Raw genomic sequence first — 115343 nt, forward strand, 5'->3', positions numbered from 1 at the left:
AGTGCCCGTGGGCGCCGTGCTGGTCTCCGAAGGTGCCCTCCTGGGCCGCGGCCACAACCATCCGGTGAAGCTGCACGATCCCACGGCCCATGCGGAGGTACTGGCCCTGCGCAGCGCCGGGGCCTGGGCGAAGAACTACCGGCTCACGGGCGCCACGCTGTACGTGACGCTGGAGCCATGCCTCATGTGCTTCGGCGCCCTCATCCATGCCCGCGTGGGACGCGTGGTGTTCGGCGCCTCGGATCCCAAGGTGGGCGTCAGCCGCTGGCTGGACACCCTGGATGGTGCCGCCCTCAATCACCGCTTTGAATTCAAGGGGGGCCTGCTGGAACCAGAGTGCCGCGACCAGCTTCAGTCCTTCTTCAAACGCCGTCGATCAAAGGACTGACATGCTCCCTTCTTTGATCGTTCCCATGGCGGTGCTTCCGTCACCTCTGGCTCTGGCCACCCACGCTTTCCTGGCAGGCACCCTGGTGGCCCTGGCCCTGTTGGCCAGCCTCGCCTACCGCCCCCTGCGCGACCAGGCGCTCAGCCAGGCGGGGCTCTTCGGGCTGGTCATTTCTGCGGCCTGGATGGGGGTCAGCAGCATCGCCCCGACCCTTCTCCCCGCCTCTCTGCTCGGCTACGTGCACCCGGCCTCCCTGATCCTCGCGGGCCTCAGCCTCGTCATCTGGGAACGGGTGACGTCCACCATGTTGGCCTCCTCGCCAGGGGCCCGGCGCCTGGCCCACATTCGGCGAGGCACGGCTCTGACCACGCTCTGCATCGCTTTGGCGGCCATTCTGCCCTGGCGACTGGCCCACACCCTCGCCGAACTCCTGCTGGGGCTGCTGGCCCCCTTCCTCGCCCTGCTGACCCTCTCCGCTGGCCTGCGCGCCCGTCGTGAAGGCCTCCGAACCGCAGGAGCCCTCATCACGGCCACGGTCGCCATCCTCGTTTGCTGCGCGGCCCTTTGGACGCTCAGCGTCGGTCGCATGACCGCCCTGGTGAGCCTATCCCTGCTGCAGTTCGCCCTCGTGGTGCTGGCCATGGCCCTCGGCTGGGCCCTGCTCAGCCGCATGACGGAACTGCGCCTGGCCACGGAGGAAGCGCAGAACGCCCAGCTGATCGCCGCGGCCCACCAGGCCCACGACCTGGAAGCCCTGGTGGAGCAGCGCAATGCAGAGTTGTCTGCCCGCCTGCGCGATCTGAACGAGGCTCGCCGCACCGCGGAGACGGCCAACCAGGCGCTGCAGCGGGCCCTGGACCAGCTGGAGGAAGTGGCCGCCACCGACCGCCTCACGGGGGCCTGGAACCGGCGCCGCTTCGAGGAGGCCGTGCTGCCCGAGATCGCCCTGGCCCACCGCCGCCGAGAGCCCCTCTCCCTGCTCATGTTCGACCTGGACCACTTCAAGCGCGTCAACGACGACCACGGCCACGGGGCCGGGGATGCGGTGCTGGCAGGAACGGCGCAAACGGTGCGCCTGCATCTGCGCGCTTCGGATTCCCTGGTGCGCTGGGGCGGTGAGGAGTTCCTGGTGATGGCTCCGGCCACGCGACTGGAAGGCGCCATGGGCCTGGCGGAAAAGCTCCGGGCCGCCGTGGCCGCCATCCACTACCCCGAAGTGGGCTCGGTGACCATGAGCCTGGGCGTGTCGGAATATGCCCTGGGTGAAAGCCTGGTCGAATGGATCGAGCGGACGGATCAGGCCCTCTACACAGCCAAGTCGGAGGGCCGCAACCGCTGCTGCGCGGCGGCGGCCCCGGAGCGCAACGGCATCGAACCGGCCTCTGATCGCTCCCTGCTGGAGGTGATCTGGGAAGAGACCTACGAAAGCGGCCACGCCCTCATCGACCGTCAGCACCAGCGCCTCTTCCGCCTGGCCAGCGCCCTCATGGCCGTGCTCACGGAGAATCGCCCCCTGCCGGAAGTGGCCCTGCGCCTGGAGACCCTGTTGGCGCACACCGCCCAGCATTTCCACGATGAGGAAGCCCTGCTGCGCGAGGCCCGCTATTCCGATCTGCCCGAACACGCCGCCATCCACGCCGCGCTCATGTCCCGTGCCCGCAAGCTGCAGGCGGAAGTGCAGGCCGGCCACCTGGATTTCGGTCGGCTGGTGGCGTTCCTGGCCTTGGACCTGGTGAAGGGGCACATCCTCAGCGAAGACCGCAACTACTTCGGGCACCTGCGAAGGATGGCCTCCCCGGAGGGCATGCCCCCAGCCGGGGCCTGACTAGCGTTCCGAAAGCATCCGCACCGCGAAGGTGGCCAGCCAGTGCTCGCCCTCGTAGCTGCCGGAAGCGAGGTGGGGCAGCGAAGCCCGGGCATGTTGATCCGCCAACCGGATCAAGGCTGCCGCGCGCGGATCGGCGGGGCCCAGGGCGAGGGCGATGCGGCGCAGGGCCCGCGCCCGGCTCAGGTTGAGGCCATCCAGGTGCACGATCTTGGGGTCGGTGCGGTCCGACACCACCGCAGGCACCAGGCCCTTGGGCAGGCCCGGCAGGAAGCCGCCCAACCAGCGGCGATAGGTCGGCGCGGGCAACACGCGCGACATGAGCGCCGCCTCTTCCAAGCAAGGCGACAGAAAGTCCTCGCCGCCGGGCTCCCAGGCCACCGGGCCCTGGCGATCCCGTCCGAACCAGGTCCTGGCCCGATCAAGGATCAGTGCCTCCAAGGCGGCATCCTTGGCGGCCCGGGCATAATCCAGCGCCAGGTCCAGGCTGAACGCGGTGTTGGGATGCACGCCGGTGCGGATGGGATAGGTCTGCTTAGGCAGGAAGGCCTTGAACTGCCCGGCCAGGGCTTCCGCCAGGGGCTGCAGTGCCGCGGCCCAGCGCTGGGCAGAGGGATCGTCCCAAGTGCGCAGCTCCGCGCTCAACTTCAGCAGCCAGGCCCAGCCATAGGTGCGCTCGAAACTGCGGCGGTTCTCCTGCCCCAGGTAGGCCACTTCGACGGCCATGCGCTCGGGCGCCAGGTTCTCATCCAGCACCTGCCGGATCTCCGCCGCGCGGACCATGCCTGGATGCTCGCGCAGCAGCCGCACCAGCATCCAGTGGCCGTGCACCGAAGAGTGCCAATCGAAGCAGCCGTAGAAGGCCGGGTGCAGGTCCCTCGGAGATTTCACCTCCCCGCCGCCGTTCATCACGTGATCCAGCTTGTTGGGGTATTCCTGACGCACACAGCGCAGGGCCAGTGCTGCAAAGCGATCCGCCGCCGCGTCCGTCAGCGCCAACTCCGCCTGCTGGGCCGATAACGCCGCCACAGCGGCCATTCCCAGCAGCGCCGATCGCACCCAACCCATGACATCCCCCGAAAGCTGGATTCTACCGGCCACTTTGCTAGAATGATCCTTCCGGAGAGATGGCCGAGTGGTTGATGGCACCGCACTCGAAATGCGGAGACGGGGAAACCTGTTCGGGGGTTCGAATCCCTCTCTCTCCGCCAACAAGTCTGCTCTCGCAGCAGCAAATCCAGGCCCCTTGAGCAGATGCCCACACGGCGGGGCTCATGGGGCCTGAGAGTTCACCTGGAGAAGCCCTGTCTCCGCCCCAGAAAGGGCCAGGGCCTCCGATTCTCTCCGGAGGCCCTGAAGGAGGTGGATTCCTGATTGATCAGGATGCGAGTGCCTTTGGGGCGAACCCGAGCACCCTCCGCTGCTCCGCCCAATCCAGCGGAAGCTTGGCCAGCAATCGCTTGACTGTCAGCGCCTTTGGCTGACGGCCTTCCAGGATCGCTTCCACGATATCTGGCGCCAGCCAAGCCAGGGGAAGCAGCCGCGCCACATGCTGACCAGAGATCCCATAGGCTTTGGCGATATCTTCTCTGGACTTCGCCTGCCCGGAGAGCAATAGGTCATACCAGTACCGGCCCCGGGCCACGGCCTGGATCAGGGGCTTGTCCACCTGCGCATCCCGTCCATCACTGTTCGCGCCGGGGATCACGAACCTCAGCCCGCGACCTCCTCGCTTGAAATGAGTGCCTTCGCTCAAGGTGATGGGCTCTGAAGGGTTCTCGGTCGTCGCCAGTCCCACCAACGATCTCAGAGCCGCCGAGTTCACCTCCGCTCATCGTCTCGGTGCAGGCGTGGCCGCTTAGCTGCTTTCGTTAGGGCTCTCGTGGATCCTTTCACCCCATTTGAAGTCGAGGCTGCTGCTGGTGCGGCTTCCGATGGTGTCTTATCCATCTGGGGCTGGTTCCAACGTCATGCGAGCTTCCTTAGCCGAATCGCGAACATATGGGCGGTCCTTCTTTTCTGGGCCTGCAGCCCATTAGCAATCTGGGGCTTCTACCAACTGTTCAGGCACAACAGTTCCATCTGGCTTCTTCTAGTTGGTATACCCTTGGCGCAATCCGCCTCAGTTCTTTGCCTTTGGGCTCGACAAACCCAGCAGTTCCTCTCAGTCGGTCGGCATCCCGTTCGCTGAACCTGGTCCGGGCATCTCGAAACCCGGGTGGGTTCCAACGTCATCGGGTGCCTAACCTTCCGCTCAACTCGGACCCTATCGCTGCGCGATAGAGTCCTCAAACAATTCAGCGGCCATGTCCCCGCAGCAATAGGGCCGGTTAGCTTCACTCGTTAGGCTACCCATGTCTGATCTCGATAATCCTGAAGAAGCGATCTACACACTTCACTTCTTGTCAGAGTTATATCCACCCGCTCGAATGGCTGGGCTGAAGCAAATCCGGCAAGAGGAATTCGCTGGGAAGCTCTTTGTGTCTGAGTGGCTCATTATTAAGCCAGAGTTTCAAAAAATCGAGAAACGGTTGCCTGAATTCAGAGTCAAAATGATGCAGCTACGGATTCACAAGCCTGACAATGAAAAGTGGTGCATCGTTGACTGGAAATTGCTCCGTAAGGCCATCGACCACGGTTACGCCGTTGCTGTGTAGCCTAACCTCTCGCTCAAGTCGGACCCCGCCTGCATTGCCTTCCGTTCTCTCTCAACATTTTGCTATCCCAGGCTCCGCTCATCGCCTCGACGCAGGCGTGGCCGCTTAGCTTCACTCGTTAGGCGCATCTCAATGAGAGTTCAAGTCCAGCATCTCTTCCTTGGATTCTGTCTGCTAATGACTGGATGCAAGCACGAAACAAAGGTTCACGAGCTTAAGGATGTGTTTGAGTCATTTGGGCGTCATAAACCTGAAACGCAGTTCCCATTTTTCGTTTTAGGTGATGAAGCCAGAAGGAAGCTGGACAAGAACAAACTAGAGCTTTTCACAAAGGCGCAGACCGACATAGATTTGATCAATTCTCGCCAACAGCCAATTTTCTGCAAACAGGTGATGGTTGTCTCTGATGGGGGCACAACCTCATTTGAAGGTCCTGAATACAACATCACCAGGCACAGTCATCTCGACCACCTGAACGGCCTGCCATGTATTTGGCGTGGTATTACCATAGAGTTCAAAGTGGCTAGTCCTGGAAACCAGGAATTGAAAGAGGTTCGACAAACCTGGGTTGAGTTCCTGCCCTGATGCGCCTAACCCTCCGCTGCACTCGGACCCCGCCTGCATTGTCTTCCGCTCTCTCTCAGCTTCTCGCTATCTCGGCTTCCGCTCAACTCGGACCCTATCGCTGCGCGCTAGTGTCCTCAAACAATTCAGCTGCCAGGTTCCCGCAGCAATAGGGCCGGTAACGATCCCCCGGCAAAGCCGGGGGCCTTATTATGTGAGCCGCTCAAAGCGGCTAAACGGGGTCGCTAACGCGGCCCCGAAGGTTGGAGCCACCTACTCGGTGGCCTCCTAGCGCCAAAGCTCCAGCTTCTCCAATCGTTCTTCCTCGCGTTCCTGGTTCTGGATGTACTGCCGTATCTGATGCTCGTCCTTCCCTACCGTCGACACCAGAAATCCTCTCGCCCAGAAATGCTGACCCGTGAAGTTCCTCTTCGTTTCTCCATATACACGGGCCAGATAAATCGCGCTCTTACCCTTCATAAACCCCACTACCTGCGATACGGCATACTTCGGCGGAATCGCCAACAACATATGTACGTGATCTGCCAGCAAGTGCCCTTCCAGCACTTTGCTTTCTTTCTGCCCAGCCAGCTGCCTGAACACTTCACCCAATCGCTCTCTCACCCTCCCATACATCACCTTCCTTCTTCGTTTTGGCACGAACACTACGTGATACTTACATTCCCACCTTGTGTGACTTAAACTTTCAAACAAGTCCATCTCAGTTCTCCTCAAGTGTGCTTGGCGGCTCACCTGATCAGTTCAGCGATGGACTCCCGTAGCTGTCAAACTCCGACTGTCGCCCCCGCATAGCGGGGGGCCTACCTTATGTTTTGGTTAGCTTCGTTCGTTAGGCATCTCCGAAAACTCTAGCAAAGAGCCGCCACCATGCCCGCACGCGAGATCTCAAAGCTGCTTTTCACGACTGTCTATCCGCTATACGTCCAAAAGGCCGAGCGAAAGAACCGGACTAGAGACGAGGTGGACACGATTATCTGCTGGTTGACGGGTTACAGCCAAGAACAACTCAACCAGCACAAGGCTGTGAACATTGATTTCCAGGCCTTTTTCGACCAGGCTCCGACCATTCATCCGAATAGCTCTAAAATTACGGGTGTCGTTTGTGGCGTTCGGGTCGAGGAGATTCAGGATCCAATCACACAGAAAATCAGGCACCTCGATAAGCTCATTGATGAACTCGCGAAGGGCAAATCCATCGACAAGATTTTGCGCCAATAGGCCGAGGCCAATCGAATGACATCCCCAACCAGCATCTGCCTAACCGTTCGCTCAAGCGGACCCGTGCGCAGGCGCCCGGTCCGCTTAGCTCATTCCCGTTAGGTCGCCTTTCATGACTGTCGATGCAAACCCAAAACGGAATCGCATCTACTGGATCGGTCTGATCATCTACATCAGTTACTCCCTACTAACACTCAGCTATTGGATCTGGGATTGGTTCCACAACCATGGAATGAAGCGTTTTTTCCTTGGGACCTGGTGGATCGGCACTGCACCAGCGATGTTGATTCCAACCTTTCCAAGCTCAGTTTCAATCGGGATCATTTTCCTTCCCCTTCCTGCATGGCTAGATTCATTCCTGGCAAAGCACAGCTTCGCCTTTATGCTCATGATCTGGCTCTGGCTCGCGCTTGTCGGGTTCATTCAATGGTTTATTGTGGTTCCACACATTTGGTCAAAACTGCGGGGCAAACGCGCCCAGGCGGCCTAACCCTGCGCTCAACTCGGACCCAGCCGCGAGCGGCTGAGTCCTTGCTTCCTGGCAACTCAGACTTCCCTTCTCCGCCAATCGCTTCAGCCGCGGCTGGTCCGGTTAGCTTCTCTCGTTAGGCGTTCATGTGATCTTGCGGCTCACGAAGAAACAAACTCAAGCAATTCACCTCGCGCTAACGGGGTTTGCCTTCTTCTGCATGATCCAGGCCATGTACTACCCATTCGTTGGCCATCCAAGGTGGTGGCAAATTCGATTCTTCTCTGACATTGGTTGGTTTATCGGCATTCCGCCGCTGCTACTTGGCCGTTGGCTAATCGAACGCATCCCGGCGCTAATGAATCAGCCTTTCGCTTGGTCACTCGCACTGGCTTGGGCTCTAATCATTCCATTCCCCATATCGCTGGGGCTGAATCGCCTAACCTCTCGCTCAACTCGGACCCCGCCTGCATTGCCTGGCGTCCTCTTTCTTGCTCTGGCTATCTCGGCTTCGCTCAGCGCCTCGGTGCAGGCGGGTCCGGTTAGCTTCATCCGTTAGGCCTTCCAATATTCGGGGAGCAATCCATGTGGGACTTCCTCGCAGCAATTCTAGAAATCGCCACAGCAGCGACTCCGATTCGCGTGTTCGTGGCTCTGATTCCAACTCTTCTCATTGCTAGTCTCGTATATTGGGCTGTTCCTGATAAATCAACAGGCGCCTGGCTATTCGGAGTAATTTTTGTAGTGGGCATCTCGCTCGGCTTCTGGTGGCACTTCCGAGAGCTAAAATATGATCGTCAAGCCTGAAGGCCTAACCTTCCGCTCAACTCGGACCCTATCGCTGCGCGCTAGTGTCCTCAAACAATTCAGCATCCGGGTCCCCGCAGCAATAGGGCCGGTTAGCTTCTCTCGTTAGGCAATCCACCGATGGTCGAGATCGTCCTCCAGATCCTGATTGAGTTTCTAGGCGAACTCCTTCTCATGTTCGGAGTCGAATCGGTTGTCGCCCCATTTCAGCCTGCGAAAGCCACGAATCGAATCCTTGCCTTCTCAGGACTCTTCATTCTGGCGGTGGCATCCAGTTTGATTTTTTCGCTCTTCGCACCAAACCGTCTTCTTCCACAATTCCGAGTTGCTGGGGTCAGCCTGCTCATTTCGCCCATCCTGGTAGGCTCAGTAATGCATATCTTCGGTCAGTGGCGTACCGAGCGCGGGAAACCGATCACTCACCTTGCCACTTTCTGGGGTGGCGCCTATTACAGTTTCTTCTTCGCACTAACACGGGTCATATTCCTCTATTTCAACACCCCGATTGCCTAACCCTCCGCTCAACTCGGACCCTATCGCTGCGCGCTAGTGTCCTCAAACAATTCAACGACTCGGTTCCCGCAGCAATAGGGCCGGTTAGCTTCTCTCGTTAGGCCTCCAACCCATGTCACCCCTCCTTCTCGCTGCCACGTCGATCCCGCCCATCATTTGGGGGATGAATATCTGGGGCGGGTGGGCTGAGAAGATCGTTGGTCTCCAGATAGATCCCTATTTCTCAGAGTTTTGGTTGAGAGTATTCCAGATCGAAATCAACAAAGAAAATCGAATCAGATTCATTCGAGCAGCAAGCTTGGTCCTCTCCGTTGTATACCTGATCCTGGTCGGCGGTTTCCTTCTACTGATAGCACTATGGCCGTAACAGTCGGCCTAACCTCTCGCTCAACTCGGACCCTATCGCTGCGCGCTAGTGTCCTCAAACAATTCAGCCTCCGTGTCCCGCAGCGATAGGGCCGGTTAGCTTCTCTCGTTAGGCCGCTCATGCCAGACCTGGTAACTCGGCAAGAAATCGTCGAACTGCTGAATTCCTGGCAGGCAGGAAAACTCAATGCTCAATCTGTTTATGATTGGGCAAACGAACGGTATTCAACTGAACACTGGAATGTCGAAGATGAGATCGTGAACGAGGTTTTGTCTGAACTTGATATTCTCGACATCAACCTCATCACCACTGACGACATTCCGGTGTTCTTGAAAGTGCTCGCTCTCCCGCCAGCTCAAATTGATTCAGCCATTGCCATTCTCAAAGCCCATTCTCTGACCTTCAGCATTGAGGCTCGTAAGCAACAATGCCGCAAAGACCCCTTCTATGCCTGGCTTCTCAATGAATAACACTCCCAGCGGCCTAACCCTCCGCTCAAGTCGGACCCCGCCTGCATTGCCTTTCGCTCTCTCTCAGCAGTTCGCTATCTCGGCTCCGTTCACCGTCTCGGTGCAGGCGTGGCCGCTTAGCTTCATTCGTTAGGCCCGCCTATCTCAGTTGCCCTGTCGGGCCGCTATGACCGTTCGCGCGGCCATTCAACACCGTTCGCCGTGGCCCACCCAGAAAGGGCCAAACTTCTGCCATCGTCTCGGTAACCTGGGTCCACGACCAGCGTCTAAAGCCTTCAGGTTTCTCGTCCCATCGCTCTTTCAATCCTTCAAAACCAGGTTTCGCTGCCCGAGTCGCTCTTGTCACCTGCATCTCGCTCGGCCTAACCCTTCGCTCTAGCGGACCCGGGCGCCAGCGCCCGGTCCGCAAAGCTCACTCTCGTTAGGCCTCGAAAGCAGGTTGGTTTCGGCGGTTCAGGCATTCCGCATTACCCTGTCATCACGAAGCTCGTTCCGTTCTTTCAAAGGCCTGTCGGTTCTTCCATCGCGCCGGTTCATGCTTCGGCAGAATCAGCGTCTCGGCCTAACCGCTAGCTCAACTCGGACCCTATCGCTGCGCGCTAGTGTCCTCAAACAATTCAGCAGCCGTGTCCCGCAGCGATAGGGCCGGTTACCTTCCTTCGTTAGGCTTCATCTCAACGGCAGGGCACCAAAGGCCACGAAGGCAAGCACCACAAGCCCAGCTACAACAAAGAAGGCCCCTAGAATTCTCGCTCTTCGGTTTGTATTCGGGCGGTGCACATAAGACTTCAGCGACTCGGTTCTTCCAGGAAAAGCCCCTTCAAACGGATCACCGTTTTTTAGATATTTCTTCCAAGTTTTCCAGTAGTGCTTCGGTCAGAGCAACATCCAAAGGCCAAACCCAAGCGCCATACCTACCCAAGCCACTACAATGGCTAAAACACCAAGCGGCACAGCGTCTCCTTTTCATTCAGAGCAATCATGCCATACCCATTCAGCCTAACCTTTCGCTCAACTCGGACCCTATCGCTGCGCGCTAGTGTCCTCAAACAATTCAGCGAGTCGGTCCCCGCAGCAATAGGGCCGGTTAGCTTCTCTCGTTAGGCGTTCACATGGACCACAAGCCCGAAATCGGCGACCAGGTGAAGCTCAGTGCCTTTCTCGGCGACACAATCCCGCCGAAGAACTGCGATCCGAGCGAGAACTTCTGGAGGCTGATTGGCCAACGTGGCAAGGTCATAGCTGAAATCCCAGGCTCAGATCGTGTTCTCGTTGGGTTTGAATGCTCAATTCAGTCCTTCGGCCTCCAATGCCACAACCCAGAGCCCAACAGCCTGCGTATCAAATGGGCTGACCTTGAGCGCGCCTAACCTCTCGCTGCACTCGGACCCCGCCTGCATTGTCTTCCGCTCTCTCTCAACTTCTTGCTAACTCGGCTTCGTTCATCGTCTCGGTACAGGCGGGGCCGGTGAGCTTCATTCGTTAGGCACACCCGGCGCATTCCCATCGTCTTCCGGGTTCGATCCTTCTCAATCGGAGTACGCGGTTCAGCGCCCTGGCTTTACCAATCGCGAATCTCTGCGCCCCGGTAATTCAAACTCGCCATGAATGGCGGGCTTGCGCTGTCGCGCTGCGCAGTCGTTCTCCGCCACTCCTCCGGTGAATCCAGCCGCTTCTCGTGGCATCCTGGCTCCGCCGTTCCATCCCTTGCATCACCCCTGGCGCAATCCGCCTCAGTTCTTTGCCTTTGGGTTCGGCACCCCGACCATCCTTCATGTTCGGGCGGCATCCCGCTCGTTGCACCCACTCCCGACATTTCAACGCACGAGTGGGCTCCAGCTTCATCGGGTGCCTAACCTTCCGCTCAACTCGGACCCTATCGCTGCGCGATAGAGTCCTCAAACAATTCAGCGCCCGTGTCCCGCAGCAATACGGCCGGTTAGCTTCTCTCGTTAGGCGTCACAGTGAGCCCAGAGCAAGCCCCCGAAATTTCCGATTCCGCCCGAGCAGCGATTGCCAGGCGCTACTTCAGCTACATCGGATTCTGGTTTCTCGGTTTCATTGGTTACAGCATCTATGCCGTGAAATCCTCTGGTACTACTCGATCATTATTGGGCGGTATATTGGTAGCGCTCATTCTCGCGCCTATGGCTCTGAATAAAAAATATCGGCCCTTCTACCTCTGGTTCCTGATCGGCGCCTTCATCGCATTCATTGCCTTAATGCAGGCTCAGCCGTATGTTCTGGAATTGAAGCAGAAAAGTGGTGAACGCCTAACTCTCCGCTCAACTCGGACCCTATCGCTGCGCGCTAGTGTCCTCAAACAATTCAGCATCCGTGTCCCGCAGCAATAGGGCCGGTTAGCTTCACTCGTTAGGCCTCCTCCAACATGCCAATTACCACCTCGGTCAAATCGAAAGCAAATCAAGAACTGGTTGCCTACTGTGCGGCCAAGATTCCTGCTCACGTTCAGGACAAGATCAAGCTGTCGATTACTTGGCATGGAAGCAAAGCGACGCTGATTGAACATCGGCCCTATTTCCTTGACTCTTCAAAGTGGATCGACAGCCCGGTCGCTCAACTTCGATTCGATTCTGCCACTGGCCTCTGGCACCTTTTCTGTCGAGATCGAAACCAGCGCTGGCATTCTTTCCAGCCAATGCCATCCTCTTCAAATCTACACAAGCTCATCGCAGAAATTGATCGTGATCAAACTGGCATTTTCTGGGGCTAGGTTCGGCCTAACCTTCCGCTCAACTCGGACCCTATCGCTGCGCGCTAGTGTCCTCAAACAATTCAACAGCTCCGTCCCCGCAGCAATAGGGCCGGTTAGCTTCCTTCGTTAGGCCTTGCCCGGTGCATACCGCAGGAGGTTCTATCAATGCGGCGAACTCTGATTTCCGTCATTACTTTCTGTTCATTGGCCTGTTCTGGAATTGGTTGGGCCGCTCCACTCAAGGATCCTCTCCTAGAGCGCTTGGTTGGCAATTGGGTGCTTAGGGGAACGATCGCCAGAAAACAAACCACACACGATGTCGTTACTGAGTGGTTCTTGGATCACCAGTACCTTCGCCTCCATGAGGTATCTCGTGATAAGGACGACAAAGGGCATCCACTGTATGAAGCAGTTGTGCTCATTGGCTGGGATGAGGTGGCCCTGGAATATCAATGTCTTTGGCTCGACTCCACAGGAGGTGGTGGCCTTACGGCCCAAGGCATCGCACAAGGCAAACGAAGCGGCGATTCGATTCCCTTCCTTTTTCGAGAGCGCGACGGAACCATTTCCTTCAACAACACCTTCTCATATGACAAGACCAACGACTCTTGGTCTTGGCAAATGGATAACGTGAGAAACGGGAAGGCCGTCCCTTTTGGCCGTGTAAAATTAACAAGACAATAGCCAAAACTCCTATGCCTGTCCCGCAAGGCCTAACCCTCAACTCAACTCGAACCCTATCGCTGCGCGCTAGTGTCCTCAAACAACTCAGCTCCCGTGTCCCGCAGCAATAGGGCCGGTTAGCTTCCTTCGTTAGGCGGCCAATCAACAGGCATTCCCGTTCCTGTCATAATGGGTTCTGAGGTAACCCGGAGATCACTAATGCCCATCATCTCCATGTTTTATGGAATCATCATTCGGTTGTACCTACTCGACAACCTGCATCACAACTTGCCCCACATTCACGCCAAATACGCTGAGTTCGAAGCCTCGATTGGACTCGCTGATGGCGATGTCCTGGCAGGCGAACTCCCTCGCAAACAGCTTCGACTCGTTCAAGCGTGGATTGAACTCCATCGTGATGAGCTTCTCGCCGATTGGGAATTGGCTGTCAGCGGGGAAAATCCGTACAAAATCGATCCTCTGTGAGGTTGCCATGTATTGGGATGTCACGTCAGTAAAGCCTCTTCCCGATTATCAGCTCTATCTTGAGATCCAAGATGGCCGTAAAGGGGTCTTCGACCTCAAACCGTACCTTGATAGAGGCGTGTTCCGCGAACTCAAAGATGTTAATTACTTCAACCAGGTTGGCATTTTATTCGGCGCTATCACCTGGCCCCATGACCAGGATATTGCGCCAGAAACGCTTCTCGCTGAAATGAGGCCAGTGGGCCCGTCCGCCTAACCCTCCGCTCAAGTCGGACCCCGCCTGCACTGCCCTCCGCTCTCTCTCAGCATTTCGCGATCTCGGCTCCGCCTATCGTCTCGGTGCAGGCGCGGCCGCTTAGCTTCATTCGTTAGGCCACAGGAGATAGTGATATGCCTGTACCATCGGAATATCAACGTGCCACTCAGCACTTCGAGAAATTCATGCACGATGCCTGTGAAGCCTCAGGTCTAGCGACTTCCCACATGGCTTACAACATGGTCGTTGGTGTTCTCCATACCTTCCGTCGACGCCTGCCCATTAAAGACGCTCTTCGTTTTGCCAACATACTTCCGCCTGTACTTCGTGCACTCTATGTCGTCGATTGGGACCCGGATGAGGCAATATTGCCCTTCCAGGATGTCGCAACTATGACGAGGGAAGTAAAGGCCCTTCGGGCAGAACACAATTTCTCTCCCGACACCGCCATTCACGATGTTGCGGTTGCTCTCCGCCGCAATCTAATCGAATCCGATTTCGACCAACTCCTTTCAACACTTCCCAAGGGCGCTGTTGAGTTCTGGCAGGTATAACAGGCGTATCCATGTGATGAATAATCATCAACCAAACGCTCATCCTGGCTGCGGCCTAACCTTCCGCTCAACTCGGACCCTACCGCTGCGCGCTAGGGTCTGTTTTCAAAGTCAAGAAAGGCAAATGGACGTAAGGGGTTGTACAAATTGCCTAACTGCGGTACCTCATGGGTATGACGTTGAGGTAGAGCGTGGCGAGAACTTTTCTGACTGAACGAATGTGGGCCAGGCTAGAGCCTCTGCTGCCGAGCGAGCAGGGTGGAATGGGGCGCCCTCGCCTGGACAATCGCCCCATCGTTGAAGCGATCCTCTGGAAGCACAGAACGGGAGCGCCCTGGAGAGATTTGCCTGAATCCTTCGGACCTTGGAACACGGTCTTCACGCGCTTCAATCGGTGGAATCGGAGCGGAGTCTGGCAGCGGGTCCTCGAAGCCCTTCGAGGTGAAGCGGATTGCGAATGGGTCATGGTCGACGGAATGGGCATCGATGGCGATGTGCAAATGCTCCCAGCCAATGCCCCGCTGGCGGGTGCGACGGTCACCATGGATCCGGTGTCCCGCGCCCTGGGTCCTCCCAAGCTTCTTGATGTCGAGGTGAAGGAGGCCGCCTGGCTCGGCGATCTCGTAGCGCCTGGGCGGTTCCTTCTTCTCCAGGGCCGACCACCGGGAGAGTCCCTTTCGGCGCAGGATGAGGCCCACGGTGGACCTTGGCATTCCGAGCATTCGACAGTCCTCTACATGGCCGCCGTTTCAGCCAGCCGGACCGCCCACGGAGAACGCCTTCATCGAGAGCTTCAACGGCAGGCTGAGGGATGAGTGCTTGAACACGGAGATATTCCTCCATGGCAGAAATAAGGGGCAAGCTGGCCGCCTGGCGCTACGACTACAACCACCGCAGGCCCCACAGCGCACTGCGCGATCTGACACCGGCCCAGTTCGCAGCTCAGAATCCCGCGCCCGCAAGGAGAAGGCCCGCCCCGAGGGGCGGATCTTCTCCTGCCTGACTCACCCAGCTTGTGTGAGGGCGTATCCTGATTCGACCAACCCGCTCCCAAGGCCAAAAACACTGGCGAAGGGGCCCCTCTGAGGTCCGATCTTCCATATTGAACCTGCGATAGAAAACCGGAGTGGGTCACCACTTCGGGGGACACCTCTCACGAATGATGACCGTTGGGGGCCATGGTCACCACCGTTCAGCGGAATCCATGCCATTCAGTCGCGTTCTGTTGTTCCATGGGGGACTTCATTCCTCGGGCGAATCTGCGGCAGGAGCACCATCCACATGGAAAGGCGACTCTACGATTTCAATGGTCAGGCCGTTGCTTACATCGCCGATGACGGGGAGCGAACCATCTGCCTCTGGAATGGCCTCGCCGTGGCCTACATTGATGACCGCCTCGATTGCTATGGATGGAACGGCCATTGCCTTGGATGGGTCGAGGGCGGCGTTCTCTTCGACACTCAGGGCCAGAGCATCGGGATCATTCAGGCGGCCTATTCAACCCGCCTGCGGTCCGAGCCGGGCAGGCACTCAAAAAGGGTGACATATGCCAAGCACCCAAAATCGCCCCCCTGTTCCAGGCCAATGCACCACACAGGGAACAGCCGCCTGCCGCTTGCGGATTATCTATGGGCGGGTTTGATCGAAGCGATGACGGAACGTTGAATTCGACGGCCTCACGTGCCTCTTATTTCAAACCGCATTGCTGCTCGATGAAACCTCGAACCATTCGGCATCCCACTTCCCAGGGCCACAAGATCAGTGCCAACCCTTCGTTCCCCAGGCTGACCCAGCTTCGTTCAGGGCCTTGTCTTCCTCCAGAGGGTGGGTGACAGCCCCGTTTCCTTGCGGAAGACGCGGGAGAAATAGGAAAGGGAACCGAAGCCCAGTTCCTGGGCGATGTTGGCAACGGGGAGCTGTGTGTCGGAGAGGAGTTGGCAAGCCCGGGTCATGCGCTGGTTCTGGCGGAAGCGCTGGGGGGGCAGCCCTGACTGCCGCCGGAAGGCCTGCCTGAACCAGGAGTAGCTGACCCCCAGTTCTTCCGCGATGGTTTCCAGGCCCAGCCGGTCGTGCTCGGGGTCGGCCAGCAGGTTGCGGGCTTCCAGCAGCAGGCGCCGCTGACTGCCTGCACCGGCCCCGGAGTGACGCACTGTTTCCAGGCGGGCCATCATGTGGCTCACCACCCCAGACATCAGGCGGGGGGCGCCCATGGGCTGGAGACGGGCCAATTCCACCAACGAGCCCACCATGCCCAACAGGATTTCGTCGAAGCCTGGGCGAAGGATGCAGGGGAAGGTCCCAAAGAAACCCGTGCGGGCCCAGCGTTCCAGCATGGCTCCGGCGCAATCCACCCGGTGGGCCCGCGGCGGACGATGGGGATCCGGAATCAACGCGACGCCCTTCTGCGCATTCAGGATCAAGAGCTGCCCTGCTTCCAGGCGCTGTTTCCGGCCCTCATGGGCGAGGGTGGCCGCCCCTCGCACGAGGTAGAGCAGGCGCCACCCTTCCTTGGGTGGCCCCAGTTCAGCCAGCCCTGCCCCGACGCCTGTGACATAGATGCCCCAGGCCATGTCCTCAGGCTCGGGGGTCATCGACCATTGGTTCCGGATGGGTTCACTCAAAGGCGATCCTTTCCCCATAGGTTATGTCAAATTATGCAAATGCACTGATAGATCTTTGGGCTGTCCTTCAGGGGTCGGGTCCTTTAAATTGCAAGAAAGAGCCCAGGATACGCATGTACACCTGAGGCTCCCAACGGACGGCACTCCCTGACAGACTTGACGCACTTGCCGCCCCAGACCCCTCCCTCTCAACCCGGTTCCCTCCAGAAGCCCCCATGCCCTCCCCCCTGCGCCAACTGAAGCAGTACCTGCTCTCCGGCGTGTCCCATGTGATTCCCTTCGTGGCCTGTGGGGGCATCCTCATCGCCGTGGCGGTGGGATTTGCCCCCATGCGGCCCGGCATCGGGCCCGATTTCAGCCAGGCGCCCACCCTCAAACTCCTCATGACCATTGGCGAGGCCGCCTTCGCGCTGGTGGTACCCGTCTTATCTGGATACATCGCCTTCGGCATGGCAGATCGGCCCGGCCTCGTGCCCGGCTTTGTGGGTGGCGCCATCGCACAGACCGTGGGCGCCGGCTTCCTGGGGGGCATCGCGGCGGGGCTGCTGGCCGGCTGGGTGGTTCAGGCCCTCAAGCGCCTGCCCTTGCCTCGCAACCTCCGCCCCATCATGCCCATCCTCATCATTCCCGTGGTGGCATCCACCCTTGTGGGCGCCTTGCTGCTCCTGGTCCTGGGCCCCCCCATCAAAGGGCTCATGCTCTGGCTTTCCGAAGTCCTGCACCACCTGGGCAGCGGCCACCGGCTTTGGCTTGGCCTGTTGTTGGGCTCCATGATCGCGTTCGACATGGGGGGCCCCGTGAACAAGGCGGCCTTCTTCTTCGGCGTGGCCATGATCAAGGAAGGTGACGTGAGTGTGATGGGAGCATGTGCGGCCGCCATCTGCATCCCGCCATTGGGACTGGGCCTCGCCACACTCCTCCGGCCCAAGCATTGGAGCGAACAGGAACGGGAGTCCGGTGCGGCTGCCCTGGCCATGGGCGCCATCGGCATCACCGAAGGCGCCATTCCCTTCGCTGCTGCAGACCCCCTGCGCGTCATCCCCACCATCATGGCTGGTTCCTCCGTGGGCGCCGTCATCGCCTTGCTGTGGGGCGTGGGCGACCACGCGCCGCATGGGGGGCTCATCGTCCTTCCCGTGATAGACCACCGCGTGGCCTACCTCCTGGCCATCGCCACGGGAACCTTGTTGGTGGCCCTGGCCATGAATCTGCTTAAGGGCTGGAAACGGCCCGTCACTCCGGAGCCCCCATGAAGATCGTCGCCGTCACGGCCTGCCCCACGGGCATCGCCCACACCTACATGGCGGCCGAACAGCTCGAGCGCACCGGGGGCAAACTCGGGCACCAGGTGAAGGTGGAAACCCAGGGGGCCATGGGCATCGAGAACGCCTTGACCGCTGCGGATTTCCAGGATGCCGACGCCGCCATTCTCGCGGCCGATATCCCCGTGATGGGCCGCGACAGGTTCAAGACCATTCCCTTGCTTCTGGAAGTTCCCGTGCAGCAGGCCATCAAGAATCCCAACGCCATCTTTGAACGTCTCCAGGTCTGAAGGTTCATTCATGGTGCTGGAATGTTCTTTCACCTTTCCACTGGTTCGCGGTCTTCATGCGAGGCCTGCAGCGGCTCTGCGGGAGCGGGCCCAACTGTTCAGGGCCGATTGCCTCCTGCTCAATGAGCGGAACGGTCGCAGCTCGGATCTGCGCGACCTCCTCAGCCTCATTGCCACGAATACCGGCTACGGCGACCTCTGCCGCCTTACCGTGCAGGGCCCTGATGCGCCCTCCGCCATGGAGGCGCTCTCGGTGTTTCTCACTGGAGAGTTCCTGGAAACCGATGGCGAGCCGACGCCGCCGCACAGCGGGGGCATTGGCACCATCATTCCCCAACTGCTGATGAAGGCTTCCGCCCGCTGGTGGGTGGGCCAGGGCGTCAGCCCCGGACTGGGGGAAGGCCTGGCCGTCATGTCGTCGGGCTTCACCTTGCCCGCCGAAGAACCCCGGATACGAGTGGCTTCCGCCGAGATGGAAATCAAGGCCTTCACAGCGGCCATGGCCCAGGTGGAAGGCGAACTGGCCGCTGAATCCATCCACGCAGAACACCCCACCCTGCGGGCCATTCTGGAGGCCCACCGGGCCATGCTCCAGGACCGGGCCTGGCGGGGCTCCGTCGCCCTGGGCATCCGCGACCGGAATCTCTCCGCCCGATCAGCGATCCTGGAGGCGGGCCAGGCCTGGGCGAAAACCCTGGAATCCAGTGACCACGTTCTGCTGAGAGAGCGCGCGGCCGATGTCCGAGGATTGTCGGCCCGTTTGGTGCGGGCCCTGGGCGGCTCAGCCCCGGAGGCCCCGCTGCAGACTCCCGCAGAACCGTTTGTGCTGGTGGCTCGTGATCTTCCTCTGAACCTGTTTCCCAAGCTGGATCGGACCCACCTCCGCGGCCTGCTGCTCACCGACTGTGGTCCCACCTCCCACATCGCCATCCTGGCCCGTACCTTCGGCATTCCGCTCGTGGTCGGCATCCACGGCCTGCCCTCGACCCTGCCTCCCGGCACCAGGCTCCTGGTGGATGGCCTGCACGGCGCCGTGGTCGAGGACGCGCCCGCCACGGTGAGCCAGTATTTCGCGGTGGAGGCCGAAGCCCAGAAGACCCATCAGGAACGCCTGAAGCAGGACGTGCATCGGGCACCGGATCCAGGCCATGGACAACCTCTGTCCGTTCAGGCCAACCTCGCCCTGGCCGAGGAGGGCCCTGGTGCCTTTGCCCTGGGGGCCGATGGCGTGGGCCTCTTCCGCACGGAGATGCTGTTTCTGGAGCGAGCCGCCCCCCCCACCGAGGACGAGCAGGTGGAGATCTACCATTCGGTGCTCGCAGCAGCGGGGAATCTGCCGGTCACGCTGCGCCTGCTGGATGCCGGTGGCGACAAGCCCCTGCCATTCCTCCGCCTGCCCTTCGAGGCCAACCCGTTCCTCGGCCAGCGCGCCGTGCGCTGGTACGCCCAGCATCCGGAGATCATCCGCACCCAGGTGCGCGCCGCGATCCGCGCCGCCGCCGACGGTGGCAACCTGCGAATCATGATTCCCATGGTGACCGAGCCCGCCGAGCTCGCTTGGGTGCGCAACCTTGTCCAGGAAGAAGCCCAGAGGCTCGGAAGGCCCGTCCCACCCCTGGGCGCCATGGTGGAGGTCCCTGCCGCAGCCCTTCACCTGGCGGCCCTGGCAGATCAGGCTGATTTCTTCTGCGTGGGAAGCAACGACCTCGTCCAGTACCTTTTCGCTGCGGACCGCAACCTCCCCTCAGTGGCCCGGCCGGAGTTCGCCTGGCACCCGGTGACGCTCCGCCTTCTCGAGAGCATCGTCCGTTCCGCCCGTACCGCGGGGCGCCCCCTGAGCCTCTGCGGTGAAATGGCCGCACGGCCGGAGCTGCTGCCCCTTCTGGTGGGGCTGGGCTTCGACACGGTGAGCGTGGCCCCATCAGCCATTCTCGAGCTCAAGCGGGCAGCACGTTCGCTCGATGCGGCCTCTTGCAAAGCCATGGCCCACCAGGCCATGGCCTGCAGCAGCGCCGAAGAAGTGGAGGCCTTGTTCCGCCCGCCCCTCATCAAGCAGCCCACCTACCCGGTCGTCGAAGCTGAGTTGCTCGAATTGGACACGCCTTGTCTTACCAAGGAGGAGGCCATTAAGCGCCTGGTGGAGCGTGTCTTCCTGGCCGGGCGCACCGAGGCGCCTGCCATGCTGGAAGAAGCCATCTGGGCGCGGGAGCGCGTGTTCGCCACCGGGGTGGGACACGGGTTCGCAGTGCCCCACTGCCAGACGAAGGCCATGGCCTGTGCCACTCTGGCCATGCTGCGGTTGGCAGAACCTGTGGATTGGGGGGCCTCGGACGATCCCCCCGTTCGGACGGTGCTCTTGCTGGCCCTCCCCGGTGAGGACGTGGGGGAGGAGCACTTGCGCCTCTTCGCCCGCCTGGCACGACGGCTCATGGATGAAGCCTTCCGGCGGCACCTCGAAGAAACGCCAGACCCGCAGGCCCTTCTGGAAACGCTGCGCACCGAGGTGCTCTCCATCTGGTGAGGCAAATGGGCACTCCCTTATCCCGGGGCCGAGCCCCGGGCAGCGCATGGGGATGAAGGAGGAGGATTGGTACACATCCATGTCAAAAAGGGAAAATAGACCGATAAAACTTCGGCTACTTCTACGGGCACATCATTCGTAGAGTTCCAGGATGAACGCCGGTTTCACGCTGCGATTAAGGGGCCACTTCCCTCCTGATGAATGATCCAGCCCAGAACCGAAGTCCGACATTCATTGACTCTTGACAATCACGCCCGATCGCAAATTCGAAGCACCTCCTCACCAGACCCCGTCATGCCACCCCCCAACACCCGGAGACCTTCCATGAACCCAATCCGATTGACGCTACCGGCGGCGCTGGCCCTCGCCTGTGCGGCCCCGATGTTCGCCCAGGGGACCTCCCAGGGCGTGCTGGACAACCTCGATGCCCGATTCAAATTCCGGGTTGCCGGACAGGCAGCCTCCCTCCAGGACAAGCTGGATGGCCGCGTCTTCGGCATGGGCTTTGAAGTGGGCTACACCCATCCGCTGGGCCGGTTCAGCGCTGAGCTCGGCTACATGTACAAATCAGGCCAGGAATACCGGGACGATGTGACGGCCATGGCCACGGCCTCCGGTAAGAAGATCGACCCGCGCTACTCTGCCGACGCCCGCAAGAACAGCCTGGATGGCACGACGCTGCGCCTGGGCTATGAGCGGGATCCCAAGGCCGAGTGGACCTGGGGCGCGGGCCTGCAGCTGAACTTCTCCCGATTCAAGCATCAGTACGCGGGCACCGTGTCGGACGGCTACAGCAGCCAGAACGATCCCATTCACGACTCGGCGGGAAATCGCCCTGCGGATGCCATGTCCGCCACCTATATGGATACCTACAACGGCACGCCCACCAAGAGTGCCTTGGGCGTAAGTCCCTATGCGGGATTCCACTACCGCATCGACGAATCCTCAGGACTCGAATGCAATGTGCTGCTCCTGAACTACACCTCCACGAACTACGTGCACGTCGCTGGCACGGTGGCAGACACCACGGGCGGACATACGGACAGGGACAGCCTGGCCACCAAGTCGCGCTTCACCCCCCACATCGAATTCGCTTACGTATTCCGTTTCTAGCCACGGCCGGATCGAGGAGGAATCCCGAATGAACCGATTTTCCAGCAGAGTAACCGCGCTTGCCTGTTGCCTGGCCGCCACCGCGGCAGTGGCCCAGCAGGCATCCGCTTCCATGAATGGCCTCGTCCGCGATGAGGCGGGCCGTCCCGTGGCCGGGGCCAAGGTGATCCTCACCTCCCCCGCCCTCTTCACCGACCGCACCCTCACGACCGATGCCCGCGGCGAGTGGCGGGCCCCCCTGCTTCCCCTCGGCACCTACCGCGTGGTGGTGGTGAAGGAAGGCATGATCTCCGGTGAAATCCAGGGCATCCACCTGGGCCTCGGCGTGGTGTCCCGCCAGGACTTGACCCTGCGCACCGTGGCCGTGGCCGCTGCGACAGTGGAAGTCGTGAGCGACAGCGTCGCGCTGCCCAAGACAGACACCAAAGCCGCCAGCAATTTCAGCCAGGAAGAGCTCACCACCATCCCCACTACAGACCACGGCTTCTTCGGGGCGGCGATGCTGACCCCCGGCGTGGTGAACGACACGACCACCTACCGGCCCACCATCCGCGGCGGCTCCACGAACAACACCATGTACCAGGTGAACGGCGCCATGGTGAAGAACGAGAGCCGCGGCTACTTCGGCGGCGAAAACTGGTTCGTGGAAGACAACGTCGAAGACGTCCAGGTCATCCTCTCCCCCCTGAACGCCCGGCTGGGACGTGTGCTGGGTGGCGCCATCAACGTCACCACCAAGACCGGCAGCGATGAATTCCATGGGTCCATCCGCTCCAGCGCCACCCGCCTGAACTGGAAATCCACCCGTCCCCAGGATGACTACCGCTCCATCAACCAGGACACCATCAGTCCCCACTACGACATCACCCTCAACGGCCCCATCATCCCCGGCCGCTTGCGTTTCGCCTTCGCCACCATCCTCGTTCCCGGCGGCACGGACACCGGCACCTTGGCCTGGGGCGTGGACAACAACCGGCCTGTGCGGGTCGCGCAGGTCAGCGGCCCCTCCTGGGCCAACGCTATCAATGACCTGACCAACACTGATCCCACCACCTTCCTACCCACCACGAATCGCTTCGGCCATTTAGATAGTCTCGTGCCCTCGGGCTACCGCTTCAGTCGCTTCGACGCCGGCGCCGAAATCGCCCGCAAGAACGACTACAAGTACTACGAAGGCAAGCTCACCTTCGCCATCAACATGGACCACACGGTGGAAGCCGGCTACCTGAAGGCCGATCAGACCAAGGGACCCACGGACTACTACGACGACCTCTGGAACACCAGCGCCATCGCGGCCCTGGGCCAGAACACCACGGCTCAGCGCAACCTCAGCCTGGTCTACCGCGGCATCCTCAGCTCCAACTGGTTCCTGGAAGGCAAATTCAATAAAGCGAAGACCGACCAAACCTATGGCACGGGCGATGCGCTCCACGGCGGCACCGGACAGAAGGTCCTCGCCTATGGAACCAATGCCAGCGGATCGCGGGTTTCCGATGGCTGGCCCTTCGGCTACATCTCTCCTGGGCTGGACGGCGACCGCAACACGAATGCGAACCTGAATGTGACGGCGAACCTGGAAGGCATGGGCAACCACGAAATCGATTTCGGCGTGGACTACTACCAGTCCCAGCGCCTGTCGCCGGGCTCCTGGGGCACCAACCACGCCTTCTTCCGTGCCCCTGGCCTTTTCCTCAACCCAAGCACCCAGGACATTCTCGTTCCGACCATCCACACGGGTGGCGCCAACTGGACCAGCGTGGGCCAGAGCGGTGCGGGCTACAGTGGTCCCATCCCCTCCGTGCAGACGTTCCTGGGCGGTGGCGGCACCTACAACAACGACCACCAGGCCCTCTACGTGAACGATCAGTGGACCCTCAACAGCCACTGGAATGTCATGGGCGGCCTCCGCTGGGAGAAGTTCATCGCGAAGGATGCGGACGGTTCGACGGTGTTCACCACCTCCGATTACTCGCCCCGTCTTCAGGTCCGGTATGACGTGAAAGGCGACAACGCCAACCTCGTGACCTTCACAGCTGCCCGCCTTCTGGGCTACCTGCCCCAGGCCTTCACCAAGTACCTCACGAAGTCTGAAGAACAAATCGAGGTGGACCGCCAGTTCACAGGCGTTGCCGGACAGCCCGTGGCGGGTCCCGGCGACATGGTGGGCGGCGTCGATCACTATGGCGTTCGCCTCATCTCCCTCAGCCAGTTCTACGATTTGAACAACTACAAAAAAGTTCTGGCCTTCAACGACACCTCCAAGACCACCCGAATCGACGGCACTCTGAAGGTGCCGTACATGGACGAGTTCACCCTTGGTTTCGCGCACAACTTCAAGAACAACTCCAGCTTCCGGATCACGTACGTGAACCGCAGCTGGCGCCGCGACTGGGCCTTCGCCCAGGACTACGCGCCCGACCAGATGGTGCTGCTGAAGGATCCTACCAACTCAGGCCTGCCCTCCATGTATTCGCAGGTGACCCGCGTCTTCAACAGCAGCGAGCTGAAGCGCGACTATCAGGGCCTGGAACTTGACTTCACCGTGCGCAAGAGCTGGTACACCTTTGGTGGCAACTGGACCTACAGCCGCCTCACGGGTAACAACGAAGGCAGCGACGTGGCCGGGCAGATGATCGCCGACTATGGTGTGAGCGGGTATTACAACCAGCGCAACTGGCAGGTCGCCAACGGCAAGGCCAACGACTTCGCGCCCTACGGCCTGCTTGGGAACGACCAGACCCACCGCATCAACCTCTTCCTCACCACCATGCATCCCGCCGGCGCGGGCCGCATCACCACGGGCTGGTTCCTGCGCTACGCCACCGGGGCCCACTACGGGTCCAACGTGGATGTGGATTTCAGCCCCAAAATCAGTAACCTTCCCAACGATGCCAACGGCGTGAGCTACCCCGAGGCACCGACTGGATATCAGAAGTATTTTGGCGGCCGCAACGCCAACACGCAAAACGACCGTTGGTTCCTGAACTGCCAGATCAACTACGAAGTACCCGTCTGGGCCAAGCTCCGCATGTTCGGCGAGATCAAGATCGACAACGTGCTGAATCACTTCGTGAACAACTACAACACTTCTTACAAACCCACCGATACCGTAGGCAACAGCCACCTCATCCTGGATGTGACCAAGTTCGGCACCACCGAGCCTGGCAGCGCGAACAACTACTGGAACGATGGGCGCAAAGTCACCGCCAGCTTCGGCTTCCGCTTCTGATTCCTAGGGAGAACACATGGCTAGAAAGACACTTCTCGCGGTGCTGGCGCTGGCCGCCATCGGCTCCCCCGGACTGCGTGCGGAGGATCTCACCGGCCCTTGGTACACGGGGCTTGATCTCAACATCGGCAGCAAATCCATTTCGGGCGATATGCCAGGCGCCAAAGGTTTCACGATCCACGGAGGCCGCACTTTCTGGACGGGCTTCGCCGGCACCGGCTACCGCCTCACGGCGGAATTCGGAACCCTTTCCGACACCTCCCAGCTCACGAACCGGGACGTCAAATACACCCAGGCCCAGCTGGGCGGCGAACTGATCGTGAACACACCGCTTCCAAAGCTGAAGTTCGTCATGGGCGTCAACGTCAACAAGTTGAAGATCTCCTCCGACTACGACAGCTACACCAGCACGGCCGACAATCAGGTTCACCCGGCCGGGAACACGTCGCACACCATCAACGGCCTGAAGCTGGGCGGCAAGGTGGGACTGGAGTACTTCGTGGATCGGCACTGGTCCGCGCGCTGCTTCTACCAGATCGTAGAGGCCGGCACGAGCAGTGAGCAGGTGACCATGGACAACCCGCTCTGGGCCAACAACGGCTCCGTCGGCCACTATCACGATCAGGGCAAGTATTCCATCACGCCTGGCTGGCTGCAGGTGGGCGTGAGCTACCACTTCTGAGACGGAATCACCCGTCGCTATCACCCAAAGGGCCGACCCATGTCGGCCCTTTTCATTCAGGAGTTCTCATGCAATGGAAGTCAGCCGCCCTGATGGCTTGCCTGTCCTTTCTTCCTGCCTGGGCCCAGACCCCCATCAAGGGCGAGGCTGAATACCGCACCGCCCTGGCCCGCGCCCAGGCCGAAGGCAAACCGCTCTTCGTCTTTCTCTGGACGGCCTACAGCCAGCAGTGCCTGTACGTCCAAAAGGAAGTGCTCCCCTCCCCGGATGCCCAGGCGGCCCTGGCAGGCTTCATCCCCATCTCGGTGCAGCTCCACACCGAGACCAAACTGGAGATCCGGGAGAACCGCCTCCTGGCCCGCCGCTGGAACCTTTCCGTCTTCCCCACGTTTCTCATCCTGGACCGTGACGGACGGGAGTTGAAGCGGCGGGAGGAGATCCTCCACACAGGCTCGGACCTGGCGGATTGGGTGAAGTAATATCACAGCCACTTCAAATTGAATCAGAAAGCGATCCACCATCAAGACGCCAAGGCACCAAGCATCGAAAGAAGAGTGTCTTCCTCTTTCTTGGTGTCTTGGCGCCTTGGCGGTATTCCTTTGAGCGCAGGGATGGCTACTCGACCACCAGCTCATCCACGAAGAGGAAACTGGGGCCGGGCGTGCCTTTGTGCCAATCCGGGCAGGGGCCGATGGAGCGGGCCCGCAGGCGGATGTACCGGGCCTGCTGGCCGCCTAGTTCTGCCTTGAAATCATGCAGAACGACGCCTTCCTGTTTCGGGGAGATGGGGTTCTTCACCACCACCGCCGGGCCCCAGCTCTGGCCATCCAAGGACAGCTCGAAACTGACTTCGGTGGGCATGAAGATCCACGCGTTCTGATCCTGCAGGCAGCCCAGCGCCAAGGTGCGGAGGGGCCGCGCCGCGCGCAGGTCCACCACGGCCACGAGGTCGGTCCCCATGAAGCCCTGCCAGCCCCCCAGGCGGAAATCCTGTCCGCCCCGGACACCATCCACCAGGGCCTGGGCTCCTCCGGCGGAGTACTGGGGATGGAACGGAGTCTTCAGATCCACGGCCCACGCCACTGGCATGCGCTTGAAGCGGGTCTCCACCACGGGGCTCACCGGAAGGCCCGCCGCGTAGGCGATGAAGGTCAGGGTGGCACTCTCATGCAAGTCGATGGGCGTCTCATACCGGGGCGAAGCCGGGGTCGGCGTGCTGCCATCCAGGGTGTAGTGGATGGAGGCCCCCGAAAGGGGGGAGGCCAGGCTCACCTGCGTGCGCTCCTGGAAGACCAGGTCGCCCTTCGCCACATAAGGCGCGGGCTGGACCAGCTGCTCCCGCACGGCGGTGTGGGGGCGGTCCTCTTCACGCGAGCCCCAGGCGGTGTTGGGATTCACGCCGAGGGTGAAGGCCAGCACCCCGCCCTTCTGGATGTCGTCGTGGCGCAGGAACCCCCGGGTGGTGGACTGGCCGTTCAGCTTGGTGGACTGCACGTAGGGGCCGTCCCCCTGGGCCTGGATGACGAAGCGCTTGCCGTTTTCCAGTTTCAGGGTCACCCGCTTGAAGAGGGGTGAGCCGATGACATATTCGCCGCCGCAGGGGTTCACGGGGTAGAAACCCATGGCGCTCAGGAGGAACCAGGAACTCATCTGGCCACAGTCTTCGTTGCCAATGAGGCCATCGGGGTCCTTGTGGTACATCTCGTCCATGAGGCGGCGCACCATGGCCTGCGTCTTCCAGGGCTGGCCCGCGAAGTTGTAGAGGTAGGCCATGTGGTGGCTGGGCTCGTTGCCGTGCGCGTACTGGCCCACAAGGCCCGTGATGTCCACCTGGTCGCGCCCGTTGGTGCGGCTGCTGGCGGCAAACATCTCGTCCAATTTGGCCGCGTAGCCCGCGGGCCCGCCCAGGCGGGCCATGTGGCCCGCCACGTCATGGGGCACGAAGAAGCTGTACTGCCAGGCGTTCGCCTCCGTGTAGTTGTGGTCGACCTCAGCGGGGTCGAAGGGCGTCTTGAACCGGCCATTGGCCTTGGGCCGCATGAGGCCGGTTTCCGGATCCAGCAGGTGCTGGTAGGCCTGGGAGCGCCGCAGGAACGTGGCGTAGTCCTCCTGCTTGCCGAGGGCCTTGGCCATCTGGGCGATGCACCAATCGTTGTAGGCGTATTCCAGCGTCTTCGACACGCTCTCCACCTCCTGATCGAAGGGGATGTAGCCGTAGCGGCGATAGGCCGCCAGGCCCAGCCGATCCTGCATCGCGCTTTTCTTCATGGCCTCGAAGGCCTTCTCAGCATCAAAATCCCGGATGCCCTTCAGGTAGGCATCCACGATGACCGGGATCGCGTGATTGCCGATCATGCAGCCAGTCTCATTGCCCCAGAGCTCCCACACGGGGAGGAAGCCCCCCTGATCGGCCTGCGCCAGGAAGGTGCGGATGAAGTCGCGGGTGCGCCGGGTTTCCAGAATCGTGTAGAGGGGGTGGGCGGCGCGGAACGTGTCCCAGAGGCTGAAAACGGTGTGCTGCGTATAGCCCACCGCCCGGTGGACCTTGAGGTCGCGGCCCAGGTAGCGGCCATCCGCATCGGTGAAAACATTGGGCTGCAGGAAGCTGTGGTAGAGGGCTGTGTAGAAGATGGCGCGCTGACTCTCCGTGCCGCCCTCCACATCCACCTTGTCCAGCTGCTTGCTCCAGGCGGCCTTGGCGGCGGCCCTGGTGCGCTCGAAATCCCAGTGGGGGATCTCGCCGTCGAGGTTGCGCCTGGCACCTTCGATGTCGACGCCCGAAAGGCCCACCTTGGCCAGAATGGTTTCACCGGGTTTCACCTTGAAGCGAAGCACGGCCTTGAGGTTCTTCCCTTCAGCGGACTTGAGCCCGGCCCGCACCTGATCGTCCACGGCCAATTCGGCCAGGAAGGGCTTGGAGAACCGCGCCACGAAATAGACAGGCTGATCCGCGGCCCAGGCCTTGGAGCGCCGCAGGCCCTGGATGGTGTGATCGTCCACCACCTTCAGGGAAGCCGCGATGACCTCGTCGCGGTGCTGCAGGTCCAACAGCACATGGGCGCCCTCGGCGCGCTCGAAGGTGTAGCGGTGGAAGGCCGCCCGCAGGGTGGAGGTGAGCTCGGCCTTCACGCCATAGTCATCCAGCGATACGGCGTAATAGCCCGCCGAGGCCTTCTCGTGGTCCTTGCGGAAGTGGCTGCCGTAGCCACTGGCATCGAAGGTGGGCGTCTGCTCACCTTTGGCCCGGTACCCCGTGGTCAGCTTGACGGCGCCCGTGGCGGGAAGCAGCAGCACGTCGCCGTAGTCGGAAACGCCCACACCCGAGAGGTGCGTGTGGCTGAAACCGTAGATCACCGAGTCGCTGAAATGGTAGGCGCTGCAGCCATCCCAGCCCGTGAGCCGCGTGTCCGGGCCGGGCTGGATCATGCCGAAGGGCAGGCTTGGGCCGGGGAAGGTGTGTCCATGGCCACCCGTCCCGATAAAGGGATCCACGAGATCGACCGGCTTGGGTTTGCGGGCTGGCGCCGCCTGGAGAACCACGGCCAGGGCAGCGCAAAGGGCGGCACGAAGAAAAGACATGGGCAACTCCGGTTTCGTTAGTGCTTGTCCAGTTGGGCCAGGGCGAAGGCGTAGGCCCCGATGGCGGTGGCGCGGGTGGTGCCAAGGCGCGAGAGGCCCACACCGATGCGCTTGAAGGGGTCATAAGGAACCAGGCGGGAGGTGCCCGGCACCGGGATCTGGTGGACCTCGGCCTGAAGGAACTCCGTGCGTTCCTGGGCATCCTCCAGGTTGAAGGCCTTTACCTCCAGGCGCGGAAACCGTGAGCCCGTGGGCGATTCCAGGCAGCTGTTCAATTCGCCCACCAGCCAGGGCAGGAAGAGGGGCGCGGCGCCAGCCAGGCCGCCACCAATGACCACGAGGCCATCGAACAGGGTGGTGACGCTGGCCAGGGCATCCCCGGCCACCTCACCCATGCGGCGGAAGGCAGCCCTCGCGGCGGCCAGGTCTCCTGGCTTCTGGCCCTGGGCGATTTCAAAAATTTCCAAAGGCTCTGGCGCCAGATCCAGCGGCAGGCCGACGCGTGAGGCATAGACGCGGCGCACCGCGCGGATGCTCACCCCTTCCTCGGCGGTATAGGTAGGGTCCAGCTTGTTGCGCAGGGTCCAGATTTCACCGGCCGCCGCGTTGTCACCCAGGAACAGCTGCCCGTTGTGCACCAGACCGCCCCCGAAGCCGGTGCCAAAGGTGGCACCGAACAGGTTGCGAAAGCGCTTGGGGCTGCCCGCTTCCTCCAGCGTGCGGTTCACCTCGGGCAGCAGTCCGGCGATGGCCTCGCCATAGGCGAAAAGGTCGCCGTCGTTGTTGATGAAAGTGGGAAGCCGGAAATGCTCCTCCAGCATGGGACCCAGCGCCACCCCGCCGCGGAAGGCGGGCAGGTTGGCCAGGTTGCCGATGATGCCAGCCGGGTAGTCCGCCGGGCCCGGGAAGGCGAAGCTGATGGCGCAGGGCGCTTCAGCGAGGCGGCTCTGGATCTCCCGGAAGCCTTCCCGCAAGGTGGCCAGGCAGCGCTCCAGGTCGTGCCCATGGGAGGGCATGACCAGAGGTTCCACGACTTCCTCGCCACCGCGCATGGCGCCGAAGGCGAAGTTGGTGCCCCCGGCATCGAGGGTGAGAACGGTACGGCGGTCGTTGAACACATTCATGTCAGGCCTCGGCCTTTCTCGAGCCCTTCATGGACAGGATCACCAGATACCCGAAACAAAGCGCGGGCACCACGAAGGCCACCGGCCTCCCGCCTCCCAGCCGGGCCATGGCCAAGGGCACCAGCGCCCCCCCGCTGATGGCCATGCACATGAGCCCGCTCAGCTCAGAGGCCCGGCCGGGCCGCTCTTCCACGGTGATGCTGAAGAGCATGGGCCAGATGTTGGCGAAGCCGAGGCCACCCAACACCACACCCAGGATCACGAGGGGCTTGGTGCCCGTCATGATGAACACGAGACCCGCAAGCCCCAGAATCGCCGAGAGGCGGAAGAAGGCGCGGGCCGACACCTTCAGACCGCCCGCCACCAGACGCCCCACCGTGAGGGTGCCGAAGAAGAGGCTGGGGCCCGCCAAGGCCGCGGCCTTCGCATTCAGCCCCAAGGTCTCCAGGGTGGGTTTGAGGAAGGCGGCCATGCAGACCTCCGCCCCCACATACACGAAGATGCCAAACACCGCCAAGGCGAAGACCGGCTCCTTGAGCAGCGCCAGGGAGTTCGCCACGCTGGGCGGCACTTCGGCCTGGGCTTCCTGCACATGCAACGTGCTCACCAGCAGCAGCGCCAGGGCCATGAGGACGAAGAAGACAGGAAAGGCGCCCCGCCAACCCATGGCCGCGAAGTAGGCCAGGCCGGTGATGGCGGTGACGAGAAAGGCCGAGGCGGTGCTGCCCACGCCTTTGATGCCCTGGGCCAGCGCCAGGTTGCGGCTGTAGTCCCCTTCGTTGCTCACATCGCGCATGATGGGGTTGCCTGCCACCTGGAGGAAGGTGGTGCCCACGCCCAGCAGAAAAATGGCGGCGAGCAGCAAGGGGAAAGGCGGATTCAGGAAGGCGGGCACAGCCACGGCCACGGTGCAGAGGGCCAGCCCCAGAAGGAGCAGCTTCTTCTTGCCGATGCGCGCCGCCAGCACGCCGCCCGGCACGCTGAAGAGCGCGAAGGCGATGAAGACGAAGAAGGGCATCAGCGCCGCCATGAACGGGTTCGCTGAAACCGCGCTGGAGAGCGGCCCCATGGCGTCGGCCACGCCCATGAGCAGGAAGGCCAGGAATATGGGCAAGGTCTTGAACTGCATGATGACTCCAGAGTCTCTTGCCAGATTCAGGCCACCCGTGCCCCAGGAACAAGCGGACATTCCGGAAGGCCATTTGCACCATTTGACATTAAAGTCTGCGCCCGCCGGGCCAGGCGGAAGGGGCTTCGCTACCATGGCGCCCAGGGGATCCGCTCAGGTTTCAGGGGCCCCATGTGCTTCCGAAGCGGGCACTTCCTTACAGGTCCTCCATGACACGACTCGCCTCCATCCTCTGTCTGGCCTCGGCGGCCCTGCTTGCGGCCCCGGCGCCTGAAGCCCAGAACCAGGCCCTGGCCCGCGGTCGGGATCGCGCCCTCTCGGGTGTCCTCCGGCAGAAGCTCACCCACGAAGAGCGGGAGGCCCTGCGCTTCCTCTATGCGGGCATGCCGCTCAGCGACCTGGCGGACTTCGATGGGGCCTTCTTCCTCGAAGCCACCCGGGCCTCCCTGGAAGCCCGTCGGGTGGCGCCCTGGGGCCACAGCATCCCGGAGGACCTCTTCCGCCATTTCGTGCTGCCGCCCCGGGTGAACAACGAAAACCTGGACGCCTTCAGGGCCCGCTACCACCGCGAGCTGGCCCAGCGCGTGAAGGGCCTGAGCATGGCCCAGGCGGCCCTGGAGATCAACCACTGGTGCCATGAGAAGGTCACCTACCAGGGCACCGACAGCCGCACCAGCGGGCCCCTCTCCACCCTGCGCAGCGCCTTCGGCCGCTGCGGCGAGGAATCCACCTTCACCGTGGCGGCTCTGCGCGCCGTCTGCATTCCGGCGCGCCAGGTCTACACGCCCCGCTGGGCCCACAGCGACGACAATCACGCCTGGGTGGAAGTCTGGGTGGATGGGCAGTGGCATTTCATGGGGGCCTGCGAACCAGAGCCGGAATTGGACATGGGTTGGTTCCGTGAGCCCGTGCGCCGGGCCATGCTGGTGCATACGCGCGCCTACGGCCCCTACACGGGCCAGGAGCCCGTGGTGCGCGGCAGCAGCCGCTACGCCGAACTGAACCTCACGTCTCACTACGCCCCCGTGAAGACCCTCCAGGTGCAGGTGCGGGACCGCGCGGGCCGCCCTGCCGCTGGGGCCCAGGTGGAATTCCAGATCTACAACTACGGCGAGTTCTATCCCCTGGCCACCCGAGTCGCGGATGCCGAGGGCCGCACCTCGCTGGCGATGGGCCTCGGCGATGTGCTCCTCTGGGCGCACCAGGGCGAGGCCTTCGGTCTGCGCAAGGTCAGCGTGGGGAACACGGAACAGGTAGAGCTGACGCTGGATGGCGACCCTGCCAGGGAGCAGGTGCTGGAGCTGGACCAGGTGCCGCCCGTGGAGCGCCCCGCCCTGCCCGATTCACCCGCCGCCCGCGAGGCGAACGCCCGGCGCCTGAAACAGGAAGATGCCTTGCGCGGTGCCTACACCGCCACCTTCATGACGCGGGAGAAGGCCCTGGCCCTGGCGAAGAACCTGGACCTCGATGGCGAGCGGGTGTGGAAGCAGATCGCACGCAGCGCCGGCAACTGGGAGGCCATCTCCGCCTTCCTCAGCGCCACCGATGCCAGGCAGCGCCCCTGGGCCCTGCCGCTTCTGGAGTCGATCACCGACAAGGATCTGCGGGATACGCCGACAGCGGTGCTGCAGGATCACCTCGCCCACGGCCTCGCCCTGGCGGAGCGCCTTCCCGCGCAGGACTTCATCGCAGATGTGCTCTGTCCCAGGGTGGACAACGAGCTGCTGAGCCCCTATCGCGGCTACCTGCAAAAGCATCTTCCGAAGGGCCTGGTCTCCGCAGCACGACGGAATCCCGCGGCCTTGGTGGATTGGATCAAGACCCACATCACCATCGAGCGCGAGGCCAACCACTACCGCGTGCCGCTGTCGCCCCGCGGCGTCCTGGACCTGCGGGTCTCCGACGACCATTCCCGCGACCTCTTCTTCGTGGCCTGCTGCCGGGCGCTGGACCTCCCCGCGAGGCTCGATCCCGCCCTGAGAACGCCTCAGTTCCGGCGGAACGGGCAGTGGGTCACAGCCACCTTCACGGCCAGGAAACCGGCCACTGCAGAGCCTTCGGGCACCCTGATCCCCGTTCTTGAGAGCAAGACGGAGAGCAAACCTGAAGGCAAGGCGGGGGGCAAGACAGGGGGGCCAACCGAGCTGAAATACGCCACCCACTTCACCCTCGCCCGCTTCGAGGGGGGGCGGTACCGCACCTTGGACCTCGACGATGAGCGGCCTCTCAGCCAGCTCACCAAAGGCATGCCGCTGCCAGAGGGGCACTACCTTGCCGTGACCGGCAACCGGGTGGCGGGAGGCACCGTGCTGGCACGGCTTTCCTTCTTCAACCTCAAGGCGGGGGAAACCACCGAGGTGCCCCTTTCGCTGCGCCGGACCGAGGTCCAGGCGACCGTGCTGGGCCGTCTGGACCTCTGCCCGCCCCTCACCATCCAGGGCCGGACGGAAAGCATCCTCAGCCTGGCCGGCGCCAAGGGCGCGCTCTTCATCTGGGCCGACCCCGGCCAGGAACCCACCCGCCACGTCATGGGCGACCTTCGCGCCCTGAAGGAAGCCTTTGAAGGCTGGGGTGGAAGGATGGTGTTGCTGTTGCCTGAGGGAACGGATACCAAAAACTTGGGTGCCGACTTCGAGCGCCTTCCCGCCCAGGCCACGCTTCTCTCAGAGGGCAGTGGTAGCCTGCTGCACAGCCTCGCCGAATCCACCGGCCGAAGCCTGGGCTCACGTCTGCCGGTCATCGCCGTGGTGGACCCCTCGGGCAAGGTCATCCACCTCAGCGAGGGCTACCAGATCGGCGCTGGCGAACAAACCCTGAAGGCCCTGCAACACATCCAGGAGGCGAAGTGATGGAACGGTACGGCGCGCCCGAGGAGCTCCTCGCCCACTACACCTGCCTTCGGGCCCCGGAGGCTTTCGCCATCGACGGGAACTTGGACAAGTCGGCCTGGCAGGCCGCCCCGAAATCGCACCGCTTCGTGGACATGGTCACCGGGGAGCCCGGATTTTTCGACACACGGATGGCCTGCCTCTGGGACGAGAAGGCCCTTTACGTCGCCTTCTGGATCCAGGAACCCCAGGTGCGCGCCACGCTCACGGAACGGGATTCCTACATCTGGTTCGACAACGATGTCGAAGTGTTCTTCGGAGGCGAGGACTGCTATTACGAGTTCGAAGTCAACGCGTTCAACACCATCTACGAAGTGTTCTACATCTACCAGGACGCCCTCAAACGGGGCAGCCGCTTCGACCGTCCAGAGTTCGACCTCTACAGCCGCAACGTGGATGTGCTGAGCGGGTACCAGGATGCCTCCCGTCTGGGCAAGCACCACCGCGGCAAGCGCTGGGCCTTCATGGACTGGGACTTCCCCGGGCTGGAGAGCGCCGTGCAGGTGCAGGGCCGCCTGAATGACCCCCATCATCTCGACCAGGGCTGGACCGTGGAGCTGGCCTTCCCCTGGGAGGGCATGAAGGCCCTCTTCGCCAACCGCCCCTTCCCGCCCCGGGAAGGCGACACCCTGCGGGCCTCCTTTTCCCGCTTCGAAGCCCTGCGCTACCACGGCAAGACCGTCACCGAAAGCCCGGGCTGGGCCCTGAACACCCACGGCGTCTACGACTCCCACATCCCCGAGTGTTTCTCCTACCTGCACTTCAGCGAACAGGTCGCCCGGTAGGTCGACCACGTCGATCTCCTCAAGATCAAAAACCGGTTCCACTGATTTCACCGATCACACAGACAGGAGCAAGCCTGTGGCCTGAGCCTTTGATCTGTGTGAATCGGTGAAATCTGTGGACCAGCCTTTTTGGAATGCTATCGCTGCCTCTCGGCCCAGGCCTGGAGCTGCTTGATGGCCAAGCCGGTGACTCCCGCGGCGCCGCGGAATTGGCCGGCGCCATGGGGCTTGCCGGCTTGGTCATACCATTCAAAAAAGCCCTGGTCCCGCTTCACGCGCTGAACAAGCAGCAGCAATTCCTCGTAAGCATCCGCCACATAGCCATGGGCGATCATGGCCTGGATGACGCGCCCGGAAATCCACGGCCAGTCTCCGCCATTGATGTAGATGTGGGGCTGGTGGTCGGGATTCTGGAAGAACCCCGCAGGGTAGACGGGATGGCAGACCAGGCCTGAGGTCGTGAAGGGTCCATCTTCCCGAGCATTGAGGCGCATGGTGGCGATGGAGGCCTCCACATCCTCCGGTTCCAGAAGCCCGGCCTGCATGGCCATCGCCGTGCCGCCGGTGAAGTAGATCGCGCCTTCATCGAAGCCTGCCGGAAAGGGCGAGCCATCCAGGTAAAGGTGCGGGCGGTATTTCTTCCGCGCAGCGTCCCAGAGGTGCTGTCGGATGGACTTGCCCAGGTCCGCCCGGACCCGCGACCAGCGCGGCGAAGCCTCCTGGCCCATGAGCGGAAGGAATTGATCCAGGGCCAGAGCCAGCATGGCGTTGTTGTACACACCGATGGCCCGGTGCGTCTCTTTCGTGAGGAAAGTGCCCCAGGGATGTTCGGGCTGCACATCGCCCCAATCGATGGTGGTGGCACCCCAAAGCAGGCCATGCTCCGGCGACCAGCGCTGAGTTATTAAGTACTCGAGGGCCCCGAGCATCCGCGCCCGCACGCTCTTGCCATCCACTTGCTCATCCAGGAAGGCGGCGTCTCCCGTGCGGCGAACGTAGGTGCAGACCGACAGGATGAGTGAGCTTTCCTGGTCCGTCACCACCGTGTTCTTGTGGGCCCAGTGTCCGGGCGCGGAGGGGCTGAGGAGCTTCTGATAGTCCGTGCGACCTTCGCTCTGGGGCGTGAAACCATCGGGGATGTTGCCATCCTGGCCCTGGAAGCGCAGGAACATGCGAAGGGTCTCTTTGATTTCGCCCCGATCACCACGGTCCAAGGCGACATCCATGAACGTCGCAAAGTCGCGCACCCACGTCTCCGGATAAACCGTGCCCGCGTTGAAGCGGTCCTTGAACAGGTCCCGCGCCATCTCCAGAACGTCCCCGAAGTCACGATTCTCGCGGATGCGCCGGGCCAGCTCCTGGGGCGGTAGGCCGCGCAGGCGATTCGGCGGGGGAGGGGCGGCAAAGAGCGCGCAAACGGTGAAGCCCAGGAGGGCCCGCTTCACATGTCGCATCAACTTCTCTGGCCCGGGCTTCCGCCACATACCGCCTCCTAAGGGAGCTTCAGATGTATCCCAATCGCCCGGCCAAGGTCAGCCGAAGTTCTGGTCGCGTTTTTGTCGTTTTTGACGCTAGGGATTCCGCCGCAAAACACCCAGGGCATCGATCATCAACCGCGTATTCCCGTTCCGTGCTTCGGCCGCCCAGGTGGCTTCCCCGCCCTCCAGGTGCAGAGTCCAGCCCGCCGGGAGATTGAGATCCTCCAGGGCCAATTCCGTCAGGGTGGTGGCATAGCGGTCCGCCTTCGGGCGGTGATTGCGCTGGGCGTAATAGATCCGGCGCAGCGCCCAGCGCACATGATCCTCCACGGTCAGCGTGGCAGCCGCCTCAGGTGTGCCCGCAGGCTGGGCGCTGAATTGCACGAAACCCCACATCTCCGGGTAGTGCATGGCGATGATGCCCTGGGGGCTCCACACCCAGTTGTCCTCGGGAAGGTCCTTCCCATCGGGGCCTTTGAGCTTCACGTGCCTGGCCCCCTCGACCTTCGTGCGCCACTCCACGCGGGAGAAGTTCACCCGCCAGCGGTCGCCCGGATGCGGCGCGCCGCTGCGGCTGGCCACTTCTGTGAGTGAAGCCCAGGGGATGGCCACCTCCACGGTCCAGCCCCGGTCCCTGTCGCCGGAACGGTTGAGGGTGCCCTGAACGGCCACGCCCCGCTTCAGCCCGTGGTAGTCCCAGCCATTCACCGCCACGCGGCCTCCCTCGCGGTAGGGGCGCAGGAGCATCAGGTCCCACACGGTGCCCAGGGCGTTCATTTCAAATTCGTAATAGGGGCTGGTGGAGCCATCCGGATCGATGAAGATCTCGAAATCGTTGTCCTGAAAGATCACGCTATCCCGCGCCTTCAGCGTGGCCCAGACATCCGGTTCTTCCATTTCTGCGGCCACGTAGAAATACGTGTCGTCCCAGGCCATCTTCGCCCGGGTGCGGAAGCGCGGACGGGGCTTTCCGGGCCCCTCGATGTCCACGAAATCCTCGGTCCACGCGGCCTTCTTCCACACCTCGTCATCCAGGCGGCCATCGATCCTCGGCGCTTTCATGGCCCGCTGAGCCACGTAGTGTCGAGGGGCGAAGGGAATCCCCGGGAGAGGCAGGGCTTCAGGCGCGAACTGCGCACCCAGAAGGGAAGCCGCGAATAGGGGAAGCAGTCGTCGCATGTCCAATCTCACTTGGCCCGCAGGGGCTCGCCGGGGGTTTCAACCAGAATCTTGCCGCTGGCCCGATCCACCAGGGCCAGCCGGGAACGGCCCGCGGGGATGGGCACTTCGAGGGTTCGCGCGCCCACCTTCACCCATCGGCGCACATCCTGGGCCGACTCATTCAGGCACACCACAAGGCTCGCTTTTTCCGCATCCAGCACGCGCGAGGAGGCGGGGCCACTCCAGCCCGCCAGGGGCACGCCCGCGGCCTTCAGAGCGGCGCCCAACAGGCGGGCCAGTGGCTCCTCCTCCCGGGCGAATTCCAAGGGCAGTGGTTCGTGCCAGAGGCGGTCCTTGGGATCCTTCAGTTCCGGCGTCAAACTCCGGCGGAGCTTTTCGCCCAGGTTGCCATCGAAAGTGCACCAGCCGCCCCAGGCCGTGGGTTCCCTCAAGCTGAGCGGCCGGCCCGCATCGACAATCCCCATCTGCCGCAGGGCTTCGGGAACCTTGCCATAGGCATCGCCTTCCACGGCCCCGGTCACCAGCACCAGCGCTCCGCCGGCCTTCGCCTGGAGCAGGGCCTGGGCCGCAGCTTCGTTCAGCATCTCAGGCACGGGCACCAGGATGAGCTTGGCCTCCTTCAGGCGTGCTGGGCTGAGGGTCAGATCCGATAAGAGGGTTGGCACGATGCCATGGCGGTCGGCCAGCACGCGCACCATGCGCTTGGCGGCATCGGGCCCGAAGGGCCGTCCCGTGAAGGTGCGCGTGCTGGGACAAACCACCAGGACCGCATCCGCCGAGTAGTCGCTCAGGTGCGGAGCGGCCTTGGCGAAGAAGTCCGCGAACTGACGGAGCACGCGGGTTTCCGCCTTGGCGGTGCCATCGGGGCGGAGGAAGCCGATGACCGCCTCGTTCTCCAGGGGCTGATAGGGATTCACATTCCAGGCCCATTCCACGACACCCGTGCCCCGGCTTGCGAAGGCCGCGGCGAATTTGCGTTCCAGCAGGCGGGCGGCGTCTTCCGGGCTGCGCCAGGGCACGCCGTCCATGGTTTCGAGGCGCATCATGCCTGTCTCCTGCGCCAGCATGGGTTTCTCGGGAACCTTGGCCGCGGCGCCATCCCAGAGCAGGTCATCCGTGGCCCACCAGCTATGGATGGCCGTGTAGTCCAGCGCGGGCGCCATGAGCTGCTGGGCAGGGCTGGCCAGAAGCCCGGCCTCATCCTGCCCCACGGTCACCAGCACCTGGCCCCCGGCATCGCGAAGCACCTTGCGCATGGTGTCAGCCCAGTGCGTGAAGACATCCTGCGTGAAGAGCCGGAATTCACCTGTCTTTCGGGGCCGCTTCCCCTCCTTGAAGGCCACGTAGGCCAGTTCTTCGGGGCGCGGCAGGCCGAACACGTCTTCAGAGCCATCCCGCCACAGGTCACGCAGCACGCTGACGTCTGAACCGTGCCGCGCCTCGATCCAGCGCTGCCAGGCGCCGGACTCGAACCGGTCCAGATTCGGCCGGTTGGTCCACAGCGCCTCGGCGGGTGCATAGCTGGGTTCGTTGATGAGATCGTAATGAACCCATGGGCAGTCCTTGTAGCGCTGCGCGATCAGGGTCAGCAGGCGCTTTTGCCCTTCCAGGGCCCTGGGATCCAGGTAGGGGTTCTCCCCGCCGAAGGCCGGGGGCAGGAAGGCGAAGAACGTGAAGCAGAGCGGCATGCGGTGTCTGGCCGCCGTGAGCACGAACGCATCAAGGGCGCGGAGCGCGGCATCGTCGATGGCCCCGGGGTCCAACATGAGGCGATCCCAGGCCGTCCAGAGACCCGTGCGGACAAAGTTCACGCCCTGTTTCTTCATCGCTTCGAAGTCGCGATCCCACAGGGCGGGGTTGGGTTCAAAGAGGAACTTGCGATGCACGTCAGAGGCCATGTAGGTGGTGCCCACCACGGGAAAGACCTGGCCATCCAGCCGCAGCCAATCCCGTGAGGCCGCAAGCGTCGGTCCCTCCTGCAGCAGGCGCTCGTCCTTCACCCATATGCCGCTTTCCACGCGCCAATGCCGATCCGCCCCGCCCCTGCCTGGTACGGTGGCTTCCAGGTGATAGAGGCCCGGTGAAAGGGGCATCGCGGGCTTCAGAATCAGCACGGCACTGCGGATGTCCGCGGGGCCGGACAGGGCCGCCTCGGCAGATCCCACCTCCCGCCCCGCCGCGTCGCGGAGGAGGCCGCGAACGGTGACTGGCAGGCTTGCTCCGCTGGTGCCAGGGCGGTGCAGGCTCACTCGGAAGCGGGGCCATTCACCCGCTTCCAGGCAGGCGCTGATGGGTCGCACATCCAAGTCGGAGGGCCCCTCCATGGCCCGCAGGAGACAGGCCCGCAAGGCCGCCGCATCAAGCACGGCATCCGATGGCGCCAGCACCCAGCGCCCGCCGGTGCCCGGCCCCCTCAGGCGGTCGATTTCCAGCAGGGGACAGGCACGGGGAACGCCATCGGCATCCGTCAGGTGCACCAGAGGCCGCAGAATGGCTTCCCGGTACCCGGCGCTGCCATCCTCCCGCGGCTGGTCCTTTCGGGTGGCAAAACGGACCGTGAGGGCGAAGGTCTTCGAGGGTTTCGGCAAGGCCATCGTCCACCCGGAAGCCACTGCGGGCTTGGGCGCCCCCAGGCCCTCGATGGACAGTTCTTCCGCGGGGCCGAGGAGCAATTCACGGGCGAAGGTGGGTTGCCTCGAGCCCAGAACCCAATGCCCACGGGGCTTTCCATCCTGGGTCTCAGTCTGCCAAAGGACGGGCTGATGGAAAGGGGCACCTCCGAAAAGGACCAGGCCGCCGCCCCGTTCAAGGTGGCCTCGAATGGCCTCCCAGGCCGCCAAGGGAAAGGCACTGCCATAGGGGAGCACCAACACGCCCGTGCCCGCCCGAAGGCGCTGCGACAGGGTTTCCGGCCGGTCGGCCACCTCGTAGGGAAGGCCTTGCAGGGCCTCCTTCAACACCTCCGGCGAGGCTCCGCCATCCACGGAAGGGAAGCCTTCACACTGGAACACAGTCACCTTGGGCCGTGTTTCCTCAGCGCACAGCCCCGCGGCCATCAGCAACGTCAGGCTGAGAAATGCGTCTCGAAACAGAATGCGCACGATCAATCACCTCTCCATCGAGCCTAGCGCAGCGCGGTCCTTTCGCCATTGCCGGAACTCATCCCGATGGACATCCCATCCAAAACAGCGAGAGGCGAACATCCCAAGCGGAGCCCTGTGCGGGTTCCCTGGGGTTGATCCCCAGCGAGTGACTTGCCACTAGGCTGACTTGGCGACCTTCTGAAGGCCCCTGGCGATTCGCACCGTGTTTTCCAGGATGGCGCGATCAGAAGGCGTGAGCTGGTTCTCCCGGAGCACCACCAGGACCGCTTCCTCCAACTTGATGGCGTGAATCGCTTCCTGGCCCAAGTCACGGTAGTTGTCATGCGTCATAGAACCCTCACCCCCTTCTTCATCGGCCGCAGGGCCTGGGCGGTTCAATTCTGCGAACCCCGAGGCAACCCAGGCGGCTCCAAGGCTTCATCCCAGACGACCGAACCCGGTCCAGGGTTCCAAGCCTGGCAGGGGCACGGCCCCAGCCAGTGCGGCCGGGTGGGCCATGGACTTTGCTGGAGGCTGCGAGCGAGCCAAAGGGGCGGCTGCTGAAGGCTGCTGGGATGGCGTTTCAGGGGCTGGGCTCATCGGGTTCATGGGACCAACCTTACGTCGGACCATTGGACAGAAATTGGCGCATCCTCCACTGGACGCGGGGGATGACTCCCGTTTCATTCGAGCGGGCCAAGGAGGCGGCCCAAAAGGCCCGGGCCGGGACGCAGCTCGCCTCGGGTGATTGAGTGAACCGCCGCCACGATGGCCGCGTTGGTCCTGGTCTCCACACCGAACCGCCGGCCCAGGTCCACCACATAGCCATTGATGAAATCAATCTCGGTGGCTCGGCCCCGCTCGAAATCCTGCAACATGGATGGCTTCAGGTCACCGTAGGCCGAGAGGATCTGGCCGATCCAGGCTTCGTGGGCGGTTCCAGGCATGCTTTGTCCCGCCCAGCCCGGCGGCACCGGATCTGCGAACATCCGCTCCGGGCGGGCACCGCTGGCCAGGGCCACGGCGAGGGCCTCGTCGTAGGCCCGGTCGAAGAGGGCGCGCCCCTCTGGAAGCCCGATGTAATCCCGCATGGTCCGGCCCGCGACAGCGCCGATGGTGGTGACCGAACAATTCACCAGCAGCTTCGACCAGGCGGCTCCCCGCATGTTGGCCGTCACCCTCACGTCCACGGCCTGGCCCAACCACGTGCGAACCCGCTCGGCCCGCCCCTGCCCGTCACCCGCCAGCTCGCCGATCAGCAGATGACCGGCGTTGCGCTGTTCATAGCAGCCCGGCGACGACATGGTGGCACCGAGGTTGGAAAGGCCGCCGAGCACACGATCCGAGCCATGGCGCTCAGCGAGGATCTGGGAGACGCCGCCGTTCTGGATGGGCAGCAGCGTGCCACCGGGCGCGAGCAGCGACACCAGCCGCGGCGCAGCTTCCATGGCATCCTGGGCCTTGGTGGCCAGGACGATCAAATCGAAGGATTCGCCTCCGGAGTAATCCTCCAGCGCGGCCACTTCCGGCGAACGAGCCGAGGCATCACCCCCCACGCCTGTCACACGAAGGCCCGAGGTTCTCAGGTGCGCCGCCGATTCAGCGTTGCGCGCCGCCAGCCAGACAGGCGCACCGGCCACCTGCAATCGCGCCGCGATCAGTCCACCCAGCGCTCCGATGCCGACGATCAAGGTTCTCATGCGACCTCCCGTCCTGCGGAAGGACTCTACTGGCAGGTGCGCCATGATTGGGGTCGGAACAGGCATGGTGGTCTGCACCGCGTGACCAAGGCGGAGAGAAGCAGCAGGATCTCCGGCACGGAGAATTCACGACCCTGGAGTCGCTCAGAACCCAGCAGGGGAAACCCCTGTGTGGCCTGCCTCCCGGGCAGAAAGCACTGCGTTGTTGCCGCAGACCGCGCTCAGGGGCAGCGGTAGACCATGGCATTGATGTTCATGCCCGCACCCACCGACGCAAACACCACCCGATCACCGCTGGCCAGGGACTGGCCTTCCAACTCGCCGCGCGTGACCAGATCCAGAAGGGTGGGCACCGTGGCCACGGAACTGTTGCCCAGCCAGGAGACGGTCATGGGCATGATGCCCTCGGGAATCTCCGACAGGCCATAGAGCTTGAAGAGGCGCTTGAGGATGGCTTCGTCCATCTTGCCGTTGGCCTGGTGGATGAGCACCTTGTTCACGTCGCTCAGGCTGAGGCCCGCTTTTTCCAAACTCTGACGAACCACGCCGGGCACGGTGGCCAGGGCATATTCGTAGAGCTTCCGCCCCTTCATCTTGAGGGTGAGCTGGTCATCGCCCTCTGGATTGAAGGAGGGATCCATCCACAGCAGCCCCGAGTGCTCCAGGGTGTCGGAGCGCACCGCGTGAGAGAGGATGCCCACAGCCTCATCATGAACTTGGGCCTCCATAACCACGGCACCAGCCCCATCGGCGTAGATGAGGCTGTCGCGGTCGGCGGGATCGCATACGCGGGAGAGGGTTTCCGCGCCGATGACCAGGGCGCGCGTGGCGTCACCCGAGCGCAGGAAGTAATCCGCCTGGATCACCGCCTGCAGCCAGCCTGGACAGCCGAAGGGGAGATCGTAAGCCACGCAGAAGGGATTGGCGATGCGCAGCCGTGCCTTCACCCGCGCGGCCAGCGTGGGCACGAAGTCCGAGCGGCGGTTGCCCGCTTTCACATCTCCGAAATTGTGGGCCACGATGACGTAGTCCAGCGTCTCCGGGTCAATGTCAGCAGATTCCAACGCCCGCCTGCCCGCCTCGTAGGCCAGGTCCGAGGCCACCAGATCATCCGTGACATAGCGTCGTTCGGCGATGCCCGTGATCTCTTCGAACTTCTCGACGATCCGCTGGGTGCCGCCCTCGGGGTAGGGCTGACCGCGATCCTCGAAGAACCTCCGATCCAGAAAGGCTGCATTGGGAATCTTCCGGAGGGGGATACAGCTTCCCGTTCCAGTGATGACGCTTCGCGACTGAGCCATCCATTCCTCCAGCGGCGGGCGATCCGCCTCCACCGCATGAAATTATTCTACGCACACCGGGCCCGCGGATCTTGAAGGATCCGGACGACCTGCGCTGCATTCTTGGTATCGTTCATTCATCTCCCCCTCTGTTCACCCCAACGCTGATGGGGACGGCAGGTCTTTATCAAACGCCAACACGCAGCCCGACTTTGGAACCTGACGCCCCGCCCGGCCCCTGTCATGGTGATCGCATGAGCGCCCCCAATCCCAAGCCGAAGCCCAAGGTGGACACGGCGCGTGCCTGGCGCGAAGCGCGGGCGCTGTTGCGCCAGCATCGCGCTTCGCTGGGTCTGGGCCTGTTCCTCATGCTCATCAGCCGCCTGGCGGGGCTGGTGCTGCCCGCCAGCACGAAGTACCTCATCGACGAAGTCATCGGCAGGCACAACGGCCACCTCCTGCTGCCCCTGGCCCTGGGGGCTGGCGCAGCCACCCTGCTGCAGGCGATCACCAGCTACGCCAACTCCCAGGTGGTGAGCGTGGCGGCCCAGCGGGCCATCATGACCATGCGCCAGCGCGTGCAGGACCACATCCTGCGCCTGCCCATCCGCTACTTCGACAGCACCAAGAGCGGTGTCGTGATCTCGCGCGTGATGAACGACGCCGAGGGCATCCGCAACCTGGTGGGCACCGGCATCATCCAGCTCGTGGGCGGCGTGCTGACCGCCGCCATCTCCCTGGCGGTGCTCTTCTGGCTGAACTGGAAGCTCACCCTGGCCACGATCCTCTTCCTGTCGGCCTTCGGCGGCGCCATGGCCCTGGCCTTCCGCAAGCTGCGCCCCCTCTTCCGCCAGCGCAGCGAGATCACCGCCGACATCACCGGCCGCCTCACGGAATCCGTGGGCGGCATCCGCATCCTGAAGGTCTACGTGGCCGAAGCCCGCGAGCGGAAGATCTTCGCCGAAGGCTCGGAGCGCCTGTTCAAGAACATCGCCGGAACCCTCACGGGCACCAGCGCCATCACGGCCTTCGGCACGGCCATCGTGGGGGCCCTGGGCGTGCTCATCATGGTCATCGGCGGCCGGGCCATCCTCGCAGGTGCGATGACGCTGGGCGACCTCATCATGTACACCTTCTTCGTGGGCCTCATGGCCGCTCCGGTGGTGCAGATCGCCAACATCGGCACCCAGGTGAGCGAGGCCTTCGCGGGCCTCGACCGTGTACGGGAGATCCTCGACATGCCCACGGAGGATCAGGAGGACGCGGCCCGGGAGCCCCTGCCCACCGTGGAGGGTGCCGTGGCTTTCCGGGATGTGCACTTCGCCTACGAGGAAGGCAGCCCGGTGCTGAAGGGCATCAGCTTCGAGGTGCCCGCGGGCAGCACCGTGGCGCTCGTGGGCTCCAGCGGCTCAGGCAAGAGCACCATCATCTCCCTGGTGATGGCCTTCAACCATCCCCAACAGGGGCAGGTGCTCGTGGATGGCAAGAACATTGAACACCTGCGCCTGCGGGAATACCGCGCCAAGCTGGGCGTGGTCATGCAGGACAACTTCCTCTTCGATGGCACCGTGGCCGACAACATCGGCTTCGCCAAGCCCGGCGCCACACGGGAAGAGATCGAAGCCGTGGGCCGCATCGCCCACGTGCACGAATTTGTCGACCGCTTCGAGCAGGGCTACGACACCGTGGTGGGCGAGCGGGGCGTGAAGCTCTCCGGCGGCCAGCGCCAGCGCGTGGCCATCGCCCGCGCCATCCTGGCGGACCCCCGCATCCTGCTGCTGGACGAGGCCACCTCCAGCCTCGACAGCGAGAGCGAGGCCCTCATCCGCGATGGCCTCCGCAAGCTGCGGGCGGGCCGCACCACCTTCGTCATCGCCCACCGCCTCAGCACCATCGAGAGCGCCGACCAGATCCTGGTGGTGGAACAAGGTGGCATTCTCGAGCGCGGCACCCACCGGGAACTGCTGGCCTTGAATGGCCGCTACAAGAAGTTGCACGACCGCCAGCAGGGCGTTGAAATGGATCAATTCATCAATCCCGGCGAGGATTTTACGGCACCGAGCGCTTGAAAGAAGGAGGCCATCCGACCTGAGCCAGATGGCCTCCTGTTTCTAGAGATTGGATTAATCCAGTTCCTTGGCGCTGGCGGAAAGCAGAGCCTTGTCCTTGATCTTCTCCGGGGCCAGATCCGCGGCCAGGCTCACCTTCTCGGCCTTGGCGATGTCACCCACGATGCTGCGCACGGCGGTGAAGGACTTGGTCTGCTGGGGGATCTGCTGCACCACGGCGGTGAGCAGGGCGACCTGCGCGCTCACCTGGGCCGCCTTGCCCGCCTGCAAGGGATTGCTGGCCAGGCTCTTGCTGGCTTCCTGCAAGGTGGAAAGAGTCTTCGGCGCGGCCGAGGCCGCGATGGCGTCGGCACCGAGCATGAGGCCCAGGCGCGTGTTCGCCTTGGCCACGACGCCGGCCTTTTCCTTCTTGTAGGACTTCCAGTCGTTCTTGAGGGCGGCCATCTCATCGCCCGCGGCGCTGGCCAGCTTCAGCTGTTCGGCGTCGATGTTGCCGTCCTTGCGCTTGGTGGTGAGCTCGGAATACTTGGCGCTCAGCTCCTTGACCTTGGCCACCTTCTCCGCCGGGAAGACATCGAGCATGGTGTTCACGGCCTTCATGCCCTGGTCGGTGGCGACGGTCACGAAGCCGATCATCTCCGCGCCGGAGGCGAGGGCGGCGCCCACATCCACCTTGGAGGCGGAAGCGGCGGGGGCCTCGGGTTTCTTCAGCAGGCCACCCAGACCCTGGGCGGGCAGCACGGCGGCACAGGCGAGCAGAAGGAGGGTGTGGCGGGCGTTCATCGGGACTCCTGTTGGGCGGCCAGCACGGCCTGGTTGAGGTTCTTTTTGGTGGCGCTTTCCGCCAGGCGGCGGAGGGTGTCGCGCAGGTAATCCATGGCCCAGGCGCCCGTATCCAGGGGGCGGAGGGCCTGGGCCGGATTCTCCAGTTTCTGCGCGTGATCGGTCTGCAGGCCGAATTTCAGCAGGGGTTCGGGATCATTCCCGGCCTGAAGGCGGACCCGCCACTGCCCTGTGAAGGTGGTGGTATCCCCGGCCGTGGTGGAGGCGAGGGCGGTGGCGTGCAGCGCCATGCGCAGCGCACTGCCCGGCTCCTCCACCAGCAAGAACCGGCACCCACCGGGCCCCATGAGGGCCTGGGCCGCCATGGGAGCCAGCCAGCGGCCCTCGGGCAGCCAGCTCGGCGGGTTCTCCACCAGGGGTGGCGCCAAGGCCAGCAGTGGCTCCGGCGCGGGACTGCCGCTGAAGCGCAGCACATCGCCCGGCACCGTCTTCTCAGCGGCCAGGCAGGCCAGGTTCAGGAAACCCTTGGAGGGCGCCTGCGGGAGCAGCAAGGGGCCCAATGAACGCCCGGCGCTGTCCTTGAGTTCGCCCGCAGGGCGGAACCACTGCAGGGGCGTGAAGCGGGCCGGGGCGGGGCCTTTCCAGCGGGGCTGGCGCTGGGCGTCGATGCCGCCTTCCTGGCCAGCCAAGTCGCCTGCGGGAATGGCCAGGAGATCGGCCTGCACCTTGGCGGCCAGGCGGATCACCGCATTGCGGCAGACCGTGAACCAGGCTGCGTGGGCATCCAATTCGCGGATGCCCGCCTGCTCCACCTGGGCCAGTTCCTCGGTGTGTTCCAGGAAGGCGCGCAGGGGATAGCAGGTGCCGTCGCCCTCGCCCACCCGGGGGAAGATGGCCGCGCCCAGGTGGATGCGGTAGTAGTGTTCCAGGCTGCCGTCGGCCTTCTTCCGGGTGCCGTGATAGGCGCCGAGAACGCCGAGATCCACCCGACGGTCTGGCGCCTCCAGCGCGGCCTGGGCGGTTTCCCGCTGCTCGAGGCTGAGGAAGTTGGCCTGGGTGAGCTGCGAGTGGCGGGCGATGTGATCATGCAGGCGCTGCAACTGGGCCTTGGCGGCGGGACGCCGCGGATCTCCAGGAAGGAGACGCAGCCCCCCGGCCTGGGACAGGTAGTTCCCCAGCAGGCCCAGAAAGGCGTCGGCATCGAGGGTGCGCAGGTTGGAACCCTGGGGCGGCCGGGGTGGCGCCCCGCGCCAGGCCAGGGCCACCGTGGGTTCAGGACGCTCCGCGGGCTTGTCCACCACGGTGAGCGTGTAGCGTTCGCCCGCGGGCAGCTTGCGGCTGGAATCCGCCACATCCTGGAGCAGCGCGTATTTGGGCGTGACATCGCTGACCTTGGCGAAATGCCCCTGTCCGCGCAGGATGGTGCCCCGCTTCACGCCGCGGTCCCGGCCGAAGGGCCAGATGCCGCCCTTGAGGCCTGCGGCGGGCGAACCCAGGGTGCCGCCCTCCAGCACAAAGGGCGCCGCCTGGGTTTTGAGCTGCGCCAGACAGGCCTCCAGCCAACGGGCCACGGCGGCGTCGAAGGCCTGGGCCAGCAGCTCCTCCCGCCGGGAAGCCTGGCTGCGGCCCAGGTCCACACCCACCGCGACCATGCGGGTGGCGGAGAACAGGTTGGCGTTGGTCCAGGGGTCCAGCAGCGAGAGATCCCCCACCACCACGGCCTCGTACCGGTCGATGACGCCGGCGGTGACCTCCCGCGTGAGCCGCGCGGCACGCAGGGTGGGCACCAGAACCAGCACGCGCTCATCGGGCGAAATCATGTCGTCGGCGGACAGGCGCATCAGCTGGCCCGGGAAAGTTTCAGCGGCCCTCTTCTCGAAGGCCTCGCGCAGGCGCGGCTCCGCAGGCAGGCGCGGGTCCGCCGCGGAGTCGCTCACCAGCAGCTCCGGGGCCAGGGTGAGCCGCACGGGCGTCTGGGCACGCAGCGGCAAAGCCAGGAGCGAAACCAGCAGGCCCGCAGCGAAGGAACTGAAACGCATCACTTCCCCTTGAGGATGGTGCTGCGCTCGTCCATGGTGTCCACGTCGTAGGCGCCCAGGTGGGGCTCGATGAGGGCCATCACGTCAGAGCCGCTCTTGCCATTCAGGGCCACCTGGATGGTCTCGCTCCTGGCTTCACCGCGGAACTGGGGCGTCACCGTGAAGCCCGCATTGCGCAGCGCCTGCTTGAGGGCCGTGGTGGCCGCAGGGCTCTTGATGTTGTCCACGCGGATCACGTACGTGGTGGCTGCGGCGGCGTTGTTGCGGGCCTCGGCGCGGGTGGTCTTGCGCAGGGCGGCGCGCAGCTCTTCCGGCAGCATGCTGTCGGCCTTGCGGATGGCCAGCTTGGTGGCGCTGGCGCGGCCCAGATCGTCGGACACCTGGTCGCCGCTGTCGCCAGTCACCACCTTGTCGGGCAGCAGGGTGTCGCCATCCTTGATGCGGATGACACGGTAGACCACCTGCGAGGTGTAGCGGTGCTGGTTGTTCACGGGCGTCACGCGGTTCAGGGCGACGGCCACGTAATCGCTGGTGGCGATGTCGGGGTTCTTCTTCAGGTTCTCGCGGATGGTGAGGTAGAGGTCGTCCTCGGTCTCGAAGGTGCGGCCCATCAGATCCATGTCCACGAACCGCGTGTTCAATCCCGACTTCTCGAGGACTTCGCCCAGGGCTGCGCGCACCTCGTTGGTGGCCCCGGCGCCCTTCTTGGTGGGGTCGGCGTAGATGGTGAGGCGATGGTACTGGCTGCTGCGGTCGCTGAAGGCCGAGCCCGATGCCGCGCTCTGCTGGTAGGAGGAACTGGCCTTGGTGCTGCGCGCATCCACACTGGCGGCGGCCCGGTTGTCCCATTCCTTGGAGGCCGCCACGTCGCGGCTGGCGCTCAGCTGGGCTGAGGAGGCGCTGGCATCCGACACGCGATCCCGAGAGGCATCGATGCGGGTGCTGCCCTGGTAGGCGGCGTTGCCCTTGCTGCTGGCGCTGGCCGCGGCCTGCACCGAGGACTGGCTGGACGAGGCGGCGCCGCTGGCGCTGCGGGCGGCAAAGCTCGCGGACTGCACATCGGTGCGGTTATCCGTCACTTCTTCGCGCAGCACCACGGGCTTGGCGCGGTTGGCATCCTGCCCCTCCACCGTGTAGGAGAGGACGATGACCTTGAACTTGCCTTCGGCCTCCTGGGCCAGCGACAGGTTGAGGCTGTTCTCCAGGAAGGCCCGGAAGGCCTTGCCGTCCACCTTGACGGCCAGTTCCACCATGGCCTTCCCGTTATCCACGTTGGAAGCCCGCACATCGCTGCCCAGCACCAGGGTGGCCTTGTGGTTCACCACGTCGCGCAGCACGCGGTCGTGATCTGTTCCCAGCTTGGCGCGGTTGCCATAGACACTGTAGAGCGCCTGCGCCAGCGCATCCTCCAGGGCCAGCGCCTCGGCCCGCTCCAGGGCCTTCTGGTTGGCCTCGGCGGCGTTCCACTTCTTCTCCACCGCCACCTCGCCCCGGCCCGCCACGGTGAGGACATCCGAGGCGCGCAGAGAGGGCGCTGCGATGAGTGCAGGCAGCAAAACAAGCGAAGAGAACCTTGAGCGCGCCATGCGGTGCCTCCAGTGGGGATCAACCGGGGTGAGAGGAATTTCCAACGTCGGGGGAAGCGTGGAAAGGGATGATTCTACCAGAGCCGCATTCAGATCCCGGTCCGCAGCGCCCGCTCCAGCGCCTCGACGAGGGTCTTCATTTGGTACGGCTTCTGGATGAAGCCCGCCAGACCCCGCCCCAGGAACTGCTGGATGGCCTCCTGCTCGTTATAGCCGCTGGAGAGGACCACCTTCACAGTCGGATCCAGTTCCTTCATGCGCCGGAAGGCTTCCTTCCCATCCATGCGGGGCATGGTGAGATCCATGAGCACCAGGGCATAGGCTCCTGGGCTGAAGCGCTCCAGCGCCTCCAGGCCATCCTTCGCCGCCTCCACCTCGAAGCCGAGGTGTTCCAGCATCGACTGGATGCTTCCCCTTAAATCCGGCTCGTCATCCACCAAGAGGACCTTGCCCTCGAAGGGAACCGACATCGGCAGCACCGCCGGTTCGGGCGTGGGGCCAGGCATTCCCAAGGCCCTCAGGTAGACCTGGAAGGTGCTGCCCTTCCCCGGCTCGGAATAGATCTTGATGCCGCCGTCGTGGCCCCGCAGGATGCCCAGCATGGCCGACAGCCCCAGGCCCCGGCCCGAGGCCTTGGTGGTGAAGAATGGATCGAAGATCTTCGCGAGGGTCTCCGGATTCATGCCGCAGCCGGTGTCGGACACCTGCAGGGTGACGAAGCGCCCCGGCGCCAGATCCTGGCCCGCGAACAGGGTGTCCATGGCCGACTGATCCAGGTCGCGGGTGCCGGTGGCGATGCTGATGACGCCTTCGCGGTCGCCGATGGCCTCAGAGGCATTGGTCACCAGATTCATGATCACCTGCTGGATCTGGCTGGCATCGGCCTCGATGCCCGGCAGGTGCTTCGGCAGGTCATACCGCAGCGCCACCTTCTTCGAGATGGAGACGGACAGCAAGTGGGTGATCTCCTCCACCAGGTGGCTTAGGTCGAGGCGCTCCACCACGAAGCGCCCCTTGCCCGAATAGGCCAGCATCTGCCGGGTGAGATCCGCGGCCCTCAGGATGGTGCTTTCCATGCTCTGGAGGTAGGGTTCCGAGGCGGAATGGGGCGGGAGTTTCGCCTGGGCGAGGTTGAGGTTGCCCAGCACGGCACTGAGCAGGTTGTTGAAGTCGTGGGCGATGCCTCCGGCCAGCACACCCAGGCTTTCCAGCTTCTGGGCCTGCCGCAGGGCCTCCTGGGATTTGCGTTCATCGGTGAGATCGCGGCTGATGCCCGCCATGAGGTAGATGCGTCCATCAGGATCCCGGATGGGGACCAGCTGCGTGAGCAGCATGCGCTTGCCCAGGGGCGTATCCAGCACTTCTTCGTAGTGGAGGTTGCGCCCAGCAGCCAGGCAGCGCTGCAGGTTCCCCGTCATGAATTCGGCCACCTCCCGGGAGAAGCATTCCTGGGGCGTCTTGCCTGCCACCTGCTCGGTGCTGATGCCAAAGCTCGCGGTGAAGCTGGGGTTCACCCCCTCGAAGCGGAACTGCCCATCCGGCGCCACCCGCAGCACCTTGATCAGGTCGGAGGAATTCTGATAGATGCCCCGGTAGCGATCTTCGCTGGCTTGCCGTGCGGCCTCGGCTTCCTCCCGGGCCGTGACGTCGAGCACCATCCAGACTTCGCAGGTGGGCAGCGTCCGCATGCTGATCTCCACCGAGCGGCGCTGCCCGTCACAGCGGATCACGGTGGCCCGCAGAAGCGACGAGGGATGGACGCCGCGCTTGACGGCCCAGGCCTCCTCCAGACGCTTGGCGTCACGCGGTTCAAGGATGCCCAGCCAGGCCTCGAGGTCCGAAAGCCGGCCACGGTCATAGCCCGTCATCAGCTCGATGGCGGCATTGGGGTAGAAGCCGCTGTCATCAATGTAGACGGCGCCAGCGGGCAGGTTCTCCACCAGCAGCCGGAACCGCTGCTCCCGTTCCGCCAGATCCGCCTCGGCCTGCCGCCGATGGGCGACCTCCCGCTGGAGTTCCCGGGTGCGGGCCTCCACCTGGTGCCTCAACTGGATGATCCAGACTCCGGCAATCACGCTGCCGACCAGGGCCACGGCCAGACCGAAGCCGATCCATTTCAGCCAGGGCATGCCAAGGGGCGGCGGCGGGGTGAAGATGAATCCAGAAGGATCCCGGATCGCTTGGATGCGTCCCTGTTTGAGGTTGATCTCAGCGATCCGCTGGAACCGGCCGGGGTTCATGTGACCGATCTCCACCAGGCCGGGCAGCACCAGCGCCCGCATCTGCTCAGCCTCGAACCGGAGCTGCTCGCGGGTGATCCCATGGCTGCTCACATTCGGGAGCTTCAGGATGAGGTCGATGATCTCCTCCGGGTGCTCCAAGGCATACTCCCAGCCCTTGAAGGAAGCCCGCTGGAAAGCCTGCACCAGCTTGGGGTCCTTGGCGCCGAGGGTCGCCGTGGTGAAGAGGATGTCCCCGTAGAAATCCACGCCGTAGTCCGAGGGGTGCAACTCGATGAAGGGAACGCCCTGCTCGCGCAACAGGAAGGGTTCCACCGTGCTGTACGCGGCAAGGGCATCCACCTTGCCGCTCACCAGGTCGTCGAGGCTCCAGGCATCACGCACCGCATGCACAGCTTCCGGCCGAAGTCCTTCCGACTGCAGCATCGCAATCAGTTCGACCTGGTCCTGAGCGCCGAACATCACCCTGCGTCCGATTAAATCCGAAGGCCGACTGATCCGGGCGGATCGCGGAGCAACCAGGATGTGGGGAGAGTGCTGGAGGATGACCCCCAAGGCCACCAGGTCATGCCCCCTCTGGTAGGCGTTGAACGTCTGCATGTCGCCGACGCCGAACTGGGCTTCGCCCCGCTCCACCACCTCATGGGGCGTCTTGAAGGGGCCCCCTTCCACCAAGGTGGCCTCCAGGCCTTCGGCACGGTAGAACCCCTTGGCCTGGGCCGCGTAGTAACCGGCGAACTGAAACTGGTGGGCCCATTTCAACTGCAGCGTCACCTTTCGGGGCGTGGCGCTTTGAAGGGTCACCGTCAGCGCGAACGCGAGCACCCCGGAGAGGAATCGCCAAAGGGCTGGAATGGGATGGCGCACGGGGCCCCTGTGCAGCAATGAGGCAAACAGGATATTTCCGTCAATGATTCCATGATCGGCCGGGCGAGTGCATTTCTTCGATTATGGAGCGGTCTATCCCTGATCTGGCACTCTCATCGTGATGCATGTCACGCCTGCTCCGCGGGGCCCCCGGTACCCTGATGCCGTGGCCCCACCCCCCTGCTGCGGGCCGACGACCTTTTGGGAGGCCCTGTGAACGCCCTGCTTGAAACCCTCGAACCCAAGACCTTCTGGTCCTACTTCCTGGAATTGTCCAACATTCCCCGGGGTTCCAAGAATGAGGCCGCCGCCGCCGACTGGGTTGCCGAACAGGGCAAGGCCCTGGGCTGCGAGGTGGAACGCGATGCCGTGGGTAACGTGATCATCCGCAAGAAGGCCACCCCCGGCAAGGAAGGCCGCCCCACCACCTGCCTCCAGGCCCACGTGGACATGGTTTGCGAGAAGAACGAGGGCACCGACCACGACTTCCTCAAGGACCCCATCCAGGTCTGGCGTGATGGGGACCTGCTGCGGGCCAAGGGCACCACCCTCGGCGCCGACAACGGCATCGGTGTGGCGGGCGCGCTGGCCGTGCTGGCCAGCAAGGACATCGCCCACGGTCCCATCGAAGTGCTCATCACCATCGATGAGGAGACCGGCCTCACCGGCGCCAACGGCCTGCAGCCCGGCCGCCTCAACGCCAAGTACCTGCTCAACCTGGACAGCGAGGAAGAGGGCTTCCTCACCATCGGCTGCGCCGGTGGCGAAGACACCATCGTCACCCGCAAGCTCACCCGCAGCCCCGCTCCGGCGGGTACCAAGGCCTACCGCCTGAAGGTGTTCGGCCTCAAGGGCGGCCACTCCGGCATCGACATCAATGCGGGCCGCGGCAACGCCATCCGCATCCTCGCCCAGGTGTTGGGCGCCCTGAAGCCCACCTTCAGCTTCGGCCTCTCGGCCATCAAGGGCGGCAACAAGCGCAACGCCATCCCCCGCGAGGCCTCCGCCTACATCCTGCTGGACCCCAAGCAGGAGCAGGCCTTCCGCGACGCCCTCGCGGGCCACGAAGCCCACTGGCGCGCCGCCCTGGGCGCCCATGACCCCGGCCTGCACCTGGCCCTGGAAGCGGGCGAGGCGACCACCGTTCTGTCCGCCGCGGATACCGATGCCCTGCTCCGCCTGCTGCTGGCCCTGCCCCACGGCGTCGAGGCCATGAGCCCCGACATCCCGGGCCTGGTGCAGACCTCCACCAACATGGGCGTCATCGACACCCGTGAAGATGAAGTGGAAGTGAACCTGCTCACCCGCAGCTCCATCAACGCCTCCAAGACCGCCCTCTCCGAGCGCATCGCCGCCACCTGCGCCCTGGGCGGCTTCCAGTCCCACGTCACCGGCGGCTACCCCGGCTGGAAGCCCGAGCCCAAGGCCTCCCTCGTCCAGATCGTGAATGACACCAATGAGAAGGTGTTCGGCAAGAAGCTGGAGATCATGGCCATCCACGCCGGTCTGGAATGCGGTCTCATCGGCGAGAAATACACCGCCATGGAGATGGTCTCCTTCGGCCCCAACATGTGGGATGTGCACACCCCCGACGAGCACGTGAGCGTCCCCTCGGTTTCCAATTTCTGGAAGCTCCTGGTGGCCGTCCTCGAGGCCGTGTAGGCCCCGCCCATCCCGGCCCTTGGCGCAAGCCAGGGGCCGTGATAGCCTTGTTGCTTCCGCCTGAGCGCGGGAACCCTGGAGAGTTGTCCGAGTGGTTTAAGGAGCACGCCTGGAAAGTGTGTGTAGGTCAAAAGCTTACCGGGGGTTCGAATCCCCCACTCTCCGCCAGATCGAAGCCGCCGCAAGGCGGCTTCTTTCATGTGGCGCGGGGAGCGGGGGATTCGAAATCACAGAATCCCGGCTTTCGTTTTGGCCCGAGAGAGACAGCCCAGTGGGCTGTCGAACCGGGACAGAAAGCCGATGGATTCGTGCGGCCGGAGCGTCATGCGCAGCGTGACGCGGAGGGAATCCCCCACTCTCCGCCAGATCGAAGCCGCCGCAAGGCGGCTTCTTTCATGTGGCTCGGGGAGTGGAGGATTCGAAATCACAGAATCCCGGCTTTCGTTTTGGCCCGAGAGAGACAGCCCAGTGGGCTGTCGAACCGGGACAGAAAGCCGATGGATTCGTGCGGCCGGAGCGTCATGCGCAGCGTGACGCGGAGGGAATCCCCCACTCTCCGCCAGATCGAAGCCGCCGCAAGGCGGCTTCTTTCATGTGGCTCGGGGAGTGGGGGATTCGAAATCACAGAATCCCGGCTTTCGTTTTGGCCCGAGAGAGACAGCCCAGTGGGCTGTCGAACCGGGACAGAAAGCCGATGGATTCGTGCGGCCGGAGCGTCATGCGCAGCGTGACGCGGAGGGAATCCCCCACTCTCCGCCAGATCGAAGCCGCCGCAAGGCGGCTTCTTTCATGTGGCTCGGGGAGTGGGGGATTCGAAGTCGCAGAATCACCGACAGTCCGGCGCAGGTGGACCAAAGTCACAGAATGGCCGACAAACCTTGCCCGGGAACCCATTCTGAAGCGGGGCATGGCATGCTCCACTTAAAACCCCTTCGAAGCGCAGTCCCCCGTCAAGGCCGCTCATGCCCTATGCATTCACCGATCTTGGCAGCCACTACCTGATCGTCCTCTCTGGAGTGTTCACAGACCGGGATGTGCGGGACTTGGCCCTGACCGTCAAAGCGGCGGAAGAGGCGGCTCCGGTCACCCTCGACCGGTTGGTGGATGGCACCCAGATCGAGTCCTTCAAGATCGGCTTTTCGATTCTTTCGATCTTCGCCGAGCGGAGAAAGGCCTTCCCGGTGAAAAACCCCATCAAGACGGCCCTTCTGGTACGGGGAAAGGTCGCCTTCGGCTTGGCCCGGATGTTCCAGATGCTCAACAACGCGCCTGGGGTGGACATCCGGATCGTGGCCAGCCGGGAGGAAGCCCTGACCTGGTTTGAGGGGGGCGTGCCCAGCCACACCGGCGACCCCACCCTGTTCAGGTAATCCGGAGGGCAGCCCGCGACCGGGCTTGAGAAGCCGCCCGCGGCGGAACTCACACCGCACACAGGACGGACCGAAGAGTGGATCACCTCGCCATCCACCTGCCGGAGCCTGAGGAGGGACCCTGTGCCAGCCCCCATGCCCAGTCCACCTGTCTTCCGACGGCGTGACCACGGGGCCCATGTCCTCGTGGTGGAAGACAATCCCGTCACCCTGCACTTCCTCCAGACGGCCTTGGAGAGCAACCACTACCGCCTGACCCTGACCAGTCAGGCTGCCGAGGCCATGGCCGCCCTCGACCAGGGGCTTCCCGATCTGGTGATCCTCGACCTGCACCTGCCGGACATCTACGGCCTGGAAGTTTGCCGCCATCTGCGGCGCTGTTTGGGTGGAGACGACATCCCTGTGCTGGTCGTCACGGTCGAAGATGGCCCCGACGGCCATGCGGAAGCCGTGCGCGCAGGCGTGGATGATTTCCTCCGGAAGCCCATCCTGCCGGTGGAGCTCCGCACCCGGGCCCGGAGCCTCATCCGCCTCCGTCAATTGCGTCAGGAACTGCGTGCAGAGCGTGAATCCCTTCTGGACATGCACGCCCAGAAGGAGAACCTGCTCCAGTATGTGGCCCACGATTTGAAGAACCTGCTCAGCGCCGCCCAGGCCACGCTGGAGATGATGGGCACTGAGGAGGCTCCCGCCCAGACGCTGCGCTACCAGGACCGCATGGGCGCCTCGCTGCGGGCCATGCTCGCCATGGTCACCGACCTGCTCGATCTTTCCATCAACGACCGGGCGGAACTGGTGGCGGAGCGGGAACTGTTCGAGCTCAGCCCCTGGCTCGAACGGGTGATCCACGAATTCGAGCCCCTGGCCGCCCGCTGCAGACGGAGCATCGAGCTGGAGGTCCCTCCGGGTTTGATGGTCGATGCGGACCCCCACCTGCTGCGGCGAGTCATCTCCAACCTGCTGGAGAACGCCATCCGCTTCGCGCCCGAGGGAACCCTGATTCAGGTTTCGGCGTGCGAGAGCCAAGATTCATGCGGCCCCAGGATCATGGTGAGCGATCTGGGCGCGGGCATTCCCGCCGAGCTCAAGGAGGAAATCTTCGAGCGCTTCGTGCGCCTGAAGAGTGCCCCTGCCACTCAATCTGGACGCGGCCTGGGCCTGGCCTTTTGCCGGCTGGTGATGAACATGCATCACGGGCGGATCTGGGTGGAAGACAACCACCCCCGCGGCAGCCGCTTCGTGCTGGAGCTTCCCAACTCTGCTGGAGCCGCCCTCTGAATCAGCCCAACAGTTTGTGAGGCAGGCTTTCCACGCGCCCCGCCGGGGAAACCCGCACGTAGTTGAGCTTCCGCTGCAGCTCCCGGATGGTGGCGGCTCCCGCATAGGTGAGGCCCGAGCGCAGTCCCCCCACGATGTCGGCGATGATCTCGTCCTCGTCTTCCCGGTAGGGCACCTTGGTGGCAATGCCCTCGGCGGTCTTCCAGCCGGTGAGGCCGCCCAGGTGGTCATCGGCCACCTCCTTGCTGGCCATCCCCCGGTACACCTTGTGGGCCGCGCCCGTCCCCTCGTCCACGATGGGCGTCCCGGGCGTGGGCCGGGTGCCTGCCAGCATGCCACCCACCATGACGAAATCAGCGCCGAAGGCCAGGGCCTTCACGATGTCGCCCGGGGTGCGCAGGCCGCCATCGGCCACGATGGAGCGGTCCGCCCGGGCGCACTCCTGGATGGCGCTCAGCTGGGGCACGCCGAAGCCGGTCTTGATGCGGGTGGTGCAGACACTGCCGGGGCCGATGCCCACCTTGATGATGTCGGCATGCACCGAGGCCAGGTAGTCGGCCCCCGCGTAGGTGGCCACATTGCCCGCCATGATGCACGCATTGGGCAACATCAGGCGGATGCGCTTGACCATCTTGCCCACGTACTTCGCATGGCCGTGGGCCACGTCCACACAGAAGTAGTCGGCCCCGGCATCCCGCAGGGCCTCGATGCGTTCCAGCTCCCCCTCGGCCGTGCCCACGGAAACGAAGGTGGGAAACCGGCAGCGCCGGAGCATCGCCACGTTCTCCTCGACCGGCACGAAGCGATGGAGCACCCCCATGCCGCCGCGCTCGCCCACGAAGTTGGCCATGGCATCTTCCGTCACCGTGTCCATGTTGGCCGTGAGAATGGGCAGGCTCAGCTTGAGCTTGCCCGATTTGTCCGTCATGCCGATGTCCACCACCCGCCGAGACTCATGATGGTTGTAGGCGGGGATGAGGAGCACATCGTCGAAGGTGATGGCGGTCTCGGACATGTTCCGCTCCAGGTGCGGGGCTGCGGTCAGGCGGCGTAGGTCTTGTAGAAGTACCAGGCGGCCAGGGTGAAGCCGATGCAGATCACCCCGACACGCACGGGGCCCCGCCCCACGCGGTGGGCCATGTGCGAGCCGAAGAGCCCGCCCAGGCCCGCGGCCACAGCCATGGGCAGGATGAGCATCCATTTGGCGTTGCCGGGATGGCGCAGGGCTTCCATGAGCATGAACGCGAAGATGGCGATGCCGTTGATGCAGAGGGCCAGCAGGTTTTTGAGCCCATTCATCTGGTGGATGTCCGTGAGCCCCAACAGGCTCAGGGCCGCCAGCATGAGGATGCCGATGCCCGCGCCGAAGAACCCTCCATAGACACCCACCACGAATTGGAAGCAGATGGCAGCGATCCACCATCCGGGTGTGCGCTCATGGCCGTGGATCTTCTTCAGGAGGCGGTTGACGGGATCGTTGGCCGCCAGCAGCACCGAGGCCGTGAGGATGAGCCAGGGCACCAGCTGATCGAAGAGCTTTTGGGGCGTGACGAGCATGAGCCAAGCGCCCAGGGCCCCGCCGATAAGCGAAGGGGGCATCAACCGCAGGGCGAAGGCCCTGATACCCGCGAGATCCTCGCGATGCCCCCAGAACCCGCCGATGGAGCCGGGCCAGAGTGCCAAGGTGCTGGTGACGTTGGCCTGCTGGCCCGTGAGGCCGATGCCCAGCAGCGCGGGAAAGGACACCAGGGTGCCGCCGCCTGCGATGGAGTTGATGGCCCCGGCCACGAAGGCCGCCGCCATGACGGTGAGGATGTGGATCAGGGACATGCCCCCACGATGACAGGCCTCGGAACCCTTCAGTAGCCCCTGGCCCCACCTAGAGACGGGTCTTCGGGAAGCCTCTGCCGGGTTATTCTGAAAGGATGCAGCTCTCCTGGCCTTCGCCCGCGCGCTTCGCGCTCATCCTTGCCCTGCTCTGGGCCCTGCTCTGGGTGGCCTACGTGCTGCTCTGGACGCCCGGCCCCTTTTCGCTGCGGGCGCTGGGCCTCTATCCCAAGAAACTGGGCTCCCGGGTGGTGGGCTGGGCGGCGAACCGCACCCTGCCTGCGTCCTGGCGCCTGCCCCTGCTGGGCCGATTCGCGGGCCACTACGGCATCAACCTCAGCGAAGCTGAGTTTCCCCTGGTGGACTACCCCAGCCTGCAGGCCCTGTTCACGCGCCGCCTCAAACCCGGCCTGCGGCCTCAGGACCCGGCCCTTCCCGGCTTCGTGAACAGCCCCGTGGATGGCCGCATCATTGCCTGCGGGCGCATCGAAGCGGGCATGGCCATCCAGGCCAAGGGCCTGCCCTATCGCATCGCTGAACTGCTCAAGCACGATCCCCAGGCCGCGCGTTTCGAGGGCGGGCACTTTCTGACGCTCTACCTTTCCCCCAAGGACTACCACCGCATCCATGTGCCCATCGAAGGCCGCATCACCGCCGTGAGCCACGTGGAAGGCGAACTCTGGCCCGTGAACGATGCCAGCACCGGGAACGTGCCACGCCTCTATGAGCGCAATCGCCGGGCCTCCTGGACCGCCCTGGGCACCGGCGCCGACGCAGGGCTGGAAGTGGCCGCCGTGCTGGTGGGCGCCACCCATGTGGGCGGCGTGGTCATCGATGGTCGTTGGCTCGGCGGCCGCACCCTGCCCCAGGATGGCGGCTTTCCCGTGGACCACCTGCCCTGCGCCCCCGGCGAGGATCTGGGCACCTTCGAGTTCGGCTCCACCGTGGTGCTGCTCGTCGGCGGGCCCAAGGCCGCCCAGTGGGCACCGGACCGTACTGTGGGCGAGGTGAGGATGGGGCAGCGGCTGGGAGGGTACCGGTGAACGACGACTCCGAGATCTTCAGTCAGAACCCCCTCTGGGACGAGGGCGGCAGCCTCACGGGGGCCCTGGAGGCCCTGTTCACGGCGGCGGGCGAAGTGCTGGATTTGGCCCGGCTCCGCGAGCTCACGGGCTTGGGTGATGGCGCCCTGCAGCAGGGCATCGAAAAACTGCAGGAGCAGCTGCAGGGCTCGCGGGGCCTGCGCCTATTGGAAGTGGGCGGCGGCTGGCGCATGGCCACCAGCCCCGTCTACAAGGAGATGGTCTCGCGCCTGGTGACCACCACCCGCAGCGGCAAGCTCACGCCCGCGCAAATCGAGGCCCTGGCCATCATCGCCTACCGGCAGCCGGTCACCATCACGGAGTTGAACGCCATCCGCGGCGTCACCAGCAGCGCCAACCAGGTGAAGAGCCTCATGGAGCGCCAGCTCATCATTCCCGCGGGCCGCAAGCCCGTGGTGGGCCGACCCATGACCTACGCCACCACCCAGGCCTTCCTGCTGCATTTCGGACTGAAGAGCCTCCACGACCTGCCCCGGCTGGAGGATTTCGGCGAGGGGCGCCTGGAAGCGGAAGCCCTGGCCGCCCTGGAACCGCCCATGCCCGAAGATGGCCTCTTCGGCGACGGAGCCATGATCACTGAGTTAGATCCGAGTGCGGAATCCGAGCTGGATCCGGAACTGGATGTGACCAATGAACCCGAGCCCATCCCCGTGCCCAGCCTTGAGCCTGAGCCCCCTGCCACGACAGAACCTGCACCTCCCCACGAAAGCCCCGAACCATGATCCAGACCACCCTCAGCCTTGAACAGCAACCCACCCAACCCAAGGTAGACAAGCCTTCCGGCTTCCACCTGCAGCCCATGCAGAAAGGCGGGCTGCTGGTGGTGCTGCTGGGCGTGCTCTACCTGCGCATCTGGCGTCGGAAACAGGCCAAGGTTTTGTACTGCAGCCACTGTGGAAAAAAGAATCCCCCGCACCAGAGCAACTGCCAGAAGTGCGCGGCGCCACTGATGCGGGTGGATGGGTAGGTCGTTTCCAGCTGGTGGCTAGAATTCGATCTCGATGGATTCTTCCGCCAGATCATTCTCCTGGCCCAGCACTTCGCAGGCGGCACCGTACATCTGAAGCACGGCGGTCTTGCGGTTGCTCAGGCTGGTCAGCAGATCCTTCACGCGCTGCACTTCAGAGGCAATGGTGTTGTTGATCTGAGACACCTCGGAGCGGCAGCGCTCGCGGGTGGTCTCATAGAAGGCTTTCTGGTCCTGGCTCAGATCCATGGAAAACTCCAATAAGGATGGAAAAACTGGGTGGGAAGGTCGAGTTTATCCTGTTTCAGGACCATGCGGCCAGGATCAGCATGATGACCAGAATCACAGCCAGGGATAGGATCACCGGCAGCAGCCAGCGCGGCCGCTGAGGCTTGTCCGCGAGCGACAAGTCCACGGAGCCTTCGGTGACGGCCCGATCTTGGAAATACGAGGGCTCGCGATGGGTGGCCGTGTTCGCCGCCTGGTCCACGGAAGCCTGCGGGGATAAGTCCATCGGCACGCGATGAGCGCCGCTGGCCAGATTGGTGGCTGCGGGGAATTTGGTGGAGATCAGCGTTTCCAGCTGCTCCTGCGTACCCTTCAGCAGTGTGTTCATGTAATCGGCCACGTCGTGCTCGGTGATGGGCGTTCCCTGGCGCTGCAGGTAGTCACGGAGGTCCCGCTCCAGGAACCGGGCGGAAGGGTACCGGTGGTCCACACTCTTTTGCAGGGCGCGACTGACGATGGCAGCGATCTCTTTCGACACATTCGGGTTCAGGCTGGTGAGGTCTGAGATGCGGCCCAGGCGGACTTTCTCCAGTACGCCGAGCTCGGAATCCGCCTGGAAGCAACGCTCGCCGGTGAGCAGCTCGAAGAGCACAAGGCCCAGCGAATACAAGTCTGAGCGGTTGTCCAGGGGCTGGCCCGTGGCCTGCTCCGGGCTCATGTAGAGCAGCTTGCCCTTCAGCGCCCCTGCCACGGTGTGGCTGGCCTTGCTGGCGGCCTTGGCAATGCCGAAGTCCACGAGCTTGACGGCCCCCTCCGTGGAAAGGATGACATTCTGCGGGCTGATGTCGCGATGGACCAGTTTCAGTTCCCGGTCATCGAAGCCCCTTTTGCGGTGGGCGTAATCGAGGGCCGCGGCCACCTTCATCACCACAAAGGCGGCCACCTGCTCGGGGATGGGAAGGCCGTATTCCCGCACCTTTTTCAACAGGGTTCGCAGATCGCGGCCGTTCACGTACTCCATGGCGATGTAGTAGGAGTTCCCGGCTTTCCCCAGGTCAAAAATCTGCACGATGTTCGGATGAGTGAGCTGGGCCGCCAGCTTGGCCTCGTCGATGAACATGGTGACGAAGTCTTCGTTGTCGCTGAAGTGCGGCAGGATGCGCTTGATGGCCACGATCTTCTGGAAGCCCTGCACGCCCCGCTGCTGGGCCTTGAAGAGTTCCGCCATGCCTCCCACGGCGATCTTTTCCAGCAGAAAGTAGTTGCCGTACTCCTCCATGATCTCGGGCACGCCCTTGCTATCAAGGCGGGGCACGGGTGGTGCGACGGGCGCAGGCACAGGCTCGGGCTGCGGGGAGGCCCACTCGAAGGGATCCTTCACGCCGGAGATGCCGCTGAGGGTGAACTCGGTGGGTCCCAGGGGTTCAGCCGCCACCGGAGCCTGGCTGTCGATCTTCTGGGCCGGAACCACCTTCACCGAAGGCAGGGGCAGGTTGGCCCGTTCCGGGGTAGACAGGGCGAAGAGCTCTTCCTGAGGCGGGAGATCCTGGACGGGAACGGGGGGCAGCGCAGCCGGAGCCACGCCCGACTGGGTAAACCGTGAAAAGGAAGCAGCTGGAACGGAGGTCCCTTCCAGATCCGCCAACAGGTCGCCGAAAATATCATCCGTGGTGAGCTTGGGGGGTTCCTGCAGGAATGGGCGCAAGGCCGCAACCAGGGCCGCTTCGGACTGAGCCCGATCCAGGAAGCCCTGCACCTCGACGCCGTGGCCCTTGGCGGGACCACCCGGGCCCGAGGCCGCAGCCAGCGCCAGCACCGGCAGCTCAGGCTTCCGGGCCCTCAGCTTGCGCACCACGGAAAACCCCCCTGCATCCGCATCCAGCAGAAGCAGATCGGGCACAGACAGGGTTTCAGGGAAGGCCGCGGCATCTGCGGACCGAACCCACTGCAGGCCCCAGCCTTCCTTCTCCAATGTCGACACCAAACCAGATGTCCTGATGGACTCGCCGTCCACGATCAGCAGGAGGGGGCGGGACATGGGGCTCCGGGGTCAGAGCTTCCAGAGTAACGGGAGGGATTCAACCTCGCCATAACCAGGAATTCGGGATACACTTCTCGTTCGGTCCGGTGCCTGCCCTGCAGCTCGGCCGAAATCCACGGGAAAGGAGGTGCATCCACATGCCTTTGGTCAAGGTTAAAGAAGACGAAACGTTCGAGTTCGCCCTTCGCCGCTTCAAGCGGAAGTGCGAGAAGTCCGGCATCCTCAGCGAGCTGAAGAAGCGCCAGCACTACGAGAAGCCCAGCGCCAAGCGCAAGCGGAAGATGCTTGCCGCCCGTAAGAAGACCCTGAAGCGCCTCGCGCAAGAGCGTCGCATGATCGGTTGATACCGGCTCGATGCTTCGCATCGCGTTAAAAAGGCCCGCGCGAGCGGGCCTTTTGATTTACTGAAGCCTGAGGACTGAAGACCGACACCATGAACCCTGAACTCGAAGCCCTGGAATTCCCTGAAGCCATGCGCCTGATCCAGTCCGGAGCGCGCACGGCATCCGGACGGGCGACCCTTGGCGCCATGCATCCCTGGGATCACCTCGCCGGGTTGCGCCGACTCCATCAACTGGAACTCCAGGAGACCTGGACCGCCACGCCAGACCGCCTGCCCATCCTGACCATGGATGAAGCCCTGGCCGAATTGCTGAATCCCGCCGGCTGGCTGCTTCCCGAACACTGGCGGCAGTTGCGGGACGGCCTCAGGGCCCTGGCCCGCCTGCTGCAAACACTGGGTGGCCTCACCTGGCCTGAAAACCGCCCAGCGCCTGCGGGTACCCATTTGGGCATCGACCCGCTGCAGGTGACTGCAGCCCTGCTGCCGGACCCTGCGCCCCTGGCGGAGCGCCTGGCGAAGAGCTTCAACGAAGACGGTCAGCTGGACCCCCTGCGCATCCCGGCCCTGGCCAGCCTGCACCGCAGCCGTCAGGATGCCTTCCAGGCCGTGCAGGCCAAGCTCCAGAAACTGCTCCGCGCCACCCCCGATGCCTTCAACGAGGCCATGGTCGTGGAACGCAATGGGCGCTTCTGCCTGCCCGTGCGCCAGGAGCGCCGCGGCCTGATGCCGGGCCTGGTGCTGGACCGCAGCGGCAGCGGCGCCACGGTTTTTGTGGAGCCCATGGAGGCCGTGCCTCTCAACAATGCCTTCGTCGAGGCGGATCGGGACTACGCCCAGGCCGTGCAGGCCTTCCTGCGGGATCTGCTGGCCGAACTGCGCGCCCGGCGGGAGGACTTCCTCCGCTGGCGCGACCTCCAGGCCCGGGCCGACCAGGCCCTGGCGCTGCTGCGCTGGGCGGCGCTCTGCGACGGGCATCTGCCCGAATTGGCCGCCGATCCCCGGCAGGGGCGGCTCTGTCTCCTGGAGGCCCGGCATCCGATGCTGCTGCCCTCCGTGCGGGAGGCCATGGGCCTCGAGCCCCTGCCCCACCCGGTGGTGCCCCTCAACCTCGTGCTGGAGGCGGGCAAGCCGGGACTGATCATTTCGGGCTCCAACACAGGCGGCAAGACGGTGGTGCTCAAGACCGTGGGCCTGCTCTCAGCGCTGGCCTCCTGTGGCTGTGCCGTGTCCGCCAAGGAGGGGTCCGCCTTCCCCGCCCTGCCCAGCCTGCACGCCGACATCGGCGATCACCAGACCATCACGGGAAGCCTGTCGACCTTCAGCAGCCATATCCTGCATTTGAAAGAGATCCTTAAAAACGTCCAGGACGGCGGCTTGGTGCTCCTGGACGAACTGGGCACCGGCACCGATCCCAAGGAAGGCGCGGCCCTGGGCATCGCCGTGCTGCAAACCCTGTCGCGCCGGCACTGCTGGATCCTCTGCTCCACCCACCTGGGTGAGATCAGCCAGTGGGCCCTGCGGCACACCCGCTTCCAGAACGCCTCCGTGCAGTTCGACGAGGAACGCCTGGCACCCACCTACCGTCTGCTGGTCGGTCAGCCCGGGCAAAGCCGCGCCCTCACCATCGCCGCCCGCCTCGGCCTGCCCAGGCCCGTGCTTGACCACGCGGACAAGGTGCTGGGAAAACGCGAACAGGACTGGCGTGACTTCCTGCGGGAGTTGGAGGCCGAACGGACCCGCCTGCTGGAAGAGGCCGAATCCCTCCGGCAGCAGCAGGCCGCCGCCGAGAAGGACCAGGCCATCCTCCGCCAGCGCGAGGAAAAGCTGCGCGAGGAGCGCGAGGCGTTCCAGCGGGAATCCCAGGAAAAGGTGGCCCGGGTGCTGGATTTTCTCGATCACGAAGGCAAGCGGCTGGTGCGGGAGCTGAAGGAACGCCAGAAGGCCGCAGCCGTGAACCCGGATCGCCTGGGCACCGAAGCCCATGAGCGGGTCAAGCAGCTCACCCGCCTCGCCGAGGCGGAGCTGAAACCGGCCCGCCCCCCCTCCCGCGGCACAAGCCCCCAGGAAGTCCGTGAAGGTGGCCATGCCCGGCACAAGGGCCTGGGAGTGGAAGGCCGGGTGAGCACCCTCAAGGGGGATCGGGCCACCTTGGAGACCCCCCAGGGCCGAAGGCTGGAATGCCGCCTGGGCGAGTTGGAGCCCATCACGGCCCGTGAGGCGGCACCCAAAGCCGGCGGGCGCGTGCGAGTGCGGACTGAGACACAGAATGTCGAGTCGGAGATCAATCTCATCGGCAGGGCCAGCGACGACGTGGACAGCGAGATCTACCGCTTCGTGGAAGAAGCCCTGGCCGCTGGCAGCAGGTATATCCGCATCGTTCACGGCCACGGCACCGGAAAATTGAAAGCCGCCGTCCGCGAGGCCTTGCGCGGGCACCCGGGCATTGCGGGTGTGGAAGACGCCCCCCAGGCCCAGGGCGGGGCCGGAGCAACGGTCATTACACTTAGGTAAGGCCCAAAAACTCAACTCACTGCATGATGGTCCCGATGCAGGGAAACACCTGTTCAGGGGCGAACCATGGAATTCTGGAACAACCTCAACATCCGAAAGAAGCTGCTGTATTCGATCCTGGCCCTGGCGGTCGTGCTCGGATTGGCTTCCACCGTGTTCTCACTCTGGCGGCTCAACTCGGCCCTCAACGACGGTCTGCGCCTCAAGGCGGATAGCCTCGCGGGTCTGGTGGCGGACGGCATCCAATCCGGCGTGCAGTTCGAGGACATGGGCCTGGTGGAACGCGGCCTTGACGGCATGAAGGATGACGCGGACGTCACCCAGGCGGCCCTCATTACCCAGGATCCCGGCACCAAGGCCACCAAGGTCGTCACGAAATCCAAGGCCAAGCCCTCTCAGATCGACCTCATGCCCTTCGCCGAAGCCCTCATCAAAGAGGTCACCAAGGATCCCTCCAAGGACCATCCCTCCTTCGAGAAGGACGGGTATCTGGTCATGAGCGCTCTGGTGAAGGTCGAGGGTGCCGCCTCCAAGTCGTACCTCATGCTCCTGGTGAACCGGGACCGCCTGCGCAAGGACCAGGGGGGCGCCCTGCTGGGCATGCTGCTGCTGGGCGCGCTGATGGTGGGCGCAGGCGTCGCGGCGGCCTTCCTGTTGGGCAACGCCATCGTCACGCCGGTGGAGAACATCCAGCGGCGCATGCGCGACATCTCTGAAGGTGAAGGCGATCTCACCGCCCGCCTGGAAGTTCATGGCAACGATGAAATCGCCGCCCTGGCAGGCCACTTCAACCGCTTCATCGACAACATCCACCAGATCGTGCAGCAGGTGATGGCCATTTCCACCAACATCGCCTCAGGCTCCTTGCAGATGTCCGCGGGCATGTCCGAAATGCACAGCACCGCCCAGAGCATTGCGCATTCGGCCGAAAGCCAGAAAGCCAGCGTCAGCACCACCACGGCCAGTGTCCAGGGCATCGCGGGCGCCTCCCAGGTGGTCAACTCCAATGTGGGTGATGCCCTCGGCGTTTTCGAACAGGCCCAGCAGGCCGCCGGCAAGGGCGGCACGGCCGTGGGCAGTGCCATCACAGGCATGCAGGCCATCAACCAGAACTCCAAGCAGATCGGCAACATCCTCACGGTCATCACCGAGATCGCCAACCAGACCAACCTGCTCTCCCTCAACGCCGCCATCGAAGCCGCCAAGGCCGGTGAGCATGGCAAGGGCTTCGCGGTGGTCGCCGAGGAAGTGCGCAAGCTGGCCGAGCGCAGCGCCACCGCCGCCAAGGAGATCACGGCCCTCATCCAGACCTCCAACCGGGCCATCGGCGATGGCACCAAGATGGTGAACACCGCTGGTGAGGCGCTGACCAGCATTCAGAGCGCCATCACGGAATCTGCTGAGCGCATGAAAACCATCGGCACGCAGAGCGAAACCCAGAGCCGCGACAGCCAGTCCGTGGTGGCCGCCATGGGCAACCTCACCGCCATCGCCGAACAGAATGCCGCCGCCATGGAACAGATGGCAGCCACCATCAAGGAATCCACCCGCACCGTGGACGAACTCAGCCACCTGGCCGAACAGCTCAATTCCCTGGTGGCCCGGTTCAGGATCTGACCCGCCACTGCCACCAAGCAGAAGGGTCCCGCAACCGCGGGGCCCTTCTGCTTGAACCCGGACAACTACGGCCAGACCGGGATGAAGCCTGGCCCGGAAGGTCTTTGTCTTTGCGTCAGGCGAGAGGCCCCTGCTATGCTCGAGCGCTTCACAAGGAAAGGCCCCGCTGACGCGGGGCCTTTCCTTGCCTGCCGTTGAACGTTAGAACTTCACGCGGATGCCGAGCTGCAGTTCCCGGGTGCGGTCCTTGTTGACGCCACCCAACTGGCCGAAGGCGCCATTGGGCAATCCTGCGGACGTATTGATGGTGTAACCCGCAGGCGATGGCACGCTGAATTCCGCCTTGTTGAGGAGGTTGTAGATGTCTACGATGCCTTCCACTTCCACCTTGCCATAGACCTTGAAGTTGCGGCTCAGACGGACATCGAACTGGGTATAGCCCGGCTGGCGCAGATCCCCGCGGGTGTGGCCAGGGGCGAAGTGGTTGTTCATGCCATCGCCATTGACCAGGTCGAGGGAGTTCGCACCTGACGGTGAGAGATAGGCGGAGTAGGGCAGCCCACTCTGGTAGAGCCCGCGGACGGATCCCTCAATACCCCAGATGATGGGGAAGAAAGCCACGACGTTGGCGACCCACCGACGATCACTGTCGCCATAACCATAGTTGGATCCGGGATCCTGGGGATTGGGCGTGAGGGAGGCGCCGAGTTCGCTGCTGAAGTTGTTGTTGGCGGAGGTGTAGGTGCCGCGCTCAAAGGAGCCGGTATCCTGCGCCTTTGAATAGGTGACATTGGCAATGATGCCGGTCTTCGCATCCCAGGTTTTCTTCGCAGAGAAACTGAGACCGCGGTAGTGTCCCCAGCCATCCGTCTTCACGAGATAGACGTCGCTGAATCCACCCACAGGGTTCCCCGCGGCGAGGTTGCCAGGCCTGAAGTCAACCCGTCTGCCGCCGACAATGGCAAAACCAGGGCGGTTGGCCGTGGCATTGGACCAGTTGTTGTTCGCGGAAGCGTACCCATCGTTGTAATAGCCCCCGGCGATCAGTGTTCCGCCCTCGTTCAGCTGGCCCAGATTGATATTCTCGAAGCGCTGAAGGTTTTCGTACTTCACGTAGGTGGCAGTCAGGCCCAGCACCAGGTTGTTGCCGAGGTCGTGTTCAATGCCCAGGCTCGTCTTCTTAGAGCGGCTGAGCTTGTTATTGGGATCCCAAAGCGAGGTCGAGGAGGTAACGGCAGGGAGCGCCGCCAGCTCGGCATCAGTCAGGTGACGCATCGCCGAGCCATTGATGAGGTTGTTGGCGCTGAGCAGCCCAGTATTGAACGTGTTCAAATTGGCAGTCGGCCCAGTCCGGGCAAGAGAGAGGCTGTAGTTCGTGATGATCTGGCCATTGCCCGTCATGGTGTTGGAGTGGAGCAGGAGCGGCGTCGGACTGGTGAAGGACCCGTAGCCGCCACGGATCACCGTCTTGCCCTGGCCATCCAGGTCATAGCTGAAGGCGAAACGGGGATCCAGCGCATTGGCGCTGGTGGCCTGATCCAGCCCCTGGAAATTGGGGTTGGGGGCCGGGTTATTGGAGAAAGACTGGTTGATGCTGCGGAGCCCGCCGGTCAGAGTCAGCCGCTTGTCCAGAAGGCCCGAGTACTGAACCTGCCCGAAGAAGCCCTCGGTCTTGGTCCACATCTGGATACGGCCCTTGTAGGGGCTGACGGCGCCACTGTAGGTGATGGCGCCACCGGGGTCAGTCGGCGAAGCCGTGGCGGCGAGGGTTCCGTTGGCCCAGGCGGCGGCCGCGCCGTAGGTGCCGAACTGGAAGCGGCCCGCGTTGTTCTGGAAGAACTGGTTGTCCACATCGACCTTCATCAGATCGAGGCCGCCCTTGATCTGGATGTCGCCATGGTTCCAGGTGGTGGCGCTGAAGAGTTGCAGGGTGTTCTCGTTGCTCTCCCGGGGCGTGGAAGTCTTCGTGCCGAAGGCCATGAAACTGGCGCTGGTGGGCACTTCGATGGAAGGCACGCCCGTCACGGAATTGTTCCGCATGGGCCGGGCTTCGCGCGCGATCTGCAGACGGCTTTCCGTGAAGAGCTCGTTGGTCCAGATGTCGTTGGCTTCCACCACCCAGCTGATGGCGTTGGTGACGGTGGGAATGTTGTTGCTCTCAGCGTTGTTCGAGTTGGCGCTGGTGTTGAGCAGCGTGTCCGTCATCGTCTGGTAGTTCATGCGCAGCACGAAACGGTGGTTTTCGTTCAGCGAATAGTCCAGGCGCCCGAAGTACACAGTGTTGGTGTTTTCCATGGGATAGGGATGGGCCGGCGTCCCCAGGCCGGGATTCCCGAACTCCTGGGCCAAGGTGAGGCCATTGGGATTCGTCAACACCTGGCCCAGGCGGGAATTCACCAGGTTGTTGAAATCGGTCTGGGTCATGCCCGCCGTAGAACTAAGTGTCGTTGGAATGGGGTTCGCCGTGATGCTCTTGTGGAAGCGCTCGACACCCACGAAATACCACAGGCTGTCCTTGATGAGGGCCCCGCCGACATTGAAGTTGACGTTGGTGGAGTCGTTGAAGCGTTGGAGGTTGGCAGGCGTGTTGAAAGTGTGGTTGGGATCGTAGGGAACAGCCTGGGGCTTGGCGCTCCAGCTGGTGCGGCGGATCTGGTATAGGGCGCTGCCACCGAACTCGTTGGTGCCGGTCTTGGTGACAGCGTTCACCGTGGCGCCCGCCTGGGCGTACTGCACGTCGAAGCCGTTGGTGACGACCTGCAGTTCCTTGATGGTGTCGGCGCCGAAGATGAAGGGCGTGTAGACGCCGCCGCGCTGCTCATTGAAGAAGGCGGAGTTATTGCTGGCGCCGTCAATCTGGATGGCGTTGAAGATCTGGCGGCCACCCTCCACCACCATGCGGTTGCCGCTGCCGGACACCACGCCTGGCGACAGCTTGGCCACATCCGTGAAGTTGCGGGTCACCAGGGGCACGGCTTCGATGGTGGATGAGTCCACGCTGGTGATGACGTTGACCTGCTTGGCGTCCACCCCGGCGGAGGCGCCCACCACTTCGACCATGGCCGAGGCTTCGGCCCGGTCGATGTTGAAGTTCGCGATGGCGTTCTGGCCCAGCAGCACCTGGATGTTGGCATCCTTCACGGTCCGCATACCCGGGGCGCTGACGGTGATTTCATAGGTGCCCACGGGGAGCAGCCCCACGCGATACTCGCCGTCGGCAGCCGTGGAGGTGGTTCGGGTAAGGCCCGTTTCACGGTTGCGGAGGCCGACGGTGGCGCCGGAAACAACCTTGCCCCCCTTGTCCCGAACCACGCCGCGCACAGCGCCAGCTGTGGAAGTGGTCTGAGCTGAGGCGACCATGCAACAGGCCAGGGCCGTGAGGGTGAGGGTTGCAGTCCTTCGATTCATGCCGTTCTCCTAGGCCGCGGGCGGCCGTGATGAAACCACGGGGACCCGAAGCCGAGGCGGGGATCCCATGTCAGAGTGTGCCCTCAGCATCCCTGATTATCGGCGCGGAGCTCAAGTGCCTTTTTTGCTACAAAAGTTTCCAAAAAATTCATAAAACCGCTACGGGATAGCACCCGTCTCGTTGTTCAATTCAGAACCATCAGGTCAGGTTGCGCGCTTTCAGGAACGTGACGAAGCCGAAATCGCCGTCGCTGATGTGGTGTTTCAGCCATCCCTCCATGAAGGTGGGCACCATCAGGGCCATCACCTGCTGGTTCTCGCGGAACTTGGTGAGCAATTCATGGAGGCTCGTGAGCATGGTGGCGTGCTCGGACACGTGCTGGCCCAGGTCGGGATAGTTGAAACGGGCCATGTAGGCTTCTTCGGTGGCGAAATGCCGCTCGGAGCAGGCCACGAGTTCAGCCAGGAGCGCCTCCATCGCTGCACCGGAGCCGTCCTCTTGCACCACCTTGCGAAGCCTCTCCAGCAGTTGGAATAGCTCCTGATGCTGCTCGTCGATGACCCGGATGCCGGTGTCGTAGCGTGAACTCCAGGCAACTTCCATAATCCAGGGGCCCCCATTCAATGGACGGAATGCAGGCGACGCTGACACAACCCACATTCCGGCAGCTCATGCCGACGGTTGAATGTAGATTTTCTTGACCTAGGGATCAAGTGAAATTGTCGTCTCGAATGAAATCAATGCCCCGCATCGAGCCTTCCGGCGCGCCCATCGGCCGGAAGGGCGCCTCGGGGCCCGCTGGGGGCCCGTCGGTTTGGTACCGGTGGTCGGACTCGAACCGACACTCCTTTAGGGGGAAACGGATTTTGAGTCCGTCGCGTCTGCCATTTCGCCACACCGGCCAGAACCCTCAGGATATCGCAGGGGCGCGGCTTTTCATAGGGCCGTCAGCGGGATGCGGCGGCCCGCGCCGAAGGCCTTGGGGCTCACCTTGAAGGCAAAGGGCAGTTGGCGCCGCTTGAATTCGGTGCGGCGAAGCAGGCCCAGGATGCGCGGCAGAGCGGCCCGCGCCTGCTCCAGGGCCGGACCCTCCAGCAGCAGGGCGAGGTCATCCGCCAGGCCCTCCTCGGGACGCTGGGCTTCCAGGGCCGAGCTCAAGATGGCATCCAGCTGCGCGTAGGGCAGCAGGCTGGCTTCGTCAGTCTGCCCGGGACGCAGCTCGGCCGTGGGCGGACGCTCGATCACACCACGCGGCACGGCGGGGCCCAGATCCCGGGCCATGGCGTAGACCCGCGCCTTGAGGCAGTCGCCCAGGGGCGCGAAGGCGCCGATGCCATCGCCATAGAGGGTGAAGTAGCCCGTGGCCGCCTCGCTCTTGTTGCCGGTGTTCAGCACCGCCACGCGATCCGTGCCGAGGCGCCGCTGGATCTCCGGCTCGGTGGTGAGCGCCATGAGCAGGCTGCCCCGGCTGCGGCTCTGGAGGTTCTCGTCCGTCAGACTGAAGGCGCGGCCTGGAAAGACCTGATCGAGGGCGGCGCCGAAACCCGCGAAGGGCGCGTCTGCATCCAGCCGCAGAAAGCCCATGCCCAGGTGCCGCGCCTGCTCCTCGGCCAGCGCCGAGCTTTCACCGCTGCTGAAGCGCGTGGGCATCGCGGCGCCCAGCACCCGATCCGGTCCCAGCGCTTCCACGGCGAGGGCCGCGGCCACGGCGCTGTCGATGCCACCGGACAGGCCCAGCACCAGGGCCTGCAGCCCCTGCTTCGCCAGATTGTCGCGGATGCCCGTCACCAGGGCCTTCCGCAGCCATGGGCCCTCCTCCACGCCGCGCCAGGGCTGGCCTGGCGCGGCGGGATCCACCATGAGCGTGCCTTCCTCGAAGGCCTCGCTGCCCTGCCAACGGCCATCGGGCAGGGCCAGCCCCGAGCCGCCATCGAAGAGCAGCCAGCTTTCCGCGCCCACCCGGCTGGCGTAGGCGATGGGCACTTTGTGTTTCTGGGCCAGGCCCGGCAGCAAGCGGCGCCTTTGCGCTTCCTTGGAGGGGATGGCCCAAGGGGCGCTCTTGCCGGTCGGCAGCCAGCTGCCCAGGGCGCTGGGACTGGCGCTGGCGTTGAGGATCAGCGTGGCGCCCGCCGCGGCCAGATCCGCGATGGGATCCACGCCGTAGCCCACGGGCACGTTGCCCAGTTGGGGATCGGCCCAGAGGTCCTCGCAGATGGACAGCCCGATGCGATGATCCCCGAAAGTCACCAGGGGCTGGGGCGAGGCATCGGGCTCGAAGTAGCGGTGCTCATCGAACACGTCGTAGCTGGGCAGCACCCGCTTGCGGGCGCAGTGGCGAAGGCTGCCTCGCTCACACCACCACAGCTCGTTCCAGAGCCGCCCCGAGGGCGCGGGATGGGCCGTGCCGAACACCAGCGGCACCCGGCCTGACAGCGCTGCCAGCCGCATGGATTCCGCCTGGATGCGGCGCCGCATGCCAGGCTCCCAGAGGCGATCCTCCAGCAGGTAGCCCGGGATGGCCAGCTCCGGAGCCAGCACCAGCTCTGCCCCTTCGGCCACGGCCCCCGCGTAGGCAGCCTCCACCTGACGGCCATTGGCCTCGGGATCGCCGAGGCGGGCGTTGAGCTGGAGGAGCGCCATTCGCATGGAACCAACTTACCAGCGGATCCCTACCAGCGGATCTCGGCGCAGGTGCCCCCTTCGGGACGGGGTGTCAGGCGCAGATCGGCGCCCTGGGCATTGAGCCATTTGAGGGCCAGCGGCAGCCCCAGCCCCGTGCCGTCGGGGCGCCCACTCTCAAAGGGGCGCAGCATGCGGATGGCCGTGTCCTCGGACAGCCCGTGCCCTTCGTCCAGTACGTCTAGGCGGCGGTCGGCGACCTTCACCATTACCCGCCCGCCCGCGGCGGTGGCCTGGCAGGCGTTCTCCAGCAGGTTCACCAGGGCCTGGTGCAACAGCAGAGGATCGCCCGTGGCCGTGCCCCGCCCTTCGAAGGAAAGCACTCGGCCCTGGCTGGCGGGGCGGCGCTTCACGTCGTTCAGGGCCTGGGCCGTCACATCCTCCAGCCGCATGGGTTCGGAAATGGGGTCCAGAGGTTTGGCCCACTGGAGGAACCGCTGCACCAGCCGTTCCAGCCCTTCGGTTTCTTCAAGCAGCGTGTCCGCGGCGTCGTGGTGGCCCGCACGCTTCAGCAGCTGCCCCTGCCCTTTCAGCACCGCCAGGCCGTTCTTCAGCTGGTGGGCCACCCCGGCGGTCATCTCGCCCAGCTCCGCGAAGCGCTCACGCAATTGAAGCCGCCGCTCCTCCTGTTCGGCCTCGGTGACATCGTCAAACTGCACCAGGGCGCCGATGCGGTCCGGCGCCTCCATGCGCTGCAGCCGCCAGCGACGTCCTCGGGCCTCGAGGCGCCGGGCGGGCCCTGGCTCCAGATCAAGCGCCTCTCGCAACCAGGGGAAGGGCTCCAGCACGAAGGCGGCATCAAGGCCAACCACACCCGGCGTCACGCCCAGCAACTCCTGGCCACGGCGGTTCAGGGCCGCCAGGCGGTGCCGCTGATCCACCCAGACCAGCCCCATGGGCAGCGCATCCAACAGTCGCTCGTGCACCGTGCGCAACTCACCCAAGGAGGCCGCCAGTTCGCCCCGCTCCCGCAGGCTGCCCGAGACTGCGGCCAAAACCAGGGCATCGGGATCCGGCGGTGTCCGCCGCCGCAGCCGCGCCCATCGGAAGAACAGCAGCAACACGCCTCCGAGTGCGGCGCCGATGGGAATGGCGAGGGCCAGCCCCGCGAGGGCATGGGGACTCATGCGAATCCCGCCCAGCCCATCGCCGGAGGCTTCGATTCAACCAAGATGACCCTCTCCTGCTGCACGTTCATGCCCCCAGGTTATGCTGAAACCCATGGACCGACAGCCCATCTACATCGTCTCCGGCGGATCCGGCGAAACCGCCCACCGCATGGTGCAGGCGGCGCTCACGCAGTTCGCCCTGGGCGAGGGCTCGGCCCTGGTGCGCCGCTTCCAGAATGTGCGGTCCCACGAGGACCTCGACCGCGTCCTGGAGATGGCTTCGGAAAAGCGCGCGGTCATCATCCACACCACCGTCTCGCGGGAGATGCGGGACTACCTGGACAAGCGCTGCTCCGAACTGCGGCTCACTCAGGTGGATCTCTTCGGCAACCTGCTCGACACCCTGGCCCTCTACCTCCGCGAGCGGCCCGAAGAGCGACCTGGCAGCTTCCATGCCGTGGGAGACAAGTACTTCCGCCGCATCGAGGCCATCGAGTTCGCCCTGAAGTATGACGATGGCATCGACATGGGTGGCCTGGCCGAGGCCGACATCGTGCTGGTGGGCATCAGCCGCACCAGCAAGACGCCTCTCTCCATGTACCTCGCCATGGAGGGCTTCAAGGTCATGAACGTGCCGCTGGTGCCGGGTGTGCCCCTGCCGCCAGAGCTGGCCACCATCCCCCAGGGCCGCATCGTGGGGCTCACCATCCAGGCGGACCGCCTGCAGGAGATCCGCGCCTACCGCTTGAAGCGCCTGGGCGCCACCGGGAGCGCGGACAGCTACAGCGACATGGGCCGCATCCTCGACGAACTGGCCTACGCCGACGAGATCTACAAGCACCACCGTCGCTGGCCCGTGCTGGATGTCACCGGCCGCAGCATCGAGGAAACCGCCGGCCTGGTGCTGGATCGCGTCTTCGGCAAGGAGCGCGCGGTCTGAGGTTTGCCGTGGTAAATCCTTACGTCATAACTCGTCTTCCAGCCGCTGCACGAGGGTCCGCAAAATCTTGATGCGGCCGTAGTACTTGTTCTCGCTCTCCACCAGTGTCCAGGGGGCGATCTCGGTGCTGGTGCGGTCGATCATGTCGCAGATGGCCTGCTCGTAGAGGGGCCATTTCTCGCGGTTGCGCCAGTCCTCCTCGGTGATCTTGAAGCGCTTGAAGGGTGTGGCCTGGCGCTCCTCGAAGCGGCGCAGCTGCTCCTCCTGGCTGATGGACAGCCAGAACTTGAGGAGGATGGTGCGGCTGCGCTCGATCTGCAGTTCGAACTCGTTGATCTCGCTGTAGGCCCGCTGCCAGTCGGCCTCGGAACAGAAGCCCTCCACGCGCTCCACCAGCACCCGGCCGTACCAGCTGCGATCGAAGATCTGCACCTTCCCCCGTCGGGGCAGGTTCCGCCAGAAGCGCCAGAGGTAGGGCTGGGCCCGCTCATCCTCAGTCGGGGCGGCCACGGGCTGGATGCGGTAGGTGCGGGCGTCCAGCGCCTGGGTGATGCGCCGGATGCTGCCGCCCTTCCCCGCTGCGTCCACCCCCTCGAAGACCAGCACCACCGAATGCTTCTTGAAGTTGCGGTGGCGCGTCAGCAGGTTCAGGCGCCCTTGAAGCGCGAGCAATTCCTCCTCATAGTCCTTCTTCTCCATTCGCTTCGTGAGATCCAGGGCCTTGAGGATGTTGAGCCCGTCGAGGGCGGTGGGCGGTTGGGAGACCACCGGGGCAGCCTTGGGCGCGGGATTGTCGAGGCGGGCCCGCAGCTTCTCGAGCAGCACCTTGCCCACCGTGAGCTTCTGGTAGCGCGGATCCGTGGCCTCGACCACGATCCACGGCGAATCGGCAGTGCTGGTGGAGCGCAGCGCGCGCTCGGCCACCTGGCGGAAGGTGTCGTACATCTCGAAGTGCTTCCAGTCCCGGGGCGTCACCCGCCAGCGGGTCTTGGGGTCCTTCTCCAGGTGCTTCAGACGTTTCTTCTGGACCTCCTTGCTGAGGTGCATCCAAAACTTCAGCACCAGGGCCCCTTCGTGGATGAGCATCTGCTCGAAGCTGGCGATGCGGGCCATGTCCTGATCCAGATCCGACGTCTTCATGCGGCCATGGGCCCGCTCCAGGATGGGCCAGGTGTACCAGGAGCCATCGAAGATGCCGATGCGTCCCTTGGGTGGCAGCATGCGCCAGTAGCGCCACATGTGGGGCCGCTCCCGTTCCTCGTCCGAGGGCTCATCCAGGCCGTGAGTCTGGATGTGGCGCGGATCCATCCACTCATTGAGCGCGTTCACGGTCTCGCTCTTGCCCGAGCCATCCACACCCGCCACCAAGATCACCACGGGGAATTTCGCCGAGGCCAGATCGAACTGGGCATCCAGCAGCGCCTCCCGCAGCGGGGGCAGTTCTTTGTCCCAGGTCTCCTTGCTGACCTTGTGGCCGAGTTCCGCGGACTCGAACATGGTTCCTCCGGGCTGCTGCACCTTGAATCGGCAAGGCCACGATAGCGGATTTCCCCGTGGATGAGTTCAGTATTCGTTGGCCAGATCCCCTGCCCGCACCTGCTTTTCAAAGGGCTGGAACACTGGCGCCCCAGCCGACTGGGCGATCCACTCGGCCACGCGGATGCCATCCACGGCTGCCGAGGTGATGCCTCCGGCGAAACCCGCGCCTTCGCCGCAGGGGTAGAGCCCTGGGTGCGACATGGACTGTCCATCCTCACCCCTGAGTAGTTGGATGGGGCTGCTGGTGCGGCTTTCGATGGCCAGCAGAATGGCCTCTCGGCTGGCGAAGCCGTGGATCTTCTTGTCGAAAGAAGGCAGCGCTCCGGCCAGTTGTTCACGCACGAAGTTCGGCAGACAGGTGCTTAAATCCGCCGCCACGGCGAAAGGCTTGAAGCTCGTCCCGGGCAGCTTCCCCGTGGCCCGTCCCTTCAAAAAATCCTGCACGGCCATGGCGGGTGCGCCATAGGTCTCGCCAGCAGCGCGGAAGGCGGCCTGCTCCCACTTGCGCTGGAAATACATGCCGCCCAATAGGTGGTCACTGCCAAAATCGGCGGTGTTCACCTTGGCCACCAGGCCCGAATTGGCAAAGCCCGAATTGCGCTTCTCGTTGCTCATGCCGTTGACGACCACGCCGCCTTCCTCGCTGCTGCACTGGATCACCTCGCCGCCGGGGCACATGCAGAAGCTGTAGGCGGCCCGGTTCAGGCCGAAGTTGCAAACCAGTTTGTAGTCGGCGGCGGGCAGTGAGGGATGGCCTGCACTCGGACCGTACTGGGCGCGGTCAATGAGATCCTGCGGATGCTCCACGCGCACGCCCATGGCGAAGGGTTTCTGCCGCATGGCCACGCCGTGGCCGTGAAGCATCTCGAAGGTGTCGCGGGCGCTGTGACCCGGAGCCAACACCAGAGCCTCGCAGAGGATCTCCTCACCATCGGCCAGCACCGCAGCGCGCACCCGGCCCTGCGCGTCGAAGCGCAGATCCGCCAGCCGCGAGCGGAAGCGGTAGCGGGCGCCCCGAGCCTCGGCCTCCTTGCGGATGAGCACCGCGCAGCGGCGGATCACGTCAGTGCCCACATGGGGCTTGGCCAGGTAGAGGATCCTCGGATTCGCACCGAAGCGCACGAAGGCCTCCAGCACGTAGCGTGTGGCGGGATGGCCGATGCGCGTGGTGAGCTTGCCGTCGCTGAAGGTGCCTGCGCCGCCCTCGCCGAACTGGGCATTGGCTTCGGGGTCGAGCACCGCCTCCTTCCACAATCCGGCGATGGCCTGCACGCGCTCGCCCATGGCGGGCCCCCGTTCCAGCACGATGGGTTCGATGCCGTAATCCAGCAGGCGCAGGGCGCAGAAGGTGCCCGCGGGTCCGCTGCCCACCACCACGACGCGCGGACGGCGCGGCGGCGGCGCCACGGCGTAAGGCGCCAAGTCTGGCGCCAGGTCCAGCTTGAGTCCACCCGGCAGGGGCCCCAATTCCAGGGCTCGATCTGTCTCAAAGCTGAGGGCTGTCAGGAAGCGGATGGCGCCCTTGTGGCGGGCATCCAGGCTGCGCCGCTCCAGGGTGACCGCCTGGTATTCCTTCGACGAGCCACCCAGGACGTGCGCCAGAGGCTTGGCCAGATCCAGCGCCTCCTCGCCCAGGTTCAGCGGCAGGTTGGAAAGCAGGTAGCGCATGGTCACCTCGGCGCGTGGAGCCCACGGGACTCAAAGCCAGGCATCCAGATTAACCGGGAGGTACCCCGGGGTGGCCTCCCCGGTTTCCGAGCAGCTGCCCGATGAGCCCCAACAGCTGATTGAGGCCGTAAGGCTTGGCGAGGATCCGCAAGCGGGCATCCCGGGCCTGGCCCTCCTCGATGCCTTCCAGCCCATGACCCGAAATGAGGATGACCGGCAGCTCGGAGTTCCCTTCCCGCAATTGGGCGAGAAGCTCCAACCCCGTCCTGCGAGGCATCTGCTGATCACAGATCACCAGATCGAAGGTGCCCTGGAGGAACCTCTCCCATCCCTGCACGCCATCCTGGGCCGGGGTGGCCTCGGCACCACGCAGCGTGAGCATCTCCATGAGCAATTCGCGCAGGTGGATCTCGTCTTCCACCACCAGAATGCGGAGCCCCTGCAATGAAGGTGGCTGCTGCAGGGCCACCTCGGCAGCAGGCTGGTTCGCCTCGTGAACGTGCCCCTCAGGTAGGAAGACCCGAAACTCGGTGCCTTTCCCTGGCTGGCTCTGCACCTCGATGCGACCCGCATGTGCCCGGATGATGCCCGACACCATCGCAAGGCCGAGGCCATGCCCTTGTTCGGCGGCCTTGGTGCTGAAGAAGGGCTCGAAGACACGAGGCAGAACCTCTGCCGGAATGCCCAGGCCCGTGTCGGTGACGGACAGGCACACCGAACCCTCCACACCCCGACCGGTGCTGATGGTGAGGACGCCGCCCCCGGGCATGGCGTCCCGAGCATTGATGGCCAGGTTCATGATGACCTGCTCCAATCCCACGGGATCCCCCTGGATGGGCTCGAGATCCTGCTCCAGCGCCAGTTCCAGCTGGATGCGCCCTCCTAGCAGGTGGCCAAGCAGGGTGGCCGTGCTGCGAACCAGGCCATTCAAATCCACCGGGAGGAATTCATGGCGGGTCTGATGGGTGAACTTCAGCAGAGATCGCACCATCGCCGAACAGCGGTGGGCGGTCTCCTCCGCCAGGTCCATGCGGTGGCGGGCCGGATCGCCTTCCGGCAGAGCTTGGCGGGCCAGATCCAGTTGGCCCACAATGGCCGCCAGCTGGTTGTTCACATCGTGGGCGATGCCGCCCGAGAGGGTGCCCACCACCTGCACCCGCTGGCTTCGCAGCAGCTGGCGCTGGAGCGACACCTCCTGCTGGACGGCGGCTCCGGCCCGCTCGATGGCTTGGCCGAGGGCCTGGATCTCCTGGATGCGGGTCTCCACGGGACCTGGAGTCTCCCCTTCGCCCATGGACTGGGCCACGGCCACCAAGGCTTCGAGGGGTGCGCTGAAGCGGCGGGACAGCAGCACCACCCGCCAGGTGGCCAGTCCCATGATGATCACCCCGGCCAGCAGAAGAAGCAGTGAAAGACGTCGGGCAGGCCCCTGCACATCCTGATCGGGGATGGCCAGGCTGAGCCGCCAATCCACCCCGGCTGCCACCACCAACGGCTCGGCGATGCAGGTGTAGCCCTCACCGCCGAAGCCGAGCCGGAAGGGCTGCCGCTTGTCCCTGGCCCGTAACCAATCCTTCTGAAGCCGATGGAAGAGGGGCAGGAAGTCCGGCCCCAGGGGCCGCAGGAAGGGCAGGCCCTCAACCGAGATCGCCTGCTTCGGCAAGGTTCTCGGCAGGATCAGGGCCACGCCCCGGTCATCGCTCACCAGCACCTGCGCGTGGGGCGTGGGCTGGGCCTCCCAGGCGCGCTGGCTGAGGGTCTCCAGGAAGATGTCCACGCAGATGGCGCCCTGCAGTTCGCCGCTGGCGCCTCGCAGGGGCACCATGTAGGAGAGGCCATGGGTGGGCAGATTCGCGAACCGGTAGGCCCCCACCCACTGCGCTGAGGTCGATTCCGTGGCGAGCTTCCACCAGGGGCGCTGGTACACCTTGTAGGGCGTGCGTTCCCACACCGCGAAGGGCAGGCGCTGGCCCGCCTTGCGAAGGTAGCGTTTCAGCCCCTGGGGCTGCCGCGCATCCAGATGGTACGTGGCCAACCCATCAGACAAACGGCTCATGGACACGCCCCAGCCATCCGCCGAAACGAACACCAGGTTCGCCACCAGGGGGAATTCCTCCAGCATCGGGGCGATCTGCGCTTCAGCTCCGGGCAGATCCTTGAAGGAGATCCGGCCCTCCCGCCACCAGCGATCCACGGTGCCGCCCACCCGCTCCACCAGCGCCAGGTCGCCCTTCAGATCGCTCGAAAGACGGGCCAGGCTTTCGCGGGAGCGGGCCTGGATCTGCTGATCCATGCTCCGGCCCATGCCCACCCAGGCGAGCAGGGTCGACAGGCCTGCGAGCAAGGCGATCAAGACCAGCAACTCGCGCTGAAGGAGCCGCCGGAGCGGAACCATGGAATCTCCCCAACCTATGGACCTTCCCACTATGGCGCCAAACAGCTGAAAGCGGCTGAAAGCGTTGCTCCACGATGTGATGCACGACCTCTGGCACCTGGACCACAAGATCCTCGAATCGCTTTGGCTGCTGGTGCGTCGGCCAGGCTTCCTGGCTGAAGAGTACTTAGCGGGTCGCCGGATGCGGCACGTGCCCCCCTTCCGGCTCTACGTCATCGCCAGCTTCGCCTTGTTCCTGGCCTTCTCCTTTGTGAAAGTGGGCAATGCCCACAGTGGGCCCGCAGCCATCCAATTACATGCCTCTGTAGGCCCGGCACCCGGTGCCGCTGCCGAACCTGCTGCGCCGGTGCAGAGCACCGCACAGGCCAAAGCGAAGACACCCCAAAAGCCAGCCTGGGCCGAGAGCCTGAAGACGCGCGCCAAGGAGGCGCAGAAGGACCCCGAACGCTTCTACCACGCCTTCCTTTCCAACCTCTCCAAAAGCCTGTTCGTGCTCATGCCCGTCTTCGCGGGACTGCTGATGCTCCTGCACCTGCGCCGCACGCAGAGTTTCTTCGTGGATCACATGGTGGTGGCGCTGCATCACCACGTGGTCTGCTTCCTGGTCATCCTCCTGCTCATGGGCCTGGCCGCGCTGCCGGGCGAGGATTGGGGCTGTCTGCCCGGGGTCCTCCTCTTCTTGACCCCGCCCCTGCACCTGGCCGCCTCCCTGCAGCGCCTCTACCGCCGAGGCTGGCTGCGCAGCCTGGCCAAGGCAGCCCTGATCTCCGCCGTGTACGGCTGCATCGTCAGCGTGGCGTTGGTGGGTTTGCTGCTGTGGTCCCTGCCGAAGGCTGGCTGACCTGGGGCTGGCTCATCAGGGCCTGATTCTCCGCCTTCCATTGCATGACTCGGAAGATGCGGTTGCGGCCGCTGGGATGGTCGTAGAAGAGCGCTTCTTCAAGGGGCGTCGGGCTCATCTTCCGGTACTCGGCCAGGTGCAGGGCCGCCTGGGCGAAACCATCCGGCTGACGGCTGGCGTTGACGCCGTACATGTCGGCCTCGTGCTCCTGGGTGCGGATGTAGGTATTCATCACAGGCGTCAGGATGAAGAGGAAGAGGCCCGCCACCAGGGTCACCAGAGGCAGGACCGCTGGATCGTCGACGCCGCGAACGCCCCAGGCCTCTCCCCATCGCGCCAGCGCCCAGCCCAGGGACCAGCGCAGCAGTGCGAACAGAGCCACGATGACAATCAGCAGGAATTCGATCATTTTCGGGATGTGGTTCAGCACGTAGTGACCCATTTCGTGGCCCATCACCGCCTGGATCTCCTCGGGCGAACCCCGCCGAATCAGGTTGTCGTTCAGGGTGATGCGCGTGGTGCCGGCGAAGCCGCTCACGTTGGCGCTCATGCGGGTGGTCTGCTTGGAGGCGTCGATTTCGTAGATGTCCTTCACAGGAATCCCATTGGCCCGGACCAGGCTCAGGATCGGGGTGGTGATCTTGGGATCGCTCAGCTTCTTCGGTGAGTTGAAGATCGGCTGCAGGAACACCGGCCCAATGAGGATGCTGAACACCAGGATGGCCAGGGAGGCCACCGCGCCCCAGATCCACCAAGTTCTCTGGAGGCGGCGCACGATGGCGAAGAGCAGCGCCACGGCCAATCCGCCCAGAATCACATTGAGAAGCAGCCCCTTGCCCTCATCGCCCAGCCAGGCGCCGAAGGTCTGGGTGGCCAGCCCATAGTGATGCTCCCGCAGGAACCCCTCGTACAGGTTCAGGGGAAAGCTCAGCGCGTAGGTCAACAGGACATACTGGCCCCAGTAGATCAGGGTCTGCAGGAACCGGAAGCGGGTGATCCGCTCGGCCAATTGGCGCATCCGCGATGACCAGCGGCGGTTCAACAGCAGAAGCGAGATCGCCACGCCCAACAGGAAGTTCCACAGGATGAGCCAGTAGCCACCCTCGAAATAGGCATTGGATCGGGCCAGGGCCGAGGGTGGGATCTGCGCCAGGTAGGCGTTGGTGGCCGCCTCGGCACTGAAGCCTGGGCCCGCTTGGGCCTCCTTGGGCACTGTCAGCACTGCTGGCATTTGGGCTGGCATCTGGTTGGGTGGCAGGGCCGGTTCCGCCCCGCCCAGGACTCCTGCAAGCCCCAGCGACAGACAGACGCCAAGGGCGCGAAGGTGCTTCTTCATGGCGAGGCCTCGATGGTGTGCGCCGGAAGCGGCGATGGGATAGATGGATGGCTTACGCCAGGCCCGAGGCCGGGTTTAACAACTTGGGCTCCGCGAGCGCCCTGCCGCGGCCACCAGGTCTTCGGATGGAAAACCCTGTTGATTCTTCATCGATGGAATTTTGTTCAGGTATATAATTAGACACGGAGCGCACCCCATGGGAACCAACCTGAACAGGATCGTGGTGGCTGGCGGCACGGGCCTGGTTGGGCGGAAGCTGGTCCGAGCGCTGTTGGATCACGGGTTCCGCGTGCAAGTGCTCACCCGGAATCCCCAAACCCTGCATGTGCCGGCCGGGGCTTCTGCCTGCGGTTGGGAGGAGCTGCCGGGTCTGCTGGAAGGCGCCGGAGCGGTGATCAACCTGGCGGGGGAAGGCATCGCCGAGGGCCGCTGGACGGCCGCCCGCAAGACCGCCATCCGCAGGAGCCGACTGGAAGCCACTGCGCGGCTGGTTTCGGCCATGCAGGCCTGCACCCAACCACCCAAGGCCCTGGTGAACGCCTCGGCCATCGGCTACTACATCCCCCGCGCTGAAGCGCCCGTGGAGGAAGGCTCCGCCCCTGGCGCTGGTTTCCTGGCCGAGGTCTGCCAGGCCTGGGAACAGGAGGCCCAGAAGGCCACTGCCCTCGGAGTCCGCGTGGCCCTCATTCGCATTGGCGTGGTGCTGGCCCGCGAAGGCGGGGCTTTGCCTAAGATGGCCCTGCCCGTCCGCTGGTTCCAGGGCTGCAAGCTGGGCACGGGAAAGCAGGGCCTCAGCTGGATCCACCTCGACGACCTGGTGGCCATGCTGCTGGAGGCCGCCCGGAATTCAGCCTGGGAAGGCCCCTTCAATGGCACCGCCCCCCAGCCCCTCGACAACGAGACCTTCACCCGGCTGCTCGCCCGAGAGCTGCATCGGCCTCTGCTGCCCGTGCCGGGGTTTCTCACCACCTTCGCCACCAAATTGCTGCTCGGGGAAATGGCTGAGGCGCTGCTGCTCCAAGGGGCCATGGTAAGGCCCGCCCGCGCCCAGGCCCTGGGCTTCCAGTTCCGCTTTCCCACGGCCGAGGCGGCCCTGAAGGATCTGTTATGAGGGAAGAGATCTTCGTCTCCATCCAGGATCTGCCGGTTCCCCGTGCGGAAGTCTTCGCCTTCTTCGCCGACCCCGCCAACCTCGAGGCCCTCACCCCGCCCTGGCTGCGCTTCGAGGTACTCACGCCCAAACCGCTGCCCCGCGGGGAGGGTGCCCTGTTCGACTACCGCATCCGAGTACGGGGGCTTCCCATTCGCTGGCGCACCCTCATCGAGACCTACATCCCCGGCGAGCGGTTCGTGGACCGGCAAATCTCCGGCCCCTACGCCCTGTGGCACCACACCCACAGCTTCGAGGATCTGCCCGATGGCGGCACCCGCATGACCGACCGCGTGCGCTATCGCTTGGGATGGGGCGTCATCGGCTCCCTCCTCACGGCTCTGTGGGTGCGAAAAGATGTGGCGCGGATCTTCGCCTATCGCAAGCAGGTGTTGGCGGAGCGCTTCGTCAGCCGCTAGGTGGCAGGCCCGCCGCGGCGATGGCGCTTGGCGGATTTGGTATGCTCGGTCACCTCTCCAGGAGATCCCGTGCGCCGCTGGTTGAAGCCTGTGCTGATCGCTCTTGCGCTGCTGCTGGTGGCCGCGGGCCTGTGGATCTGGTTTGCCTTCCTGCGCGTCTTCTTCGTGAAACCGGGACATGGCGGCGCCCACCTCCACCTGACCGCCAAGGCACTGGCGGGTTCGCGGCAAGGCGAGTCAGGCTTCATCGACAGCCAAGGCCCCTTGGCCCGCCTGGACAAGCCCATCCGGTTGGCCAAGCTGGGCGCCACCACGGTGGTGTTCGCCGACATCAACAACCACGCCATTCGCAGCATGGATCTGGAGGGCCGCGTCCACACCCTGGCCGGCGGCCCCGACAAGGCCGGCTACCAGGATGGCCCCGCGGAAACCGCCCGCTTCAAATCGCCCCACGGGGTGGCGGTGCGTGCCGATGGCGCCATCGCCGTGGCCGAGGTGGGCAACAACACCATCCGATTGCTGATGCCCCGCGGCAACGGCGGCTATGAGGTCATGACTCTGGCCGGAAGCGGCGGCCGTTCCGGCATGCAGGATGGCCCCGCCGCCACCGCTCGCTTCAGCTCGCCCCATGCCGTCCTTTGGGGCCCTGCCGGCGAACTCTTCGTCGCAGACATCGGCAATGCGCGCGTGCGCCGGATCCAGAACGGCCAAGTCAGCACCGTGGCGGGCGATGGACATCGCGGCCTGCAGGACGGATTCCCGGGCCGTCTGTCCTGGCCCATGGACCTCTGCCTCGACGATCAGGGCACCCTTTGGATCGCCGATTGCGGCACCCTCACGCTGCGCACCTGGCGCCCGGAGACGGGCCTCGGCACACCCTTTCCGGGCCTGCAGATGGCCATGCCCCATGGCATCTCCAGCCGTGGCGAGCAGGTGCTGGTGGCCGAGATGAACGGCCAGCGCATCCTCGCCTTCGATCGCCGGAACGGCCAGGTATCCACCCTCTACGGCAACGGCCAGCGGGGCTTCGGCGAGGGCGAACTGAACCGCCCCGCCGCCCTGCTGGCCGATGGCGACCGGCTGTGGGTCGCCGACCTCTACAATCACCGCATCCTCGCCTTGGCGTTGCCCACTGGCGGACTCACCAAGCGCGACTGACCACCAGAATGGCGATGGCCAGGCCGCCCACGGCGAGCCCCGCGGCCAGCAGCTTCGGACCCGCCAGCCGCGTCCACAGCAGGATGCCCGAAAGGGTGAGGAACAGCAGGGCGCCTGCGAAGGCATCGGACAACAGGATCCAGCCGATCTGGCCGCCATCGCCCTTGTGGAGGCGCTTGAGCACCTGAAGGAAGTTGGCGTCCTTCTGTTCCAGTTCCACGGTGCGGTTGCCCGGCGTATAGGTGGCCAAGGCGAAGTGGGCATGGCCGAAGAAAGCCACGGTCCACTGATCCGCCACCTTGACCTGGGCACCCCCCATGCGGCCGGGTTTTCCCGCCTTGGTCAGCCATTTCACCCGGTTCATGGGCACGTTGAACCGCGCCGCCAAGGCCTGGGCCAGGGCTTCCGGGCTGGCGGGCGCTTCGGGAAACTCCACCGTCACCTTGTGCTCGGAGATCTGGCCCGCCTCGATCTTCATGACGCCCCGGTGGTTCAACAGAATTCCCGTGAACCCGAACAGCAGGCCGAACGCGGCGCCGCTGAGCCCCACCCAGGCGTGGAGCTTGCGCAGCACGCGGAGGAAGGCCGCCTTGCGGGGATGCCGCGGAATGCGGCGGAATCCCGTCGCGTGGCTCAGATGGGAAGGCATGCCGGAGCGGTTCATGGGCCTCAGAAGCAGCAGGAGAGGGTGAGCTGAGCGCGGCGCGGCGTGCCCACGGTGATGTTGTAGTCGTTGCCCGCGGTGGGGTAGTAACGGCGGTCGAAGAGGTTCTCCACATTGAGGGAAAGCCGGTTCTGCTTGCCGAAGCGGAAGTAGACCGCTGCGTCGGCGCGGGTGAAGGCGGGCAGCAGCACCGTGTTGGTGGTGCTCGCATAGGTGTCGGCCTGGTGGATGAGGCCCAGCCCCAGCGCCCACGAGTCTGACAGATCCACCTTGTTCCACCAGCTGGCGGCACGGCGGGGCACCAGCGGCACCTGCGTTCCGGCCGGCACCGCGGCGCTGGTGGCGCTGCCGCCGGTGGCCTTCACCACGCGGGCATCCAGCTGGGCGAAGCCCCCATAGACCTGCCAGCGCTCCGTGACCTGGCCCTGGAAGCCGATCTCCACGCCATCGGTGCGCTGGAGTCCTGAGAGCACCAGCTTGGTGGGGTCGTTGGGATCCTTGCTCTTCACATCGGCGCGGTCGAGACGGAAGGCCGCCGCCGTGAGGGCGAAGCCTGCGCTGAGATCCCACTTGCCGCCCACTTCCCAGTTGGTGGCCTTCTCTGGCTTCAGATCGGCGTTGCTGGCGCTGAGGGACAGGGTTTCGCTGCTGGGCAGGAAGGCGTAGCTGTAGCTGGCGTAGTAGGAGGACGCGGCGTTGGGCTGGTAGATGAGGCCAGCCCGAGGCGAGGCGGCCTTGTCGGTGCGGGCCAGGTCGACGTTGGCAGAGCTGCGGTCATCCAGCGCCACGCTGAAACGGTCGTAGCGCAGCCCCAGCACCGCTTTCCACTGGCTGGAGAGCGTGATCTGATCCTGCAGGTAGAGCGCGGCGATGTTGGCAGTCACTTCGTTGTGGGTGTCGCTGCTGGCCGCGGCCCAGCGGGTGACCGAGGCCCGGGGGCTGGAAGCATCCACCGTGGCGGTGGTGGCCGTTCCGAAATAGCCCGTCAGGCGCGTGTTGTCGCTGTCCTGGTGGCCCAGTTCCAGACCCGCCAGCAGCAGGTGCTCCATGCCACCGATCCGGCCGCGGACTTCGAGTTCGGTCTGATTGAACACATTGGTGCGGAGGTTGGACTGGCTGTAGGCGGACACCTTCATCAAGCGCGTGGCGGGATCCACCACGCTGTTGGGCTGGACGTTCTGGCGCAAGGTGTCGTAGCGCGTGACGCGCAGCGCGTTTCGCAGGAGGACATTCGGGGCCAGGCTGGTTTCCACTTTGGCGCTGAGGCTATCCACCACCGCCGCGCTGGGGCTCTGCGAGGGATCGCCGAAGAAGGTCTCCCGCGCCCCGTCCAGGGGTCGGCCGTTGAGCGCAGGGATGCCGCGGTCCGTGGTGCGGCGGTCCTCGAAATGTTCCACCCCCACCAGGGCCAGCGTGTCCTGGCCGAGCGCGAACTCCAGCACCGGGTTGATGCCGGAACGGCGCAGTTTGAACCCTTCGCGGAAGCCCTTGGCATCCTCGGCCACGGCATTCACCCGGAAGCCTGCCTGGGTTCCGAGGCGGTCGCTCACATCCACACTGGCCCGCTTGTCCTGCCAGCTTCCCAAGCTCAATTCCGCCTGCGTGAGGGCCTGCTCCAACGGGCGCTTGGTCACGCGATTCACCACGCCGCCCCCACCGCCGCGACCGAAGGTCATGCCGCTGGGCCCCTTGAGAATCTCGATGCGCTCGGCGTTGTAGGGGTCCCGGAAATAGAGGGCGTCATCGCGCAGGCCATCCACGAAGAAATCCGAGGTGGTGCTGATGCCGCGGAGCACCGGCTGGTCGCGCCCGCCTTCACCGGGATTCATCGAGGCCCCCGGCACGTAGCGGATGATGTCGGCCATGCTCTTCATGCCCTGATCCTTGACCAGCATTTCCGGCACCACCTGCACGGACTGAGGCACGTCGCTCAGGGGCGTGTCGGTCTTGGTGACCGTGGCGGAACGCCGAGCCCGGTAGCTCTTGACGGGGCCGTCGGCCCGCTCGCGATCCTTGGTTTTCTTGCCCTTCACCTTCACTTCGGGCAGGGCGGCTTCCTTCGGCGGAGGAACCTGGGCGGGCTCCTGCTGGGCCGTTCCTTGCGGGGCCAGGCAGGTGAGGAGGGAGAGCAGCAGAACGTGCGACATGGGGGCCTTTCAGGCAGAGGAATCCCAGGCCTCGCGAGGCCGAGCTTCAGAAGCGGTTGGATGGACTAGGCGTCCAGTTGGAAGGAAAGGGGAACCAGCACCCAGGCGGCCAGGCGCTCGGTCCCGCGCCGGGCGGGCGTGAAGCGCCAGCGCTTCACAGTGCCCAGGGCAGCCTGATCCAGACGTGCGTGGCCACTGCTTTGGCGGACTTCCACCTGCTCGGGCTGGCCCTCGGGGTTGACGAGCACCCGGAGAATCACCTTGCCCTCTTCACCGAAGCGCTTGGACAGGGCCGGGTAATCCGGTTCGGGGTTCTGCAGGTAGGCCGCATCGAAGCGAGGAGCCACCACCGCACTGGCCGAACCCTCCAGCGAGCCGCCCACCTGGCCGCCGAGGGTGCCACCCATCACACCACCCCCCTGCCCACCAGGGACGCCCCCCGCAGGCCCCTGGGCAGGGAGCTGGCCCGATCCCACAGCCAGCACCGGGCTGGGTTCGGCGGGCTGGGGCATGGGCTGAAGGTCTTCCGCGCGGGGCGCCGAGGTGGCAGATTGGTTGGTCGTGGCAGGGGCCAGCGATGAGACCGGCGGTGGAGGCGGGGCCGGGGCATCGAAGGTTTCCAGAGCCACCGTCACGGCGCGCAACGGAGCTGGCGCAGTCGGCGCGGCCACAGCCAGCACGAACGCCGCACTGAAGAGGGCCCCGTACACCGCCACTGACAGGGCCATCACCCGCGAGCGGGGACCCTTGGGCAGGGTGCCAAGGATGGGAGGCTCCGCCAGCTGAATGGGCGCCTGGGCAAGCGAAGAGGGACCGATGCCTGGCGTGGCGGCTGGCAAGGGCCAGTCGCCCAACGGGGCCGAGAGGACGGAGGTGGTGAGCACGTTTCCCATGCCCCCAGTCTACACAATTGAGATAGCGTCTCAATACCGTTTTGACTCAAATCACGCCCGTCCCCGGAAACAGGCCTCCGTTTCAGGCCCGCTCCAGCCCACCGAAGCGCGCCATGATGCGCTTGTCGCCTCCCTGGTCGAAACGCACGGTGTAGGTGAGCCCGTCTCCCCGTCCCGATGCGGCAAGGATGCTGCCCAGGCCGAACCGGGCGCTGCGCACGCGGGTGCCTGCGGGGAAGGCACTGGCATCCTGCGGCTCGGTGGGTTCCAGCCTCTGGGGGGTATCCGCTGCAGCCGGTGCAGAAGGCTCCTTCACACGATCGAAAAAGCTGCGGATGCGCTGCAACTCCGTGGCCACCGAGGCGCCCCCGCCACCGCGGCTGAAGGAATTGCCGGGCCGCACGCCCTCGCCTGCCTGATAGATTACCGTACCCCAGCGGATGGGCGCGGTGAGCGCTTCGCTGGGAATCTCCCGCAGGAAGCGGCTGGGCATGCCGAGCATCTCGGTGCCCATGATGCGCCGCCGACGGGCCGCACTGAGGGTGAGGCGGCGCTGGGCGCGGGTGATGGCCACGTAGAAGAGGCGGCGCTCCTCCTCCAGCCCTTCCGGCGTCTCGCGGGCATTGCGATTGGGGAAGACATCCTCTTCCATGCCCACCACGAACACGAAGGGAAACTCCAGGCCCTTGGCGCAGTGGATGGTCATGAGGCTGAGGTGGGCGGCCTCCTCGATCTGATCCGTGTCCGCCGCCAGGGTGATGCGGTCCAGGAACTCCGAGAGGCGCAGGCCCAGGGATTCCATTTCCGCCGCGGCGCTGAGGAATTCCTCGAGGTTGCGGATGCGGCCTTCGGCTTCGAGCGTGGCTTCATCCTCCAGGCTCTGCAGGTACCCGCTTTCCTGCAGCACCCACTTCACCAGGCCCGCCAGGCCCTGCGCCTCGCGCTCGCCCGCAGCCCGCTGGAACAGATCCAGGAACTTGCCCATCTCGCGTTGGGCCCTGCCCTTGAGTTCGCCCGAGCGAAGCAGCACCGCCAGCCCCTCCAGCGGCGTGCCGCCCTCGGGGATGGCGCCCTCGATCTTGCCCAGGGTGGTGGGGCCCACGCCACGGGTGGGGGCGTTCACGCAGCGGCGGAAGCTCACCAGGTCGAAGGGATTCGAGATGAGCCGCAGGTAGGAGATCAAATCCTTCACTTCCTGGCGCTCGTAGAACTTGACGCCGCCCACCAGCCGGTAGGCCAGGTTCTGCGCCCGCAGCGCCTCTTCCATCTGCCGGGACTGCCAGTTGGCGCGATAGAGCACGGCGATCTTCGCCTCCGGCTCCTGGTAGCGCAGTTCCTGAATGCGCTGCACCACCCATTCCGCCTCCAGGCGACCCTCGTCACTCAGCTTGAAAATGATGGACTCGCCCTCGCCCAGATCCGTCTTGAGCGCGCCCTTCCCCTCCACACGCTGCGAATTGTTGGAGATCACCTGCGAAGCCGCATCCAGAATCTTCTCCGTGGAGCGGTAGTTCTGCAGCAGCTCGATGCGCATGGCTTCGGGAAAGTCTTGCTGGAAATCGAGGATGTTGCGGATGTCGGCGCCACGCCAGCCATAGATCGAGTTGTGGGTCAGGCAGCCATTGGCGATGAAGTTATGGACACCTTCGATGTCCAGATCGAAGACTTCGGCTTTCAAGGGCACGCGCTCCACCTTGGCCACCACCTCCAATCCGCCCTGCCCATCGAACAAGGCCATGCCCGGTTTCAGATTGCAGGCGGGCAGGAAGGGCAGGCTGCTGGATTCACGGCCAGGACTGGCGCCCAGCCGGGCCCTAAGCTGGAGGTCGGCCTCCAGATGCTTCCGGATGCGATCTGCCATCTTGCGAATCGTCGAGAAGGAGGCCGCGCAGGTTTCGACTCTCCAACTTCGCGATCCAGCCTTTGCTGGCCGCACCGACAGGCCCAGGCCCTCAAGAATGCGGCGGTCCTCGGGACTCTGTCCCACCATGGAGAGGCGGTGCATGGGGCGCTTCCCCCGCCGGTCGCCACAAAGGGTCACCACAACCTGGCGGCGTTTCCCTGTGCTGGCCTGAGCGCGGTGGTGGGGGGCCTCTACCGCCATGCCCAGGTCCGCCAGCAGGCGCTCGGCCCCGGCCTGAGAATCCACAGAACCGAACACCTGCCGGATGGCCTGGGCATCGTGAACCAGCCCTCGAGTGGACCCGCCCTTGCAAGGGACGAATGGCAGCGTGGGAAGCTGGTAGCGCAGCGACCAGATCTCCTCCTGAATCCGCGCCTCTTGCTCGCTCCCGTGAGTAGACAGCACCCACAGGTCATCCGCATGCTCCTGCCTCGCCCGCTGGAGGAACCCCACCACCGGCTTCACCTGTCCGCGGGTATGCGTCTGGCTGGTGCCCAGGCGCCAGCCCACGCCCTGCTTGTGCATGAGGTAGACGAAATGAAGCTGAGGTGTGGCCCCCAAGCGGTAGCCCGCGAAATGGATGTGCTCCGGCGTACTGACGAGCACATGGCCAGACTCGGTGGTGATGCGGACTCCCAGTCCATCCCGGCTTCGCATCGAGGCCTTCAGCACTGTCGCGGGCCGGAAATCGCCACTGCCGTGGCCTGCAAGCACCAGATCCCCAGGCGCCAGCTTCTCAATGGGCCGCTCCCTCCCATCGGCCATGCGGATCCGCGTGCCCTTGGCCAGACACTGATCTTCATCGCCCACCACACAGATGTTGTGGTGCCTGCGCGCCAGGTGCTGCACCAGCAGGTACTGGGCGCGGTTGGTGTCCTGATACTCGTCCACCAGGATGAACTTGAAGCGCTCGGCGTACTGCATCTGCACCACGGGATCGCGGAAGAGGCGTTCCGTCCACAGCAGCAGGTCGTCGAAATCGCAGGCGCGGTGGTTCTTCAGACCCTTCTGGTAGAGGTCATAGGCGTCCAGAACCTTGCGGGTCCAGGGGTCCAGAGCCTCTTCCCGGGCCTCCTCGGGCAGCAGGCAGCGGTTCTTGAAGTCGCTGATGAGTTCCAGCACCTTCTTGGGGTGGAACTGTTTTTCGGGCAGCTTCAGCTCCGCCAGCACCTGTTTGACGAGGCTCTTCTGATCCGAGGGATCGAAGATGACGAAGTCGCGGCCCACGGGCGTGCGGTCGCCCTCCCGGCGCAGGATGCGCGTGCAGAAGCTGTGGAAGGTGCTCACCCACATCTGCGCCGCGGGCACCGAGACCAGCCGCTGCACACGCTCACGCATCTCCTCGGCGGCCTTGTTCGTGAAGGTCATGGCCAGGATGGAACCCGGCTGGACGCCCTCCTCCTCGATCAGCCAGGCGATGCGCCTCGTGATCACCGTGGTCTTGCCCGAACCCGCGCCCGCCAGGATGAGCAGGGGGCCGCGGGCGTGGCACACCGCCTCCCGCTGGGGGGCGTTCAGGTTCTGAAGAAGGGGATGGTCGTGCGGTTCGGGGGCGTGGCCAGGCATCCCACCATGCTACAGGCCCCTACCGGGCCGGTGTGATGTCCTTGCCCTTCTCGGCCTTGCGAAGCAGTTCCGAAACCATGACCTGAGCCTCGACCTCGCTGACGCGCTTCTTGAAGGGCGGCATCACCACCCCGAAGAAGATGCCCTTGCGGATGGCCTTCACCATCCGCTCATCCGATTTCCGGGCCATGACCGTGGCATCCGTGAAATCCGGCGCGCAAAGTTTTTTCCCCTTGGGGGTTCGTCCCGAGCCATCGGGGCCATGGCAGCGGGCGCAGCTGGCCACATAGAAGGCCTTCAGCTCGTTCAGCGATTTCACGGGTGCCTGGGCCGACAGTCCCGCAACGAGCAGCAGGGCTGGCATCAGGGGCAGGCGCCGCATGGAGACCTCGTGGTGGGATGAACCCACTATGGCCGGGGAAGATCCGTCTGCAAAGGCGCACCTGGCTTTTTCCCTCCGCGCCCCATGGGCCGGATGACCTCGGTGACCAGGCGCCGCGCTTCAGCCTCGTCCAGGTGCCGCCGGAAACCTGGCATGGCGCCCCGGCCCTTGAGGATGGAGGCCGCCAGATCCTTCTCATCCTGCTTGGCGAACCAGCGGGCATCCGTGAGGTTGCGCCCCCCCAGCCGGGCGCCGCCAGGTCCCCGGCCCGTGCCCTCCGGACCGTGGCACACCGCGCAGCGTTCCTGGAAGAAGGCCTTCAGATCCCGGACCTCCCCGGCCAGGGGCGTGACGATGAACACAAGCAGCAGCGCGGCAGAACGCAGGACCATGTGTCGAACCTACCATGTGCGGCCGTCTCTCGTTAGGCTGGAACGAGCGTAAGGCCAGAACCACGCGCCCGTGACGGAATGGCAGACGTTGCGGACTTAAAATCCGTTGCCCGCAAGGGCGTGCCGGTTCGAGTCCGGCCGGGCGCACCAGTGGTGAGAGGGGCTAGGTTTTGTACCTTCCCAAGAGGCTGCTCAAACCATCGGCGGTCCTCACCAGATCCTGGGTGGTGGCGGCATTGCTGTCCACCGTGCCGGAGAGCTCGATGGCGGCGCTGGCATTCTGGATGGCCTGCTGGGCGCCCAGTTCGACCTGCTTGGCCACTTCCTCGCTGGCCTTGGCCTGTTCGGCCGAAGCGCCCTCGATCTGGGTGGACATGGCCGCCACTTCGGAGATGTGATCCCGGATCATCGCCAGGGAACTCACCACTTCCTGCACGGTGGTCTTGCCCTGGGCCACGGCCTTGTTGTTGCCCTCGATGAGTGAAGCGATCTCCCGGGCCGAGGCGTCGCTGCGCTCTGCCAGCTTCCGCACTTCTTCGGCCACCACGGCAAAGCCCTTGCCCAGGGACCCCGCTGTGGCGGCCTCGATGGCGGCGTTCAAAGACAGGAGGTTGGTCTGTCGGGCGATGTCCTGGATCACCTGGACAGCCTCCACCATCTGGGCGGTGGACTCCTCCACCCGGTTCATGGCCTTGAGGGCCGCCTGGCCTGAGGCATCGGCCGCCTGGGCGGCCCTGGCGGCCTCGGTGGAACGCACATGGCTGGACTGCACATGATCGGCCACTTCCTTCACCGACGCCGACAGTTCGACAATGGCCGAAGCCATGCGGTCCGTGGAGAGGCGCTGCTCGTCTGCGCTCCGGGCGATCTCGCGGCTGGTGGTGGCGATCTCGTGGGAGGCCGAGGAAATGATGCCGCTGTTCATCCGCACCCGATCCGCGTCGAAATGGATGCGGTTGATGGTGTTCTTCAGGTGCGCCTGCATCCGGCGCACCGTGTAGAGCAGGCTGCTGCGGTCGCCGATGCGAATGGGAATGGGTGTCCGGAGGTTTCCATCCGCCAGTTCCCGGGCAGCGATGAGGGCGTATTTGGGATCACCGCCCAGCTGGTAGTCGAGGATCTCGATGAGCTTGCCGAACACGAGAAAACCCGCCAGCAGGGCCAGGAGAGAGCCACCCCCGAGCACCCAGGAACCTGTGGTGGTGTGGGCCGACACCGCCGACAGCTTCCCCATCAGATCGTTGGCCTCGGAGTCACGCAATTTGATCACCTGAGCTGTGATGGCTTCGGAGGCCTTGTCGAAATCCGCCATGATGCGGTTGCCTTCCGAAACCCCCTGGCCTTGATAGGCGGCCACCATGGCCTGGCCGGTGGTGTAGAAGGCGGCGAAGGTCTTGTCCAGTTCCTCCAACTGCTTCACGTTGCCCACATCGAGTTTGGCCCGCCTCCGGAAATCCTGGCTGGCCTTGCGAAAAGCCTCCGCAGCCTCTGCTGCCTCGTTGAGGGGCTCGGACCGCTTGGTGAGCGAGGCATCGGTGAGCGCCTGCTGCACCTGCACCGTCTGGTAGGCCAAGTCGGCCGCCAGGAGGGTGGTGGGCAGGTATTCCTCCTTGATGTCAGCCACTTCGGCTCGCGTGGCCGAAAGTCCCACGAAATTGATGGCACCCATGAGGAAAAAGATGCCAAGCACCACGGCCGTGGCGGTCCAGACGCGGTTTTTGAAGCCCATATCCTTGAAGAGAACCCGCAGTTTCCGCTCGGGGTCCTCCATGGGTTTGCCCGCCCGGGCTGCCGCGTAGATGCGCTCGGCCTCCTCCACCTGATCGGGGGCGGGCTTGCTGCGGATGGACACATAGCCCACGGTCTGGCCGTTTTCCACAATGGCGGTAACGCTGGCGTCCACCCAGTAGAAATCCCCGTTCTTGCACCGGTTCTTCACCATGCCCTGCCAGGGTTTCCCGGCCTTGATGGTGCGCCACAGATCCTCGAAGGCTGCCGGAGGCATGTCCGGGTGGCGCACCAGGTTCTGGGGCTGGCCGATGAGCTCCGCTTCCGTGAAGCCACTCACCCGGATGAATTCCTCATTCACAGACGTGATGACGCCCCGGAGATCCGTGGTAGAGACAATGAAAGCGCCTTCCTGGAGGTGCCGCTCGACCCGCGTAACCGGTTGATTGATGCGCATGGGCAGCTCCGAAGAGGAAATCAAAACAACCACCCCTTGGATGCACCTATGGGAGTGGGAGTCTCAATTCCTGTTTCGGAGCGGGCCTGGAGGTTCTTGACTATTAGGGCAGCAGTTTCAGCAGCGGAATGAGGATCCCGTTGAACCGTTTCCAGCCCGACAAGTCACCGTGAACCAGCCGCCTGACTTTCACCCAATCGCCTTCGGCGGCGGCTTTCGGCACGCCCTTGAGCATGAAGTCGTAGGCCAGGATGCGCGCGGCCACAGCCGGATCCAGCGCGAGATCCGGGTTTTCGACAAGGTCGGCCCCGACCAGCTTCCCGAATCGCGCGTACTCGGCCCGGCCCAGCAGGGGGATGAAGCCCCGACCGCAGTATTTCACGCCGTCACCAGGCTCCACATTGCCCAGGCTGCGGTCGAACTCGTACATGCGGCGGAAATAGGCATCGCTGCCCTGTTCTTTTTCCGGCGCGAACACATAGCTCTCTGCCCCGATGGTGGCAATGGCCGCGATGTCCACGCTGGCATCCCGGATATCAAGCGCCGCGAGGGCCTGAGTGACCAGGGGCCAGTGCGCCTCCACATTGGCCAGAGGGGCATGCAGGAGGGTCGCGATGGCATCCGCCGTGAACGGCATGACTGGCTCCCAAGGGAAAGCGGCGTGCGTGAAGGACGGGGAGGCCAATCTACCACGGGCCGGGCATCATGTCGGAATGGACATTCATCGCCTGTACCTCGACCATTCCCATTCCAGCCTCTGCGCCAGCATTGCGGCCACGGGAGCCGAACTGCAGTCGCTGCGGTTCGGAGATGCGGATGTGCTGTGGGACGCCGGGCCACTGTGGCCCCGCCATGCGCCCATTCTCTTTCCCATCGTGGGCACCTTGAAGGGGGACGCCTTCCGCGAGGGCGATGCCACCTTCACCCTGCACCGGCACGGCTTCGCCCGGGACCGCGCCTTCTCCTGGATCAGCCGCAGTGAATCGGCCTGCACCCTGGAGCTGCGCGATGATGCCGAAACCCGCGCCTGCTATCCCTTCCCGTTCCGGCTGCGGATCAGCTATAGCCTGGACGAGGCGGGCTTCCACATGGGGCTGGACCTGCACAACCCCGGTGACGCGGCTCTGCCCGCCAGCCTGGGCCTGCACCCCGCGTTCCGCTGGCCCCTGGCCTCCGGCGTGGCCCAAACAGCCCACCGCCTGGTCTTCGATGAACAGGAACCGGGCCCCCTGCGACGCCTCAATCACGACGGGCTGCTCACACCCGATCACCACGCCACGCCCATTCACGACCGCGTCCTGCCCCTCCACGATGGGCTGTTCGCAGAGGACGCCCTGCTCTTCCTGGAACCGCGCAGCCAGGGACTTCGCTTCGAGGCCGAGGGTGGCCCCGCCCTCACCTTCCGCTGGGAGGGCTTCCAGCATCTGGGCATCTGGACAAAACCCGCTGCGGGGCCCAAACCGGGCTTCCTCTGCATCGAACCCTGGTCGGGGTACGCCGATCCCATGGATTGGGAGGGAGCCTTCGCCGACAAGCCAGGAAGTTTCCTCATCGCGCCAGGGGCCAGCCGTTGCTGGTCCTTCAGCGTCAGTCAGGCCTAGACGAGCTCAGCCCCCAGGAAGTGCGGACTGGCCAGGGTGACCTTTGCCTGCACCAGCTCGCCAAAGGGCAGGACGCGCCCAGGCCCTGCCACCAGATGGATGGTTTTCCACTCGCCGCTGCGGGCCAGCCACCAGCCATGCTCGTTGGGCCCATGGGTTTCCACCCGCACGGGAATCTCTCGACCCAGAAAGCGCTCGTTGCTGGCTCGGGTGAGTTCTGTCTGCCGCTGCTGCAGCCGCTTCAGCCGCTCGGATTTCACCGCCATGGGCAGATCGTCCTTCAAGCGCAGGGAGGGTGTGCCTGGACGCGGCGAGTAGATGAAGCTGAAGGAGCCATCGAAGGCGACCTGATCCAGCACGCTCAGCGTGGCCTCGAAGTCCTCATCGGTCTCGCCGGGGAAACCCACGATGAAATCGGTACTCAGGGACAGTTTCTCGCGGCCCTCGCCCAGGTAGCCCAGGCGCTCCAGGTACTCGCCCACGGTGTACTCCCGCAGCATGCGCTTGAGCACGCGGTCGCTGCCGCTCTGCAGGGGCAGGTGCAGGAAGGGGGCCACCTTGGGATTGCTCACCAGCACGCGGGCCAGTTCCTTCGTAAAGTTCATGGGGTGGCTGGTGGTGAAGCGGATCCACTCCAAACCTTCCACCTCAGACACCCGCTCCAGCAACTCTGCGAAGCTGCAGCCTCCGGCATAGCTGTTCACGTTCTGGCCCAGCAGTTCCACCTCGCGGTAGCCGCGCGTGACCAGGCCACGCACTTCCGCCAGCACATCGGCGTAAGGCCGGTGCCGCTCCACCCCTCGGGTGGTGGGCACGATGCAGTATGTACAGGCGTGGTTGCAGCCCTCGGTGATGGTCACCAGGGCCTTGGCGGTGTCGCGGCGCCGGGTGACCGCCGGGGGAAACAGGTGATTGTCCGGATACTCGCCCGTATCCATGACCCGGGCCTTGCCCGCCTGGGCCTCGGCCACGAGGCGCGGCAGCTGCTTGAGGGCCATGGTGCCCAGCACGAAGTCGATGTGCGGAGCCCGCTTGAACAGCGCCGCCTGTTCCTGCTGGGCCAGACAGCCCGTGACACCCACCAGCAGGGGCCGACGCAGCTTCTCCTCGCGCAGGCGGCCCAGCTCAGAGTAGACCTTGTGCACGGCCTTCTCGCGGATGGAGCAGGTGTTCAGCAGCACCAGGTCTGCATCCTCAGATGCTTCAACGCTCTCGAACCCCTCTTCGGCAAGCAGCCCCGACAGCTTCTCGCCGTCGTGGTCGTTCATCTGGCAGCCCCAGGTTTGGATATGGAACTTCATGGCACTCCCGAATCCTCCATTGTACCGGCGGTCGGGGGCCGTGCCACGCGCGGTTGAGCAAGCCCTACCGTGGCAAGCGGGCCACCAGGCCACGAGGGGTCTCCTCCAGGGTGATGCCCATGTCCTTCCCAAGGGCCCGCAACCAGAGGATGGAGAGGTTCTTCGGGCCGTCGGCCGGAGGATCCGGTTTCAATCCCAAAGGCAAGGGCGCATCACCCAGCCAAGTCAGCACCCAGGCCTCGGGTCCCATGGATGCCTCGACCTGCAGGGGACCAGGCACGGCCCAGGGAAGAACCTGCCGAGTGAAGGCCGCGGCCCAATCCTGCAGCAGGGGTGTGGGCCAGGTGCTTCCCTCCAGGTCGATCCCACTCAGGTGGCAGGGGCAGCGGAACAGCTCGGCCAGAGGTTCCAACCGAGACTCCAGGCCCGCCTTCCACTCGGCCCAGGGCGCCATGCCTGGATCGGGACGGCGGCCCAAAGCCAGCGCCCGGGCCATCGCAATGAGGGTTTTTCCCTCCTCGATGGTGGTGCTGAGCCGCAGGCGGTTCCGCGCGTCCAGGGGCAGCCGGGGGTCGCTGAGATCGAGCACGCCCTGGAGGCCAGCCAGCAGGTTGTTGAAATCATGCAGCGTCGCGCGCCAGAGATCCTCGGATGCCATGCTCCCACCGCCCGCACAAAAGCCTTGTATAAAGTTACCTTGGATATGACCCTCTGTGCAGCGATGTAACCATTCTGGGACTCCTTATGCAGCAACCGATGAAGCGGCTTGGTGAATTGCTCGTGGAGGGCGGCCTCATCACGCCAGCCCAGCTGCAGAGCGCCATCACCCACCAGAAGATCGCGCGCGGAAGGCTCGGCAGCAACCTCGTGGCTCTGGGTTACATCTCCGAGGAAGTCCTCATGGATTTCCTCAGCCACCAGACTGGCGTGCCCCAGTTGGATGTGCGGAACATCGACGTGGCGCCGCAGGTTCTTCGGCTGGTCCCGCACCGCCTGGCCGATCAGTTCACGGTGCTGCCCATTTCCACCAAGGAGCCCAAATCGTTGGTGCTGGCCATGTCCGACCCTTCGGACCTCAACGCCATCGACAGCGCGCGGTTCGCCTCCGGCCTGAGCATCGAACCGGTCGTGGCTTCCCACAGCGCCCTGCGCAAGGCCATCACCGACCTCTACCGCCGCCTGGATGCACCCAGCGAGGGCCTCACGGTGGACCTCGGCACAGATCCCGGACTGGACGAAGCCCTGCCCGTGTCGTTCACCCTGGCGCCCCTGCCTCTGCCCCCGCCGCCTCCGCCGCCCCCCTCGTCCTTTCCAAGGGATCCCTTCTTTGACGGCCCGGCCGCTCCCACTCAGCCTCTGAACATCGATCCCTTCGGCCTCTTCGAGGCGACGCCTCAACGGGTGCCTCCGGTGGCCGCGCCACCGGCCAATCCTGCCCTGGTGCATAGCCGGGTTGCGCCTCAAGCGATGCGCCGCCTGGAGAACTACCAAACCCGGACTTTGGTGTTGGGCCTCATCCGCCTGTTCCAGCGCCGCGGCATCATCGGCCAGGACGAGTTGCAGCACCTGCTCCTCAACCTCATCGAGGCTGGCGAAATCAAGGATGACGATCGAGTCGGCTAGTTCTCGACTTTCAGAATGGCCAGGAAGGCTTCCTGCGGAATCTCCACGTTGCCGATGGACTTCATCCGCTTCTTCCCTTCTTTCTGTTTGTTGAGGAGCTTCTTCTTGCGGCTGATGTCGCCGCCGTAGCATTTGGCAAGCACGTCCTTGCGACGGGCCTTCACGTTGGTGCGGGCGATGATCTTGCTGCCGATGGCGGCCTGGATGGCCACGTCGAACATCTGCTGATGGATGACTTCCTTCATCTTCTGGCAGAGGGCCAGGCCAAGGGTCTGGCTCTTGCTGCGGTGCACCAGGATGGACAAGGCGTCCACCGCATCGCCATTCACCAGAATGTCCATCTTCACCAGATCTGATTCCACGTAGTGCTTCATGTGGTAGTCGAAGCTGGCGTAGCCCTTGGAGATGGACTTGAGCTTGTCGTAGAAGTCGAGCACCACTTCGTTGAGGGGCAGCTCGTAGACCAGCATCACGCGGTCCTGGCTCACATACTCCAGCTTCTGCTGGATGCCGCGCCGCTCTTCGCAAAGCTTGATGAGGCCGCCCACGAAGTCCGTGCGGGTGAGGATGGTGGCTTCGATGATGGGTTCGTCGATCTTGGCGACCTTCTGCAGGGGCGGCAGCTTCGACGGGTTGTCCACGGAGGTCTCGCTGCCATCCGTCAGGAACACGTGGTACCGCACGCTGGGCGCGGTGGTGATGAGGTCCAGATCGAACTCGCGCTCCAGACGTTCCTGCACGATCTCCATGTGGAGCAGCCCCAGGAAGCCGCAGCGGAAGCCGAAACCCAGCGCCGTCGACGTTTCCGGCTCATAGGTGAAGCTGCTGTCATTGAGGCGCAGCTTGTCCATGGCGTTGCGGAGGTTCTCGAAATCATCGCTGGAAGTGGGGAAGATGCCCGCGAACACCACGGGCTGGATCTCCTTGAAGCCCTTCAGCATCTCCGTGGCCGGCTTGGTGGTCATCGTCACGGCGTGGGTGACGGTGTCGCCCACTTTCACATCCACCAGCGAGCGGATGTTGGCGACCAGGTAGCCCACTTCGCCCACAGAGAGCGACTCCTGCTTGTCCATCTTGGGATCGAAGATGCCAATCTCGTCCACGCGGTGCTCACTGCCAGTGGACATGAAACGGATGGTGTCGCCAGCCTTGATGGTGCCGTTCACCACGCGGATCAGGTTCACCACACCACGGTAGGCGTCGTAGTAGCAATCGAAGACCAGGGCCTGCAGGGGCGCGTCGGCATCACCCTGCGGCGCCGGGATGCACTTGACGATTTGTTCCAGCACCTGCTCGCAGTTCAAGCCGGTCTTGGCGCTCACATTCACGGCATGGGCCGTGTCCACGAGGCCGATGACCGTGTCGATCTGCTCGAGCACGCGCTCGGGATCCGAGCTGGGCAGATCGGTCTTGTTCAGCACCGGAAACACTTCCAGGCCGTTTTCCAGGGCCAGGTAGGTGTTGGCCAAGGTCTGCGCCTCCACGCCCTGGGTGGAATCCACTACCAGGATGGCGCCTTCGCAGGCGGCGAGGCTGCGGCTCACCTCGTAGGTGAAATCCACGTGGCCCGGCGTGTCGATGAGGTTGAGGGTGTAGGTCTTGCCATCCGAGGCTGGGTATTTCAACGTCACCGCATGGGCCTTGATGGTGATGCCACGCTCGCGCTCCAGATCCATGTCATCCAGGATCTGGGCCTGCATGTCGCGTCCGGCCACGGTCTTCGTCAATTCCAGCAGGCGATCCGCCAGGGTGGATTTGCCGTGGTCGATGTGGGCGACGATGGAGAAATTGCGAATCAGGCTGGGATCGGACACTGAGGAACCTCGAACCCGCCATTGTATCGTTGGAATCGTCCAAAGTCTGCGGGCTTTTAACAATCCAAGCCTCATCCAGCGGTTGATCGGCGGGCAGAGGGCCTTTACCCTCAAGAAGACAGAGAGCAGGAGCCAGCTTGTCCCACGCCACGTCCCCGATGACCATCCTGATGGTGGAGGACAACGCCCTGCAGCGCCGCCAGATTGAAGCGCAACTGCAGCCGCTGGGCCACCGGATCATCAGTGCCTCCAATGGCCAGGAGGCCTTGGACCGCCTGCGGGAGCTGAAGGACACCCTGCCCAGCCTCGTGATCATGGATGCCGTGATGCCCTCGATGGATGGCTTCAAGGCCTGCGAAATGATCAAGGCCGATCCGGTCACGGCGGAAGTTCCCATTCTGGTGCTCACGGCCCTCAGCCGTGATGCCAAGGACCGGAGCTACGCCGCCGGCGCCGACGACTTCCTACGTAAGCCCGCGAATACCCTGCTGCTGCAGGTGCGCGTGCAAACCCACCTGAAGATCCGCGCCCTGTCCCTGAAGGCTGGTAGCCTGTCTCCGGCCCGGCCCAAGGTGCTGGTGGTATCGGCCAGTTCCCTGGTGCGCTCTCAGGTGCAGAACCACTTCGGCAAGGGCCAGGCCACCTTCTATGAGGCCCAGGGCGAAGGCCAGGCCCGCGCCCAGATCGGCACCCACCGCCCTGACGTGCTGGTGCTGGACACCGAACTGCTGGAAGGCAGCGCCCAGAGCCTGGCCCTTGCCGTTCACCAGGCCCCCGAACTGAAGGACATGCCCATCCTGCTGCTCTACAACCCAGGGGAGCTGGAAACCTGGTCGCGGCTGCACGAGCCCGTCGCCGACGCCCTGGATAAGCCCCTGGTGGCCTTGGAAACCAGGCGCCGCGTGGCCATGCTCGCCAAGCTGGCCCAGTTGCAGAAGCTCGTCTAGGCGTGAGCAGGCGCGTCGGCACTTTCGCGGGACTCAACGCTGAAACACAGAGACCGCAGAAAACCGCAGAGGACGCAGAGAAAAAACAAGGGATGACCGGCGCAGCCGCCCCTAACCGTTGGCGCAGCTCCTTTCCGTTTTTTTTGGGCGGCCTTTGGGGCGTCACGAGACCGATGCTTCCCTCTGCGTCCTCAGTGGCGCTCTTTGCCCTCTGCGTTCCGCTTTTCCTGCAAGCCTCTCTGCGTGCCGGAACCATCCAGGGCCGCGTCACCGATGGGCACCGAGGCCTCGCGGGCGTGCGCGTCTACCCGGATCGCCTGCCACGCATATCGCCTGCAGGCGACTTGCCCGTGGCCTTTACCGATGCCGAGGGCCGCTTCCGTCTGGAGCTTGACGACCGGGACACGGTGTTGGCCGTGGAAAAGGACGGCTGGTTCAGGGATCTGATACCGGCGGTGGAATGGCCGCGGGACCTGGTGCTGTGCCCTCAGCCGGCTTTCCGCAAAGAGGCTGTGTTCCTGGTGCGCCTCGATTTCACCGATGAGCCCTCGAAGCTGCCCGACGGCGCCCTCCGGGAACTGCTGTTCTCGCGCCGTCCTGGGGTGGCCAGTGCCGCCAACTACCTGTACGAAGTGAGCAAGGGCGCCCTCCTGCTCGAAGAGGGCCGCTTCCTCAAGCTGCGCAGCGCCGAACACCCTTCGCCACGGCGCGACGAACACAAGTCCGCCATGGCCAAGTGGGTGCTGGAACGCCTGCAGGGTGAAACCCTGGGCGACTGCGACCGCGTGGATAACCGCACCGGCGCCCGCAAACCCGACGGCAAGCCCGATCACCTGTGGATCATCACACCGGGCGCCCCGCAGTCCATCACCGCCGACGAGGCCCACCTCAAGGCCGTGAGCCTGCTCATGCCCCTGCCCTGGAACCGGAATCGGCGCTGGCCCCTGCTCTTCATGACCGAGGAAGTGCCCCTGGGCAACATCGTCCACGAAGCCTTCCACGCCATGGGCGAACACCGGGTGGATGACCTCTACCTGGAAAGCGGCAAGGCGCTCACCGCGGGCATCTGGGATCTCATGGACGGCGGCCAGTACCGCGGCTGGGACCGCTCCCATCCGGGCCAGGGCCCCTGGGTGGAGGATACGGGCTACAGTCCCTCCCATCCCATGGCCTGGGTCCGCTCTGAGCTTTGGTACCGTGGCCAGTTTCGCGGCACCATCCGCCGCCTCGCCCTGAAAGGTCGCCGCTGGGAAGGCTGGATCGCGCCCGCCTCTCGCGCCCCCGGCGCGGATCCGCAGTGGGTGACCCTCCCCGATCCCCGCAAGCAGGGCCGGTTCTTCAGCCTGGAGGTGCGCCGCCCCTGGGGCTTCGAGCGGGGCCGCATCGGCAACCGCTTCGGCCCCGGCCACGAAGGTTTGGTGGTGGCCACCATCGATCCGAGCCTGCTGACCTACGGCGATCCCAAGGGCCCCGTGCGCGTGGTGGACGCCCACCCCCACAGCCCCGAGCCCCCCAAGCCGCGCCTCCCTCTCAAGCTATGGGAACTGGACGACGCCGCCTTCAACCTCGGCCCCGGTGAAAACCCGAAAGGCCGCAGTGGCCCCCTCGCCTGGGAAGTGCTGGAGACCGACGCCAGCGGACGCATGAGGATCAAATTGGTCTTGAAATAGCCTTTTTACGCGGATGTCACCCGGTTGACCTCAGTTCAGGCTGAAAGCCGGACGAAAACGGAATCATGGAGACGATGATGCTCGATTCCGTTCGCAGCCATGACTCGGGCCCGGCTCTGCCCGTGATTCAGGGCCTGCCCGTGTCGCCCCAGCCCACGTCTGGCGAGGAGGATCATCCGCTGCTGGGGGAACTTCGCGCCATCCTCGAGCGGCGATCCCTGTCGCCGCGCTTTCAGCCCATCTTCGATTTGAGGATCGGCGAGCTGTACGGCTTCGAGGGTCTCATCCGCGGTCCCAGCAATTCGGTGCTGCATGCCCCCCTGAACCTGCTGGGGGTGGCGCGCTGCGGCGGGCTGCTGGCCGATTTGGAGCGTTCCTGCATCGAATCCATTCTGGGCGTCTGGTCGGGGCTGGCCAGCCACCACCGCATCTTCATAAACCTCAGCCCCAGCGCCTTGCTGGATGCCCGCAGCCGAACCTCCCTGGGCTCGGACCTGGTCAACCAGCTTGGGCTGCTGCCCCGCAACGTCGTCATCGAACTCACGGAAAGCCAGCCCACGTTCAACTACGCCCCGCTGCTGGAAGCCGCGCAGTACCTGAGATCCTTTGGCTTCACCATCGCCCTGGACGATCTGGGCGAGGGCTTCTCCAGCCTCCGCCTCTGGTCTGAGCTGCAACCGGAATTCGTGAAGGTGGACAAGCACTTCGTCCAGGGAGTGGGCTGCGATCCCGTGAAGCTCCACTTCCTCAGATCCATCCAGGAGCTCGCCAACCGCACCGGGGCCCGGGTGGTGGCCGAAGGCATCGAAACCGATGCCGACCTGGCCGTCATCCAGGAGCTGGGCATCGACTTCGGCCAGGGCTTTCTGCTGGGCAAGCCCGCCCCCCTCCCCAACCAGCGCATCTCCCACGAACTCATCCACCGGCTGCGTCCCATGACCCAGATCGCTGCACGTGTGACACCCTCCACCCAGCGCAGCACTGCGGAACGGCTGCTGGTCCCCATCCAGCCGGTGACGCCGGCGACCTGCAACCTGGAGGTGCAGACCCGCTTTCTGCGCCAGCCCGACCTCCAGTCCCTGCCGGTGGTGGATGACGGCATCCCCCTGGGCCTCATGAACCGCCACGCCTTCACCGACACCATGTCGCGCCCCTTCAGCCCCGAACTCTACGGCAAACGCTCCTGCACCCAGTTCATGGAGACGGGCTGCCTCATCGTGGACCGCAACATCTCCATCCACGATCTGAGTGAGCGGGTGGTGTCGTCGGATCCGCGCCACATCCTGCTGGGCTTCATCATCACCCAGAACGGCCGCTACGTCGGCATGGGCTCCGGCCACGACCTCATGCGCGAAATCACCCAGATGCAGATCGCCTCCGCCCGGTACGCCAATCCCCTCACCCAGCTGCCGGGCAACGTGCCCATCCATGAGCACCTGGAGTCGCGGCTGGAGACGAAGGTTCCCTTCATGGTCTGCTACTGCGACCTCGACCACTTCAAGCCCTACAACGATGTCTACGGATACCGGCGGGGCGATGAGCTGATCCAATGGACCGGCGCCCTGCTGCAGGACTGCTTTTCAGACGCTTCGGATTTCCTCGGGCATGTGGGCGGCGACGACTTCATCCTGGCCCTGCCCCAGGAGGACTGGGAGGCGCGGCTGCACGGCTTCCTCGAGCGATTCGAGGCCGGGCGCCACGCCTTTTTCGATCCCCAGGACGATGCCCGTGGCGGCTACTTCTCCGAAGACCGCCAGGGCCGGACGGTGTTCCATCCGCTGGCCGCCATCTCCCTGGGCGTGGTGGAGGTCCAGCCTGGTGCCTTCCAGAATCACCACGAGGTGGCCTCCGCCGCCAGCTCCGCCAAGAAGCTCGCGAAGCAGCAGCCCGGTTGTAGCTGCTTCCTGGACCGGCGCCGGTCCCACGCCGCGCCGCGGCCACAGCGCTAGCCTGCGGATCAGCCTCGAGCCGCGCTGGCGCCCCGCACCATTCGATCCACGTTCCACATCTGGGCCAAAGTGAGGGCCATGGCGGCGATCACCACCCAGCCCAGCAGGTGGTAGTTCTCGATGCGGCCGGAGCCACTCTGGATCACCAGCAGGCCGGAAACGGATGAGGACACCGCCCCTGCAAACTGCTGCATGGAGGCGCTCACAGACATGTAGGCGCCGCGGTCGCGGGCCTCGGGAACGGCTGAAATCAGGGCCATGGTGGCGACCTGCCGACCGGAGATGGTGGCGAACAGCAGGCAGTTCCCGGCGATGGCCAGCCAGAAGGGAATGCGATCCAGCCCTGTCCACCACCACACCATGGCCATGCCACTCAGGGTGGCGAGGGTCAGCAGCCGGAACTTGCCGAAGCGATCCGCCAGGTTTCCCAGCAGGGGCCCCGCGACCATGCCCACGGCGCCGCTGGCCATGTACATCACGGGGAGGTGCTTCAGGCTCACCCCCAGGTTGTGCACCGCAAAATTGCTGGCGAAGGGCTGCAACATGAACCCCCCTGTGGCCACCAGCATCGTGGCGGTGAAGCCCACCAGGTAGCGGCGGTTCGTGGCGGTCTTGAGGAGGTGCATCAGGGGATGGCCCTCCCGGATCACCTCCATGTGAGCCGTGATGGGCTGCAGCTTCCAGGCCAGCACCAGGCCCACGACCGCGCCGAAGGCCACGATCATCCGGAAGGGGCCGTGCCAACCGAAGCGGCTGGCCAGGAAGAGCCCGATGGGGATGCCCATCACCATGCTCGCGGCGAAGGCACTCTGGATGGTTCCCATCACCCGGCCCCGCACCGCCAGGGGGAACAGATCCGCGACGATGGCGAAGCTGATGGAGCCGATGACACCCCCGAACAGCCCGGTGACCACCCGGGCCGCCATCAAAAATGGGTAGTTCGGCGCGATGCCGCAGAGGAAGGTACCGAAGAGGAACCCGGCGTAGAACACCAGCAGCAAACGCTTGCGATCAAACTTGTCTGCGAAACCGGCGGCAAGAATGCCGGAGATGCCGGCGCTGAACGCGTAGACGCTCACCACCAGCCCGAACTGCCGGGGCGTGATGGCCAGCTCGGGCATGAGGATGGGCCCCAGCGGCGAGAGGATCATGAAATCCAGGATGATGGTGAACTGCAGGACGGCCAGCAGGCCCACCACCCACTTTTGATACGGAGTAAGTGCCAGCGGCGCCGCGGCGCCAGATGAAAACGACATGAATGCCTCGAGGGATGGATACGGGATCAGGGTTGCAGGCTGCGCAGCACGCGCGTGAAGGTCAGGTCGAGCCGCTTGGCATCGAGCACAAAGGGCCGCTTGCGGCGGGCAGCGCCCGGTCCGTAGGCTTCCGCTTCAATGCGCAGCAGCTCGTAGAGCGGGGCGAAGGCCAGGGCCCAGAAGATTTCCACGGGGAAGTCCCCGGCCGGTCCCTGGGCCCCCAGGTTGCAGAGGTCGCCCCGGGTCATGGCGTGGCGAATAAAGTCACGCATGGCGTCATGCAGCGTCGATTCGATCTGGCCCGAGAAGGCCTTCTGATAGGGCGAGTGCATGACCTGGGATAGGAAGGCCCAGGCGCGCGGCTGCTCTCGGCAGAAGCGGATGCGGTTGCGCCACTGCACCGCCAAGCCCTCGGCGAAGGGGGCCTGGGGATCGAAGCCCTCCAGCACCACGGCAACGAAGGCTGCCATCTGTTCCTTGTAGAGCTGAAGCAGCAGATCCTCGCGATCCTCGAAATGGATGTAGAGGGTGGCGGGCGACACGCTGGCCGCCCGGGCCAGCTTCTGCATGGAGAACCCATGGAAACCTTCGCGGGCCAGCATCTCCAGGGCCTGGGCCCGGATCTGTTCGGCTTTGAGGGGGTCCTTTGTTCGCATGAATCTATAATGAACGAACGTTCATTTTTACACAAGCCCTGAGATGAGGTGCGTCAGAGAACGGTCCATGGCAGCCTGAACAGGCCATCCATCTCAGGAGCTCTGATGCAAACCGCCTTGCTTCTCTGCGCTGCACTGACCCTCCAGGCCCAGTCTCCGGCCGAAAAGGCCGTGGCCGCCCTGCTGGATGACTGGCACCTCGCGGCGGCCCAGGCTGATGAAGGGCGCTATTTCGGGCATCTGGCGGAGAACGCTGTCTTCCTGGGCACGGACGCCACGGAGCGCTGGCCCAAGGCCGCCTTCCAGACCTGGGCCCATCCCATCTTCCAGCGGGGCAAGGCCTGGAGCTTCAAGGCCGTGCGCCGCGCCATCAGCTTTTCCAAGGACGGGCACACGGCCTGGTTCGACGAGGATCTCGACACGCCGAACCTGGGCCCCTCCCGGGGCAGCGGGGTGCTCACTTTGGAAAAGGACCGCTGGCGCATCCAGCAGTACAACCTCAGCGTGCCCATTCCCAACGCGCTGATGAAATCCGTGAAGGCCCAGATCGAGGCCCAGGCAAAAAAACCGTGACGCTCCCGGCCTACCCAGTAAGATGAGGCATGCGCCCACATCACTGCCTTCTCGCCTGTTTCCTCGCCGCCGCCTCCCTCGGTGCCCAGTCCCCGCAGGAGGCCCTCCGCAGCGCCTCGGAGAAACTGCGGACCGAGGCCTTCCGCACCTACGGCGCCTATGAAGACCTGGCCTGGCTCTGCGACCGCATTGGACACCGGCTGTCCGGTTCGCCCCAACTGGATCAGGCCATCGCCTGGGCCCAAAGCCGCATGAAGGCAGCAGGGCTGACGAACGTCCACACCGAGCCCGTCATGGTGCCCCACTGGGTGCGCGGCCATGAATCGGCCAACCTCATCCTGCCCGCGCCGCACCGCCTGCACATTCTGGGTCTGGGCGGCAGCGTGGGAACCCCCGAGGGCGGTCTCACGGCCGACGTGGTGGTGGTCGGCTCCTTCGAGGAACTGGACAAGCTGGGCGAAGCCGTGAAGGGCAAGATCGTGCTCTTCGATGTGCCCTACAAGGGTTACGGCCACACCGTGGCCTACCGCCACGATGGCGCCGCCAGGGCCGCGAAATACGGCGCCGCGGCCGCCCTGGTGCGCTCCGTGGGCCCCGTGAGCCTGGATACGCCCCACACCGGGGCCATGGACTACGATCCCGCCTATCCGAAAATCCCCACCGCCTGCGTCACCATCGAGGCCTCCACCCAGATGCGGCGCATGCAGCAGCGCGGTGAGCGCATCCAGATGAAGCTGGAGCTGGGCGCGAAAACGCTGCCAGACGCCCCCTCCGCCAACGTGGTAGGCGAGATTCGCGGCACCGAAAAGCCCGAAGAGGTCATCCTCCTCAGCGGCCACCTCGACAGCTGGGATGTGGGCCAGGGCGCCCAGGATGACGGGGCTGGCACCGTCATCTCCGTGGAGGCCATTCGCCTGATCCAGACCCTGGGCCTCAAGCCCCGCCGCACCATCCGCGTGGTGCTCTGGACCAACGAGGAGAACGGTCTCAAGGGCGGCCAGGCCTACCGCGACGCGCACCGGGCCGAATTCAAGAACATCATCGCCGCCATTGAAAGCGATTCCGGCAGCGAGAAGGTGGCCGCCTTCGATCTGGACCTGCGCAAGGCCACGCCCGAAGCCAAGGCCAAGGCCCTGGAATCGCTCAAGCAGGTGGGCGCGGTGCTGGAGCCCTTCAAGGTGGCCCTGCGCCTGGGCGGATCGGGCGCCGACGTAAGCCCCATGGTGCGCGAAGGCGTGACGGGCATCGGCATGGAGCACATCGCCTCCCACTACTTCGACATCCATCACACCGAGGCCGACACCTTCGACAAAGTGGACAAGGACGACCTGGCCCACAATGCCGCGGCCCTGGCCACCTTCGCCTATGCCCTGGCCCAGTCGGACGTCAGGTTCCAGTAGACCCCAGCCAGCGCCGCAGGGCCTGCCCCAGCGCTTCCTGCTTGATGGGCTTGGAGAGGTAATCATCCATGCCCGCGGCCAGGCACTTCTCGCGGGTGCCCTCGAGCACGTGGGCCGTGAGGGCCACCACGGGAACCCGGGAGTGCTCCCGCAGCCGCCGGGTGGTTTCAAATCCATCCATGCCCGGCATCTCGCAATCCATGAGAACGAGGTCCACGGCTTCGGCGGCGAGGCAGTTCAAGGCCTCCCGGCCACTGGAAGCCTCCAGGGCCACCAGTCCCATTTTCTGCAGCATGGCGTGCATGACCTTGCGGTTGATGGGATGGTCATCAACCACCAGCACGCGACCCACGAAACCGCCACTGGGCCGAGTCTCGTCGGAGCGCTGTCCCCGAGCGCCCAGGATGAAATCGCGAAGGGCCTCCTGGCGCCAGGGGTTGGTGATGATCTGGAATTGCCCCGCCGCGGCCCCTGCCGCGAGCCGCGGCAGGGCGTCCATGGCGGCAAGAATCCCGACTCGGCTTTCTGCGGGAAGCCTCCCATCCATGGCGGCGGATTCTACATCCAGGGCTTCGGCATCCAGCAGCAGGGTTGGCGATCGGCCCCCCGCATGACGGCTGAACTCGGCGGCCAGGTGCTCCGGGGAGGGCACCACGGCGGTCACCACGGCCCAGTCCCCCAGCAACCGAACCAGGGCCTCGCGGCTGCGGGAGGGTGCCATGCACACCAGTACCGGTGAGACCGGGGGCATGATCGGCGGCGGCGCCAGGGGCTCGAAGGCCAGCTCAAGGCTGAAGGTCGAGCCCTGCCCCTCCTGGCTCGAGAAGCCGATGGTGCCGCCCATCTTCTCCACCAGGCGTCGGCAGATGGCCAGCCCCAGCCCCGTGCCGCCGAACTCGCGGTTGGTGGAAGCATCCGCCTGCTGGAAGGGCTCGAAGAGCTTGCCCTGCACCTCGGCGGGAATGCCTCTGCCTGTGTCCTCGATGTCGAAACGCAGGCGCAGCGGCGATGTTTCGATGATGTCGCAGCGCAGCACCACCCGCCCTTTCGCCGTGAACTTCACGGCGTTGTTCAGGAGGTTGAGCACCACCTGGCGCAGGCGCGTGGGATCCCCTCGCAGCTGGGCCGGAAGGTTTCCCGGCAAGTCGCAGACGAACTCCACGCCCTTGCCCCGGGCCACGGAAGCCACCGGCGAGACCACCTCCTCGATCTCCCGCACCAGATCGAAGGGCACCGCCTCCAGCTCCAGGTGATCGGCTTCGATCTTGGAGAGATCCAGCACATCGTTGATGAGCGACGACAGGTGGTGGTTCGAGATGCGGATCGCCTCCACATACTCGCGCTGCACCGGATCGAGCGGCGTGTCCTCCAGGAGATCGGACATGCCCAGGATGCCATTGAGGGGCGTCCTCACCTCGTGGCTCATGACCGCCAGGAAATCGGATTTGTGGCGGTTGGCGGTGATGGCCGCATCGCGGGCGTCTGCGAGTTCGCGGGTGCGGTTTTCCACGGCCCTTTCCAGCTCCCGGTTGTGCACGCGCAGGAGCCGCAGCCGCCAGCGGATGATGCCCAGGATGGCCCCCGCGGCCGCAAGCAATTCAAGGACGCGCGCCCACCACGTGGCCCAGGGCGCGGGCTGTACGACGAACTCCCAGGCCAGGGGCACACTGGCATTCCCCCAGCCATCCACCGCCCAGATGTGAAGTCGGTAGCGGCCCGGATCAAGGTTTGTGTAGATCCGCCTCCGCTCTGCGGTCCAGGGCCCAGGCACCTCTTCGTAGCCCTCCAGCTGGAAGCGGTATCTCACGCGGTCATTGCGCGTGAAGCCCACCAGGGCGGCCTCGAAGGACCAGTCCCGGAACAGGTGAGAAAAAGATTGATTGGGCGCCGCAGAGACGGGTTTCCCGCCGCCATGCACCGTTTCCAGCAGCAGGCGCTTGGAGGATTGATCCCGGAGTTCCCGGGTGGCATCCAGCACCGCCAATCCGGCGGTGGTGCCAATCCACATGCGCCCCAGCGGATCCAGGCAGGCCGCGCCGGGAACGCCCTCCCCCTCGGGCAGGCCATCCTCCTCGGTGTAGGTGTCGCGCAGCCAAGTGCCATCTCCCCGGAGCTCGAGGCGGACCATGCCCCGGGTGGTCATGAGGTAACCGCGCCCCTGGCCGTCGAATTCAATCTGGTTGACCACCTGGCTGGGTAGACCGCCGATGGCCAGGCTGTCGAAACGCTCGGCCCTTCCCGAGGTGCTGTCCAGCACCTGCAATGCATCCGCGGTCTGGATGCGGCCCGTGTTCTCATCCAGGATGGCAAGGCCGCCGGCGGTGGCGATCCAGACCTCCCGGATGCCTGCGGCTTGGCGGATGGCCACGTCCCGCACCCAGGGGTTGGGAAGCCCCTGGGCCAGCCCGAACTGGGCCTTGCCCTTGGCATCCAGTCGCACCAGGCCCAGGGCCCGCGTCCCCACCCACAAGGCCCCGGGACGGCCGGATGACACATGCAGGCATTGGATGAAGGCCCCGGCCAGAAGCGGGCCTCCAACCGGTCGCCAGACACCGGCATCGAACCAGAACAGGCCCTTGGTGGTGCCCGCGAACACCCTGAACTGGCCCGGTTCCCATTCCACCTGGGCAAGCGCAAGGACGTCCACCGCGGGCAGCCCCTGCAAAGGCACCCGCTCCCACCGGTCTCTGTGCCAGCGGAAAACGCCATCCACGCGGGTGCCCACCCAGATGGCCGTGCCCTCAGAATCCGCCACCGGCAGCAAGCTGTGAATGCCCTGAGCGCCCCCAGGCAAGGGATGCTCCGTCAGCCCCGAAGGCTGAAGGTGCAGCAGGCCTCCCCGCTCCGCCCCCACCCAGATGTCCGGATCTCGCCCCTTGGCAAGGGTGGCCACGATGGCCCGGATTTCATTGGAGGGCAGCCCCGAAGCGCCATCCAGGGTCTGCCAGCGGCCCAGGTCCAGACGGGCCAGGCCTCCCCCCCGAGTGCCTACCCAGAGGGATTCGGCGCCCGCGTTCCAGCGCGTGCTCAACAGGCTGTAGATGGGACGCTGAAACACCTCGCCCCGCCGCCCCACCGGTTGCCAGGCCTGCCCATCCCATCGCATCAACCCACTGAAGGTGCCCGCCCAGAGCGTCCATTCGCCCCGGTCCCGTCCGGCCGTGGCCACGAGCGACGTGACCTGGCCGTCCATCAGGCCCTGGGCGCGGCCCAAGGCCGTCCAGCGGCCCTCCTCCAGTCGCCAGACGCCCTTGCCCCAGCTGCCAATCCAAAGGCGGCGTTCATTGGGCTCCACCCACAGGCTGTTGACCGACACTCCCTTCAACG

At 64.5% G+C, this 115343-nt stretch carries 92 protein-coding genes, 4 tRNA genes and 1 pseudogene (2 of these 97 only partly in view); 53 read left to right on the forward strand and 44 right to left on the reverse strand.

Going from position 1 to position 115343, the window contains the following annotated elements; all coding sequences use genetic code 11:
- A protein-coding gene (gene tadA / locus Q9293_RS11825) for a tRNA adenosine(34) deaminase TadA (RefSeq protein WP_306246711.1) crosses the window boundary here: on the forward strand, positions 1–388 show its 3' portion. Its footprint begins 47 nt before the window's first position; 388 of the gene's 435 nt are visible here — the last part of the coding sequence; its start codon lies off the left edge, out of view; its stop codon occupies positions 386–388.
- Between the two features lies 1 nt (position 389).
- A complete protein-coding gene (locus tag Q9293_RS11830) occupies positions 390–2213 on the forward strand; it encodes a diguanylate cyclase (protein ID WP_306246713.1) in 1824 nt (607 codons plus the stop codon).
- On the opposite strand, the gene Q9293_RS11835 is transcribed toward Q9293_RS11830, so the two are convergent.
- Positions 2214–3281 (reverse strand): DUF2891 domain-containing protein, encoded by a 1068-nt coding sequence (locus Q9293_RS11835; protein ID WP_306246715.1) that lies wholly within the window; start codon positions 3279–3281, stop codon positions 2214–2216.
- 53 nt (positions 3282–3334) lie between these two features.
- On the opposite strand from Q9293_RS11835, the gene Q9293_RS11840 reads away from it, so the two are divergent.
- A tRNA-Ser gene (locus tag Q9293_RS11840) sits at positions 3335–3424 on the forward strand.
- 167 nt (positions 3425–3591) lie between these two features.
- On the opposite strand, the gene Q9293_RS11845 is transcribed toward Q9293_RS11840, so the two are convergent.
- Positions 3592–3882 (reverse strand): hypothetical protein, encoded by a 291-nt coding sequence (locus Q9293_RS11845; RefSeq protein ID WP_306246717.1) that lies wholly within the window; start codon positions 3880–3882, stop codon positions 3592–3594.
- 685 nt (positions 3883–4567) lie between these two features.
- Here Q9293_RS11845 and Q9293_RS11850 point away from each other — a divergent pair.
- Together Q9293_RS11850 and Q9293_RS11855 are read left to right on the forward strand one after the other, a co-directional pair.
- The gene (locus tag Q9293_RS11850) at positions 4568–4870 is read left to right on the forward strand and encodes a hypothetical protein (protein ID WP_306246719.1); all 303 of its coding nucleotides are present in this window, start codon (positions 4568–4570) and stop codon (positions 4868–4870) included.
- 177 nt (positions 4871–5047) lie between these two features.
- Entirely contained in the window at positions 5048–5455 is a 408-nt protein-coding gene (locus Q9293_RS11855; RefSeq protein ID WP_306246721.1) for a hypothetical protein, read from the forward strand.
- Positions 5456–5722: 267 nt separating this feature from the next.
- Here the strand turns inward: Q9293_RS11855 and tnpA are convergent, their stop codons facing one another.
- A complete protein-coding gene (gene tnpA / locus Q9293_RS11860; protein WP_306246724.1) occupies positions 5723–6154 on the reverse strand; it encodes an IS200/IS605 family transposase in 432 nt (143 codons plus the stop codon).
- Between the two features lie 168 nt (positions 6155–6322).
- Here tnpA and Q9293_RS11865 point away from each other — a divergent pair, with 168 nt between their 5' ends.
- From Q9293_RS11865 to Q9293_RS11935, 15 genes and pseudogenes are all read left to right on the forward strand, one after another.
- Positions 6323–6673: a DUF2200 domain-containing protein gene (locus Q9293_RS11865; RefSeq protein ID WP_306246726.1), complete on the forward strand. Its 351-nt coding sequence runs from the start codon at positions 6323–6325 to the stop codon at positions 6671–6673.
- A 112-nt stretch (positions 6674–6785) separates the two neighbouring features.
- A complete protein-coding gene (locus tag Q9293_RS11870; protein WP_306246728.1) occupies positions 6786–7163 on the forward strand; it encodes a hypothetical protein in 378 nt (125 codons plus the stop codon).
- Between the two features lie 564 nt (positions 7164–7727).
- The gene (locus Q9293_RS11875) at positions 7728–7949 is read left to right on the forward strand and encodes a hypothetical protein (RefSeq protein ID WP_306246730.1); all 222 of its coding nucleotides are present in this window, start codon (positions 7728–7730) and stop codon (positions 7947–7949) included.
- 120 nt (positions 7950–8069) lie between these two features.
- Positions 8070–8462 carry a hypothetical protein gene (locus tag Q9293_RS11880; protein ID WP_306246732.1) on the forward strand — a complete coding sequence of 131 codons (393 nt, stop codon included), beginning with the start codon at positions 8070–8072 and terminating at the stop codon, positions 8460–8462.
- Positions 8463–8948: 486 nt separating this feature from the next.
- Positions 8949–9299 (forward strand): hypothetical protein, encoded by a 351-nt coding sequence (locus tag Q9293_RS11885; RefSeq protein ID WP_306246734.1) that lies wholly within the window; start codon positions 8949–8951, stop codon positions 9297–9299.
- A 1112-nt stretch (positions 9300–10411) separates the two neighbouring features.
- Entirely contained in the window at positions 10412–10669 is a 258-nt protein-coding gene (locus Q9293_RS11890) for a hypothetical protein (protein WP_306246736.1), read from the forward strand.
- A 594-nt stretch (positions 10670–11263) separates the two neighbouring features.
- Positions 11264–11653 (forward strand): hypothetical protein, encoded by a 390-nt coding sequence (locus Q9293_RS11895; RefSeq protein WP_306246738.1) that lies wholly within the window; start codon positions 11264–11266, stop codon positions 11651–11653.
- A gap of 35 nt (positions 11654–11688) precedes the next feature.
- On the forward strand, positions 11689–12033 hold the full coding sequence (locus Q9293_RS11900) for a DUF3024 domain-containing protein (RefSeq protein WP_306246740.1): 345 nt from the start codon (positions 11689–11691) through the stop codon (positions 12031–12033).
- Between the two features lie 147 nt (positions 12034–12180).
- Positions 12181–12699 carry a hypothetical protein gene (locus tag Q9293_RS11905; protein WP_306246742.1) on the forward strand — a complete coding sequence of 173 codons (519 nt, stop codon included), beginning with the start codon at positions 12181–12183 and terminating at the stop codon, positions 12697–12699.
- Between the two features lie 198 nt (positions 12700–12897).
- Positions 12898–13164, forward strand: coding sequence for a DUF4160 domain-containing protein (locus tag Q9293_RS11910; RefSeq protein ID WP_306246743.1), 267 nt, complete (start codon positions 12898–12900; stop codon positions 13162–13164).
- Positions 13165–13171: 7 nt separating this feature from the next.
- On the forward strand, positions 13172–13420 hold the full coding sequence (locus tag Q9293_RS11915; protein ID WP_306246745.1) for a DUF2442 domain-containing protein: 249 nt from the start codon (positions 13172–13174) through the stop codon (positions 13418–13420).
- A gap of 134 nt (positions 13421–13554) precedes the next feature.
- Complete coding sequence (locus tag Q9293_RS11920) at positions 13555–13974, forward strand: DUF2267 domain-containing protein (protein WP_306246747.1); 420 nt, start codon at positions 13555–13557, stop codon at positions 13972–13974.
- Between the two features lie 218 nt (positions 13975–14192).
- Positions 14193–14789 carry an IS5 family transposase gene (locus Q9293_RS18685; RefSeq protein ID WP_372342155.1) on the forward strand — a complete coding sequence of 199 codons (597 nt, stop codon included), beginning with the start codon at positions 14193–14195 and terminating at the stop codon, positions 14787–14789.
- Positions 14734–14977: pseudogene (locus Q9293_RS11930) on the forward strand (transposase); the annotation flags it as partial. The gene Q9293_RS18685 and the pseudogene Q9293_RS11930, both read left to right, overlap by 56 nt.
- Positions 14978–15255: 278 nt before the next feature.
- Entirely contained in the window at positions 15256–15639 is a 384-nt protein-coding gene (locus Q9293_RS11935; RefSeq protein ID WP_306246749.1) for a 4-fold beta flower protein, read from the forward strand.
- Positions 15640–15773: 134 nt separating this feature from the next.
- On the opposite strand, the gene Q9293_RS11940 is transcribed toward Q9293_RS11935, so the two are convergent.
- Entirely contained in the window at positions 15774–16595 is an 822-nt protein-coding gene (locus Q9293_RS11940) for an AraC family transcriptional regulator (RefSeq protein WP_306246750.1), read from the reverse strand.
- A 215-nt stretch (positions 16596–16810) separates the two neighbouring features.
- Between Q9293_RS11940 and Q9293_RS11945 the strand changes: the two genes are divergently transcribed.
- From Q9293_RS11945 to Q9293_RS11975, 7 genes are all read left to right on the forward strand, one after another.
- The gene (locus Q9293_RS11945; protein ID WP_306246752.1) at positions 16811–17848 is read left to right on the forward strand and encodes a PTS fructose transporter subunit IIC; all 1038 of its coding nucleotides are present in this window, start codon (positions 16811–16813) and stop codon (positions 17846–17848) included.
- Positions 17845–18147: a PTS fructose transporter subunit IIB gene (locus Q9293_RS11950; protein WP_306246754.1), complete on the forward strand. Its 303-nt coding sequence runs from the start codon at positions 17845–17847 to the stop codon at positions 18145–18147. Before Q9293_RS11945 ends, Q9293_RS11950 begins: the two co-directional genes overlap by 4 nt.
- Positions 18148–18157: 10 nt before the next feature.
- Complete coding sequence (gene ptsP, locus Q9293_RS11955; protein ID WP_306246756.1) at positions 18158–20668, forward strand: phosphoenolpyruvate--protein phosphotransferase; 2511 nt, start codon at positions 18158–18160, stop codon at positions 20666–20668.
- A 324-nt stretch (positions 20669–20992) separates the two neighbouring features.
- Positions 20993–21781 carry a hypothetical protein gene (locus tag Q9293_RS11960; RefSeq protein ID WP_306246758.1) on the forward strand — a complete coding sequence of 263 codons (789 nt, stop codon included), beginning with the start codon at positions 20993–20995 and terminating at the stop codon, positions 21779–21781.
- Between the two features lie 112 nt (positions 21782–21893).
- Positions 21894–25010, forward strand: a complete 3117-nt coding sequence (locus Q9293_RS11965; protein ID WP_306246760.1) for a TonB-dependent receptor — start codon at positions 21894–21896, stop codon at positions 25008–25010.
- Between the two features lie 16 nt (positions 25011–25026).
- The gene (locus tag Q9293_RS11970; protein WP_306246762.1) at positions 25027–25692 is read left to right on the forward strand and encodes an outer membrane beta-barrel protein; all 666 of its coding nucleotides are present in this window, start codon (positions 25027–25029) and stop codon (positions 25690–25692) included.
- A gap of 68 nt (positions 25693–25760) precedes the next feature.
- Positions 25761–26171, forward strand: a complete 411-nt coding sequence (locus tag Q9293_RS11975; RefSeq protein WP_306246764.1) for a thioredoxin family protein — start codon at positions 25761–25763, stop codon at positions 26169–26171.
- A gap of 136 nt (positions 26172–26307) precedes the next feature.
- Here the strand turns inward: Q9293_RS11975 and Q9293_RS11980 are convergent, their stop codons facing one another.
- From Q9293_RS11980 to Q9293_RS11990, 3 genes are read right to left on the reverse strand one after another with little or no spacing between them, the layout of a single operon-like run.
- On the reverse strand, positions 26308–29271 hold the full coding sequence (locus Q9293_RS11980; protein ID WP_306246766.1) for a GH92 family glycosyl hydrolase: 2964 nt from the start codon (positions 29269–29271) through the stop codon (positions 26308–26310).
- Between the two features lie 17 nt (positions 29272–29288).
- Positions 29289–30395, reverse strand: coding sequence for an ROK family protein (locus tag Q9293_RS11985; RefSeq protein ID WP_306246768.1), 1107 nt, complete (start codon positions 30393–30395; stop codon positions 29289–29291).
- A gap of 1 nt (position 30396) precedes the next feature.
- Positions 30397–31524 carry a sugar MFS transporter gene (locus Q9293_RS11990; protein ID WP_306246770.1) on the reverse strand — a complete coding sequence of 376 codons (1128 nt, stop codon included), beginning with the start codon at positions 31522–31524 and terminating at the stop codon, positions 30397–30399.
- Positions 31525–31733: 209 nt separating this feature from the next.
- Here Q9293_RS11990 and Q9293_RS11995 point away from each other — a divergent pair, with 209 nt between their 5' ends.
- Positions 31734–34373 carry a transglutaminase family protein gene (locus Q9293_RS11995; protein ID WP_306246772.1) on the forward strand — a complete coding sequence of 880 codons (2640 nt, stop codon included), beginning with the start codon at positions 31734–31736 and terminating at the stop codon, positions 34371–34373.
- Positions 34373–35197 carry a carbohydrate-binding family 9-like protein gene (locus Q9293_RS12000; RefSeq protein ID WP_306246774.1) on the forward strand — a complete coding sequence of 275 codons (825 nt, stop codon included), beginning with the start codon at positions 34373–34375 and terminating at the stop codon, positions 35195–35197. Before Q9293_RS11995 ends, Q9293_RS12000 begins: the two co-directional genes overlap by 1 nt.
- Positions 35198–35334: 137 nt before the next feature.
- Here the strand turns inward: Q9293_RS12000 and Q9293_RS12005 are convergent, their stop codons facing one another.
- From Q9293_RS12005 to Q9293_RS12030, 6 genes are all read right to left on the reverse strand, one after another.
- Positions 35335–36651 (reverse strand): hypothetical protein, encoded by a 1317-nt coding sequence (locus Q9293_RS12005; RefSeq protein ID WP_306246775.1) that lies wholly within the window; start codon positions 36649–36651, stop codon positions 35335–35337.
- 117 nt (positions 36652–36768) lie between these two features.
- Positions 36769–37854 (reverse strand): carbohydrate-binding family 9-like protein, encoded by a 1086-nt coding sequence (locus Q9293_RS12010; protein WP_306246777.1) that lies wholly within the window; start codon positions 37852–37854, stop codon positions 36769–36771.
- 8 nt (positions 37855–37862) lie between these two features.
- Positions 37863–40964 (reverse strand): hypothetical protein, encoded by a 3102-nt coding sequence (locus Q9293_RS12015; protein WP_306246778.1) that lies wholly within the window; start codon positions 40962–40964, stop codon positions 37863–37865.
- A gap of 153 nt (positions 40965–41117) precedes the next feature.
- Entirely contained in the window at positions 41118–41291 is a 174-nt protein-coding gene (locus tag Q9293_RS12020; RefSeq protein WP_306246780.1) for a hypothetical protein, read from the reverse strand.
- A gap of 332 nt (positions 41292–41623) precedes the next feature.
- On the reverse strand, positions 41624–42640 hold the full coding sequence (locus Q9293_RS12025; RefSeq protein ID WP_306246782.1) for a ketopantoate reductase family protein: 1017 nt from the start codon (positions 42638–42640) through the stop codon (positions 41624–41626).
- Between the two features lie 221 nt (positions 42641–42861).
- Entirely contained in the window at positions 42862–43941 is a 1080-nt protein-coding gene (locus tag Q9293_RS12030) for a 3-oxoacyl-ACP synthase III family protein (protein ID WP_306246783.1), read from the reverse strand.
- A 233-nt stretch (positions 43942–44174) separates the two neighbouring features.
- Between Q9293_RS12030 and Q9293_RS12035 the strand changes: the two genes are divergently transcribed.
- Positions 44175–45989 carry an ABC transporter ATP-binding protein gene (locus Q9293_RS12035; RefSeq protein WP_306246785.1) on the forward strand — a complete coding sequence of 605 codons (1815 nt, stop codon included), beginning with the start codon at positions 44175–44177 and terminating at the stop codon, positions 45987–45989.
- 54 nt (positions 45990–46043) lie between these two features.
- On the opposite strand, the gene Q9293_RS12040 is transcribed toward Q9293_RS12035, so the two are convergent.
- From Q9293_RS12040 to Q9293_RS12055, 4 genes are all read right to left on the reverse strand, one after another.
- On the reverse strand, positions 46044–46772 hold the full coding sequence (locus Q9293_RS12040) for a hypothetical protein (protein WP_306246786.1): 729 nt from the start codon (positions 46770–46772) through the stop codon (positions 46044–46046).
- Complete coding sequence (locus Q9293_RS12045) at positions 46769–48811, reverse strand: hypothetical protein (protein WP_306246788.1); 2043 nt, start codon at positions 48809–48811, stop codon at positions 46769–46771. Before Q9293_RS12045 ends, Q9293_RS12040 begins: the two co-directional genes overlap by 4 nt.
- Positions 48811–50397, reverse strand: coding sequence for a hypothetical protein (locus Q9293_RS12050; RefSeq protein ID WP_306246790.1), 1587 nt, complete (start codon positions 50395–50397; stop codon positions 48811–48813). Before Q9293_RS12050 ends, Q9293_RS12045 begins: the two co-directional genes overlap by 1 nt.
- An 89-nt stretch (positions 50398–50486) precedes the next feature.
- Positions 50487–53504, reverse strand: coding sequence for an ABC transporter substrate-binding protein (locus Q9293_RS12055; protein ID WP_306246793.1), 3018 nt, complete (start codon positions 53502–53504; stop codon positions 50487–50489).
- Between the two features lie 213 nt (positions 53505–53717).
- Between Q9293_RS12055 and Q9293_RS12060 the strand changes: the two genes are divergently transcribed.
- The 4 genes from Q9293_RS12060 (at position 53718) to Q9293_RS12075 (ending at position 57814) form a co-directional block, all read left to right on the forward strand.
- A complete protein-coding gene (locus Q9293_RS12060; RefSeq protein WP_306246795.1) occupies positions 53718–55166 on the forward strand; it encodes an aminoacyl-histidine dipeptidase in 1449 nt (482 codons plus the stop codon).
- Between the two features lie 77 nt (positions 55167–55243).
- Positions 55244–55334: transfer RNA gene (locus Q9293_RS12065), tRNA-Ser, on the forward strand.
- A gap of 794 nt (positions 55335–56128) precedes the next feature.
- Positions 56129–56536 carry a hypothetical protein gene (locus tag Q9293_RS12070; protein ID WP_306246797.1) on the forward strand — a complete coding sequence of 136 codons (408 nt, stop codon included), beginning with the start codon at positions 56129–56131 and terminating at the stop codon, positions 56534–56536.
- Between the two features lie 123 nt (positions 56537–56659).
- Complete coding sequence (locus tag Q9293_RS12075) at positions 56660–57814, forward strand: ATP-binding protein (RefSeq protein ID WP_306246800.1); 1155 nt, start codon at positions 56660–56662, stop codon at positions 57812–57814.
- Between the two features lies 1 nt (position 57815).
- On the opposite strand, the gene Q9293_RS12080 is transcribed toward Q9293_RS12075, so the two are convergent.
- Both Q9293_RS12080 and Q9293_RS12085 read right to left on the reverse strand, forming a co-directional pair.
- Positions 57816–58829 carry a guanosine monophosphate reductase gene (locus Q9293_RS12080; protein WP_306246802.1) on the reverse strand — a complete coding sequence of 338 codons (1014 nt, stop codon included), beginning with the start codon at positions 58827–58829 and terminating at the stop codon, positions 57816–57818.
- Between the two features lie 26 nt (positions 58830–58855).
- On the reverse strand, positions 58856–59644 hold the full coding sequence (locus tag Q9293_RS12085) for a sulfite exporter TauE/SafE family protein (RefSeq protein ID WP_306246804.1): 789 nt from the start codon (positions 59642–59644) through the stop codon (positions 58856–58858).
- A 95-nt stretch (positions 59645–59739) separates the two neighbouring features.
- Between Q9293_RS12085 and asd the strand changes: the two genes are divergently transcribed.
- Genes asd through Q9293_RS12100 form a run of 3 tightly spaced genes read left to right on the forward strand, consistent with a single transcriptional unit; the run spans position 59740 to position 61711 of the window.
- Positions 59740–60684 (forward strand): archaetidylserine decarboxylase, encoded by a 945-nt coding sequence (gene asd / locus Q9293_RS12090; RefSeq protein WP_306246805.1) that lies wholly within the window; start codon positions 59740–59742, stop codon positions 60682–60684.
- A complete protein-coding gene (gene scpB / locus Q9293_RS12095) occupies positions 60681–61466 on the forward strand; it encodes an SMC-Scp complex subunit ScpB (RefSeq protein WP_306246807.1) in 786 nt (261 codons plus the stop codon). The genes asd and scpB overlap by 4 nt, the downstream gene beginning before the upstream one ends.
- Complete coding sequence (locus Q9293_RS12100) at positions 61463–61711, forward strand: hypothetical protein (RefSeq protein ID WP_306246809.1); 249 nt, start codon at positions 61463–61465, stop codon at positions 61709–61711. Before scpB ends, Q9293_RS12100 begins: the two co-directional genes overlap by 4 nt.
- A gap of 18 nt (positions 61712–61729) precedes the next feature.
- Here the strand turns inward: Q9293_RS12100 and Q9293_RS12105 are convergent, their stop codons facing one another.
- Complete coding sequence (locus Q9293_RS12105; RefSeq protein WP_306246811.1) at positions 61730–61960, reverse strand: hypothetical protein; 231 nt, start codon at positions 61958–61960, stop codon at positions 61730–61732.
- 55 nt (positions 61961–62015) lie between these two features.
- The gene (locus Q9293_RS12110) at positions 62016–63977 is read right to left on the reverse strand and encodes a protein kinase (protein WP_306246813.1); all 1962 of its coding nucleotides are present in this window, start codon (positions 63975–63977) and stop codon (positions 62016–62018) included.
- A gap of 140 nt (positions 63978–64117) precedes the next feature.
- Between Q9293_RS12110 and rpsU the strand changes: the two genes are divergently transcribed.
- The 3 genes from rpsU (at position 64118) to Q9293_RS12125 (ending at position 68451) form a co-directional block, all read left to right on the forward strand.
- A complete protein-coding gene (gene rpsU, locus Q9293_RS12115) occupies positions 64118–64324 on the forward strand; it encodes a 30S ribosomal protein S21 (RefSeq protein WP_285569053.1) in 207 nt (68 codons plus the stop codon).
- A gap of 89 nt (positions 64325–64413) precedes the next feature.
- Positions 64414–66834 carry a Smr/MutS family protein gene (locus tag Q9293_RS12120; RefSeq protein WP_306246818.1) on the forward strand — a complete coding sequence of 807 codons (2421 nt, stop codon included), beginning with the start codon at positions 64414–64416 and terminating at the stop codon, positions 66832–66834.
- Positions 66835–66900: 66 nt separating this feature from the next.
- The gene (locus Q9293_RS12125) at positions 66901–68451 is read left to right on the forward strand and encodes a methyl-accepting chemotaxis protein (RefSeq protein ID WP_306246820.1); all 1551 of its coding nucleotides are present in this window, start codon (positions 66901–66903) and stop codon (positions 68449–68451) included.
- A gap of 201 nt (positions 68452–68652) precedes the next feature.
- Here Q9293_RS12125 and Q9293_RS12130 read toward each other — a convergent pair whose 3' ends face one another.
- The 5 genes from Q9293_RS12130 to Q9293_RS12150 form a co-directional block, all read right to left on the reverse strand.
- The gene (locus Q9293_RS12130) at positions 68653–71859 is read right to left on the reverse strand and encodes a carboxypeptidase-like regulatory domain-containing protein (protein WP_306246821.1); all 3207 of its coding nucleotides are present in this window, start codon (positions 71857–71859) and stop codon (positions 68653–68655) included.
- A gap of 199 nt (positions 71860–72058) precedes the next feature.
- Positions 72059–72463: a bacteriohemerythrin gene (locus Q9293_RS12135; RefSeq protein WP_306246823.1), complete on the reverse strand. Its 405-nt coding sequence runs from the start codon at positions 72461–72463 to the stop codon at positions 72059–72061.
- Between the two features lie 212 nt (positions 72464–72675).
- Positions 72676–72762, reverse strand: a tRNA-Leu gene (locus Q9293_RS12140).
- Between the two features lie 34 nt (positions 72763–72796).
- Positions 72797–74506 (reverse strand): NAD(+) synthase, encoded by a 1710-nt coding sequence (gene nadE, locus Q9293_RS12145; RefSeq protein ID WP_306246825.1) that lies wholly within the window; start codon positions 74504–74506, stop codon positions 72797–72799.
- Between the two features lie 23 nt (positions 74507–74529).
- Complete coding sequence (locus Q9293_RS12150; protein WP_306246827.1) at positions 74530–75666, reverse strand: PAS domain-containing sensor histidine kinase; 1137 nt, start codon at positions 75664–75666, stop codon at positions 74530–74532.
- A gap of 94 nt (positions 75667–75760) precedes the next feature.
- On the opposite strand from Q9293_RS12150, the gene Q9293_RS12155 reads away from it, so the two are divergent.
- Positions 75761–76588 (forward strand): pyruvate, water dikinase regulatory protein, encoded by an 828-nt coding sequence (locus Q9293_RS12155; RefSeq protein ID WP_306246829.1) that lies wholly within the window; start codon positions 75761–75763, stop codon positions 76586–76588.
- A gap of 24 nt (positions 76589–76612) precedes the next feature.
- Here the strand turns inward: Q9293_RS12155 and pap are convergent, their stop codons facing one another.
- The 3 genes from pap to Q9293_RS12170 form a co-directional block, all read right to left on the reverse strand.
- Entirely contained in the window at positions 76613–78085 is a 1473-nt protein-coding gene (pap, locus tag Q9293_RS12160) for a polyphosphate:AMP phosphotransferase (protein ID WP_306246832.1), read from the reverse strand.
- Positions 78086–78151: 66 nt separating this feature from the next.
- Positions 78152–79795 (reverse strand): NAD(P)/FAD-dependent oxidoreductase, encoded by a 1644-nt coding sequence (locus Q9293_RS12165; protein WP_306246834.1) that lies wholly within the window; start codon positions 79793–79795, stop codon positions 78152–78154.
- 49 nt (positions 79796–79844) lie between these two features.
- Positions 79845–82190, reverse strand: coding sequence for an ATP-binding protein (locus Q9293_RS12170; RefSeq protein ID WP_306246836.1), 2346 nt, complete (start codon positions 82188–82190; stop codon positions 79845–79847).
- A gap of 79 nt (positions 82191–82269) precedes the next feature.
- Here Q9293_RS12170 and Q9293_RS12175 point away from each other — a divergent pair, with 79 nt between their 5' ends.
- Entirely contained in the window at positions 82270–83031 is a 762-nt protein-coding gene (locus Q9293_RS12175) for a DUF3667 domain-containing protein (RefSeq protein WP_306246838.1), read from the forward strand.
- Here the strand turns inward: Q9293_RS12175 and Q9293_RS12180 are convergent.
- Positions 82979–84367 carry a M48 family metallopeptidase gene (locus tag Q9293_RS12180; protein WP_306246840.1) on the reverse strand — a complete coding sequence of 463 codons (1389 nt, stop codon included), beginning with the start codon at positions 84365–84367 and terminating at the stop codon, positions 82979–82981. The genes Q9293_RS12175 and Q9293_RS12180 overlap by 53 nt on opposite strands.
- 196 nt (positions 84368–84563) lie before the next feature.
- Between Q9293_RS12180 and Q9293_RS12185 the strand changes: the two genes are divergently transcribed.
- From Q9293_RS12185 to Q9293_RS12195, 3 genes are all read left to right on the forward strand, one after another.
- Positions 84564–85478: a TIGR01777 family oxidoreductase gene (locus tag Q9293_RS12185; protein WP_306246842.1), complete on the forward strand. Its 915-nt coding sequence runs from the start codon at positions 84564–84566 to the stop codon at positions 85476–85478.
- Positions 85475–85936: an SRPBCC family protein gene (locus tag Q9293_RS12190; RefSeq protein WP_306246844.1), complete on the forward strand. Its 462-nt coding sequence runs from the start codon at positions 85475–85477 to the stop codon at positions 85934–85936. Before Q9293_RS12185 ends, Q9293_RS12190 begins: the two co-directional genes overlap by 4 nt.
- 69 nt (positions 85937–86005) lie before the next feature.
- Positions 86006–87094 carry a hypothetical protein gene (locus Q9293_RS12195; protein ID WP_306246846.1) on the forward strand — a complete coding sequence of 363 codons (1089 nt, stop codon included), beginning with the start codon at positions 86006–86008 and terminating at the stop codon, positions 87092–87094.
- Here Q9293_RS12195 and Q9293_RS12200 read toward each other — a convergent pair.
- The 6 genes from Q9293_RS12200 to Q9293_RS12225 form a co-directional block, all read right to left on the reverse strand.
- Positions 87078–87758, reverse strand: a complete 681-nt coding sequence (locus tag Q9293_RS12200) for a PepSY-associated TM helix domain-containing protein (RefSeq protein WP_306246848.1) — start codon at positions 87756–87758, stop codon at positions 87078–87080. The genes Q9293_RS12195 and Q9293_RS12200 overlap by 17 nt on opposite strands.
- Positions 87759–87763: 5 nt before the next feature.
- Positions 87764–89905: a TonB-dependent siderophore receptor gene (locus tag Q9293_RS12205; protein ID WP_306246850.1), complete on the reverse strand. Its 2142-nt coding sequence runs from the start codon at positions 89903–89905 to the stop codon at positions 87764–87766.
- Positions 89906–89970: 65 nt separating this feature from the next.
- A complete protein-coding gene (locus Q9293_RS12210) occupies positions 89971–90798 on the reverse strand; it encodes an energy transducer TonB (protein ID WP_306246852.1) in 828 nt (275 codons plus the stop codon).
- Positions 90799–90880: 82 nt separating this feature from the next.
- Positions 90881–94267, reverse strand: coding sequence for a UvrD-helicase domain-containing protein (locus Q9293_RS12215; RefSeq protein ID WP_306246853.1), 3387 nt, complete (start codon positions 94265–94267; stop codon positions 90881–90883).
- Between the two features lie 19 nt (positions 94268–94286).
- Positions 94287–94649, reverse strand: coding sequence for a cytochrome c (locus Q9293_RS12220; protein ID WP_306246855.1), 363 nt, complete (start codon positions 94647–94649; stop codon positions 94287–94289).
- A 26-nt stretch (positions 94650–94675) separates the two neighbouring features.
- Positions 94676–95041, reverse strand: coding sequence for a cytochrome c (locus tag Q9293_RS12225; protein WP_306246857.1), 366 nt, complete (start codon positions 95039–95041; stop codon positions 94676–94678).
- A 64-nt stretch (positions 95042–95105) separates the two neighbouring features.
- Between Q9293_RS12225 and Q9293_RS12230 the strand changes: the two genes are divergently transcribed.
- Positions 95106–95191: transfer RNA gene (locus Q9293_RS12230), tRNA-Leu, on the forward strand.
- Positions 95192–95204: 13 nt separating this feature from the next.
- Here Q9293_RS12230 and Q9293_RS12235 read toward each other — a convergent pair.
- Positions 95205–97226, reverse strand: a complete 2022-nt coding sequence (locus Q9293_RS12235; RefSeq protein ID WP_306246859.1) for a PAS domain-containing methyl-accepting chemotaxis protein — start codon at positions 97224–97226, stop codon at positions 95205–95207.
- Positions 97227–97329: 103 nt separating this feature from the next.
- Positions 97330–97863 carry a glycoside hydrolase family 19 protein gene (locus tag Q9293_RS12240; protein WP_306246861.1) on the reverse strand — a complete coding sequence of 178 codons (534 nt, stop codon included), beginning with the start codon at positions 97861–97863 and terminating at the stop codon, positions 97330–97332.
- 76 nt (positions 97864–97939) lie between these two features.
- Between Q9293_RS12240 and Q9293_RS12245 the strand changes: the two genes are divergently transcribed.
- The gene (locus tag Q9293_RS12245; RefSeq protein WP_306246863.1) at positions 97940–98827 is read left to right on the forward strand and encodes an aldose 1-epimerase family protein; all 888 of its coding nucleotides are present in this window, start codon (positions 97940–97942) and stop codon (positions 98825–98827) included.
- Here Q9293_RS12245 and miaB read toward each other — a convergent pair.
- Both miaB and Q9293_RS12255 read right to left on the reverse strand, forming a co-directional pair.
- The gene (miaB, locus tag Q9293_RS12250; protein WP_306246865.1) at positions 98824–100128 is read right to left on the reverse strand and encodes a tRNA (N6-isopentenyl adenosine(37)-C2)-methylthiotransferase MiaB; all 1305 of its coding nucleotides are present in this window, start codon (positions 100126–100128) and stop codon (positions 98824–98826) included. The genes Q9293_RS12245 and miaB overlap by 4 nt on opposite strands.
- Positions 100129–100192: 64 nt before the next feature.
- Positions 100193–100786 carry a hypothetical protein gene (locus tag Q9293_RS12255; protein ID WP_306246867.1) on the reverse strand — a complete coding sequence of 198 codons (594 nt, stop codon included), beginning with the start codon at positions 100784–100786 and terminating at the stop codon, positions 100193–100195.
- A gap of 98 nt (positions 100787–100884) precedes the next feature.
- Between Q9293_RS12255 and Q9293_RS12260 the strand changes: the two genes are divergently transcribed.
- Positions 100885–101751: a hypothetical protein gene (locus Q9293_RS12260; protein ID WP_306246869.1), complete on the forward strand. Its 867-nt coding sequence runs from the start codon at positions 100885–100887 to the stop codon at positions 101749–101751.
- On the opposite strand, the gene lepA is transcribed toward Q9293_RS12260, so the two are convergent.
- Entirely contained in the window at positions 101748–103565 is a 1818-nt protein-coding gene (gene lepA, locus Q9293_RS12265; RefSeq protein ID WP_306246871.1) for a translation elongation factor 4, read from the reverse strand. The two genes, Q9293_RS12260 and lepA, sit on opposite strands and share 4 nt — an antisense overlap.
- Before the next feature lie 137 nt (positions 103566–103702).
- Here lepA and Q9293_RS12270 point away from each other — a divergent pair, with 137 nt between their 5' ends.
- From Q9293_RS12270 to Q9293_RS12280, 3 genes are all read left to right on the forward strand, one after another.
- Complete coding sequence (locus tag Q9293_RS12270) at positions 103703–104512, forward strand: response regulator (RefSeq protein ID WP_306246873.1); 810 nt, start codon at positions 103703–103705, stop codon at positions 104510–104512.
- Positions 104513–104685: 173 nt separating this feature from the next.
- A complete protein-coding gene (locus tag Q9293_RS12275; RefSeq protein WP_306246875.1) occupies positions 104686–106182 on the forward strand; it encodes a hypothetical protein in 1497 nt (498 codons plus the stop codon).
- Between the two features lie 74 nt (positions 106183–106256).
- Positions 106257–108131 (forward strand): GGDEF domain-containing protein, encoded by a 1875-nt coding sequence (locus tag Q9293_RS12280; RefSeq protein WP_306246877.1) that lies wholly within the window; start codon positions 106257–106259, stop codon positions 108129–108131.
- Positions 108132–108139: 8 nt separating this feature from the next.
- On the opposite strand, the gene Q9293_RS12285 is transcribed toward Q9293_RS12280, so the two are convergent.
- Positions 108140–109387 carry an MFS transporter gene (locus Q9293_RS12285; RefSeq protein WP_306246878.1) on the reverse strand — a complete coding sequence of 416 codons (1248 nt, stop codon included), beginning with the start codon at positions 109385–109387 and terminating at the stop codon, positions 108140–108142.
- A gap of 26 nt (positions 109388–109413) precedes the next feature.
- On the reverse strand, positions 109414–110043 hold the full coding sequence (locus Q9293_RS12290) for a TetR/AcrR family transcriptional regulator (protein WP_306246881.1): 630 nt from the start codon (positions 110041–110043) through the stop codon (positions 109414–109416).
- A gap of 105 nt (positions 110044–110148) precedes the next feature.
- Here Q9293_RS12290 and Q9293_RS12295 point away from each other — a divergent pair, with 105 nt between their 5' ends.
- Complete coding sequence (locus tag Q9293_RS12295) at positions 110149–110616, forward strand: nuclear transport factor 2 family protein (protein WP_306246883.1); 468 nt, start codon at positions 110149–110151, stop codon at positions 110614–110616.
- Between the two features lie 29 nt (positions 110617–110645).
- A complete protein-coding gene (locus tag Q9293_RS12300; RefSeq protein ID WP_306246885.1) occupies positions 110646–112016 on the forward strand; it encodes a M20/M25/M40 family metallo-hydrolase in 1371 nt (456 codons plus the stop codon).
- On the opposite strand, the gene Q9293_RS12305 is transcribed toward Q9293_RS12300, so the two are convergent.
- Positions 112003–115343 carry the 3' portion of a hybrid sensor histidine kinase/response regulator gene (locus Q9293_RS12305; RefSeq protein WP_306246887.1) on the reverse strand. Its footprint extends 550 nt past the window's final position, so only the last 3341 of its 3891 coding nucleotides appear in the window; its start codon lies off the right edge, out of view — the gene reads right to left on this strand; the stop codon is at positions 112003–112005. The genes Q9293_RS12300 and Q9293_RS12305 overlap by 14 nt on opposite strands.

The organism is Geothrix sp. PMB-07, from assembly GCF_030758935.1.
Lineage (GTDB): Bacteria > Acidobacteriota > Holophagae > Holophagales > Holophagaceae > Geothrix.

Excerpts from the sequence above, each read along its gene's own strand:
- Q9293_RS12165 (WP_306246834.1), bottom strand. The coding sequence starts at position 79,795 with ATGCGCTACCTGCTTTCCAACCTGCCGCTGAACCTGGGCGAGGAGGCG.
- Q9293_RS11995 (WP_306246772.1), top strand. The coding sequence starts at position 31,734 with ATGACACGACTCGCCTCCATCCTCTGTCTGGCCTCGGCGGCCCTGCTT.
- Q9293_RS12135 (WP_306246823.1), bottom strand. The coding sequence starts at position 72,463 with ATGGAAGTTGCCTGGAGTTCACGCTACGACACCGGCATCCGGGTCATC.
- Q9293_RS12025 (WP_306246782.1), bottom strand. The coding sequence starts at position 42,640 with ATGAGAACCTTGATCGTCGGCATCGGAGCGCTGGGTGGACTGATCGCG.
- Q9293_RS12170 (WP_306246836.1), bottom strand. The coding sequence starts at position 82,190 with ATGGTTCCGCTCCGGCGGCTCCTTCAGCGCGAGTTGCTGGTCTTGATC.
- Q9293_RS11915 (WP_306246745.1), top strand. The coding sequence starts at position 13,172 with ATGTATTGGGATGTCACGTCAGTAAAGCCTCTTCCCGATTATCAGCTC.
- Q9293_RS12000 (WP_306246774.1), top strand. The coding sequence starts at position 34,373 with ATGGAACGGTACGGCGCGCCCGAGGAGCTCCTCGCCCACTACACCTGC.
- Q9293_RS12190 (WP_306246844.1), top strand. The coding sequence starts at position 85,475 with ATGAGGGAAGAGATCTTCGTCTCCATCCAGGATCTGCCGGTTCCCCGT.
- Q9293_RS12240 (WP_306246861.1), bottom strand. The coding sequence starts at position 97,863 with ATGCCGTTCACGGCGGATGCCATCGCGACCCTCCTGCATGCCCCTCTG.
- Q9293_RS11950 (WP_306246754.1), top strand. The coding sequence starts at position 17,845 with ATGAAGATCGTCGCCGTCACGGCCTGCCCCACGGGCATCGCCCACACC.
- asd (WP_306246805.1), top strand. The coding sequence starts at position 59,740 with ATGCAGCTCTCCTGGCCTTCGCCCGCGCGCTTCGCGCTCATCCTTGCC.
- Q9293_RS12200 (WP_306246848.1), bottom strand. The coding sequence starts at position 87,758 with ATGAACCGCTCCGGCATGCCTTCCCATCTGAGCCACGCGACGGGATTC.
- Q9293_RS11910 (WP_306246743.1), top strand. The coding sequence starts at position 12,898 with ATGCCCATCATCTCCATGTTTTATGGAATCATCATTCGGTTGTACCTA.
- Q9293_RS12030 (WP_306246783.1), bottom strand. The coding sequence starts at position 43,941 with ATGGCTCAGTCGCGAAGCGTCATCACTGGAACGGGAAGCTGTATCCCC.
- Q9293_RS12035 (WP_306246785.1), top strand. The coding sequence starts at position 44,175 with ATGAGCGCCCCCAATCCCAAGCCGAAGCCCAAGGTGGACACGGCGCGT.
- Q9293_RS11865 (WP_306246726.1), top strand. The coding sequence starts at position 6,323 with ATGCCCGCACGCGAGATCTCAAAGCTGCTTTTCACGACTGTCTATCCG.
- Q9293_RS12285 (WP_306246878.1), bottom strand. The coding sequence starts at position 109,387 with ATGTCGTTTTCATCTGGCGCCGCGGCGCCGCTGGCACTTACTCCGTAT.
- Q9293_RS11880 (WP_306246732.1), top strand. The coding sequence starts at position 8,070 with ATGGTCGAGATCGTCCTCCAGATCCTGATTGAGTTTCTAGGCGAACTC.
- Q9293_RS12210 (WP_306246852.1), bottom strand. The coding sequence starts at position 90,798 with ATGGGAAACGTGCTCACCACCTCCGTCCTCTCGGCCCCGTTGGGCGAC.
- Q9293_RS12120 (WP_306246818.1), top strand. The coding sequence starts at position 64,414 with ATGAACCCTGAACTCGAAGCCCTGGAATTCCCTGAAGCCATGCGCCTG.
- Q9293_RS11835 (WP_306246715.1), bottom strand. The coding sequence starts at position 3,281 with ATGGGTTGGGTGCGATCGGCGCTGCTGGGAATGGCCGCTGTGGCGGCG.
- Q9293_RS11855 (WP_306246721.1), top strand. The coding sequence starts at position 5,048 with ATGACTGGATGCAAGCACGAAACAAAGGTTCACGAGCTTAAGGATGTG.
- Q9293_RS12080 (WP_306246802.1), bottom strand. The coding sequence starts at position 58,829 with ATGTCCGAGACCGCCATCACCTTCGACGATGTGCTCCTCATCCCCGCC.
- Q9293_RS12020 (WP_306246780.1), bottom strand. The coding sequence starts at position 41,291 with ATGACGCATGACAACTACCGTGACTTGGGCCAGGAAGCGATTCACGCC.
- Q9293_RS12280 (WP_306246877.1), top strand. The coding sequence starts at position 106,257 with ATGATGCTCGATTCCGTTCGCAGCCATGACTCGGGCCCGGCTCTGCCC.
- Q9293_RS12255 (WP_306246867.1), bottom strand. The coding sequence starts at position 100,786 with ATGGCATCCGAGGATCTCTGGCGCGCGACGCTGCATGATTTCAACAAC.
- Q9293_RS12010 (WP_306246777.1), bottom strand. The coding sequence starts at position 37,854 with ATGCGACGACTGCTTCCCCTATTCGCGGCTTCCCTTCTGGGTGCGCAG.
- Q9293_RS11985 (WP_306246768.1), bottom strand. The coding sequence starts at position 30,395 with ATGAATGTGTTCAACGACCGCCGTACCGTTCTCACCCTCGATGCCGGG.
- Q9293_RS11850 (WP_306246719.1), top strand. The coding sequence starts at position 4,568 with ATGTCTGATCTCGATAATCCTGAAGAAGCGATCTACACACTTCACTTC.
- Q9293_RS12085 (WP_306246804.1), bottom strand. The coding sequence starts at position 59,644 with ATGTCCCTGATCCACATCCTCACCGTCATGGCGGCGGCCTTCGTGGCC.
- Q9293_RS12180 (WP_306246840.1), bottom strand. The coding sequence starts at position 84,367 with ATGAAGAAGCACCTTCGCGCCCTTGGCGTCTGTCTGTCGCTGGGGCTT.
- Q9293_RS11900 (WP_306246740.1), top strand. The coding sequence starts at position 11,689 with ATGCCAATTACCACCTCGGTCAAATCGAAAGCAAATCAAGAACTGGTT.
- Q9293_RS11965 (WP_306246760.1), top strand. The coding sequence starts at position 21,894 with ATGAATGGCCTCGTCCGCGATGAGGCGGGCCGTCCCGTGGCCGGGGCC.
- Q9293_RS12215 (WP_306246853.1), bottom strand. The coding sequence starts at position 94,267 with ATGCCTGGCCACGCCCCCGAACCGCACGACCATCCCCTTCTTCAGAAC.
- Q9293_RS11885 (WP_306246734.1), top strand. The coding sequence starts at position 8,949 with ATGCCAGACCTGGTAACTCGGCAAGAAATCGTCGAACTGCTGAATTCC.
- nadE (WP_306246825.1), bottom strand. The coding sequence starts at position 74,506 with ATGCGAATGGCGCTCCTCCAGCTCAACGCCCGCCTCGGCGATCCCGAG.
- Q9293_RS11905 (WP_306246742.1), top strand. The coding sequence starts at position 12,181 with ATGCGGCGAACTCTGATTTCCGTCATTACTTTCTGTTCATTGGCCTGT.
- Q9293_RS12220 (WP_306246855.1), bottom strand. The coding sequence starts at position 94,649 with ATGCGGCGCCTGCCCCTGATGCCAGCCCTGCTGCTCGTTGCGGGACTG.
- Q9293_RS12050 (WP_306246790.1), bottom strand. The coding sequence starts at position 50,397 with ATGGCGCGCTCAAGGTTCTCTTCGCTTGTTTTGCTGCCTGCACTCATC.
- Q9293_RS12245 (WP_306246863.1), top strand. The coding sequence starts at position 97,940 with ATGGACATTCATCGCCTGTACCTCGACCATTCCCATTCCAGCCTCTGC.
- Q9293_RS11990 (WP_306246770.1), bottom strand. The coding sequence starts at position 31,524 with ATGCAGTTCAAGACCTTGCCCATATTCCTGGCCTTCCTGCTCATGGGC.
- Q9293_RS11830 (WP_306246713.1), top strand. The coding sequence starts at position 390 with ATGCTCCCTTCTTTGATCGTTCCCATGGCGGTGCTTCCGTCACCTCTG.
- Q9293_RS12005 (WP_306246775.1), bottom strand. The coding sequence starts at position 36,651 with ATGCGACATGTGAAGCGGGCCCTCCTGGGCTTCACCGTTTGCGCGCTC.
- pap (WP_306246832.1), bottom strand. The coding sequence starts at position 78,085 with ATGTTCGAGTCCGCGGAACTCGGCCACAAGGTCAGCAAGGAGACCTGG.
- miaB (WP_306246865.1), bottom strand. The coding sequence starts at position 100,128 with ATGAAGTTCCATATCCAAACCTGGGGCTGCCAGATGAACGACCACGAC.
- Q9293_RS12275 (WP_306246875.1), top strand. The coding sequence starts at position 104,686 with ATGCTTCCCTCTGCGTCCTCAGTGGCGCTCTTTGCCCTCTGCGTTCCG.
- Q9293_RS12070 (WP_306246797.1), top strand. The coding sequence starts at position 56,129 with ATGCCCTATGCATTCACCGATCTTGGCAGCCACTACCTGATCGTCCTC.
- Q9293_RS11975 (WP_306246764.1), top strand. The coding sequence starts at position 25,761 with ATGCAATGGAAGTCAGCCGCCCTGATGGCTTGCCTGTCCTTTCTTCCT.
- Q9293_RS12110 (WP_306246813.1), bottom strand. The coding sequence starts at position 63,977 with ATGTCCCGCCCCCTCCTGCTGATCGTGGACGGCGAGTCCATCAGGACA.
- Q9293_RS12150 (WP_306246827.1), bottom strand. The coding sequence starts at position 75,666 with ATGAGTCCCCATGCCCTCGCGGGGCTGGCCCTCGCCATTCCCATCGGC.
- Q9293_RS11870 (WP_306246728.1), top strand. The coding sequence starts at position 6,786 with ATGACTGTCGATGCAAACCCAAAACGGAATCGCATCTACTGGATCGGT.
- Q9293_RS12225 (WP_306246857.1), bottom strand. The coding sequence starts at position 95,041 with ATGGTCCTGCGTTCTGCCGCGCTGCTGCTTGTGTTCATCGTCACGCCC.
- Q9293_RS11970 (WP_306246762.1), top strand. The coding sequence starts at position 25,027 with ATGGCTAGAAAGACACTTCTCGCGGTGCTGGCGCTGGCCGCCATCGGC.
- Q9293_RS12125 (WP_306246820.1), top strand. The coding sequence starts at position 66,901 with ATGGAATTCTGGAACAACCTCAACATCCGAAAGAAGCTGCTGTATTCG.
- Q9293_RS11875 (WP_306246730.1), top strand. The coding sequence starts at position 7,728 with ATGTGGGACTTCCTCGCAGCAATTCTAGAAATCGCCACAGCAGCGACT.
- Q9293_RS11945 (WP_306246752.1), top strand. The coding sequence starts at position 16,811 with ATGCCCTCCCCCCTGCGCCAACTGAAGCAGTACCTGCTCTCCGGCGTG.
- Q9293_RS12295 (WP_306246883.1), top strand. The coding sequence starts at position 110,149 with ATGCAAACCGCCTTGCTTCTCTGCGCTGCACTGACCCTCCAGGCCCAG.
- ptsP (WP_306246756.1), top strand. The coding sequence starts at position 18,158 with ATGGTGCTGGAATGTTCTTTCACCTTTCCACTGGTTCGCGGTCTTCAT.
- Q9293_RS18685 (WP_372342155.1), top strand. The coding sequence starts at position 14,193 with ATGTGGGCCAGGCTAGAGCCTCTGCTGCCGAGCGAGCAGGGTGGAATG.
- Q9293_RS12290 (WP_306246881.1), bottom strand. The coding sequence starts at position 110,043 with ATGCGAACAAAGGACCCCCTCAAAGCCGAACAGATCCGGGCCCAGGCC.
- Q9293_RS12045 (WP_306246788.1), bottom strand. The coding sequence starts at position 48,811 with ATGCGTTTCAGTTCCTTCGCTGCGGGCCTGCTGGTTTCGCTCCTGGCT.
- Q9293_RS11890 (WP_306246736.1), top strand. The coding sequence starts at position 10,412 with ATGGACCACAAGCCCGAAATCGGCGACCAGGTGAAGCTCAGTGCCTTT.
- Q9293_RS12105 (WP_306246811.1), bottom strand. The coding sequence starts at position 61,960 with ATGGATCTGAGCCAGGACCAGAAAGCCTTCTATGAGACCACCCGCGAG.
- Q9293_RS12260 (WP_306246869.1), top strand. The coding sequence starts at position 100,885 with ATGAAGCGGCTTGGTGAATTGCTCGTGGAGGGCGGCCTCATCACGCCA.
- rpsU (WP_285569053.1), top strand. The coding sequence starts at position 64,118 with ATGCCTTTGGTCAAGGTTAAAGAAGACGAAACGTTCGAGTTCGCCCTT.
- Q9293_RS12205 (WP_306246850.1), bottom strand. The coding sequence starts at position 89,905 with ATGTCGCACGTTCTGCTGCTCTCCCTCCTCACCTGCCTGGCCCCGCAA.
- Q9293_RS11960 (WP_306246758.1), top strand. The coding sequence starts at position 20,993 with ATGAACCCAATCCGATTGACGCTACCGGCGGCGCTGGCCCTCGCCTGT.
- Q9293_RS12130 (WP_306246821.1), bottom strand. The coding sequence starts at position 71,859 with ATGAATCGAAGGACTGCAACCCTCACCCTCACGGCCCTGGCCTGTTGC.
- Q9293_RS12175 (WP_306246838.1), top strand. The coding sequence starts at position 82,270 with ATGCACGACCTCTGGCACCTGGACCACAAGATCCTCGAATCGCTTTGG.
- Q9293_RS12235 (WP_306246859.1), bottom strand. The coding sequence starts at position 97,226 with ATGCGCATCAATCAACCGGTTACGCGGGTCGAGCGGCACCTCCAGGAA.
- tnpA (WP_306246724.1), bottom strand. The coding sequence starts at position 6,154 with ATGGACTTGTTTGAAAGTTTAAGTCACACAAGGTGGGAATGTAAGTAT.
- Q9293_RS12040 (WP_306246786.1), bottom strand. The coding sequence starts at position 46,772 with ATGAACGCCCGCCACACCCTCCTTCTGCTCGCCTGTGCCGCCGTGCTG.
- Q9293_RS11980 (WP_306246766.1), bottom strand. The coding sequence starts at position 29,271 with ATGTCTTTTCTTCGTGCCGCCCTTTGCGCTGCCCTGGCCGTGGTTCTC.
- Q9293_RS12300 (WP_306246885.1), top strand. The coding sequence starts at position 110,646 with ATGCGCCCACATCACTGCCTTCTCGCCTGTTTCCTCGCCGCCGCCTCC.
- Q9293_RS11935 (WP_306246749.1), top strand. The coding sequence starts at position 15,256 with ATGGAAAGGCGACTCTACGATTTCAATGGTCAGGCCGTTGCTTACATC.
- Q9293_RS11920 (WP_306246747.1), top strand. The coding sequence starts at position 13,555 with ATGCCTGTACCATCGGAATATCAACGTGCCACTCAGCACTTCGAGAAA.
- Q9293_RS12155 (WP_306246829.1), top strand. The coding sequence starts at position 75,761 with ATGGACCGACAGCCCATCTACATCGTCTCCGGCGGATCCGGCGAAACC.
- Q9293_RS12100 (WP_306246809.1), top strand. The coding sequence starts at position 61,463 with ATGATCCAGACCACCCTCAGCCTTGAACAGCAACCCACCCAACCCAAG.
- Q9293_RS12185 (WP_306246842.1), top strand. The coding sequence starts at position 84,564 with ATGGGAACCAACCTGAACAGGATCGTGGTGGCTGGCGGCACGGGCCTG.